Raw genomic sequence first — 87,108 nt, forward strand, 5'->3', positions numbered from 1 at the left:
AGACCAAATAGGGTTCCATCAGGCGTGGCCCGCGTCGGAACCGGGTAGGTTGCTAGAGGCGTCCAGCGATGGCCGTCGTAGAGGAATGACTGTCCTCGACAAAACCCGGCTTACAGATCGACTCTCCACCTTTCCCTCCCTGCTTTATTCGATAGCAGATGCCCTCTGGTAATACCGAAAAAATCTTACTCTTAATAAATCACTTTAACTTTGAACTCCATCCGCTTGCGTGGGTTTGATTTTTCTCGTGTTTTTTTCCCCTCGGTAGTCCTTCCGCATTCCTTTATTGCGCTAAATCTCGGTCCTGTAAGGCTTTTCCTTCCGAACGTGCCTTGACGGTGCTGCGGGCGGATTCCTATAGTGTGCGCAAGTGGCAGAAAGTGGGATGAAGTGGGTTTTCTGGCACAAAAAAGCTAACATTGTGGGGAATCGCAGCCGTGTTCCGCGGAGCCAACGCCGTCAGCCTCGATGCCAAGGGCCGTCTCGCCATGCCGAGCCGGTACCGTGACGAGCTCGATTCGCGTTGCAATGGTCAGCTGATCGTGACCATCGACGCCGTTGACCCCTGCTTGTGTGTTTATCCCCTCGATGAGTGGGAACAGATAGAAGCCAAGTTGCGTGCCTTGCCATCGTTGCGTGAGGAAAACCGCCGCCTGCAGCGTTTGCTGATCGGTAATGCGGTTGACCTGGAGCTCGATGGCAGCGGGCGTTTCCTGGTGCCGCCCCGTCTGCGTGAGTACGCCAAGCTCGACAAGAAGGCGATGCTGGTGGGGCAACTGAACAAATTCCAGCTGTGGGATGAAGATGCCTGGAACGCGGTTTCGGCAGCCGACCTTGCAGCTATTCAACAACCGGGCGCCATGCCCGACGAATTGCGTGACCTGATCCTGTGACCATAGATAGCGGCTTCAACCACATTACCGTCCTGCTCGACGAAGCTGTCGAGGCATTGGCCCTGCGCGCCGACGGTTGCTATCTGGACGGCACTTTCGGCCGTGGCGGGCACAGCCGGCTGATTCTCAGCAAACTCGGGCCGCAAGGGCGGCTGCTGGGTTTCGACAAAGATCCACAGGCGATTGCCACGGGGCAAGCGCTGGCGGCCGAAGACGGCCGCTTTGTCATTGTGCAGCGCAGCTTTGCCGAGCTGGGCTCGGAAGTGGCTGAGCGCGGCCTGGATGGCAAGGTCAGCGGCGTATTGCTGGACCTGGGCGTTTCCTCGCCGCAGCTGGATGACCCCGAGCGTGGCTTCAGCTTCCTCAATGATGGCCCGCTGGACATGCGCATGAACCCGGATCAGGGCATCAGCGCCGCCGAGTTCATCGCCACTGCACCTGAAGAAGAAATCGCCCGCGTGTTCAAGGAATACGGCGAAGAGCGTTTCGCCAAGCGCATGGCCCGCGCCGTGGTGCAGCGCCGTGAACAGCAACCGTTCACCCGCACCAGCGACCTCGCCGAGGTGCTGAAGGTGGCCAACCCGGCATGGGAGAAGGGCAAGAGCCCAGCGACCCGCGCCTTCCAGGGGCTGCGCATCCACGTCAACAACGAACTCGGTGATCTGGAGGCAGGCCTCGAGGCCGCGATCAATGCGCTGGAAGTGGGTGGCCGCCTGGCAGTCATCAGTTTCCACTCGCTGGAAGACCGTATCGTCAAGCTGTTCATGCGCAAGCTGGTCAAGGGCGAGGCCGACAACCTGCCACGCAACCTGCCGGTTCAGCACAAGGCCTTCGAGCCGAAAATCAAGCTCATCGGCAAGGCCCAGTTCGCCTCCGAAGCTGAGCTCAAAGCCAATCCGCGGGCGCGCAGCGCCGTGATGCGGGTGGCGGAGAAGCTGCGGTGAGCAGGCTGTTTGCCAAACCCTTGCCAGGCGGAAGCTTCCTGATGCTTCTGCTGTTCGTTGCCGTGCTGATTTCGGCCATCGCCGTATCCTACAGCGCGCACTGGAACCGTCAGTTGCTCAACACCCTTTACGGCGAGTTGAACGAGCGCGACAAGGCCCAGGCCGAGTGGGGCCGGCTGATCCTCGAGCAAAGCACCTGGACCGCCGCCAGCCGCATCGAAAACCTGGCCTCCGAGCAACTGAAGATGCGCGTACCTTCGGCTGACGAAGTACGGATGGTGGCGCCATGATGAAGCTCGAAGGCGCACTCTACCCATGGCGCTTCCGCGTGGTGATCGGCTTGCTGGCGCTGATGGTCGGTGCCATCTGCTGGCGCATCATCGACCTGCAGGTGGTCGACCGTGACTTCCTCAAGGGCCAGGGCGATGCGCGCAGTCTGCGTCACATCCCTATTCCGGCTCACCGCGGGCTGATCACCGACCGTAATGGTGAACCGCTGGCAGTCAGTACCCCGGTCACCACCTTGTGGGCCAACCCAAAGGAAATGCAGGCCTCCAAAGACCGCTGGCCACAGCTGGCCGCAGCACTGGGGCAGAACCCGCAGCAGTTGGCCGAGCGCCTGACCCAGCAGGCCAACAAGGAGTTCATCTACCTGGTTCGCGGCCTGACCCCGGAGCAGGGCCAGCATGTACTCGACCTGAAGGTGCCGGGCGTTTACGGCCTGGAAGAGTTCCGTCGCTTCTACCCGGCCGGTGATGTCACCGCGCACATGGTCGGCTTCACCGACCTCGACGATCACGGTCGCGAAGGAGTGGAGCTGGCCTATGACGAGTGGCTGGCCGGCGTACCCGGCAAGCGGCAGGTGATCAAGGACCGGCGCGGTCGGCTGATCAAGGACATCCAGGTAACCAAGAACGCCAAGGCCGGGAAGACCTTGGCGTTGTCGATAGACCTGCGCCTGCAGTACCTGGCCACCCGCGAGCTGCGCAACGCCATTGCCGAACAGGACGCCAAGGCCGGTAGCCTGGTGATCATGGACGTCAAGACCGGTGAGGTCCTGGCCATGGTCAACCAGCCGACCTACAACCCCAACAACCGCCGCAGCATGTTCCCGGCCGCCATGCGTAACCGCGCGATCATCGACGTGTTCGAGCCGGGCTCCACGGTCAAGCCGATCTCCATGAGCGCGGCGCTGGAAAGTGGCCGCTGGAAGCCGACCGACAAGGTCGAGGTGTATCCGGGCAGCCTGCAGATCGGACGCTACACCATCAAGGACGTGTCCCGGAGCGAGGGGCCGATCCTCGACCTGACCGGTATCCTGATCAACTCCAGTAACGTGGGCATGAGCAAGATCGCCTTCGACATCGGCGGCGAGGCCATCTACCGGGTCATGTCCCAGGTCGGCCTGGGCCAGTACACCGGCCTTGGCTTCCCCGGCGAGCGCGTCGGCAACCTGCCCAACCACCGCGAGTGGCGCAAGGCCGAGACCGCGACCCTGTCCTATGGCTATGGCGTGTCGGTGACCGCCCTGCAGCTGGTGCATGCCTACGCGGCGCTGGCCAACGACGGCAAGATGGTGCCGTTGTCGATCCTCAAGGTCGACAAGGCCCCGGAAGCCGTGCAGGCCATTCCGAAGGAAACCGCCGAAACCGTCCAGGGCATGCTGCAACAGGTGATTGAAGCGCCACGTGGCGTGTTCCGCGCCCAGGTGCCGTTCTACCACGTGGCCGGCAAGTCCGGTACCGCGCGTAAAGCCACCGTGGGCTCCAAGGGCTACACCGAAAACGCCTACCGCTCGCTGTTCGCCGGCTTCGGGCCGATGAGCGACCCGCGCTACGCCATCGTCGTGGTCATCGACGAACCAGGCAAGGGCGGCTACTTCGGTGGCCTGGTTTCGGCGCCGGTGTTCAGCAAGGTCATGTCCGGCACCCTGCGCCTGATGAACGTGCCGCCAGACAACCTGCCGCCACCAGCACCCGTCGAACAATCGCAAGTCAATGCAGCAGCAACAGCCAAGGGAGGGCGTGGATGATGACAATGCCATTGAGCAAGCTTTTCGCTCACGCCAGCCGTGACCCGCTGATCCGTGAACTGACCCTGGACAGCCGCAATGTGCGCCCGGGTGATCTGTTCCTGGCCGTGCCGGGCACCAAGGTCGATGGCCGCGAGCATATCGCCGATGCCCTGGCCCGTGGTGCCGCCGCCGTGGCCTACGAAGAGCAGGGCGCCAGGGTCCTGCCGATCACCGATGTGCCGCTCATCCCGGTCAAGGGCCTGATCGCCCAGCTTTCGGATATCGCAGGTCGCTTCTATGGCGAACCGAGCCGCCAGCTGAATCTGGTGGGTGTGACCGGTACCAACGGCAAGACCAGCGTTACCCAGCTGGTGGCCCAGGCGCTGGACTTGCTTGGCCAGCGTTGCGGCCTGATCGGCACCCTGGGTACCGGCTTCTATGGTGAGCTGCAGAGTGGCCGCCTGACCACGCCCGACCCGATCGCCGTGCAGTCGACCCTCAACGACCTCAAGAAAGGTGGCGCCAAGGCCGTGGCCATGGAGGTTTCCTCCCATGCCCTGGAGCAGGGCCGGGTCGCCGCGCTGGAATTCGACATCGCGGTCATGACCAACCTGTCCCGCGACCACCTGGACTACCACGGCAGCATGGAGGCCTACGAGGCCGCCAAGGCCAAGCTGTTCGCCTGGCCGAGCCTGCGCTGCCAGGTGGTCAACCTGGATGACGATTTCGGCCGCCGCCTGGCCGCCGATTTTGCCCGCCGCCCGAGTGTCGACCATATCGAGACCCGGTTGCTCAGCTACAGCCTGGAGAACTCGGAGGCCTCGCTGTACTGTCGTGAAGCCGTGTTCAATGACGATGGCGTGCGGGCCACCCTGGTCACCGCCCAGGGCGAACGTACCCTGCGCAGCCAGTTGTTGGGCCGCTTCAACCTGAGCAACATGCTCGCCGCCGTGGCGACCCTGTTGGCGCTGGACTATGCGCTGGACGAAATCCTGAAGGTCACCCCGCAGCTGCAGGGGCCGATCGGCCGCATGCAGCGCCTGGGTGGGGGCGACAAGCCGCTGGTGGTGGTCGACTACGCGCATACTCCGGACGCCCTGGAGAAAGTGCTCGAAGCCCTGCGCCCGCACGCGCACGGCAAGCTGCTTTGCCTGTTCGGCTGCGGCGGCGACCGAGATCGCGGCAAGCGCCCGCTGATGGCCGAAGTGGCCGAGCGCCTGGCCGATCGCGTGCTGGTCACCGACGACAACCCTCGTACCGAAGACCCGCTGCGCATTTTCGATGACATCCGTCCCGGTTTCGCCAGGCCTGCCGAGGTCGAGTTCGTTGCCGGTCGTGGCGAAGCCATCGCACACCTGATCGCCACTGCCGCTGCCAATGATGTGATCGTGCTGGCCGGCAAGGGGCACGAGGATTACCAGGAGATCAATGGCGAGCGCCATGACTTCTCCGATTTGACCGAGGCCGAAAAGGCACTTGCAGCCTGGGAGGCTCCACATGCTTAAGCCGATGTCACTCAGCCAGCTGACCAGAACGCTGGGTGGTCAACAAGTCGGTGCCGATGCCACCTTCACTGGCGTCAGTATCGACAGCCGCAGCGTTGGCGCCGGGCAACTGTTCGTCGCCCTGGCCGGCCCGCGCTTCGATGGCCACGACTACCTTGCCGACGTTAAGGCCAAGGGCGCTGTCGCGGCCCTGGTCGAGCGTGAAGTGGCCGATGTCGACCTGCCGCAGTTGCTGGTCGCCGATTGCCGCCTGGCCCTCGGCCAGCTTGGCGCGCTGAACCGTGCTGCCTTCGACAAGCCGGTGGTGGCCATCACCGGTTCCAGCGGCAAGACCACGGTCAAGGAAATGCTCGCCAGCATTCTGCGCACCCGTGGCCTTGTGCACGCCACCCGCGGCAACCTGAACAACGACCTCGGTGCGCCGCTGACCCTGCTGGAGATCGCCCCCGAGCACAGCGCCGCGGTGATCGAGCTGGGTGCCTCGCGCATTGGCGAGATCCGCTACACCGTCGGCCTGACCCAGCCCCAGGTGGTCATCATCAACAACGCCGGTACCGCCCATGTTGGCGAGTTCGGCGGCCCGGAAAAGATCGTCGAAGCCAAGGGCGAGATCCTCGAAGGCCTGGGCGAGGGTGGTATCGCCATCCTCAACCTGGACGACAAGGCCTTTGATATCTGGAAGGCACGCGCCGGCACGCACAAGGTCTTCAGCTTCGCCCGCAGCAATGCAAAGGCCGATTTCCATGCCAGCGACATCGGTCGCGATGCGCGTGGTTGCCCGTCGTTCAAGCTGCATGGCGCTGGTGGAGTGGTAGACGTGCAGCTCAATGTGCTTGGTGAGCACAACGTCAGCAACGCCCTTGCTGCCGCCGCTGCTGCCCATGCCGTTGGTCTGACCCTGAGCGGCATCGCTGCCGGCCTGGCTGCCGTGCAGCCGGTCAAGGGCCGTACCGTGGCGCAGATCGCGCCGAACGGCGTGCGTGTGATCGACGACAGTTACAACGCAAATCCCACCTCCATGTGCGCGGCCATTGATATACTCGCCGGCTTTTCCGGACGCACCGTCCTGGTGCTTGGAGATATCGGCGAACTGGGGCAATGGGCGGAAGAAGGCCACCGTCAGGTGGGTGACTACGCGCGTGGCAAGGTCGACGCCCTGTATGCAGTGGGTTCCAACATGACATACGCGGTCAAGGCGTTCGGCGCCAATGGTCGCCATTTCGCTACTCAAGCTGAGCTTATCGACGCGGTTGGCGCCGAGAATGCCAGCGACACCACTATCTTGATCAAGGGCTCGCGCAGCGCTGCGATGGAAAACGTCGTGGCGGCATTGTGCGGTGCCAGCGGGGAGAAACATTAATGCTGCTGCTGTTGGCCGAGTATCTGCAACAGTTCCACAAAGGCTTCGCGGTCTTCCAGTACCTGTCCCTGCGCGGGATTCTGGGTGTGCTGACCGCGTTGTCCCTGGCGCTGTGGCTGGGGCCGTGGATGATCCGTACCCTGCAAATCCGCCAGATCGGCCAGGCCGTACGTAACGATGGCCCGCAATCGCACCTGTCCAAGTCCGGCACCCCGACCATGGGTGGGGCGCTGATCCTGTCCGCCATTGCCGTCAGCACCCTGCTGTGGGCCGACCTGACCAACCGCTACGTGTGGGTGGTGCTGATCGTTACCCTGGCATTCGGTGCCATCGGCTGGGTCGATGACTACCGCAAGGTGATCGAAAAGAATTCGCGCGGCCTTCCAAGCCGCTGGAAGTACTTCTGGCAGTCGGTGTTCGGCCTGGCTGCAGCCATCTTCCTGTACAAGACCGCGCCGACCAGCGTCGAAACCACGCTGATCCTGCCGTTCATCAAGGATGTCACCATTCCGCTGGGCATCGGCTTCGTCGTGCTGACCTACTTCGTCATTGTCGGTTCGAGCAACGCGGTCAACCTCACCGACGGCCTCGACGGCCTGGCGATCATGCCGACGGTGATGGTCGGCGGCGCCCTGGGCATCTTCTGCTACCTGTCGGGCAACGTGAAGTTCGCCGAATACCTGCTGATCCCTTATGTGCCAGGTTCGGGCGAGCTGATCGTGTTCTGCGGCGCGCTGATCGGTGCCGGGCTGGGCTTCCTGTGGTTCAACACCTACCCGGCGCAGGTATTCATGGGTGACGTCGGCGCGCTGGCCCTGGGCGCCGCGCTGGGCACCATCGCCGTGATCGTCCGCCAGGAAATCGTGCTGTTCATCATGGGTGGCGTGTTTGTCATGGAAACCCTGTCGGTGGTGATCCAGGTTGCCTCCTTCAAGCTGACCGGCAAGCGCGTGTTCCGCATGGCGCCTATCCACCACCACTTTGAACTCAAGGGCTGGCCAGAGCCACGGGTGATCGTCCGCTTCTGGATCATCACCGTGATCCTGGTGCTGGTCGGCCTTGCCACCCTGAAACTGAGGTAGATGAGCGTGTCCCTGATCGCTTCCGACCAATTCCGCATCGTTGTCGGCCTCGGCAAGAGCGGCATGTCCCTGGTTCGCTTCCTGGCGAGCCGGGGCATTGCCTTTGCGGTCGCCGACACCCGCGAGCAACCGCCGGAACTGGACACCCTGCGCCGTGATTACCCGCAGGTGGAAGTGCGCTGTGGTGAACTGGACGTGGACTTCCTGTGCCGCGCCAACGAGCTGTACGTCAGCCCTGGCCTGGCCCTGGCCACCCCGGCCTTGCAGCAGGCGGCCGCACGTGGCGTGAAGCTGTCCGGTGACATCGAACTGTTCGCCCGCAACGCCAAGGCCCCGATCATCGCCATCAGCGGCTCCAACGCCAAGAGCACGGTAACCACCCTGGTCGGCGAAATGGCCGCCAAGGCTGGCAAGCGCGTAGCGGTGGGCGGCAACCTCGGTACCCCGGCGCTGGACCTGCTGGCCGATGACGTCGAGCTGTACGTGCTGGAACTGTCCAGCTTCCAGCTGGAAACCACCGACCAGCTCAACGCCGAAGTGGCTACCGTGCTGAACATCAGCGAAGACCACATGGACCGCTACAGCGGCCTGCCGGCCTACCACCTGGCCAAGCACCGGATCTTCCGTGGTGCCCGCCAGGTCGTGGTCAACCGCCAGGACGCCCTGAGCCGACCGCTGCCGGTGGAAGGCCGCCCATGCTGGACCTTCGGCCTGAATCAGCCGGACTTCAAGGCCTTCGGCCTGCGCGAAGTGGACGGCGAGAAATACCTGGCGTTCGAGTTCGAGACGCTGATGCCTGCACGTGAGCTGAAGATTCGCGGTGCCCACAACCAGAGCAACGCCTTGGCGGCGCTGGCTCTGGGGCATGCTGCCGGCCTGGCGTTCGAGCCGATGCTCGAGGCGCTGCGCGAGTTCGGCGGCCTGGCCCACCGTTGCCAGTGGGTGCGCGAGCGCAATGGTGTGAACTGGTACGACGATTCCAAGGCCACCAACGTCGGTGCTGCCCTGGCCGCCATCGAAGGCCTGGGTGCCGACATCGAAGGCAAGCTGGTGCTGATCGCCGGTGGCGATGGCAAGGGCGCCGACTTCGCCGCGCTGCGCGAACCGGTCAAGCGCTTCTGTCGCGCCGTGGTGCTGCTCGGCCGTGATGCCGAGCGCCTGGCCGAAGCCCTGGGCGATGGCGTGCAACTGGTCCGCGTCAAGACCCTCGACGACGCCGTGCAGCAATGCGCCGAACTGGCCCAGGCGGGTGATGCAGTACTGCTGTCGCCGGCGTGCGCCAGCCTCGACATGTTCAAGAACTTCGAAGAACGCGGGCGCCTGTTCGCCCAGGCAGCGGGAGGCCTTGCATGATCTTTGGCATCCTCAAGCCCTATCCGTCGCCGCTGATCAGCGGCCGTGGCATCGATCTGGACTTCGCGATGCTCGCTGGCTGCCTGGCATTGCTGGGCCTGGGCCTGGTGATGATCACCTCGGCGTCTTCGGAGGTGGCTGCGGTGCAGTCGGGCAACCCTCTTTACCACATGTTCCGCCACCTGGTGTACGTGTTCCTCGGCCTGGTCGCCTGTGGCGCCACCATGCTGGTGCCGATCGCCACCTGGCAGCGCATGGGCTTCCTGATGTTGCTGGGTGCCTTCGGCCTGTTGGTACTGGTGCTGGTACCGGGTATCGGCCGCGAAGTGAACGGGTCCATGCGCTGGATCGGCTTCAGCTTCTTCAACGTGCAGCCTTCGGAAATCGCCAAGGTGTTCGTGGTCATCTACCTGGCCGGCTACCTGGTGCGCCGGCAGACCGAGGTACGCGAAACCTGGATGGGCTTCTTCAAGCCGTTCATCGTGCTGCTGCCCATGGCCGCCCTGCTGCTGATGGAGCCGGACTTCGGTGCCACCGTGGTAATGATGGGCGCGGCGGCGGCCATGCTGTTCCTCGGCGGCGTGGGGCTGTTCCGCTTCAGCCTGATGGTGGTGCTGGCGGTGGTCGCGGTGTTCGTCCTGGTACAGGCGCAGCCTTACCGGATGGCGCGCCTGATTACCTTTACCGACCCGTGGTCCGACCAGTTCGGCTCGGGCTACCAGCTGACCCAGGCGCTGATTGCCTTCGGCCGTGGCGAGTGGCTGGGCGTTGGCCTTGGCAACAGCGTGCAGAAGCAGTTCTACCTGCCTGAAGCGCACACCGACTTCGTGTTTTCGGTACTGGCCGAAGAACTCGGCGTGGTCGGCTCGCTGCTGACTATCGCGCTGTTCGTATTCGTGACTGTGCGTGCCCTGTACATCGGCCTGTGGGCCGAAAAAGCCAAGCAGTTCTTTGCCGCTTATGTTGCCTTCGGCCTGGCCTTCCTCTGGATCGGCCAGTTCCTGATCAACATCGGTGTGAACGTCGGCCTGCTGCCGACCAAGGGCCTGACCCTGCCGTTCCTCAGCTACGGGGGCAGCTCGCTGGTGATTTGCTGTGCCTGCGTGGGCCTGTTGCTGCGAATCGAGTGGGAAAGCCGCACGCACCTGGGCAGTGAGGAACACGAATTCAGCGAAAGCGATTTTGCCGAGGAGACCAATCATGGCCGCTGACGGCAAGAACGTACTGATCATGGCGGGCGGTACCGGGGGCCACGTGTTCCCGGCCCTGGCCTGCGCCCGTGAATTCCAGGCGCGCGGTTACAGCGTGCACTGGCTGGGCACTCCGCGTGGTATCGAGAACGAACTGGTGCCCCAGGCCGGCCTGCCGCTGCACCTGATCCAGGTCAGCGGCCTGCGCGGCAAGAGCAAGCTGTCTTTGCTCAAGGCGCCGTTCACCCTGGTCAAGGCCGTACTGCAGGCGCGGCGTATCGTGCGTGAGCTCAAGCCGGTATGCGTGGTCGGCTTCGGTGGCTATGTGACCGGCCCCGGCGGCGTGGCCGCACGCCTGTGCGGTGTACCGCTGGTGATCCACGAGCAGAACGCCCGCGCCGGTACCACCAACCGCCTGCTGTTGCCGCTGGCTGCGCGTGTGTGCGAAGCCTTCCCGGCCACCTTCGCCGCCAGCGACAAACTGCGCACCACCGGTAACCCGGTGCGCCCGGAATTGTTCATGGATACCCTGCGCGCGCCCCTGGCCGAGCGCCGTGCGCGACTGCTGGTGATGGGCGGCAGCCTGGGTTCGGAACCATTGAACAAATTGTTGCCTAAGGCCCTGTCCGAAGTGCCCGCTGCGCTGCGGCCAGAGGTATTCCACCAAGCCGGCAAGCAACATGCGCCGGTCACCGCCGAGCGTTATCGCGAGGCGGGCGTCGAAGCTCAGGTAGAGCCCTTCATCAAGGACATGGCCCAGGCCTATGGCTGGGCCGACATTGTCGTGTGCCGGGCCGGCGCCCTGACCGTCAGCGAGCTGGCGGCAGCGGGCCTGCCTTCGATGCTGGTGCCGTTGCCCCATGCGATCGACGACCACCAGACCCACAATGCCCAATATCTGGCCCGGGAAGGCGCAGCCTTCCTGATGCCACAAGCGACAACTGGCGCAGCGCAGCTCGCTGAACGCCTGAACGAGGTGCTGATGCAACCCGAGAAACTCAACGTCATGGCAGGCACCGCACGGCGCCTGGCCAAACCTGCCGCAACCAGCACCGTGGTCGATATCTGCCTGGAGGTGGCCCATGGTTGAGAGCCAGAAAGCCATGCCCCAGCCGAAGATGGGCCGTATCCGCCGTATCCACTTCGTCGGTATCGGCGGCGTGGGCATGTGCGGCATTGCCGAAGTGTTGCTGAACCTGGGCTATGAAGTGTCCGGCTCCGACCTGAAGGCCTCGCCGGTCACCGAGCGCCTGGAATCGTTCGGCGCCGAGATATTCGTCGGCCACCGCGCCGAGAACGCCGCCACCGCCGATGTGCTGGTGGTGTCCAGCGCCATCAACCCGGCCAACCCGGAAGTCGCCACCGCCCTCGAGCGGCGCATTCCGGTGGTGCCGCGTGCCGAGATGCTCGCCGAGCTGATGCGCTACCGCCATGGCGTGGCCGTTGCCGGCACCCACGGCAAGACCACCACCACCAGCCTGCTGGCCTCGGTGTTCGCCGCAGGCGGCCTGGACCCGACCTTCGTCATCGGTGGGCGCCTGACCGCTGCCGGCACCAATGCCCAGCTGGGTACCAGCCGCTACCTGATTGCCGAAGCGGACGAGAGCGATGCCAGCTTCCTGCACTTGCAGCCAATGGTTGCCGTGGTCACCAACATCGACGCCGACCACATGGCGACCTACGAAGGTGACTTCAACAAGCTGAAGAAGACCTTCGTCGAGTTCCTGCACAACCTGCCGTTCTACGGCCTGGCCGTGATGTGCCTGGATGACCCGGTAGTGCGCGAGATCCTGCCACAGGTCAAGCGCCCGACCGTGACCTATGGCTTCAGCGACGAGGCCGACATCCGCGCCATCAACGTGCGCCAGATGGGCATGCAGACCCACTTCACCGTGCTGCGCCGCGACCGCGAGCCGCTGGAGGTGTCGGTGAACATGCCCGGCAACCACAACGTGCTCAACGCCTTGGCCACCATTGCCATCGCCACCGACGAAGGCATCACTGACGAAGCCATCGTTCAGGGCCTGTCCGGCTTCCAGGGCGTTGGCCGCCGCTTCCAGGTGTACGGCGAACTGCCGGTCGAAGGCGGCAGCGTGATGCTGGTCGACGACTACGGCCACCACCCGACCGAAGTGGCTGCGGTGATCCAGGCCGTGCGCGGCGGTTGGCCAAGCCGTCGCCTGGTGATCGTCTACCAGCCGCACCGCTACAGCCGTACCCGCGACCTGTACGACGATTTCGTCCAGGTGCTGGGCGATGCCAACGTGCTGCTGCTGATGGAAGTCTACCCGGCCGGAGAAGAGCCGATCCCCGGTGCCGACAGCCGCCAGCTGTGCCATAGCATCCGCCAGCGCGGCAAGCTGGACCCGATCTACATCGAGCGTGGCGTCGACCTGGCGCCAGTGGTCAAGCCACTGCTGCGCGCTGGCGACATCCTGATCTGCCAGGGTGCCGGTGATGTCGGCGGCCTGGCCCCTCAATTGATGAAAAGCCCGCTGTTCGCTGGCGCCAAGCAGGAGAAGTCGAAATGACCAGCGCCTACGACAAGCTGCACTCGACCCTGGATGTCAAGGCGTTCGGCCGCGTCGCAGTGCTGTACGGCGGCAAGAGCGCCGAGCGCGAAGTGTCGCTCAAGTCCGGTGCCGCAGTGATCGACGCGCTGACCACCGCCGGTGTCGACGTGGTCGCCATCGACGTGGGTGACGACCTGCTCGATCGCCTGCAAAGCGAGAAGATCGACCGCGCCTTCATCATCCTCCACGGCCGTGGCGGCGAGGACGGCAGCATGCAGGGCCTGTTGGAGTGCCTGGGTATCCCCTACACCGGCAGTGGCATCCTTGCCTCGGCACTGGCCATGGACAAGCTGCGCACCAAGCAGGTGTGGCAGAGCCTGGGCATTCCGACCCCGCGCCACGCGGTGCTGGCCAGCGAAAGCGATTGTTTGCAGGCCAGTACGGAACTGGGCTTCCCGCTTATCGTCAAACCCGCCCATGAAGGTTCCAGCATCGGCATGGCCAAGGTGAACAGCGCCCAGGAACTGGTCGCCGCCTGGCAGGACGCAGCTAAATACGATTCCCAGGTACTGGTGGAGCAGTGGATCCACGGGCCGGAGTTCACCGTCGCGGTATTGCGCGGCCAGGTGCTGCCGCCGATCGCCCTGGGTACGCCACACGTGTTCTACGACTACGACGCCAAGTACATCGCCAACGATACCCAGTATCGCATTCCGTGCGGCCTGGACAGCGTCAAGGAACAGGAACTGATCGACCTGACCGCGCGTGCCTGCGATGCCATCGGTATCGAAGGTTGGGGGCGGCTGGACGTGATGCAGGACGAGCAGGGCCGGTTCTGGCTGCTCGAAGTCAACACCGCACCCGGCATGACCGACCATAGCCTGGTGCCCATGGCGGCCCGCGCGGCCGGCCTGGACTTCCAGCAACTGGTGCTGGCGATCCTGGCCGAGAGCGTGGCGACGCGAGGTTAACGACCATGCAAGGCGCGATGATACGTCAGCAGCAACCCGTTACCGGCCGAAGCAAGCCGGTACCGCGTGGTGCCAGCCGGCTGGTGGCCGACGAGCCCGTATCGGCGCGCCTGCCGCGGCCAAGCTTGGGTGGCCTGAAGCGTCTGCTGTGGCCGGTGGTCCTGGTGGCAGCCGGGTTCGGCGCCTACGAGGGCGCCATTCGCCTGATGCCGTACGCCGACCGGCCGATCACCAAGATCGATGTGCAGGGCGATCTCAGCTACATCAGCCAACAGTCGGTGCAGCAGCGTATCGCGCCCTACGTGGCAGCGAGCTTCTTCAGCGTCGACCTGCCGGCGATGCGCGCAGAGCTCGAGCAGATGCCGTGGATTGCCCATGCCGAAGTGCGCCGGGTGTGGCCCGATGAGGTGGTGATCCGCCTGGAAGAACAGTTGCCGGTGGCGCGCTGGGGTGACGAAGCCTTGCTCAACAACCAGGGTCAGGCTTTCACCCCGCGCGAACTGGCCAACTACGAGCACCTGCCGCAGCTGGCCGGGCCGCAGCGTGCTCAGCAACAAGTGATGCAGCAGTATCAGGTATTGAGCCAGATGCTGCGCCCCCTGGGCTTTTCCATCGCTCGCCTGGAGCTGCGCGAGCGAGGCAGCTGGTTCCTGACCACGGGCGCGAGCAGCGCCGGGCCGGGCATCGAGCTGCTGCTGGGGCGCGACCATCTGGTGGAGAAGATGCGCCGTTTCATTGCCATTTACGACAAGACACTCAAAGACCAGATCAGCACTATCGCCCGCATTGATCTGCGTTACTCCAACGGACTTGCCGTTGGTTGGCGGGAACCGATTGCACCGACGACGGCCCAACCCGCCGTTGCGAAGAATTAGAGAGAGGCAGGACCATGGCAAACGCGCATAGCGGCAAAATGATCGTCGGGCTGGACATCGGCACCTCCAAGGTGGTGGCGCTGGTGGGTGAAGTGGGCGAGGACGGCACCCTGGAAATCGTCGGGATCGGTACCCATCCGTCCCGCGGCCTGAAAAAAGGCGTGGTGGTGAACATCGAGTCCACCGTGCAGTCGATCCAGCGCGCCGTGGAAGAAGCGCAGCTGATGGCCGGCTGCCGCATCCACTCGGCCTTCGTCGGCGTGGCCGGCAATCACATTCGCAGCCTGAACTCCCACGGCATCGTCGCCATCCGCGACCGCGAGGTCAGCCTGGCCGACCTGGAGCGCGTACTCGACGCCGCCCAGGCCGTGGCCATCCCGGCCGACCAGCGCGTGCTGCACACCCTGCCGCAGGATTACGTGATCGACAACCAGGAAGGCGTGCGCGAGCCGCTGGGCATGTCTGGCGTGCGTCTGGAAGCCAAGGTCCACGTGGTCACTTGCGCGGTCAACGCGGCGCAGAACATCGAGAAATGCGTACGCCGCTGCGGCCTGGAAATCGACGACATCATCCTCGAGCAGCTGGCCTCGGCCTACTCGGTACTGACCGACGATGAAAAAGAGCTGGGCGTGTGCCTGGTGGACATCGGTGGTGGCACTACCGACATCGCCATCTTCACCGAGGGCGCGATTCGTCACACCGCGGTGATCCCGATTGCCGGCGACCAGGTGACCAACGACATCGCCATGGCCCTGCGTACCCCGACCCAGTACGCCGAAGAAATCAAGATCCGCTACGCCTGCGCCCTGGCCAAACTGGCTGGCGCCGGCGAGACCATCAAGGTGCCGAGCGTGGGTGATCGCCCACCGCGCGAGCTGTCGCGCCAGGCCCTGGCCGAGGTGGTGGAGCCACGTTACGACGAGCTCTTTACCCTGATCCAGGCCGAACTGCGCCGCAGCGGCTACGAGGACCTGGTGCCGGCCGGCATCGTCCTTACCGGCGGCACCGCCAAGATGGAAGGCGCCGTGGAACTGGCCGAGGAAATCTTCCACATGCCGGTACGCCTGGGCGTGCCGCACAGCGTTCGGGGGCTCAGCGACGTGGTTCGCAACCCGATCTATTCCACCGGTGTGGGCTTGCTCACCTACGGCCTGCAGAAGCAGACCGAAGACCTGCCCCTGACCGGCAACAGCAGCAACAACAGCTATGGCGATGAACCGAAGGCTCCAGTGCTTGAACGCTTCAAGCGCTGGGTCCAGGGCAATTTCTAAGTTTCAAAGCAGTAGTGGTAGGCGCGACAACTAGAGAACTGTAAGGAGAGGGAAAATGTTCGAGCTCGTAGACAACGTCCCGCAAAGCCCGGTCATCAAAGTGATCGGTGTTGGCGGTGGTGGCGGCAACGCCGTGAACCACATGGTCAAGAGCAGCATCGAGGGCGTGGAGTTCATCTGCGCCAACACCGATGCCCAGGCGCTGAAAAACATTGGCGCGCGCACCATCCTGCAATTGGGCACTGGCGTGACCAAGGGCCTGGGTGCTGGTGCCAATCCGGAAGTCGGCCGCCAGGCCGCGCTGGAAGACCGTGAGCGCATCGCTGAAGTGCTGCAGGGCACCAACATGGTGTTCATCACCACTGGCATGGGTGGTGGTACCGGTACCGGTGCAGCGCCGATCATCGCCGAAGTGGCCAAGGAAATGGGCATTCTCACTGTTGCCGTGGTGACCCGTCCGTTCCCGTTCGAAGGCCGCAAGCGCATGCAGATCGCCGATGAAGGCATCCGCATGCTGGCCGAAAGCGTCGACTCGTTGATCACCATTCCCAACGAGAAGCTGCTGACCATCCTGGGCAAGGATGCCAGCCTGCTGTCCGCCTTCGCCAAGGCTGACGACGTACTGGCCGGTGCCGTGCGCGGTATCTCCGATATCATCAAGCGTCCGGGCATGATCAACGTCGACTTCGCCGACGTGCGTACCGTGATGGGTGAAATGGGCATGGCCATGATGGGTACTGGTTGCGCCAGCGGCCCGAACCGTGCGCGTGAAGCCACCGAAGCAGCGATCCGCAACCCACTGCTGGAAGACGTCAACCTGCAGGGCGCCCGCGGCATTCTGGTGAACATCACCGCAGGCCCTGACCTGTCGCTGGGCGAGTACTCCGACGTGGGTAGCATCATCGAAGCCTTCGCCTCCGACCACGCCATGGTCAAGGTCGGCACCGTGATCGACCCGGACATGCGTGACGAGTTGCACGTGACCGTAGTGGCCACCGGCCTGGGCGCGCGCATCGAGAAGCCTGTGAAGGTGGTCGACAACACCCTGCAGACTGCGCAGCAGGCATACGAGGCTTCCAACCCGGCGCCGGTACGCCAGGAGCAGCCTGCGGTCAACTACCGTGACCTGGAGCGCCCGACCGTAATGCGCAACCAGGCCCATGCAGGTGCTGCTGCGGCCGCTAAACTGAACCCTCAGGATGACCTGGACTACCTCGATATCCCGGCATTCCTGCGTCGTCAGGCTGATTAATGGAATTTATCAGGGGTATAAAGGTGATTGGTATTCATCAAAGGTTGGGTCTGTTATCATCCCCAGCCTTTGTTGATACCTGTTCGCAATTTGCGCTGAAGCGGCCAATGCCATGATTAAACAACGCACCCTGAAGAATACCATCCGTGCCACAGGTGTCGGTCTGCACTCCGGGGAGAAGGTTTACCTGACCCTCAAGCCTGCACCTGTTGACACCGGCATCGTCTTCCGCCGCGCCGACCTCGACCCTGTGGTCGAAATCCCGGCGCGTGCGGCCAACGTCGGCGAGACAACCATGTCGACGACGCTGGTCAACGGTGACGTCAAGGTCGATACGGTCGAGCACCTGCTCTCCGCCATGGCGGGCCTGGGCATCGATAACGCCTACGTCGAGCTCTCCGCCTCGGAAGTGCCGATCATGGATGGCAGCGCCGGACCCTTTGTATTCCTGATTCAGTCTGCCGGCCTGGAAGAACAGGACGCAGCCAAGAAGTTCATCCGCATCCTGCGTGAGGTAACCGTGGAAGAGGGCGACAAGCGCGCCACTTTCCTGCCTTTCGACGGTTTCAAGGTGAGCTTCGAGATCGACTTCGATCATCCGGTCCTCAAGGGCCAGACCCAGAGTGCGGTCGTCGATTTTTCCAGCACCTCGTTCGTGAAGGAAGTCAGCCGCGCCCGTACTTTCGGCTTCATGCGTGACATCGAGTACCTGCGCAAGCACAACCTTGCGCTGGGTGGCAGTGTCGAGAACGCCATCGTGGTCGACGAGACCGGTGTGCTCAACGAAGACGGCCTTCGTTCCGATGACGAATTCGTCAAGCACAAGATCCTCGACGCCATTGGCGACCTTTATCTGCTGGGCAACAGCCTGATCGGCGAGTTCAAGGGCTACAAGTCCGGCCACGCGCTGAACAACCAGCTGCTGCGCAAGCTGATTGCCGAAACCGATGCCTGGGAAGTGGTCACCTTCGAAGATGCCAGTACGGCACCGATCTCGTACATGCGCCCTGTTGCGGCCGTGTAAGTTCGAACACTCTCTAGTTCATTGAGGCCACCTTCGGGTGGCCTTTTTTATGGTTTGTCCCGGGCGTGGGCTGCCAATCGTTCCAGTGCTGCGCGCAGCCTTGGGTCAGTGATGCCCTCGGCCGTATCGAGCAGGCTTTCGGCTGCGTTATTGGACAGTTCCGCAGCATGGCCACCACGCTTGGCTGGCACCAGCGGGGGCTGGACCTTGTACAGGATGCGTCTGAGGTTGGCGAACGCTTCCATGGCCTGTAATGCCGACATCAGGCGTTTCTGCTGATAGCGCAGGCGGGTTGCCCAGTGGCCGTCGGTTACCACCAGCAACAATGTGCCATCGCGCCACGACGCCACATGGCAGTGCTCGCGGGCAGCCGGTTGCAACTGGCTTTCCAGCAGACGCTGCAGGTGTTCCAGGCGTTCGGCCTGGTTCAGCAGCAGGCGCAGTGGGCGTACCTGGCGAAGCAGGGCCGAGGGCGGCTGGGCGGGGGAGGGTTTGTAGGCCATGGGGGTACGCATGAGGTTACATGGTCCGCAGTCTAACATCTCCACAGCCTGCACTGGCCTCTTCGCGGGTGAACCCGCTCCCACAGGTACGGCACTGCCTTAGTGTGCAGATGATCCTGTGGAAGCGGGTTTACCCGCGAAGAGGTCGGCACAGATAACAAAAGACAAGACTCATTCTCGATACGTTTCATCTTCCCGAACCTTGAACTCAAGGAAAATGCCCCTATCTAAAACAAGCCCCCGCCAAAACGCTGTACAAGCATCGTGGAAATCCACCACTTTCCTCACCATCGTTTCCGGGTAGAATGCTCGTTCGCATGCGGCCTCAGGGCTGCACGGGCGACTCATGGGGCCGCCCTCCATCCCTACGTGTGGAAGATCCTGCCGATATGTTTGCGCCTTTGTTAAAGAAACTTTTTGGAAGCAAGAACGAGCGTGAAGTCAAACGCATGCTCAAGACGGTGAACATCGTCAATGCTCTCGAAGAGAAGATGGTGGCCCTCTCCGACGAGCAACTGCGGGGCAAGACCGCAGAGTTCAAGGAGCGCCTGGCCAAAGGCGAGACACTGGACCAGTTGCTGCCTGAAGCCTTCGCCGTGGCTCGTGAGGCCGGCAAGCGCGTGATGGGCATGCGCCACTTCGACGTGCAGCTGATCGGTGGCATGACCCTGCACGAGGGCATGATCGCAGAAATGCGTACCGGTGAAGGCAAGACCTTGGTCGGTACCCTGGCCGTGTACCTCAATGCATTGTCCGGCAAGGGCGTGCACGTGGTCACCGTCAACGACTACCTGGCCCGCCGCGACGCCAACTGGATGCGCCCGCTTTACGAGTTCCTCGGCCTGTCGGTCGGCATCGTCTCGGCCTTCCAGCCGCCGGAAGAAAAGCGCGCCGCCTACGCGGCCGACATCACCTACGGCACCAACAACGAATTCGGTTTCGACTACCTGCGCGACAACATGGCGTTCAGCCAGGACGAGAAGTTCCAGCGTGAACTGAACTTCGCCGTGATCGACGAAGTTGACTCCATCCTCATCGACGAAGCGCGTACCCCGCTGATCATCTCCGGTCAGGCCGAGGACAGCTCCAAGCTGTACATCGAGATCAACCGTCTGATCCCGCGCCTTACCCAGCACATAGAAGAGGTCGAAGGCCAGGTTACCCAGGAAGGCCACTTCACCATCGACGAGAAGAGCCGTCAGGTCGAGCTGAACGAAGCCGGTCACCAGTTCATCGAAGAGATGCTCACCCAGTCCGGCCTGCTGGCCGAGGGCGAGAGCCTGTACTCGGCGCATAACCTGAGCCTGCTGACCCACGTCTACGCCGGCCTGCGCGCGCACAAGCTGTTCCACCGCAACATCGAATACATTGTCCAGGACGGCCAGGTGCTGCTGATCGACGAGCACACCGGCCGTACCATGCCGGGCCGTCGTCTGTCCGAAGGCCTGCACCAGGCCATCGAAGCCAAAGAGAACCTGAACATCCAGGCCGAGAGCCAGACCCTGGCTTCGACCACCTTCCAGAACTACTTCCGCCTGTATACCAAGCTGTCCGGCATGACCGGTACCGCCGACACCGAAGCGTTCGAGTTCCAGTCGATCTACGGGCTCAACGTGATGGTCATTCCGCCGAACAAGCCGTTGGCGCGTAAAGACTTCAACGACCTGGTGTACCTGACCGCCGACGAGAAATACGCCGCGATCATCGCCGACATCAAGGAAAGCATGAAGCAGGGCCGCCCGGTGCTGGTGGGTACTGCGACCATCGAAACCTCCGAGCACATGTCCAACCTCCTGAAGAAGGAAGGTATCGACCACAAGGTGCTCAACGCGAAGTATCACGAGAAGGAAGCCGAGATCATCGCGCAAGCCGGTGCGCCAGGTGCCCTGACCATCGCCACCAACATGGCCGGCCGTGGTACCGACATCCTGCTGGGCGGTAACTGGGAAGCCGAAGTGGCTGCCCTTGAAAACCCCACCGCCGAGCAGATTGCCCAGATCAAGGCCGACTGGCAGAAGCGTCACCAGCAGGTGATCGAGACGGGTGGCCTGCATGTGATCGCTTCCGAGCGCCACGAGTCGCGTCGTATCGACAACCAGCTGCGTGGCCGTTCCGGCCGCCAGGGCGACCCGGGCTCCAGCCGCTTCTACCTGTCGCTGGAAGACAGCCTGATGCGTATCTTCGCCTCTGACCGGGTGAAGAACTTCATGAAGGCGCTGGGCATGCAGTCCGGCGAGGCCATCGAGCACCGCATGGTCACCAACGCCATCGAGAAGGCCCAGCGCAAGGTCGAAGGCCGCAACTTCGACATCCGCAAGCAGTTGCTGGAATACGACGACGTGGCCAACGAGCAGCGCAAGGTGATCTACCACATGCGCAACAGCCTGCTGGCCGCCGAGAACATTGGCGACACCATTGTCGAATTCCGCAAGGAAGTACTGGACGCTACCATCAGCCAGCACATTCCGCCGCAGTCGCTGCCAGAGCAGTGGGACGTGGCCGGTCTGGAAGCTTCGCTTGCCAGCGATTTTGCCATGAAGCTGCCGATCCAGCAGTGGCTCGACGAGGACGATCACCTCTACGAAGAGACCCTGCGCGAGAAGCTGCTGAACGAAATCACCACCGCGTACACCGAGAAGGAAGACCAGGCCGGTATCGAAGCCCTGCGTACCTTCGAGAAGCAGATCCTGCTGCGCGTGCTGGATGACCTGTGGAAAGACCACCTGTCGACCATGGACCACCTGCGTCACGGTATCCACCTGCGTGGTTATGCGCAGAAGAACCCGAAGCAGGAGTACAAGCGCGAATCCTTCAGCCTGTTCCAGGAGCTGCTCGAGTCGATCAAGCGCGACACCATCCGTGTGCTGTCGCACGTTCAGGTACGCCGCGAAGACCCGGTCGAAGAGGAAGCCCGCCTGCGCCGCGAGGCCGAGGAACTGGCCAGCCGCATGCAGTTCCAGCACGCCGCTGCTCCGGGCCTGGAAAGCGAGCAGCTGAACGAGGAGGGCGCCGAAGTGGCCGTTGCCTCGGCACCGGTGCGCAACGAGCAGAAGCTGGGCCGCAACGAGCCGTGCTGGTGTGGTTCGGGCAAGAAGTTCAAGCATTGCCACGGGCAGATCGAGTGATCTGACCTGAATTGGGGCCGCGGTGCGGCCCTATCGCGACACAAGGCCGCTCCCACAGGGATAGCGCACAGCCGCAACGCTGCGCCGTCCTATGTGGGAGCGGCCTTGTGTCGCGATGGGGCGCGAAGCGGCCCCGTTTTTCGATATCAACCGTATTTTCTAGGAGCGCTCTAATGGCTGTTGGTCTTGGTCCTTTGCCCACCCTGCACCCGGTTCCGGGTTTTGAACTCGGCATCGCTTCCGCCGGCATCAAGCGCCCGGGGCGCAAGGATGTGGTGGTCATGCGCTGCGCCGAAGGCTCCAGCGTGGCTGGCGTGTTCACCCTCAACGCCTTCTGCGCAGCGCCGGTGATCCTGTCCAAGCAGCGTGTGCAGGGCACCGTGCGCTATCTGCTGACCAACACCGGTAACGCCAACGCCGGCACCGGCGCGCCAGGCCTGGCCGCCGCCGAGCGCACCTGCGCCAAGCTGGCCGAACTGGCCGGCGTACCGGCCGAATCGGTACTGCCGTTCTCCACCGGCGTAATCGGTGAGCCGCTGCCGGTCGAGAAGATCGAAGGCGCGCTGCAGGCCGCCCTCGACAACCTGTCGGAAAACCACTGGGCCGAAGCCGCCACCGGCATCATGACCACCGACACCCTGCCCAAAGGTGCCAGCCGCCAGTTCCAGCACGATGGCGTGACCATTACCGTCACCGGCATCAGCAAGGGTGCAGGCATGATCCGCCCGAACATGGCTACCATGCTCGGCTACATCGCCACCGACGCCAAGGTTGCCCCAGCGGTACTCAAGGACCTGATGCTGGACGGCGCCAACAAGTCGTTCAACCGCATCACCATCGATGGCGACACCTCGACCAACGACTGCTGCATGCTGATCGCCACCGGCAAGGCCAACCTGCCGGAAGTTACCGAAGCCAGCGGCGCATTGTTCGAAGCGCTGAAGAAGGCGGTGTTCGAGGTGTGCATGGAAGTAGCCCAGGCCATCGTCCGTGATGGCGAAGGCGCCACCAAGTTCGTTACCGTGCAGGTCAACGGCGGTGGTAACCACCAGGAGTGCCTGGACGTCGGCTACGCCGTGGCCCACTCGCCGCTGATCAAGACCGCGCTGTTCGCTTCAGACCCCAACTGGGGCCGTATCCTCGCTGCCGTCGGCCGTGCCGGCGTACCGGAGCTGGATGTGAGCCTGATTGATGTGTACCTGGACAACGTGTGCATTGCCAGCAAAGGCGGCCGCAGCCCGAGCTACACCGAAGACCAGGGCGCCAAGGTAATGGCCCAGGAAGAGATCACCATCCGCATCGAGCTGGGCCGTGGCCAGTGCAGCGAAACCATCTGGACCACCGACCTGTCCCACGAGTACGTGAAGATCAACGCCGAGTACCGTACCTGATGTAATTGGGGCCGCTTTGCGGCCCATCGCGACACAAGGCCGCTCCCACAAGGACCTGCGTACACCGCCCCATGTGGGAGCGGCCTTGTGTCGCGAAAGGGCTGCAGAGCAGCCCCAAAATTCCCAAACGATGGAGCCGAACCATGAGCTATCACCTGATCATCGGCGACAAGCTGTATTCCTCCTGGTCGCTGCGTGGCGCCCTGGCCCTCGAGCTGGCTGGCGTGCCTTACGAAGAAACACTGATCAAACTCAACCAGCCTGACACTCGTCAGCGCATCCTCGCCTTCTCTGCCACCGGCAAGGTACCGCTGCTCAAGACCGAGCACGGTGTGATCGCCGACTCGCTGGCCATTGCCGAATACCTCAACGAACGCCACCCCGACGCCCAGCTGTGGCCTGCCGACGTGGCGGCCCGGGCACAGGCCCGTTCGGCCTGCGCACAGATGCACAGCGGCTTCTTCGCCTTGCGCGGTGCCATGCCGTTCGACCTGTCGCGCGACCAAGCGCTGGAGAGCGTGCCGTTGGAGGTTCAGATCGATATCGACCGTATCGTTGCACTGTGGTCCGAGTGCCGCCTGGTGGCCAAGGACAGCGGCCCGTTCCTGTTCGGCAAGCCGAGCCTGGCCGATGTCTTCTTCGCCCCGGTGGCCGTGCGTCTGCGCACTTACCGCGTGGAAGTGCCTGCGGAGGCGGCGGCCTATATCGAAACCATTTACCAGTGGCCGGCCTTCCAGGCCTGGCAGAAGGCTGGCCTGGCGGAGCGTGAAGGGTGAAACGGATTCATGTTGTAGCCGCTGTCATCCGCGGTACTGACGGCCGCATTCTGATCGCGCGGCGTGCTGATACCCAGCACCAGGGCGGCCTGTGGGAATTCCCGGGCGGCAAGGTGGAAGAGGGTGAGGGCGTCGAGGCGGCGCTGGCCCGCGAGCTGCGCGAGGAGCTGGGCATCGAGGTGAGCCGTTCGCGCGCGCTGATCAAGGTCAGCCACGACTACCCGGACAAGCAGGTGCTGCTGGACGTGCGCGAAGTCCAGGCGTTCACCGGCGAGCCGCATGGCGCCGAGGGCCAACCCCTGGAATGGGTTGCCCCACGTGATTTGCCGCAGTACGAATTCCCCGAGGCCAACAAGCCGATCGTTGCAGCCGCGCGCCTGCCGGACCAGTACCTGATCACCCCAGATGGCCTGGAAGTGCCGCAGATGCTCAAGGGCATCCAGAAGGCGGTGGCCAGCGGAATTCGCCTGATCCAGTTGCGTGCCCCGGACATGTACGACCCCAAGTACCGCGATGTGGCGGTGGATGCGGTCGGCCTGTGCGCGGGCAAGGCGCAGCTGATGCTCAAGGGGCCGCTGGAGTGGCTGGGTGACTTCCCTGCCGCGGGTTGGCACCTGACGGCTGCACAACTGCGCAAGTATGCCGCCAACGGCCGGCCGTTCCCCAAGGAGCGCTGGCTGGCGGCGTCCTGCCACAGTGCCGAAGAGCTGGCGCTGGCGGAGCAGATGGGCGTGGACTTCGTCACCTTGTCACCGGTGCAGGCAACCCGGACACACCCTGAGGCGGTGCCGCTGGGGTGGGACGAGGCACAACGGTTGATCGCCGGCTTCAACAAACCGGTCTACCTGCTGGGTGGGGTCGGGCCGGGCGAGCGTGAACAGGCCTGGGAAGCGGGGGCGCAGGGTGTTGCCGGGATCCGGGCGTTCTGGCCCGAGATCTGAGTCGCCTGTAATTGGGGCCGCTTTGCGCCCCATCGCCGGCAAGCCAGCTCCCACAAAGACAGCACAGACCGGGCTCTGTGGGCGCTGGCTTGCCGGTGATGGGCTGCGCAGCAGCCTCAAAAATATCAGCCCTGCGGCTTTTCAGCAGGCTTCCACAAAACCTCAGCCACCCCCTGCCGCCGCCCAATGATCCGCGCCGCCACAAACAGCAGGTCCGAAAGCCGGTTGATATACGCCAACCCAACCCCCGCCAACGGCTCCAGCGCATTCAGCTGCTGGCACCGCCGCTCCGCACTGCGCGCCAGGCTACGGCACACATGCGCCTGCGCCACCAGCGCCGAGCCGCTGGGCAAGATGAAGTTCTTCAACGGCCCCAGCTCTTCATTCCACACATCGATCGCTGCTTCCAGGCGTTCCACTTCCGCCATGTTCAGCGCCTGATAACTGGGCATCGCCAACTCACCGCCAAGGTCGAACAGGCGGTGCTGACATGGCGCCAACACTGCGCTCACTTCACTCAATCCTTGTTCGGCCAGCCCCGCCAGCAACAAACCCAGCTGGCTGTTCAGGCTGTCCACCTCGCCAATCGCTTCGATCCGTGGGTGGTCCTTGGGTACCCGGCGCCCGTCGCCCAGGGCGGTTTCGCCTTTGTCGCCGGTGCGGGTGTAGATCTTCGACAGGCGGTAGCCCATGTCATTTCTCCGTTTTGGCCGGCGCTACCGCTGCCGGCTGGCCGAGGGGCAGGCGCAGGGTGAAGCAGGTACCTTGGCCGGGCGTGGATTGCACTTCCATTTGCCCCTTGTGGTTGTTGGTGATGATGAAGTACGAGACCGACAGACCCAGCCCGGTGCCCTGGCCGATTTCCTTGGTGGTGAAGAACGGTTCGAAGGTGCGTTTGCGCACCCCCTCGGGCATGCCGACCCCGTTGTCCTCGACCTGGATTTCCGCCCATGGCGGGCTCAAGCGGGTGCGCAGGATGATGCGCCCAGGCTCGCTCGGCTGTGGTCGCTGGTGAATAGCCTGGGCGGCGTTTTTCAGCAGGTTGAGCAGCACCTGCTCCAGTTCGTTGGCAGTGCACGGCACCGGCCCCAGTTCGGGGTCGAACTGGCGCACGATGGCCTGGCCCTTGAAGTCGAAGCCGATGGCCAGGTCGAAGTCGTTGCCTGCAATCTCCACCGCCTGGTCGATCAGCGCTGGCAGGTCGCACGGCGCCAGTTGGCGGTTGCTGCGTCGGCTGAAACTGAGCATGTGGGTGACGATCTTTGCCGCCCGGGCACCGGCCTGCTGGATGCCGTCGAGCAATTGCGGCACTTCGCGGCTCTCCAGGTAGCGGTTGACCGTGAGCAGGTCGATGCCCAGTTCTTCGGCCTGCTCCTGGTTGCGCGGCAGCTCTGGTGACAGGCGCCGGCGAATGTTCTGCACGTTGTGCAGGATCGCGCCTAGCGGGTTGTTGATCTCATGGGCCATGCCGGCGGCCAGGCCTCCGACCGAAAGCATCTTCTCCGATTGCACCATCATTTCTTCCAACGACAGGCGCTGGGTGATGTCGTCGATGCGGATGACCACGCCACGGCCGCCTCCACCGGTCAGCGGGTAGAAGGTCAGGGCGTAGTGGCGCAGGTCTTCGCCCTTGGGCCAGGTGACCCGCTCGATCTTTGCAACGCGGTGTTTCTCCACAGTTTCCTTCAACTGCGGCAAGAACGGCTTGAGCGGTTCGAAGGCGATGAAGATCGGCTGGTTCAGCGCTTCGTCCAGTGGCGTGCCGGATAGCACCGTGGCTTCGTGGTTCCATTGGGTCACGTAGAGCTGCTCATCGAGGGCGATCAGCGCCGAGGGCATCGAGTCGATGATGCTGTTGAGGTAGTTCTGGAAACCGGTGAGTTTCTTCTCGATCTTGCTGCGCACCTGGACTTCCAGTTCCAGCTTGCGGTTGGTGTGGCGGGTTTCCTCGGCCAGGCCCTGGGCCTGGTCATAGGCCTCCTGGAACTCGTCGCGGGTGCGCTTGAGCTGCTGTTCGCGAGCCTCGATGCGCGAGAGCATGGTGTTGAACGCTTCGGCCAGGCTGCCGATTTCGTCGTCGTTGCCGCGCTGCGCACGCAGGGCATAGCTCTCTTCGCGGGTGACCTGGCGGCTGAGCTCTTCGAGTTGGTTGATCGGCTGGGTGATCAGGCGTTTGATCTGCCGGGCGATGATTATCCACAGCAGGATGCTGAATACCAGGATGCCCAGGCTTGCGCTGAGGGTGCCGGTGTAAAAGGCCGTGGGCAGTTCGCTGCTGGCCACCAGCAGCAGGTGCGCGGGTGGGTTGGCGTCACGTGGCATGCGGATCAGCTGGGTGCTGCGAAACTCCATCAGGCGCCAGCCGTCGATGTCGCGAAAACGCCTGGGCAGCGCCAGCGGCTCGCCGTGCTGCAGTTGCGCCAGTATACGGCCGTCACCCCCGTAGACGGCGGCGGCGCGCAGCGGCGTGTAGCTGTCCAGTTCCTTGAGCAGGGCGCTGGCGGTGTCCGGGCTATCGCCGGCGCGGGCCGCCAGCTGTGGGTTGGCCACCAGCCGGCCGATGGTGTGCAGCGCCTGTGGCGCCATGCTTTCCTGGGTGATCCAGTAGGCGGCACTGATGAAGGTGAGGTTGGCCACCAGCAGAATGGTCACCAGCAACACCAGCAGGGCTGCCAGTAGCTTCTGCCCGACCGGGAGGTTTTCCAGGCGTTGGCGCAAGGTCATGGGCTAGGCAATGTCCGTATCCGGTTGAAAGGGCCGCGTCAGTCGCAGGGCAAACCACGCCCGCGCAGGTTATCGACCAGGCGCCGCAGCAGGCGTTCCAGCTCTGGCAACTGCAGGCCATGGCGGCCGGCAGCGCGGCACGCTTGGCCAAGCAGGTAGTGCACCTCGGTGCGCCGGCCAGCGCGTACATCCTGGTACATGGAAGAGTAGTTGGCAGCCGTGGCGAGGATAACCCGCTGTACTTCTTCGTCCAGCCCATCCGCTGCCTCTGGCTGGCCACAGCGGCGCAGCAGCTGGGCCAGCTCGGCGCACAGGGCGTCAACTTCGCCCAGGTGCCCCAGCAGCCCGCCGTTCTGGCAGTCGTGCAGCACGGTCAGCGGGTTGATGGCGCAATTGAGTGCCAGCTTGCGCCACAGGCGAGTGAGGATATCCACCGTCCACTCGGCGGGGATGCCGGCCTCGTGCAGGTCATCGAACCAGGTCGGGATCGTCGGGTTGCGTGGGTCGCCCAGCCAGTTGAAGCCGTGGCCGGCAAAGCGTACCTGCCAGTCACCCTCGCGGAACGCCCCTTCGGTACTGGAGGCGAAGATGCAGCGCGCGTGGGGCACCAGGTCGGCGACTTCGTCCTGGCTGCCCAGGCCGTTCTGCAGCAGCACCACTTCGGCGCCCTCGGCCAGGCGCGCTGCGACGCCCGCAATGGCCGGGGCGGCGTCGTAGGCCTTGCAGGCCACCAGCAGGCGATGGATCGGGCCGTGTGCCTGCGCGGTTTCGGCGGGGATGGCGTAGTGGCGGGGCTGGTCCTGTTCGACCACGGTAAGGCCGCCGGCCTGCTGATAGGCCTGCAGCCGTTGCCCGTCACGCAGGATCAGGCGTACTGCCTTGCCCGCGCGCGCCAGGCGGCAAGCCCACAGGCTGCCCAGGCTACCGGCGCCGAGAATATGCCAGGTGCTGCTCATATGCGTTTCGCAACCCGTTATAATGAGCCCGCATTTTAACCGTCAAACCCAGCGCGCTCCATCTTCAGCCTGAGCGCGCTTTTATTTTGGGAGAACAACCATGCCTTCGTTCGACGTGGTATCGGAACTGGACAAGCACGAAGTGCAGAACGCGGTCGACAACGCCATCAAGGACCTGGACCGCCGCTACGACCTCAAGGGCAAGGGTACCTTCGAGTTCAAGGACAAAGAGCAGACCGTGATGCTCACCGCCGAGGAAGAGTTCCAGCTCGAAGCGATGCTGGAAATCCTGCGCCTGGCGCTGGTCAAGCGCAAGATCGACGTGAAGTGCCTGGAAACCAAGGACCCGTACGCCTCGGGCAAGGAAAAGAAACAGGAAGCCAAGTTCCGCGAAGGCATCGACAAGGACCTGGCGAAGAAGATTGTCGCCACCATCAAGGATGCCAAGCTGAAAGTGCAGGCCGCCATCCAGGGCGAGCAGGTACGCGTTACCGGTAAAAAGCGTGACGATCTGCAGGAGGCCATTGCCCTGCTGCGTACCAAGGAATTCGACATGCCGCTGCAGTTCAACAACTTCCGCGACTGATCGCAGGGTTGTCCGGAACCCCGATGGCGTAATGATGTCCATGGGGGTCATGGCCGCCGAACCTACGGCGGCCTGCTATACGTGTACATGCCGTGCGGCATCAGGAGATGAATATGGATTTGAACGCTGAAGTCGATCAGCTGGTCCGCCAATCGCAGACCTGGGTCCCCTTGATCATGGAATACGGCAGCCGCCTGCTGCTGGCACTGCTGACCTTGGCGATCGGCTGGTGGCTTACCAACGTGGTCAGTGATCGACTCGCCAGGCTGGTGGGTTTGCGCGTACAAGACCCGGCACTGCAGGGCTTCATCCGCACCCTGGCTAACATCATCCTCAAGGTCATGCTGGCGATCAGCGTTGCCTCCATGATCGGCATTGAGACCACTTCGTTCGTGGCTGCGATTGGTGGTGCCACGCTGGCCATCGGTCTGGCGTTGCAGGGCAGCCTGGCAAACTTCGCCGGTGGTGTGCTGATCCTGCTCTTCCGCCCGTTCCGCATCGGTGACTGGATCGAGGCGCAAGGCGTGGCCGGCACCGTCGACAGCATCCAGATCTTCCACACCGTGCTGCGCACCGGTGACAACAAGACCGTGATCATGCCCAACGGCAGCCTGTCCAACGGCATCATCACCAACACCAACCGCCAGCCGACGCGCAAGGTGGTGTTCGATGTGGGCGTGGACTACGAGGCCGACCTGCAGAAGGCCCGTAACGTGCTGCTGGAGCTGGCGCAGGATCCGCGTGTGCTGCCCGACCCGGCGCCGCAGGCGGTGGTCGCGACCCTGGGCGACAGCTCTATCACCGTATCGTTGCGCTTGTGGACCAAGACCGCCGATTACTGGGATGTGATGTTCATGCTCAACGAGCATGCGCGTGACCGGTTGAAGGCCGAAGGGATCGACATTCCGTTCCCGCAGCGGGTGATTCGTGTGGTGCAGGAGACTGCAGCGCAATAATACCGCGTTGAAGCCGGGGCCGCTTCGCGCCCCATCGCCGGCAAGCCAGCTCCCACAGGTACAACACAGGCCTGAAGACTGTGATAACCCTGTGGGAGCTGGCTTGCCCGGCGATGGGGCGCGAAGCGGCCCCGGTTTTTTTACACTTGTTCACAGCAATACCCCGCCATTTCTGGCATATAGCCTGACCCCAGCTGCCACACCCGATACGCCATCATGAAACCACTGCTGTACATCACCCCACTGCGCGCCTTGCTGTTCGGCCTGACCCTGGCCCTGTTCGAGCTGCTCACCTACCTGGCCAGCGATGCCGTCATGCCGGCCATGCCGGTGGTGGTCGGCGATCTGAACGCCAGCCCCGAATACATTCCCCACGCCCTCAACCTGTACCTGCTGGGGGGCGTGGTGCTGCAATGGCTGATCGGCCCGCTGGCCGACCGCTATGGCCGGCGCCCGTTGCTGCTGATTGGTTGCGCGTTCTTCGGCCTGGCCTGCATGGCCACCTTCTGGGTCCACGACATTGGCCTGTTCAACTTGCTGCGCCTGCTGCAGGGCATCGGCCTGGGCTTCGTGGTCACGGTCAGCTACCCGGCCCTGAACGAAGCCTTCAGCGAAGCCGACGCCGTGCGCATGATAGCGCTGCTGGCCAATATCGCCTTGCTTTCGCCACTGCTCGGGCCGCTGGTGGGCACCTTGCTGCTGCAGTGGCTGGACTGGCGCTGGCTGTTCGTGGCCTTTGCCATTGGCGCGGTTCTGGCGTGGCTGCTGCTGTACCGGCTGATGCCGGAAACCCTTGGCGTGGAGCGCCGCGATGGCTCGCGCCTGGCATTCACGCCGATCCATCTGCTGCCGCTGCTGGCCGGTTACGGCCAGTTGCTGGCCAACCGCCGCTTTGTCGCTGGTAGCGCGGCCCTGGGCTTGGTCGGTCTGCCGCTGATTGGCTGGATCGGCCTGTCGCCGGTGCTGCTGATCCACGACGAGGGGCTGAGCACCATGGAGTACGCGTTGTGGCAGTTGCCGGTGTTTGGCGGGCTGATTCTGGGCAACCTGATCATCAACCGCATAGCCGACCGTTATCCGCTGTCGGCGCTGGTGCGGGGTGCGTTGTGGCCATACCTGGCCGGCCTTTGCCTGATGGTGCTGGCGACCTGGCACTGGCCGAGCGTGACCAGCGTGGTGGCGGGCATGTCGCTGTACGCGCTGGGGTTGGGCGTGGCCAACGCGGTGCTGTATCGCATGACGCTGTTCGCCAGCGAGCAGAGCAAGGGGCTGGTCTCGGCCATGCTGGGGATGATCACCATCGCCTTGCTGGGGATGGGTGGGGCGGTGCTGGCAATGATTGGCGCCGGGGCCAGCTTGTTGCACTTTGCCCTGGCGGCGGGTGTGGCGGGGGCCTTGGCGCTGTGGCCACTGTGGTTTGTGGTGGGTAGACGGCCTGGTGAGGGGGCTGTTGCTCAGTAAACTTCATTGCCTGTACCGGCCTCTTCGCAGCACAAGGCTGCTCCTACAGAGCTGTTGTGTATCTGCAGGAGCAGCCTAGTGCTGCGAAGAGGCCGGTACAGGCAATACAAACCTGTCAGGGCCGCTCGGCCGCCGAACCTTCCTCTGCCACCGGTTTGCCCGGCCCGGCCTCCTGGCGCCACTGCAGGGCAATCAGGATCAGGGTCGGCACGCCCAGCAGGGCAGTGATCAGGAAGAAGTCGTGGTAGCCGAACTTCTCCACCATGACCCCCGAATACCCGCCGATCAGCCTTGGTAACAGCAGCATGATCGAGCTGAGCAACGCGTACTGGGTAGCCGAGAACTTCAGGTTGGTCAGGCTCGACAGGTAGGCGACGAATGCCGAGGTGGCCATGCCTGAGCTGAAGTTGTCCAGCGAGATGGTCACCACCAGCATCTGCAGGTTAGGGCCCATGTCGGCCAGCATCAGGAACAGGATGTTGGTACCCGCCGAGGCCGCACCACCGATGAACAGGATCGGCATGATGCCGAAGCGCACGATCAGCAGGCCACCAACCCCGGCGCCGACCAGGGTCATGATCAGGCCGAAAATCTTGCTGACGCTGGCGATCTGGTCCTTGGTGAAGCCCATGTCGATGTAGAACACGTTGGCCATCACACCCATCACCGTGTCCGACATGCGATAGGTGGCGATCAGGCCGAGCAGCAGCAAGGCCTGCCAGCGGTAGCGGGCAATGAAATCGTTGACCGGGGTCAGCACCGGCGCCAGGCCGCGACGGCCCAGGCTCGACAGGCACGCCCAGGTCAGCAGCACATAGAGGATCAGGCGCAGGAAGGCGCGGTCTTCCAGCAGCAGGTCCAGTGGCGTGGCATCACCGGAGATGACGCTGGACCAGCCGGTATTGAACATCTGGGTGAAGCTGGCCGGTACCGACACCAGCAGGATGATCAGCACGAACACCGAGGCCAGTTGGTGCACCAGCCCATAACGCGCTGCCGACAGCTGGGTACGCATGGGTACGGGCGGTTCGCGCATGATCAGGGTGGTGAACACGGCGGGCAGCATCATCACCGCGAACATGACGTAGGTGCCGGCCCAGGCCTTGTGCAGGTAGCTGAAACCGGTGGAGCCGAACCACTCGGCGAAGAACAGTGCGCCTGCCGTGGCCAGCAGGGCCGCCACGCGGTAGCCGGCCATGTAGCTGGCGGCGAGCGCTGCCTGGCGCTGGTCGTCGGCGATTTCCAGGCGGTAGGCATCGACGGCGATGTCCTGGGTGGCCGAAGCGAACGCCACCAGCACCGCCAGGGCGATCAGCCATGACAGGTGCTGCTGCGGGTCGCACAGGCTCATGCCGACCAGCCCGACCACTACCAGTGCCTGCGACAGCAGCAGCCACGAACGCCGACGCCCCAGGCTGCCAAGCAGCGGCAGGCGCCATTGGTCGAGCAGCGGTGACCATACCCATTTGAAGGCGTAGGCCAGGCCGATCAGGCTGGCGTAACCGATGGTCTCGCGGGCCACGCCGGCTTCGCGCAACCACACCGAAAGGGTGGAAAACACCAGCATGTAGGGCAGACCGGCAGCGAAGCCGAGCAGCAAAAGTACCAAGGTTGACGGGCTGGCATAGGCAGCAAGCGCAGCGCGCCAGGTTTTACGGGGCATGGGCCAACATCTGCCTCAAGTTTGCGAAAACAAAGCGCGCACTCTAACCGCTGTGCTCCATCGGGCGCCAGCCATGGCGCGTCATATCCACACGATTGTTGGTTACATTGACACCCTCCGCGCGCAGTCGCGCCCGTTGTTCATCCCCCGATGGGGTACCCAGTGCCAGGCTCAGCCGGCCACCAGCGCCAAGCACCCGGTGCCAGGGCAGACGAGTGTCCGTGGGCAGTTGCCCGAGGGTGCGCCCGACCCAGCGTGCCGCCCGCCCAAGCCCCGCCAGCTCGGCCAGCTGGCCATAGCTGACCACCTTGCCGGCGGGCACTTGGCCGAGTACCGAATACAGCGCCGTTCGTCGGCCCTCGGCGGAGTCGAGGGCGTGCTCATATCCGTCAGACATCAGGCACCCACTGGGCTGCAGGTGAAACCGGACCGGCGGTCTGGCAAATGAGAGTTGAACTCAACGGCATGCTCCCGGTCTTTCCTTGCTCTGGTCGTGGTTATCTGGATAATGCCCGGCTTTTTTCGTCAAATCGAACCCGTACTCCGCAAATCATAGCCCGCTTATGAATTCTAGATCCTTGTTGTGCCTGCTTGCTGCTTCCCTGTGCGCCTCCCCGGTGTTCGCCGACACCGTGTGGATGAAGAACGGTGATCGGCTAAGCGGCAAGATCAAAGTATTCGATGGCGGCAAGCTGCTGCTGGAAACCCCCTATGGCGGTTCCATCGCCCTGGACTGGAAAGAGGTCCAGACCCTGGAGAGCGACCAGGAGATGCTGGTCAAGCAGGACGCCTACAGCGGTGAGCGCGCCAAGTCGCTGAAGGCCGCCGAGCCCGGCAAGGTGACCCTGGCCAATGGCGAGGCGCCGAAGACCGTGGAGCTGGCCAGCATCGAGCAGATCATGAAGCCCAAGCCACTGGTCGAGGATTTCGTGTGGAAGGGCAACGTCGACGTGGCCCTGGACTACAAGCGCGCCGAGAACGACACCGACGACTACGACGTCGGCTTCAAGACCAGTGCCCGCCATGGCCGCTGGCGGCACAACGCCGAAGGCGAATACAACCGCGAGACCAAGGACGACGTCACCACCACCGACAACTGGAGTGCCGAGTACGCCCTGGACCGCTTCCTCACCGAGAAGTGGTTCTGGCAGGGGCGCATGGAGTACAAGCGCGACCGCATCGAAGACCTCGCCCGCCAGCGCACCGTGGGTACCGGCCCGGGTTACCAGTTCTGGGACAACGAACTGGGCGCGTTTTCGCTGGGTTCGTTGATCAACCGTACCGACTTCGAATACCAGGATGGCGCCAAGGACAACTTCTATTCCGCGGCGGTGAAGTGGGACTACACCCGCTACCTGATTGGCAAGAACGTGCAGTTGTTCACCAACGGCGAGTTCGCCAAGCCGCTGGGTGGCGTGGCCGACTACGCGCTGGATGCCGAGGTTGGCCTGCGCTACAAAGTCACCGAGTGGGCCTCGCTGAACCTCAAGGCGGAAAAGGACATAATCACTGGTACGCGGGACAGTGACCTGGACAAGACCCGTTACACCGCAGGCTTCGGCGTTACCTGGTGAACCGCCGGGGGCGCGTAGCGCCCCTTTCGCGACACAAGGCCGCTCCTGCAGCATGTACGCGATCCTTTGCAGGAGCGGCCTTGCGTCGCGATGGGCTGCAAAGCAGCCCCATTGGCACTGGATCTGATAATGCTTATCTTGTCCCATCCAGTCCGATATCAGGAGCCGCCCCCAAGTGAGTACCAATGCCATCCGCCCCGCCCGGGAGCTGCTACTCAAGGAATACCGCGGCGTACTCTCGACCCATTCCAAGTCGATGCCCGGCTACCCCTTCGGCTCTGTTGTACCGTATTGCCTGGACGCCCAGGGCAACCCGCTGATCCTCATCAGCCGCATCGCCCAGCACACCCACAACCTGCTGAAGGACCCCAAGTGCTCGCTGCTGGTGGGCGAACGCGAAGCCGAGGACGTACAGGCCGTGGGGCGGCTGACGGTGATGGCCGAGGCCCACAAGCTGGTGGATGAGGCCGTCATCGAGGCTGCCGCCGAGCGCTACTACCGCTATTTCCCGGACGCGGCCAATTACCACAAGGCCCACGACTTCGACTTCTGGGTGTTGCAGCCGGTACGTCACCGCTACATTGGCGGCTTCGGCGCCATCCACTGGCTCGACCAGGTGACGTTGGCCAACCCGCTCGCCGGCAAGGCCGAGACGAGCATGGTCGAGCACATGAACAACGACCACGCCGACGCGATAGCCCATTATGTGGAGCTGAGCGATTTGCCACGCCATGCACCCGCGCAGATGGTCGGTGTAGACAGCGAAGGCATGCACCTGCGTATCGGCCAGGCGGTGTACTGGTTGCCTTTCCCAAGTAACTGCAACACGCCGACACAAGTCCGCGAAGCCCTGGTTTTGCTGGCTCGCGCCGACAAGTGGCCGGTTGCCACGGAAGTCGAGGGTTGAAAAGCCGAGCTCACGCATCCATTTGTGGGTCTTACAGGAAGGTTGTCTTCCAACGAGGATTGCTTTGATGCGTGCTTTTCTACTGCTGTTTCTCCTGTTTCCCGTGCTGGAGCTGTTCGTCTTCGTGAAGGTCAGTGCCGCCATCGGTTTCTTCCCGGCGCTGCTGCTGATCATCGCCGGCTCCGCCCTGGGTGTGCTGGTGATGCGCGTGGCCGGGCTGGCTACCGCACTGCGCGCCCGTGAAAGCCTGCAGCGTGGCGAACTGCCCGCCGAGGACATGTTCCAGGGCATGATGCTGGCCGTTGGTGGGGGCCTGCTGTTGCTGCCAGGTTTCATCAGCGACGTTCTGGGCCTGCTGTGCCTGCTGCCATTCACCCGTCACCTGGCCGCGCGCAAGATGCGCGAGCGTGCCGAGGCTCAGGCCATGCGCCAGCGTGCCTTCCAGGAGGACCCGTTCCAGGCGCGGCCGCAGGATGGCGGGCATCGGCCGAATGTGATCGAAGGCGAGTACGAGCGCCGCGACAAGTAATAGCCGGGGGCCGCTTCGCGCCCCTATCGCGACACAAGGCCGCTCCTACAGAGTATGCGAACCCCTGTAGGAGCGGCCTTGTGTCGCGATAGGGCTGCGAAGCGGCCCCAAGCTTTTCAGGCTAATGAAAAATTTTCTGAAGCAAGCCTTGTAATTGAATATGACGGCCTCATGTAGTGGTCACCGCAAGGTTTCTGGTGGCGACACCAGACATTACACAGGTGCTTCGCCCATTGCGGATCACCCCCGGCAACGCCGGACTGCATCAAACCGCCGGTGTCGACACCGGCCGATGAAAACCACTATTTGGGAGAGATCGACAATGAAGCTTCGTCCTCTGCATGACCGCGTCGTCATCCGTCGCAGCGAAGAAGAATCGAAAACCGCTGGCGGTATCGTCCTGCCGGGTTCGGCCGCTGAAAAACCAAACCGCGGCGAAGTCGTCGCCGTCGGCACCGGTCGCATCCTGGACAACGGCGAAGTTCGCGCGCTGGCCGTGAAAGTGGGTGACAAAGTGGTTTTCGGCCCTTACTCGGGCAGCAACACCGTGAAAGTCGATGGCGAAGACCTGCTGGTCATGGCCGAGAACGAAATCCTGGCCGTTATCGAAGGCTGATTTCCACGACTTCCCGTTACTCCAAAGAAATTCCAAGGATTAAACGATCATGGCTGCTAAAGACGTAAAATTCGGCGATTCCGCTCGTAAGAAAATGCTGGTAGGTGTCAACGTTCTGGCTGACGCGGTAAAAGCGACCCTGGGCCCGAAAGGCCGTAACGTGGTGCTGGCCAAGAGCTTCGGCGCGCCGACCATCACCAAGGACGGCGTTTCCGTTGCCAAGGAAATCGAGCTGAAAGACGCCTTCGAGAACATGGGCGCCCAGCTGGTCAAGGAAGTTGCTTCCAAGGCCAACGACGCAGCCGGTGACGGCACCACCACCGCTACCGTCCTGGCTCAGGCCATCGTCAACGAAGGCCTGAAAGCCGTTGCTGCCGGCATGAACCCTATGGACCTGAAGCGCGGCATCGACAAGGCCACCGCTGCCGTCGTCGCCGAGCTGAAGAACCTGTCCAAGCCATGCGCCGACTCCAAGGCCATCGCCCAGGTAGGTACCATCTCTGCCAACTCCGACAACTCCATCGGTGAAATCATCGCCGAAGCCATGGAAAAAGTCGGTAAAGAAGGCGTGATCACCGTTGAAGAAGGCTCGGGCCTGGAGAACGAACTGTCTGTCGTGGAAGGCATGCAGTTCGACCGTGGTTACCTGTCGCCGTACTTCGTAAACAAGCCGGACACCATGGTTGCCGAGCTGGAAGGCCCGCTGCTGCTGCTGGTCGACAAGAAGATCTCCAACATCCGTGAGCTGCTGCCAGTTCTGGAAGCCGTTGCCAAGGCCGGCCGCCCACTGCTGATCGTTGCCGAAGACGTTGAAGGCGAAGCCCTGGCTACCCTGGTAGTCAACAACATGCGCGGCATCGTCAAGGTTGCTGCGGTCAAGGCTCCGGGCTTCGGCGACCGCCGCAAGGCCATGCTGCAGGACATCGCGGTCCTGACTGGCGGCCAGGTCATCTCCGAAGAAATCGGCCTGTCCCTGGAAACCGCTACCCTGGAGCACCTGGGCAACGCCAAGCGCGTCATCCTGTCCAAGGAAAACACCACCATCATCGACGGCGCTGGCGCCGACACCGAGATCGAAGCACGCGTCAAGCAGATCCGTGCCCAGATCGAAGAGACTTCCTCGGACTACGACCGTGAGAAGCTGCAAGAGCGTCTGGCCAAGCTGGCCGGCGGTGTTGCCGTGATCAAGGTCGGTGCCGGCACCGAAGTTGAAATGAAAGAGAAGAAAGCCCGCGTTGAAGACGCCCTGCACGCTACCCGTGCAGCCGTTGAAGAAGGCGTGGTGCCTGGCGGTGGTGTAGCTCTGGTTCGCTCCCTGGCGGCCATTGCCAACCTCAAAGGCGACAACGAAGACCAGAACGTCGGTATCGCCCTGCTGCGTCGCGCCGTTGAAGCGCCGCTGCGCCAGATCACTGCCAACGCCGGCGATGAGCCAAGCGTTGTCGCTGACAAGGTCAAGCAAGGTTCGGGTAACTTCGGTTACAACGCTGCTACCGGCGAATACGGCGACATGATCGAGATGGGCATCCTGGACCCAGCCAAGGTCACCCGTTCGGCGCTGCAAGCTGCTGCTTCGATCGGCGGTCTGATGATCACCACCGAAGCCATGGTTGCCGACCTGCCGGAAGACAAGCCAGCTGCTGGCATGCCTGACATGGGCGGCATGGGTGGCATGGGCGGCATGATGTAAGCCAGCCTTACCCCCTGCACCATGAAAGCCCCGGTTCGCGAGAACCGGGGCTTTTTTGTTTTTCCTGTTGGGGCCATTGGGGCTGCTGCGCAGCCCATCGCCGGCTAGCCAGCTCCCACAGGATTGTGCCAACACTGGGACTTGCGCTGTACCTGTGGGAGCTGGCTTGCCGGCGAAAGGGCCGCAAAGCGGCCCCTGGTTCAGGCGATGCTGCAGGCATGCTGGCATGCCGTAAGCCAGCCTTACCCCCTGCACCACCAGAAAGCCCCCGTTCGCGAGAGTCGGGGCTTTTTCGTTTGCCTTGTGAGGGCCATTGGGGTTGCTGCGCAGCCCATCGCCGGCAAGCCAGCTCCCACAGGATTGCGCCAACACTGGGACTTGCGCTGTACCTGTGGGAGCTGGCTTGCCGGCGAAAGGGCCGCAAAGCGGCCCCTGGGTCAGGCGACGCTACGCTCGGCAGCAGGCACCTCAGCCATTCCCCGCCGATACAGGATCAGGTAATACGACCCCAACCCGATCAACCAGCAGAACACCGCCGTCCACACGTTGTGCGAAAGGAAGTGCGCCCCCTGCATCATCCTGCCCAGCGACAACACCGACCCGGCGACGAAGGCAACCGTCAACGCCACCCGCGCCAGGCGCGGCTTGCGATCACGCAACATGAAGAACAGGCCGAACAGGCAGAACCCGGTCGCGGCATGCCCGCCCGGCCAGCACAGCCCGGGCTTGTCGGTCGCCGGCCGCGGCTCCAGCAGCTTGCTGTAGGTTTCCTTCCCGCCAAACTGGGTCAGGCTCCATGGGCATTGCACCTGGGTCACTTTCTTCAGCGGCGTGACAAATGCCGTGGACAGGCCCAGCGCCAGCACCAGGCAGCCCAGCTCACGGCGCCAGCCGAACAGGCGCTTCCAGAAGAAGCTGGCAGCAAAAGTCACCAGCGACATCACCCCCAGCAGGATCACCCCCTGCTTGACCCGGTCATGCAGGATGTTCTCCAGCAAATAGCTGTGGCGGCCGATGAATTGCCCGGCAGCAGGGTCGAAGAACAGGTTGGCAATGTCCATGTCGACCGAGGTCAGTTCCAGCAGAATCAGGCCCAGCGCGGTCGCCAGGGGTAGCCCCAGGTACAGCCAGAAATTGATCGGGCGAGGGCGGGTTGGTTGCTGCATGACGGCTCCAGGGCGCGAAAAAGATCGGGCATTGTCGGCCGCCCGCTATCCTGTGTCCGTGAAGGATCAGTGAAAAAACCGTCAAGTGCGCTGAATTTTCCCTGGGGCTGGCACCCTGCAGGCATAGGCCTTAAGCTGCGCCTGCCGCGCACCACAGCGAGAAGCGCCGCACAGGAGAAACCGATGCGCATTCTTTTGGTTGAAGACAACCGCGATATCCTGGCCAACCTGGCCGACTACCTGGGCATGAAGGGCTACACCGTCGACTGTGCCCAGGATGGCCTGTCCGGCCTGCACCTGGCTGCCACCGAGCACTACGACCTGATCGTGCTCGACATCATGTTGCCGGGCATCGACGGCTACACCCTGTGCAAGCGCCTGCGCGAAGACGCCCGCCGCGATACGCCGGTGATCATGCTCACCGCCCGCGACCAACTGGACGACCGCCTGCAGGGCTTCCGCTCCGGTGCCGACGATTACCTGCTCAAGCCCTTCGCCCTGTCGGAGCTGGCCGCCCGCATCGAAGCGGTGCTGCGCCGGGCCCAGGGCGGCGGGCGCCGCACCTTGCAGGTGGCCGACCTCAGCTATGACCTCGACACCCTCGAAGTCACCCGCCAGGGCCGCCTGCTCAAGCTCAACCCGGTCGGCCTCAAGCTGCTGGCGGTGCTGATGCAGAAGAGCCCGCACGTATTGCGTCGCGAAGTGCTGGAAGAAGCCCTGTGGGGCGATGACTGCCCTGACAGCGACAGCCTGCGCAGCCACGTGCACCAGCTGCGCCAGGTGATCGACAAACCGTTCGAAAAACCGCTGCTGCATACCGTCCATGGCGTCGGCTATCGCCTCGCCGAGGGCCGTGATGGAGTTTAAGCAAAGCCTTGCCCAGCGCATCATCATTGCCTTTGCCCTGATGAGCGCGCTGGTGGCCGGGGCCTTCGCCTTCGGCATCGTCGGCACCGTGCACCTGGTCGAAGAGCGGCTGATTTCCTCGGTGCTGGGTGGTGACCTGCAACGCCTGCTGCGCATGGACAGCGTCAGCGACTGGAGCCACCGGCCGCGCCCCGACCAGCTTTTCTACTTCAGCGGCGGGCGTGACGACTTCGAACTGCCCAAGGACCTGCGCCACCTTGACCGCGGCTTCCACGAGGTATTCCGCGATCAGCTGTCGTACCACGCCATGGTCGAGATCGTTGATGGCCGCCGTTATGTGCTGCTGCAGGACCAGAGCGACTTCGAGGAACGCGAGCGCGTGCTGTTCGCGGTGGTGGTGGTGGGCTTCCTGCTCAGCCTGGTGCTGGCAGTCATTCTCGGCTGGCTGGTGGCGCGCCGGGTGATGGCGCCGGTAATTCGCCTGGCACGCCAGGTACGCCACCGTGACCAGTTGCTGGGCCTGGCCCCGCCGCTGGCGCCGGACTATGCCGCGGACGAAGTCGGCCAGTTGGCGGTAGCCTTCGACGACACCCTGGGCCGCCTGCGCGATGCGCTGACCCGTGAACGGTTGTTCACCAGCGACGTCAGCCACGAACTGCGCACCCCCTTGATGGTGCTGGCTACCTCGTGCGAACTGTTGATGGAGAACCCGGCCCTGGATGCCCGTTCGCGCAGCCAGGTGGAGCGTGTGGCGCGGGCCACCGAAGAGATGCGCGAGCTAGTCAAGACCTTCCTGATGCTGGCCCGGGCACAGCGCGACGAGGGCGCAGTGGCTTCGCGCGCCACCCTGCGGGAGGTGGCCGACGAACTGGTCGGGGTGTGGCGCGACACCATCGAGCAGAAGGGCCTGGCCTTGTATTACGATGGCCGCGTCAGTGCCAGCCCTGTGCTGTACAACGCTACTTTCCTGCAATCGGTAATGGGCAACCTGCTGCGCAACGCCGCGCACTACACCGACAGCGGCTATATCCGCCTGAGCCTGGAAGCCAACGGTTTCAGCGTGGAGGACAGTGGCGTGGGTATCCCGGAGGAGCAGCGCGAAGCGATGTTCCGGCCGTTCGTACGCGGCGACGAGCGGCGCGGCGAGGGGCTGGGCCTTGGCCTGTCGCTGGTGCAGCGGATCTGCGACGACCAAGGCTGGCATGTCACCCTGACCTCCACCTTGCCGCACGGCTGCCGTTTCGTGGTAGACCTGAGCAATACTGCGGCAAAAGGCGATCCGGACACGTTGGCCGAGTAATCTGTTGTAACAGGTCACTCGGCGCTCAACATATTTTTCACATCAGCATGACCTGATTCCTACGCTTGCTTACCTAATGTGGGCGGAATGGAGTCAGGAGATGCCCAATGCGTAGCCCCATCAAGCTTGAATTTTCCGAGAAGTACGACAAAGAACATGCGCGCGAGTACTTTCTCAAGCACCAGGATGGCCTGGCGCGACGCCTTTCCCACAAGCGTGATGAGCAGTTGGCGCGTCGCGCCTTGGCATTGGCTGGTGAGCCTGGCCTGGTCCTCGACCTGCCATGCGGCGCCGGCCGCTTCTGGCCGTTGCTGGCAGAAAAGCCCAACCGGGTGATCATCGGCGCCGACAACTCCGAAGCGATGATCGAGACAGCCTGTACCGCGCAAGCGCCAGAGGTGGTGGCACGGGTACGGCCTTTGCAGACTTCGGCATTTGCCATCGACTTGCCGGACAACTCGGTGGACAGCATTTTCTGCATGCGCTTGTTCCACCACATTGGCGAAGCGGCGCACAGAAAGACCATTCTTTCGGAATTTCAACGGGTTAGCCGTGATAGTGTGATCCTGTCCTTGTGGGTGGATGGTAACTTCAAGGCCTGGCGCCGGAAAAAGCTGGAACAACGTCGCAACGCCCGAAAGGGCGACCAGGACAATTACCAGAACCGTTTTGTGTTACCGGCCGACACGGTCGAAGAAGAATTCCGAGCCGCCGGCTTCAGAATCCAGGAACGCCTCGACTTCCTGCCGTTCTATGCCATGTGGCGGGTCTATGTATTGCGTAAGGGGTAGTGTTTGATGGCTGTAGCCCAGAAAGGGGAGTCGCGGTTCGATTTTTACTGGCGCCAGCAGGGCGAGTGGGTCGAGGAGCCTAACCAGCGCCGTGGTGGCGAGAGCGGTGTTCAACGCCTCGACGATGGCAATGGCAAGCTGCTGTATGCAAAGCGCCAGGTCGGGCATATCTACCGTAGCCTGCTGCACCCTTTCGGCCGGCCGACCGTATTGCGTGAGCTGGATGCGTTGAACAGCTTCGAGCAACTGGGTGTGCGTGTACCGCGCATCGTCTTCTGTGGCGCCGAGCGGGGTGCCGACCAGCAGTGGCGTGCGCTGCTGGTGAGCGAAGCACTCGACGGCTTCGTCGAACTCGACACCTGGCATGCCGAAGGTGCCCGCGAGCGTTATCCGCAGGTGGTGCATGAGCGTATGCTCAAGGACCTGGCAGACAACCTGGCGCGCATGCATCTGGGGCACTGGCAGCACGGCTGCCTGTATGGCAAGCACGTGTTCGTCAAGGTGATTGGCGAGGGCGAGCAGGCCCGGGTCGAAGTCGCCCTGCTGGACCTGGAAAAATGCCGGCGGCGCATCAGCTGCCAGCGCGCGGCGGGCAATGACCTGCGCCAGTTGCGCCGCCATTCGTCGCTCAATGACGCGGAATGGCAAACACTGCTCTACTTTTACCAGATGGCGTTTGGCAGCGCTGTCAAAGGGTTAGGGTAATGAAACTAGAAATAGCTCGAGCTTTGTTCCTGGTAGCTGGCCTGGCGGTGACCACCGTGGCGGTGGCTGCCTGGGAAGAGCCGAGGCCGACTGTGTTCAGCAAGGCCGAGCTGGCCGACCAATGCGCGTTGCCGCGGGAAGTGAAACCGCAGCAACAAGCCGAGGCCGCGCCGGATCAGGACCTGTTGCTGTTCCTGTTCGGCCTGCGCCAGGGGTTGCGGCCGTTCGGTTGAACCCGGTGTAGATGGAAATGCCAGAGGCCTCGCGATTGCGGGGCCTCTGGCATTTTTGCATCTGCCTTACCGGCCTTTTCGCGGGCTTGCCCGCGAAGAGGCCGGATCAGGCTACAGCGGGTTCCCTGGCTTTCGCCTTGTGCGCCAGCAGGGTGTAGATACAAGGCAACACGAACAGGGTGAACAGCGTGCCGATCGACATCCCGGTGGCAATCACCGTCCCGATGTCGAAGCGGCTGACCGCCCCCGCGCCGGTCGCCAGGATCAGCGGCACCATGCCGAACACCATTGCCGCCGTGGTCATCAGCACCGGACGCAGGCGAATCGCAGCGGCTTCCTCGATTGCTTCGCGCACGCTCAGGCCGCGTTCCTCACGCAACTGGTTGGCGAATTCGACAATGAGGATGCCGTGCTTGCTGATCAGCCCGATCAGCGTCACCAGCCCGACCTGGGTGTAGATGTTCATGCTCGATACGCCCAGGAACAGCGGCAGCAGCGCGCCACAGATGGACAACGGCACCGTCACCAGAATCACCAGCGGGTCACGGAAGCTCTCGAACTGCGCCGCCAGCACCAGGAAGATGATCGCCAATGCCAGGCCGAAGGTCACCCACAGCGCGCTGCCTTCCTGCACGTACTGGCGGGCCACGCCGGCATAGTCGAAGGCAAAGCCTTCCGGAGCCTCTTCGCGGGCGATACCCTGCACGGTCTGCAGCGCCTCGCCCAGGCTGACCATGGGCACGCCCTGGATGATCGCCGAGTTCAGCTGCTGGAACTGGTTGAGCTGGCGCGGGCGGGCGCGGTCGGTGATGGTGATCAGGGTAGATAGCGGCAGCAGCTGGCCCTGGTCGTTCTTCACGTAGTAGTTGTTCAGCCAGCCGGGGTTGTCGCGGTACGGCCGCTCGACCTGGGCAATCACCTTGTAGCTGCGGCCTTCGAGGGTGAAACGGTTGATTTCCGCTTCGCCCAGCAAGGTCGCCAGGGTGCTGCCCAAGGTGTCCATCGACACCCCCATCTGCGCCGCCTTGGCCCGGTCGATATCCACCACCACCTCGGGCTTGTCGAAGGCCAGGTCGATGTCGAGGAAGGCGAACTTGCCAGATTCCTGGGCGCGGGCCTTGATGCGCTGGGCCACATCCAGCAGAGCCGGGTAGTCGCCAGCGCTGTTGATGACGAACTGGAACGGCAGGCCCTCGCCGGTGCCGGGCAGCGACGGCAGGTTGAAGCCGAAGATCTGCAGGCCACTGATTTCCTCGAGCTTGCTCTGCACCAGTGGCAGCAGCTCCATCTGCGTGCGCTCGCGCTCGTTCCAGGGCTTGAGCAGGAAGCCGCCGATGCCGGTCTGCACGCCATTGAAACCGTTGATCTGGAACGACGAGTAGTACTCGGGGAAAGCCTTGAACAGCGGGGTGAATTCGTCGGTATAGGCGTTGAGGTAATCAAGGTTGGCCGGCTGAGGCGAGCTGCTCATCATGAAGATCACCCCCTGGTCCTCGTTAGGCGCCAGTTCGTTCTGGGTGAACTTCAGCAGTACCGGAATCAGGCACAGGATGATCACGGCAAACACAAGCACCACGGGCCGGCTGTCGAGGGTGGTGTGCAGCAGGCGCTGGTAGCGCACCTTCAGGCGTTCGAACAGCACGTCCAGGCGGTGGGCCAGGCCGCTGGGGTTCTGTTCCTGGCGCAGCAGCAGGGCGCACATCATCGGTGACAGGGTGAGGGCAACGATGCCGGATATGATCACGGCACCGGCCAGGGTCAGGGCAAACTCCTTGAACAGCGCGCCGGTCAACCCGGTAAGGAAGCCGATCGGTGCATACACTGCCGCCAGGGTGATGGTCATCGACACCACCGGCATGGCGATTTCGCGTGCGCCCTCAAGGGCGGCGTCGAACGGTGACTTGCCTTCTTCCATGTGCCGGTGGATGTTCTCCACCACGACAATCGCGTCGTCCACCACCAGGCCGATGGCCAGCACCATGGCCAGCAGGGTCAGCAGGTTGAGCGAGTAGCCCATCATCTGCATGAAGAACAGCACGCCGATCATCGACAGCGGAATGGTCACCACCGGGATCAGCACCGAACGCAGGGCACCGAGGAACAGGAACACCACCACGATGACGATCAGTACTGCCTCGCCGAGCGTCTTGATCACTTCGTCGATGGAGGCCTGGATGAACAGCGTGGCGTCGTAGGCTATGGATACCTTCAGCGCCGAGGGCAGCTGGCTTTCCAGCTCGGGCATGATGCGCCGCACTTCCTTGATGACGTCCAGCGGGTTGGCGGCCGGTGTGGCCTTGATGCCGATGTACACCGATGGGGTGCCGTCGAACGAGCTGACCGTGTCGTAGTTTTCCGCCCCCATCTCGACCCGTGCCACATCGCCCAGCAGCACGCGGCTGTCGCCGCTGGTCTTGACCGGCAGGGCGGCGAACGCCTCGGCCGACTTCAGCTCGGTGCTGGCGTTGATGCTGGTGACCACGTATTCGCCCTTCACCTCGCCGGCCGCGGAAAGGAAGTTGTAGCGGCGCACGGCATTGGTCACGTCGTTGGCCGACAAGCCATAGCCTGCCAGTTTCACCGGGTCGATCCAGATGCGCATGGCGAACACCTGGTTGCCGAGGATTTCCGCTTCGGCCATGCCCGGCAGAGTCGCCAGCTTGGGCTGGATCACCCGCGACAGGTAGTCGGTGATTTGCGGGTTGCTCATTTCCTTGCTGTAGAAACTGATGTACATCAGCGCCGAGGCATCGGCGGCTTCCTTGCTCAGTACCGGGTCTTCCGAGTCCTGGGGCAGCTTGTTGCGCACTTCGTTGGCCTTGGCCAGCAGTTCGGTGAACAAGCGGTCGCTGTCGGCGCCAATGCGTGCGTAGATGGATATGATCGAGAAGTTCTGCCGGCTCACCGAGGTCATGTAGTCGATGCCTTCGGCACTGGCCAGGCTTTGCTGCAGTGGTTGGGTGATATAGCCCTGGATGGTCTCGGCGTTGGCGCCGGGGTAGGCGGTGGTCACCGTGATCAGGGCGTTTTCCATTTGCGGATACTGGCGGATCTGCAGCTTGTTCCAGGCCTGGAAGCCCAGCAGCAGGATCAGCAGGCTGACCACGCTGGCCAGCACCGGGCGGCGGATGAACGGGTCGGTGAACGCCATGCCAGCCTCCTGTCAGTCCTTGCCCGGCGCGCCCTGTGCGGGCTTGAGGGCTTTGTCCTGGCCGATGCGGATCGCGGCGCCGGGGGTGAGCTTCAGCTGGCCGGCGGTAACCACCTGTTCCCCGGCCTGCAGGCCCTTGCTGACCACCACCATGCCGTCACGGCGCTCCCCAGTCTGCACCGTGCGCTGCTCGGCGGTGAGTTGCGGCTGGCCCTTGTCGTCGTTTTCCGGCTTGCCGTCCTTGTCCCTTTTCGGCGTGGCGACGTATACCGAGTTGCCATACAGGGTGTAGGTGATGGCGCTTTCCGGCACTACCACTTTTGGCTGCGGGTTGGGTAGCAGGACCAGCAGGCTGGCGAACATGCCTGGCAGCAGCTTGCCGTCCGGGTTGGCCATGGTCGCGCGCACCAGCAGGTTGCGCGTGGTTTCCTCGACTTTGGGGTTGATGGCGCTGAGGCTGGCGGGGAAGGTCTGGCCCGGGTAGGCGGCCACCTGCACCAGCACCTGCTGGCCCAGGCTCAGGTGCGGCAGGGCCTGTTCCGGTACGTTGAAGTCGACGTAGAGGCTGGATGTGTCCTGCAGGGTGGCGATCACCGTGCCGGCGGCCAGATAGTCGCCGACGTCCACCTGGCGAATGCCGATGGTGCCGCTGAACGGGGCGCTGATGCTTTTCTTGGTCTTCGATGCCTTGAGCTGGTCGACCACCGCCTGGTTGCGTCTGTACTGGGCGGTGAGGCGGTCGAACTCGCCGCGAGAGATGGCCGAGTCGCCGACCAGCTGGCTGCCACGGCCGAAATCGACCTTGGCCAGGCCCAGGTCGGCCTGGGCGGTGCCGAGCAGGGCGGTTTCCTGGTCGTCATTGAGTTGCAGCAACAGTTGCCCGGCCTTGACCTGTTGGCCCGAGTCGAAATGCAGGGCCTTGACGATGCCTTCCACCTCCAGGCTCAGCTCCACGCCCTGTAGCGCCTTGAGGCTGCCGACGGCGGGCAGGCGCTCTTGCCACGGGCGCTGTTCGGCCAAGGCGGCCGCCACGGTGATGGGCGGCTTGGGGGCAGTGAACATCTGGATCTGCTGATAGATCGAAAAAGCTTTGTAGCCCCCCAGGGCCAGCACGATCAGCAGAACCACGGCCAACATGATGAGCATGCGGCGGCGCAGCATAGGTCCGGTTCCTTGGATAGGGTTGTTATTGGCTTGGACACGACATCGGGCGATCCTGCCCACGTGTGGATGGGGGGAAGTATTGACTGTTTTTGGGGGGAAGGGGAGTGGAATGCCTGTGCCGGCCCCTTCGCGGCTAAAGCCGCTCCCACAGGGACCACGCAGTCAGTGGGTTGCGCTGTTCCTGTGGGAGCGGCTTTAGCCGCGAAGAGGCCAGTACAGCCAACCTGAAAATCAGACGAGATGCAGGTGGTTGTCCCAGAAACCGGACGGCAGGTTCATCGGTTGCCCGACCAGCTCGGCCTTGCGGCAATCATAGAACCGGCAACGGCCCTGCCCGGAGGTGACGACAAAGCCGTCCCGTACCGCGCCCACCCCCGCGCAATCGGGCATTGGCGCATCCAGGCGCACCGCGCCGCTGTCCAGGTCCCAGACGAACAGGCGGTTGGCCCGTGGCGCGGTAAGCGCGACCAGCCGCAGCTCGCTGTGGATAGCCACGCTGGCGGTGTACTGGGCCATGGCCTGCAACTGCCGCTCCGGTACCGGGAAGGCCTTGAACGGCTCGCCCGGGCGCTTGATTGCCAGCAGTTCGGCGGTTTCATCGGCATCGCCCATGAACTGTTGGCAGGCGGCTATGGTGCCATCGCTGCCCACCGCCAGGTGGCGCACGCTGTTCATCTGCTGGGCCAGGGTTTCCTTGCTCAGCAGGGTACCGTCGCGCTGCATCAGCACCAGGCTCGGTTCCATGGCGTCGAGGTTCATCTCCACCCGGCTCTCGGCTTCGGTGCGGATACCGCCGTTGGCCACGATCAGCGTCTCGCCGTCCGGCAGCCAGGCCACTTCGTGCGGGCCGATGCCATGGGTCGGAATCTCGCCGCTGTGCACCAGGCGCTCGCCTTCGAAGCGGTATACACCGAGTACGCCACGCCCCGGGTCGGTGGTGTCGTTCTCGGTGGCGTACAGCCATTCGCCACTTTTATGGATGACCGCGTGGCCGTAGAAATGCCGGTTCGGCTGCGAGCTCACGGTCTGCAGCAGGCGCCCGTCGCGCAGGTCGACCAGGTAGCTTTCGGTGCCGGGACGGCGGGCGACGAACAGGGCGATCGGCAGATCCGGGTGATGGATGATGGCATGGCAACGTTGGGCGACCTGGGTGCTGAACACCTGGGTGCCGTCCAGGCGGAACCCGACCGCATAGTGCTTGCCATCGCCGTCGTCACGCGCTGACAGCAGCAGGGGCTCGCTGCCTTTGTTGCGGAACAGGCTCCAGCCGCCCAGGGTGAGGGCGCTGAGCAATACGCTACCGAGTTTGAGGGCCTGGCGTCGCAGCATGATCAGTCACCGTCGTTGGCATTGAAGCCCAGCTGGATGTTCAACGCCTTGGCCAGCTCGCCTTCGTGCAGGCGGTGGACGACGTTTAGGCTGTCGTAGATCTGGTTCAGGGTTTGCTGGCCGGCGTCGTCGGCCAGCAGCTCGCCCAGGGTCTTCTGGTTGGCGGCCAGCAGCTTGAGCGAGGCAGCGTAGGCGGCGTCGATCTTGTCCGCCAGGGTTTTCTGATCGCTGGACAGCAAGCCGCGCAGGCCTTGGTTGTCGACCCCGAGCCAGACCGCTTCGGCGGCCTTGAGGCTGGCCTCCAGGCTCTTGAGCGAGCTGTGGCTGCGCCAGGCTTCGGCCTGCAGTGGCTGCGGAATACCCTTGCTCTGGCGGCCCATCGGTGCTCCGAGCTTTTTCTTCAGGCTGTCCAGGGCGGTGACCTGGGCGCGCAGCAGGTCGGCGATGGCCTCGTGGGAGTCGGCGTAGCGCTGGTTGGGGAACTTGGTCATCTGCGAGAGCATGCCGTCGGTGCTGTTCCAGCCCTTGAGGATCTCTTCGGCCAGGGCCTTCTGATGTTCACCAATGGCGACCAGCAACGGGCAGTAGCGGGCTTTCTGCTCGGCTGTGGCAATGTCCGGCTTGCTGTCGAACAGGATGTACTCGTAGGCCGACAGGCCACGTACCACCACGCTGGCCTTGCCCAGGGCCGCGGCATCGACGGGCTGGTTGGCGTTGACCAACTGCTCGACCTGGCGGCCGACCAGGTTCTTCTTGTCGGGCCAGAACTGTACCTGCCAGGCGCGGTTGCCTTCGGCCAGCGGGCCGACCAGCAGCGGTTGCAGTTCGGCCCAGGCCTTTTGCGCATTGAGGAAGTCGGCCCGGGCCTTTTCCAGGGTTTCCTTGCCTTCGCAGTAGGCCAGGGCGCTGGCGGCCAGCGTGCGGTCGGCTTCGACCCAGCGGCTGTAGGTGGGCAGGATCACCTGTTTGGCGATGGCAGCGGAGGTCACGGCTTGCGGGTCCTGCGGCGAACAGGCGCCGAGGGCGAGTGCGGCGAGGCTGGTGAACAACAGTTTGGGTCGGAACATGCCCGGCTCCTTTGCGCTTTTTAAAGTGAGTTCAGGAAAGCCAGCAACGCGGCACGCTGCTCGGCATTGAAAGTGAGTACGAAATTGCGTGCCGCCTCGGCCTCACCACCGTGCCAGAGCACCGCTTCGAGCAGGTTGCGGGCGCGGCCGTCGTGCAGGAACTGGCTGTGGCCACTGACCGTTTCGCTCAGGCCTATGCCCCACAGTGGCGGGGTGCGCCAGTCCTGGCCGTTGGCGGCAAATTCGGTCCGCTCATCGGCCAGGCCCGGGCCCATGTCATGCAGCAGCAGATCGCTGTAGGGGCGGATCAGCTGGTTGGCCAGTTCCGGCTCGGCGGCATTGGTGGCGGTGGTGAACTGTGGTGTATGGCAGCCCTGGCAGCCGGCCTGGTAAAACAGGTTCTTGCCCGCCAGCACCTGCGGCGAGCCCACGTCGCGGCGGGCCGGCACGGCCAGGTTACGGGTGTAGAAGGTGACCAGGCGCAGGATGTTGTCGCTGACCTCCTTCTCGCCATCGGCACCGTCGCCGTTGGGCGCGGCCAGGCAGTCGGCCTGCGCCGGGGTGCAGTCATCGTTGGGCTGCAGTGTGGTGGTCAGGCCCATGTCGCCGGCAAAGGCGTGAACGTTCTGCTGGTTGACGTTGGGCTGCCCGGCCTTCCAGCCGAAGCGGCCGACCACGGTCTTGCCCAGGGCATCGTCCCACACCCGGTTGGCCCGGCCGCGGATGCCGTCGCGGTTACGGTCATCCGGATCTTCGTTGGCCAGCAGGTCGGCTTCGGGGATGGCTTCGAGCAGGCCCAGGCCGATCATCGGCGGCGCCACCCGCGCCGAAAAGCGCGTGTCGGGGTGCATCACGCCATAGCCGAGCTGGGTGATCTGCAGGGCCGGCTTGCGCAGCTCGACCTGGTGACCGTCCTCGAACGACACCGTTTCGCTGGTGTAGCTCACCCGCACCTTGCCTTCCGGCGTCACGCCGGGGATGGCCATGTCCTGCAACTGGGTGCCATAGACCGGCTCCGGCACCACCCCGAGGCGTTCGACCACCTTGGCCAGGTAGGGCTGGTCGGGGATCGACAGGCGTACCAGCATCGAAACGGCGTTGCTGTCGCCCGGCTCTGGCGGGTGGCCGCGCCCGTCGCGCACGTGGCAGTTCTGGCAGGCATTGGTGTTGAACAGCGGGCCCAGGCCGTCACGCGCGGTGGTGGTGGAAGGGGCGATCACCCAAGGGTTGCGGAAGAAGCTGTTGCCTACGGCGAAGTCAAGGCGCCGCTCGGGCGAGAGGTTGGCCGAGGGCAGGGAATAGGCATTGCGGTCAGTGCGCTGCACGGTGGCTTTGCCGCCCGACAACGCTTCGCCGGGCTCGGCCTGGGTGAAACGCGGAGCGTCGTCACAAGCGGCGAGGGCAAAGGCCAGCAGCAGGGGGGAGAGTCGGGACAGCGACAAGGACATCGAGAATCCTGGGCGTGAGCGAAAAACCGGCGTGCAAGCTTAGCAGGGTGAAAGAGTTTGAATAAGAGCAATTTGCAATTGCTGGATGAAATCGATGTCAGTTGGCCATGGTTTGTGGTCGCCTGGTCGGGCCCTATCGCCGGCAAGCCAGCTCCCACAGATACCCTACAGGGCTCAAGGGCTGTGAAGTACCTGTGGGAGCTGGCTTGCCGGCGATAGGGCCGGAAGCAAAAAAAGGCGACCCGAAGGCCGCCTCTTTCAGAACCGCTACAGCAGGATCAGAACTCGTGATCTGCGGTATCCGGGTTCAGGTTGGCAATGCCCAGCTTGCCCGCGGCCTGCTCGATCGCACCGGTCTGCTTGACCAGGGAGGCAATGGCGTCACGCACGATCTGGTTGCCGGCTGCGTTGTCGGCAGCGATCAGCTGGTCGTAGTGCTCGCCCTTGAGGGCGTGGTCGACGATCACCTGGATCTTGGCTTCGGTGGCTTCCAGGTCGGCCTTGAGGGTGGCGTCGGCGGCCGGGTCTACCTTGGCCACCAGCGACGACAGGCTCGGGCCGGTCACCTTGCTGCCGTCCGGGCGGGTGTACTCGCCCAGGTAGACGTTGCGGATGCCCTTGGCGTCGTAGAAGTGCGAGTAGTGGGTGTTGTCGCTGAAGCAGTCGTGCTCGTCTTCCGGCGAGTTGGCTTCCAGCGAAACCTTCATGCGCTCGCCAGCCAGTTCGCCCAGCGACAGGCTGCCCATGCCGAACAGCATCTTGCGCAGGCCGTCGTTGACCGACTCGGCTTCCAGCTTGGCGCGGTAGTTGTCGGCAACATTCGGTGCCCAGTTGCCGACCATCTCTTCGAGGTCCTTGACCAGCAGGTCGGTGACCGCTTTCAGGTAGGCACGGCGGCGGTCGTTGTGGCCACCGGTGGCGCCCTTGCCTTCAAGGTAATCAGACGCCGGACGGTTGCCCGCGCCCGGGCCGGTGCCGTTCAGGTCCTGGCCCCAGAGCAGGAATTCGATGGCGTGGTAGCCGGTGGCGACGTTGGCTTCGGAGCCGCCCAGCTCGTTCAGGCTGGCCAGCTTCTCGGGAGTGATGTCCTTGACGTCGATCTTCTCTTCGCCCACCTGGATCTCGGTGTTGGCGATGATGTTGGCGTTGGCTGCCGGGTTGCCCAAGGCGTGCTCATAGCTCTTGTCGACGTAGTCGATCAGGCCTTCGTCCAGCGGCCAGGCATTCACCTGGCCTTCCCAGTCGTCGATGATGGTGTTGCCGAAGCGGAAGGCTTCGCTCTGCAGGTACGGTACGCGCGAGGCGACCCAGGCTTCCCTGGCTGCCTTCAGGGTTTCGTCGTTGGGCTTGGCCAGGAACGCGTCGACTGCGGTCTGCAGAGTCTTGGCGGTGCTCAGCGAATCGCTGTACACGGCGTAGACCAGCTCTGCGTAATGCTTGACCACGGCTTTGCCGGCGGCTTCGTCGACAACCCCGGGCGCCGCAGCGGTGGTGCTGGCGGCAGCAGGTGCCTGAGCTTGCGGCGCGGCGGCCTTGTCGTCCTTGCCTTCACCGCAACCGGCGAGAGCGATGGCAATGGCCAGCAGACTGGCGGAGGCCAGAGGCATTCGAATCATTATTGGTTTTCCTGCGTCGTGTGGTTGGACCATGGGTAGACCGTGCGCCGTGGCACGCGAAACGGCAACATCATGCGAAAGATTTGCATTTGCTGTAAAGGGGGCGGGCATGCAATTCGTGTAAATGCCGGTCACGGCCTGTAACCGGGCAGGTGGCTCAGAACATCGAAACCTGGTTGCGCTGCGCCTGCTTGAGGAAGTTGGTCAGCTCACGGGCCGACAGCGGCTTGCTGTAGTGGTAGCCCTGGCCCTCGTGGCAGCCTTGGGCGACGATATAGCTTTCCTGTTCGGCGGTCTCCACGCCTTCGGCGATCACCTGCATCCCCAGGCTCTTGCCGAGCTGGATGATGGCACGAACGATGGTAGCGTCGTCATCGTCGTCCAGCAGGTCCTGGACGAAGCTCTTGTCGATCTTGATCTTGTCCAGCGGCAGCGATTTCAGGTAGCTGAGCGACGAGTAGCCGGTGCCGAAGTCGTCGATGGCAATCAGTGCTCCGGAGCGGCGCAGGCTCAGCAGGTGCTGGGCGGCGGTGCTGATGTCTTCCATCAGGCCGGTCTCGGTGACTTCCAGCTCCAGGCTGCGTGGTGGCAGGCGGTAGGCCTGCAGCAGGTTGTTGACTACCCGCGGCAGTTCGTTGTGGTGCAGCTGCACGGTGGACAGGTTGACCGCCATGCGCAGGTCGCTGAAGCCCATGTCGTGCCATTCGCGCAGTTGCCGGCAGGCCTGGTCGAGCACCCATTCGCCAATGCTGATGATGCTGCCGTTCTGTTCGGCCAGGGGGATGAACTGGTCTGGCGGTACCATGCCCAGCTCCGGGTGCTGCCAGCGCAGCAGCGCCTCGACACCGACCACGCGGTGGTCGCGGTAGCTGATCTGTGGCTGATACACCAGGTACAGCTGGTTGCGTGGCAGGGCTTCGCGCAGGTCCTTTTCCAGCTCGCGACGGCGGCGCATCTCGCTGTCGACGCTGGCGATGTAGAACTGGTAGCGGTTGCGCGAACGGGCCTTGGCCAGGGTCATGGTCTGTTCGGCTTTCTGCAACAGCTTCTCGGTGCTGTCGCCGTCTTCCGGGAACAGAGTGATGCCGATGGTGGCGCGCAAGCGGATTTGCTGGTGGTGGTCGAGGTCGAACGGCACTTCCAGGTCATCGAGGATACTCTGTGCCAGTTCGGCCGCCTCGTAAGGCTGCTCGATATTGGCCTGCACCAGGGCGAACTGGTCGCCACCCAGGCGTGCCAGGGCGCCCAGGCGGCCACTGTGGGCGCGCAGGCGGTCGGCCAGGGCCAGCAGCAACTGGTCGCCGACCTGGTAGCTGAACTGCTCGTTGATGCCCTTGAAGTCGTCCAGGCCTACGCACAGTACTGCCACACGGTGTTGCAGGCGGCCGCCGTCGACGAGGATCTTGTCCAGTTGCTGCTGCAGTTGCTGGCGGTTGGGCAGGCCGGTGAGGAAGTCGTACTGGGCCATGCGTTGCAGGCTGTTTTCCGCCTCGTGGCGCAGATGGGTGTTGCGCTCGATCGAGGCCAGCAACTGGTTGGCGGTATTTACCCAGAGACCCAGCTCGTTCTTCTCGTGGCCCTTGAGCAGCGGCAGCTGGTGCTGGCTGGGGCGGTCGGGGTTGATCTGGGTGAGGTGCTCGATGATCTTCGACAGCGGTTTGGTCAGCAGCCAGTGGTAGACCAGGTACAGCACCAGACCCATGGCCAGGGCCCGCAGCACGCCGGAGATGAAGATGATCACGGCGTTGATCAGGAAGTCTTCGCCGTAGGACGAGGTGTCCAGGGTGATACTCAGGTCGCCGTAGTATTCGCTGTAGGGGCCGCGGCCGACCAGTTGTGTGGTGTAGGTGCGTTCCTGGCCGAGGATCAGGTCGGTCAGCCAGCGCATGGACATGTCCTGCAGCGGGCGGGACTTTTCCGCCAGCATGGTTTCGTTGGGGTGGCCGATGGAGGCCATGCGTACCGATTCGTCCTGGAACAGGCCTTCCATCACTTGCATGCCCATTTCGCGGTCGAGGCTGTATACGGCCTGGGTCGAGGGGTCGCGGAACATGTCGAGGATGCGCTGGGCATCGTTGTTCACGGCCTGGCGGGTCTTGTAGGTGTCGTAGACGATTTGCGCACAGCTGAGCACGACACCGACCGCCAGCGCCGACAGCAGCACGACCCTGAGCAACTTGACCGACAAGCTGTTCCGCAATTCCAGCTTCAATGGGGTTTCCTTAATCCATGCGCATGGCATCATTTTGCCATCAACGATGACGATACACTATCGGCCGACCTTCAGTAGTGTATCGGTTGCCTGACCCCGCAACTTGAATGCGCCGTAACGATATTCCAGAGGTTTGATGTTAGCGTGCTATGCGGGCTGAGCAAGCAAAACCGTGCCGGCTTTGCGCGGTCAAACCCGCTCCCACAGGGATAGCATCAAGTCCACAAGCGGCGCCGTACCTGTGGGAGCGGGTTCACCCGCAAAGAGGCCGGTACAGGCATAAAAAAACCCGGCACCGGGCCGGGTTTTTCGTTCAGGGCTGAATGACTCAGGCCTTGAAGGTCTTGCCTTCGAACTGTTCGGCAACGAATGCCCAGTTGACCAGGTTCCAGAACGCCTCGACGTACTTCGGACGCAGGTTGCGGTAGTCGATGTAGTAGGCGTGTTCCCAGACGTCGCAGGTCAGCAGCGGGGTGTCGCCGCTGGTCAGCGGGCAGCCGGCGCCGATGGTGCTGGCCAGGGCCAGGGAACCGTCAGCCTTCTTCACCAGCCAGCCCCAGCCGGAACCGAAGGTGCCAACCGAAGTCTTGGTGAACTCTTCCTTGAACTTGTCGAAGGAACCGAAAGCGGCGTTGATGGCGTCAGCCAGGGCACCGGTCGGCTGGCCACCGGCGTTTGGTGCCAGGCAGTTCCAGTAGAAGGTGTGGTTCCAGACTTGAGCGGCGTTGTTGAAGATACCGCCCGAAGAGCTCTTGACGATCTCTTCCAGGGTCTTGCCTTCGAATTCGGTGCCTGGGACCAGGTTGTTCAGGTTCACGACATAGGTGTTGTGGTGCTTGTCGTGGTGATACTCCAGGGTTTCCTTGGAGATGTGCGGCTGCAGGGCATCGTGGGCGTATGGCAGCGGCGGCAATTCAAAAGCCATGGTGGATCTCCTGATTCAGGTCTGTTTGCGGTTTGCGCAAGGCCGATCACGGGCGGCCCGATGAGCGTCGGCGAGTTTGTACTCTTTGCGACGCAAGCGCTGGATCATAGCACCGGGCCCGGCGCATAACCACGCAACAAAGATAGGGAATAGAGGTTCCAGAGCGGTTGGGGTGTGCCGACCGGTGGTGTTCGGCTTAACGCTTGTAGCGCCTGTGAGATTGAGCGCCGCGCGGGCGGCGCTCGGTCTCACAGGCGATAAAGATGTTGTGGTGAGCCCAGGTCAGTTGAAGATCAACTGCGCCGCCACCGCGAACATCATCACCGCCACCATCAGGTCGAGCATGCGCCAGGTCGCCGGCCGGGCCAGCCACGGTGCCAGCCAGGCCGCGCCGATCGCCAGGGTCGAGAACCATAGCAGCGAGGCGCTGGCGGCACCGGCCACGTAGGCACCGGGCGCAGCCTGCTGGGCGCCCAGCGAGCCGATCAGCAGCACCGTGTCGAGGTACACGTGCGGGTTCAGCAGGGTCACTGCCAAGGCACTGAGCAGTACCGCGCGGCGTGACCGGGCACCCTGGCCTTGCTGGTGCTGCAGGCTCTGCCTGGAGCAGGCGCTGCGCAAAGCCTTGGCGCCGTACCAGATCAGGAACACTGCTCCGCCCCAGCGGGCGATCGCCAGCAACGTCGGGTTGTGCGCCAGCACGGTGGCAAGGCCGAACACTCCGGCAGCCACCAGGATGGCGTCACAGATGATGCACAGTGCCGCCACCGGCAAATGATGCTCGCGGCGCAAGCTCTGGGCGAGGACGAAGGCGTTCTGTGCACCGATGGCCATGATCAGGCCGAAGGCCACGAGCATGCCGTTGAGATAGCTTTGCCACATGGCGTGCTCTCCAAAGAGTCCAAAAGATGCTGGTCATTGTGATGAAGCACGCTGTATAAGAAAAACAAATAGATCTGATCCGTCATTAGGAAAATCGATGTTCGACTACAAACTGCTGGCCGCCCTTGCTGCGGTGATCGAGCAGGGCGGTTTCGAACGCGCGGCGCAGGTGCTGGGCTTGTCGCAGTCGGCCATCTCCCAGCGCATCAAGCTGCTCGAGGCGCGGGTCGGCCAGCCGGTGCTGGTGCGTGCCACACCGCCAAGCCCTACCGAAGTCGGCCGCCAGTTGCTCAACCATGTGCAGCAGGTGCGCCTGCTCGAACGCGACCTGCAGCGCCAGGTGCCGGCGCTGGATGAGGAGGGCATGCCCGAGCGCCTGCGCATCGCCCTCAACGCCGACAGCCTGGCGACCTGGTGGGCCGGCGCAGTGGGCAACTTCTGCGCACAGCACAATGTGCTGACCGACCTGGTGGTGGAGGACCAGGAAGTGGGCCTGAAACGCATGCGTGCGGGCGAAGTGGCGGCTTGCCTGTGTGGCAGCGAGCGGCCAGTGGCCGGCGCGCGCAGCCTGCCGCTGGGCGCCATGCGCTACAGGGCGCTGGCCAGTCCCGGGTTCATGGCGCGGCATTTTCCGCACGGTTTCGTTGCCAGCCGCCTGGCCCGTACCCCGGCGATCGTGTATGGCCCGGACGACTTCCTGCAACACCGTTACCTGGCATCGCTGGGCATCGAAGATGGCTTCCTGCACCACTTGTGCCCGTCATCCGAAGGCTTCCTGCGCATGACCGAAGCCGGCCTGGGCTGGGGGCTGGTGCCGGAACTGCAGGCTCGCGAGCAACTGGCCAGCGGGCAGTTGGTGGAAATCTGCAGCGATACCCCCATCGATGTGCCGCTGTACTGGCATCATTGGCGCAATGGCGGGCAACTGCTCGCGCAACTGACCGACCACCTGCGGCACACCGCGCGGCAATGGCTGGTGCCCTTGTAGCCACGGCTGGCGTCAGTTGCATCTGAAATCTGGCAAGACGGAGTCTTACATGCGAATTCTGGTCACCGGCGCGAGTGGCTTCATTGGCGGGCGCTTTGCGCGCTTTGCCCTGGAGCAGGGCCTGGACGTGCGGGTCAGCGGCCGTCGAGCCGAGGGGGTCGAGCACCTGGTCAAGCGCGGCGCTCAGTTCATCCCCGGCGACCTGGGTGATGCCGAGTTGGCACGCCGCCTGTGCCAGGGCGTCGAGGCGGTGGTGCACTGCGCTGGCGCAGTAGGCAACTGGGGGCGCTACCAGGATTTTTACCAAGGCAATGTGATGGTCACCGAAAACGTGGTCGAGGGCTGCTTGAAGGAGCACGTACGGCGGCTGGTACACCTGTCGTCGCCGTCGATCTACTTCAATGGCCGCTCGCGCCTGGACATCCGGGAAGACCAGGTGCCGCGCCGCTTCCATGACCATTACGCGCAGACCAAGCACATGGCCGAGCAGAAAGTGTTCGGTGCCCAGGAGTTTGGCCTTGAAGTACTGGCGCTGCGCCCACGCTTCGTCACCGGTGCCGGCGATGCCAGTATCTTCCCGCGGCTGATGCAGATGCAGCGCAAGGGGCGTGTGGCGATCATCGGCAACGGCCTGAACAAAGTCGATTTCACCAGCGTGCACAACCTCAACGAAGCGCTGCTCAGTGCCCTGTTTGCCGACGACCGGGCGCTGGGCCAGGCCTACAACATCAGCAACGGCCAACCGCTGCCGCTGTGGGACGTGGTCAACTACGTGATGCGCCAGATGCAGCTGCCGCAGGTTACCCGTTACCGCTCCTACGGCCTGGCCTACAGCCTCGCCGCGCTGAACGAGGCGGCCTGCATGTTGTGGCCGGGGCGCCCGCAACCGACCCTGTCGCGCCTGGGGATGCAGGTGATGAGCCGCGATTTCACCCTGGATATCAGCCGCGCCCGGCAGCACCTGGACTACCAACCCAAGGTCAGCCTGTGGACGGCGCTGGATGAATTCTGTGCCTGGTGGAAGCACCAGCCGCCGGGGCAGTGAAGCCGGCCGGCCGACAATGGTCATCAACGCGCCGCGCTGGCGGTTTATACTCGTGCCTCTTTGCGACTACCGCGGTTGAATGTATCCATGCGTAACCATGCTCACGATGACTACGATGACGTGCCTACCCTGCGTGCCGGCACCCATGACGATGACGAACTGATGCCGGCGCACGTGGTGCGCAGCCGCCAGAAAGCCGCTCGGGGTGCGAGCACGGCGCCGCTGTGGGCGTTGCTCGGGGCCTCGTTCATCGCCTTGGCGGGGCTTGGCTGGTGGAGCTTCCAGCAGATCTCGCTGATGGAGCAGCAGTTGGTGGCGACCCAGGAAAGTTTTGCCCGCATCAGTGAAGAGGCGGCGGGGCGCCTGCAGGCGATCAGCGGCAAGGTGGCGGCCAGCGAATCCGGCGCCACCACCAACAGCGAGGCGCTGAAGCTGCAGCTGCGCGAGTTGCAGAAGGGTGTGGCGGGGCAGACCGGCGACCTGGGCAAGCGCCTGGAGCAGGTGCTGGCCGATACCCGTGAACAGCAAAAGGCCGTGACCCAGTTGCAAACCCAGTTGCAGGCACAGCTGAAAGCGGTGAATGGCGAGCTGGCCGCGTTGCGCTCGGGGCAGGTCGATGGTGGCAAGCTGGATACGCAATTCAAGGGCCTGAACGAACAGGTAGCTGCGCTGAAGGCCGCGCAGGTGGATGGCGCCAAGCTGGACGGGCAGCTCAAGAGCCTGGGCAGCGAGGTGGCGGCGCTGAAGAAGCAGGGTAACCCGAGTGCGGCCATCCAGGGCCTGGAACAGGATATCCTGGTGCTCAAGAGCCAGATCGACAACCGCCCGGCTGCTGCGTCGGCGGGTGGTGCTTCGGTGCAGGAATTCGACGCCTTCCGGGCGCAGACGACCCGCAACCTGAATACCTTGCAGAGCCAGATCCAGAACCTGCAGCAGCAGATCAACGCCCGGCCGTGAGATCACCTGAGCCTTCTTCGCGGGCACGCCCGCTCCCACAGGTACAGCGACAAGCTTGAAGATTGTGCTGACCCTGTGGGAGCGGGCGTGCCCGCGAATGGCCCTGAATCACAACCGCGGATAATCGATGTATCCCACCGGCCCCTTGCCATAGAAAGTCTCCGGCCGCGCCTCGTTCAACGGCGCATCCGCCGCCAGCCGCGCCGGCAGGTCAGGGTTGGCGATGAACGGCACGCCAAACGCCACGGCGTCGGCCTTGCCATTGGCCAGGGCTGCATTGGCACTGGCCTTGTCAAACCGCTCATTGACGATGTACGGGCCACCGAACGCCTCTTTGATCAGCGGGCCGATACTGTCATCGGCTTCCTTTTCCCGCGAACAGATGAAGGCGATACCCCGCTTGCCCAGCTCACGGGCCACGTAGGTAAAGGTTTCGGCACGGTCGGCATCGCCCATGTCATGGGCATCGGCACGCGGCGCCAGGTGCACGCCCACGCGGTTCGCACCCCACACCTCGATAGCTGCATCGGTCACTTCCAGCAGCAGCCGCGCACGGTTTTCCAGCGAGCCGCCGTAGTGGTCGGTGCGCTGGTTGGTGCTGCTCTGCAGGAACTGGTCGAGCAGGTAGCCGTTGGCACCGTGGATTTCCACGCCATCGAAACCGGCAGCCTTTGCATTCTCGGCACCGCTGCGGTAGGCCTCGACGATGTCGATGATTTCTTCGGTTTCCAGCGCGCGTGGGGTGGGGTAGTCACTGAGCGGGCGCACCAGGCTTACATGGCCCTTGGGCTGGATCGCGCTGGGGGCCACCGGCAGCTCGCCGTTCAGGTAGCTGGGGTGGGAGATGCGGCCAACGTGCCAAAGCTGCAGGAAGATGCGCCCGCCAGCGGCATGCACGGCCTTTGTCACATTGTTCCAGCCACGCACCTGCTCGTCGTTCCAGATACCAGGGGTATCCGGGTAGCCGACGCCCATGGCGCTGACCGAGGTCGCCTCGCTGAGGATCAGCCCGGCGCTGGCGCGTTGTACGTAGTACTCGGCCATCAGCGCGTTGGGCACGCGGCCTTCGTCGGCCCGGCAGCGGGTGAGCGGGGCCATGATGATGCGGTTGGGCAGTTGCAGGTCGCCCAGTGTGATTGGATCGAAAAGCGTGGTCATGACGGTTACCTGCCTGTTCAGAGTGCTTGGCGCAGTTGTTCGAGAAACGCCTGGATGGTGGCTTCGTTGCGTTTGAAGAAGTGCCATTGGCCGATCTTCTGGCTGCTGATCAGGCCGGCGCGCTGCAGGGTGGCCAGGTGGGCGGAGACGGTCGACTGCGACAGGCCGCAGCGTTGGTCGATCTGCCCGGCACACACACCGTTCTCGGTGCTGTGATACTGGTCGGGGAATTGCGTTGCCGGGTCCTTCAGCCAGCTGAGGATTTCTCGCCTGACCGGGTGGGCCAGCGCTTTTATGATTTCGTCGAGATCGATAGGCATGGGTTGAGACTCGTTGTAGCGGTATATCGCGATATGGCGAAATATAAATCGTGGTTTGTCGATGTACAAATATGAAGAGGTTCTGAGCTGAGCACGAATCGCTATATCGCGTTATAACGATATAGGGCGCGGCAGTGCTAGACTGCGTTCATGAACTACCTTGCACACCTGCATCTCGGCGGCCCGGCGCCGCACCAACTGCTTGGCAGCCTGTATGGCGACTTCGTCAAAGGCTCGCTGGAAGGGCGCTTCCCGCCTGCGCTTGAGGCGGCCATCCGCCTGCACCGGCATATCGACAGCTACACCGACCAGCACCCGTTGGTGCTGGCGGCACTGGCGCGCTTTCCACGGGAGCGGCGGCGCTTTGCCGGCATCGTTCTGGATGTGTTTTTCGATCATTGCCTGGCACGACATTGGCGAGATTATGCCGAGCAGCCGCTGGAGCAGTTCACCGGTGACTTCTATCGGGTATTGCTCGCGCAGCCCGAGTTGCCAGGGCGGCTGGCGCGCATTGCGCCGTTCATGGCGGCAGATGACTGGCTGGGGGCGTATGGCGACTTTGCCACGCTGGAGCAAGTATTCAACGGCATTGCCCGGCGCTTGTCGCGGCCGGAGGGGATGGTCGGGGTGATGGGAGAGCTGGAGCGGCTGTATGAGCCATTGCTGGCGGACTTCAGGGAGTTTTATCCACAGTTGCAGGCGTTTGCGGCAGCGGGGCGGATGTCTGGCAGTTAGTGCCGGGTTGTCATTGCTGGCCTCTTCGCGGGTAAACCCGCGAAAGGGCCAGAACAGGCAGTACAAGAATTCAGGCAGCCCGCGCCTGCCGCCGTGGCGCCAGCTCAACTTCTTCAACCCCGAACAGCGCCAGGTGAATCGCCTGCTGCGCCTGCAACGCCAGCACCGCTCTCTCCTTGCCCACGCTGCCGATCGGCTGCAGCAGGTGAATGCATACCTCGCCCCGTGGCAGGGCGAACAGGCGCATCAGGTGCGAAACAAGGTCATCGTCACCTATGAACGGTGCAATCGGGTCGATCTGGCCATCGCGCAGGTACTGGATGGCGACCGGCTGCACCGCCACGCCACGGTCGATGGCGCCTGCCAACAGGCGACCATGGAAGGTGCGCAGGGTACGGCCGCTGGTGGTGGTGCCTTCCGGAAAGATCAGTAGCGGCCGGGAAAGGCCCAGTTGCCCGGCGATCTGTTCACGCAGGCGCTGGCTGTCGCCCCCGCCACGGCGGATGAACAGGGTACCGGCCTTTTCCGCCAGCCAGCCGGCCACCGGCCAGTGGCGCACTTCGGCCTTGGACAGGAACGACAGAGGCAGCAGCATGCCGAGCAGCGGGATATCGGTCCAGGACACGTGGTTGCTGACCCACAGCATCGGCCGCTTCGGTAGCTCGCCGACCACCCGCACATCGAAGGGCAGGGCCGCGACCAGTCGCTTCATGAACAGGCAAGTCCAGCGCTGGCGGCGCTCGATAGGTGCCTTGAACCCCAGGCGTTCGCCCAGGGCGATCAAGCTGGCCATCAGCATGCCCAGCAGCAGTACCAGCAGCAGTCGAGTCAGGCGGGCCATTACCCGCAGCTTCGGCATCAGACCGCTGCCTTGAAGTGGCGGGCGTAGCGCGGGCACAGTTCGTCGCGCTTGAGCAGAATGAACACATCGGCCACCTGGAAGTCTTCGTCCCAGCACGGCTCGCCGCAGATCTTCGCGCCCAGGCGCATGTACGCCTTGAGCAGCGGTGGCATTTCGGCAATGACGTTGTTCGGCAGGGCCAGGTTGGGCAACGGATTCTTCGGCTCGGCGCGCAGGTGCTCGGTGCACAGGTAGCGGTCACGCAGTCGCTGCATCACCGCGTGGGCCTGTACCCCGCCATCCTGCATGGGGATGCTGGCGCAGCCCATCAGGTAGCTGTAGCGGCCTTCGTTGAGCACTTCGGCCAGTTCGCCCCAGAGCACGGCGATGGTGCCGCCGTTGCGGTAGTCGGGGGCTACGCAGGTTCGGCCCAGCTCCAGGATCGGGCCCTGCAGCTGCAACAGGCCGTGCAGGCTGAATTCTTCTTCGCTATAGAAGCGGCCCAGGCTGCTGGCGGCCTGATGGTCCAGCAGGCGGGTGGTGGCAACCAGCTCGCCGGTGCTCAGGTCGCGTACGCCAATGTGGCGGCAGTGCACGTCGTAGTCGTCCATGTCCAGGCCTTGCTCGGCTCCTTTGAGCTTGGCCTTGAATTCGGCGCTGAACACTTTGTAGCGCAGGGCCTGGGCTTCCTGCAGGGCCGCAGCGCCAACCAGGCGTTCGGCTTGCAGACGGCGTTCGGTGCTGTTGTCGCCAGCGTGAGCGATCCGAGTCATTACGAGTCTCCATAAGCCAGCCATGAAGGGTTGCGGCCGGTCGGCTTTGTTGTGCAAAGTCAGCCTAGGTAGATGGGGTGTCACCCCTGTGAATCTTTGGTGATGCTTGCGTGACACCCTCTGAGCCACAACTGAAAGCCCTTCAGCAAGGAGCCGACCGATGGCCTGGTTGCAACGACTCAACGACCCGCTTCGCCAAGCGCTGGCGGGCACCCTGGGCGAAACCTATGCCGCGCTGCTCGAGCGCCTTGGCCCGGTTGCCCCGTTCGAACTGGCAGTGCTCGGCGGGCGTGCGATGGCCACCCCGGGCCTGGCCTTCCTGATCGGCTACCAGGCCGCCCTACGCGTGCTGTGGCCCAGTGCTCCACCCAGCCTCGGCGCCCTGTGCGCCACCGAGCGGCGCAGCGTGCGGCCAGCGGATATGCGCACGCGCCTGGACGGCTTGCGGCTGACCGGCAGCAAGGACTTCGTCACTGCAGGCCTGGAGGCGGAATGGCTGCTGGTGGCGGCGCGCTGCGAGGCGACGGGCGCGGCGCCACAATTGAATTTGGCGGTGGTCTACCCTGGGGAGCCAGGTGTGACGCTGGAAGCGCTGCCGACCCTGCCGCTGATGCCGGAGGTGGGGCATGGGCGATTGATACTGGAGCAGGCGGCGTGCGAGTTGCTGGCCGGTGATGGTTGGGATGCTTATGTAAAGCCGTTCCGTTCGCTGGAGGACTTGTATGTGCTTACGGCGTTGACGGCCTGGCTGTATGGCGTGGGGCAGGAGTGTGCCTGGCCGCAGGCCCTGCGCCTGCAACTGCTTGGGCTGCTGGCCGGGTGTGCCGAAGGTAGCCGGCAGTGCGCCGATAGCGTTGGTTGCCATTTGTTGCTGGGGGGCCTGTTTGCACAGTTCCAGGCGCTGCGAAGGGAGATCGATGCTGCATTGGCGGCGGGGCCGGCGCAGTGGGCGCAGATCTGGCAGCGTGACCAGGGGGTGATGGCGCTGGCGGCGGCGGCGCGGGAGAAGCGGCTGAACAAGGCTTGGGCTGCTGCGGGATTGTCATGAATGCCTGATAGGTTTGTGTGATCCGATGAATCCTGGGGCCGCTTTGCGGCCCTTTCGCGACACAAGGCCGCTCCCACAAAAGCAAGAGCAGCGCTGTTCCCTGTGGGAGCGGCCTTGTGTCGCGAAAGGGCTGCGCAGCAGCCCCAAAATTGCGAGCCTGAAACGGGATGCTGAAAAGTCTGCTGCTGCTTTTTTGCATGGCTACGGGAACCGCCAAAGCCGAGGTCTGGCCAACTCCGGACTGGCCAATCGACAACACCCCCCTCGACTGGCAAGCCGTCGACGCCTACGCCTTCCCCGCACGCACCACCCCCGAACGCAGCGGCATCCGCACCGACGCCTTGCTGATCATCCGCGACGGCCGCATCCTCCACGAACGCTACGCCGCCCCCAGCACTGCCGCCACCGCCCACCTGACCTGGTCGATCAGCAAGAGCGTACTCGCCACGCTATTGGGCGTAGCCCAGGGCGAAGGCCGCTTCCAGCTGCAGGACCCGGTCACCCGCTTCTACCCGGCCATGCACGCCCATCCCGGCGTGCGCATGGCCGATCTGCTGCATTGGGCCAGCGGCCTGGACTGGCAGGAAGACTACGAGTACGCCCCGCTCAAGTCGTCGGTGGTGGCCATGCTCTATACCCGTGGCCGCGAAGACATGGCGGCCTATGCGGCGGCGCGAACAGCGGTGGCCAGCCCAGGCCAGCGGTTTCTGTATTCGAGTGGCGACAGCAACCTGCTGGCCGCCGCGCTTCGCGGCATGCTCGATGCCGGTCAGTACCCCGACTACCCCTGGCATGCACTGTTCAACCCGTTGGGGATCGATAGTGCGGTATGGGAGCGGGACCGCGTGGGTACTTATGTGGGTTCGTCCTACCTGTACCTCAGCGCTCGCGACCTTGCACGCATCGGCCTGCTGATGCAGCGCGACGGGCGCTGGCAGGATCGGCAATTGCTACCCAAGCCCTGGGTGGCCTTCAACCGCACGCCGTTTGCCGAGGCCGAAGCGCTGCCCGGCGAGGCCAACCCCGGTGGCCACTGGTGGCTCAACCAGCCTCTGGACGGTGCTGCACGGCCTTGGCCGAGTGCGCCCGCAGACACCTATGCAGCCCTTGGCCACTGGGGCCAGGCGCTGTACGTGCTGCCCGCGCAAAAGCTGGTGATCGTGCGTTACGCCGATGACCGCGACGGCAGCTACCAGCACGACGAGCTGCTCAAGCGGATACTCGCGGCGCTGGCTGGGGAGGGGGCATGAAGCGGATGCTGTTGGTGGTGTTGCTGGGGCTGGTGTACTGGGCCTGGCACGAGCGCCAGGCTCTGGCGGACTTCCCCGGTATCCTTTCGGCCTACTCGGCCAAGGAATATTGCTCGTGCCGCTTCGTCATGGGGTTCGAGCCGGCGTATTGCCAAGGCTACGTGAAGCAATGGCTGCCGCTGAGCCTGCTGGAGGAAGACAGCCAACAGCGGCAGGTTACCGCCGAAGGCCTGGGCCGTCGCAATCAGGCCGCCTGGCAAGGCCCGCGCGAGGGCTGCCGCTTGCTGCCGTGAAGGCGGGCGGGTAAGGTTGGCGGCCTGGTTTCACGAGATCTGTCATGTTCAAGCTGCCCCGCCTGCTGCCCGCCTTGTTGCTGGCTTTTTGCCTGCCCGCCCATGCCAACTGGCACCTCGATGGCGAGTCTTCGCGCCTTTCGTTCATTACCGGCAAGAACGGTAATACTGCCGAAGTGCACCGCTTCCTGGTGCTGCATGGCACGGTCGACCGCAAGGGTGTGGCCGGGCTGCGCATCGAGATGGATTCGGTGAGCAGCGGTATTCCGCTGCGTGACGAGCGCATGCGCGAGGACCTGTTCGAGGTCGAGCGCTTTGCCGAAGCCAAGGTGCAGGCGCAACTGGACCTGCGGCCGATAAACGACCTGGCCAACGGTGCCCAGATCGAACTGCGCCTGCCATTGACCGTGACCCTGCATGGCCAGTCGCACAGCTACAACGCCTTGCTGCTGGCCACCCGGCTGGACGAGCGACGCTTCCAGGTGGTGACCCTTGAGCCCTTGGTGCTGCGCGCCGAAGATTTCGGCCTGTTGCCGGGGCTGCAACGCCTGCGCAAGTTCGCCGGGCTCAAGTCCATCAACCCTTCGGTGCCGGTTAGCGCGGTGCTGATCTTCACCGCCCGCTGACATGCCGGGGCCGGTCTTTCCCTGGCGGGATGGCAACCAGTTCGAACTGCTGATCGACGGCCCCGAGTTTTTTCCGCGCATGCTCCTGGCGATCATGCGCGCCGAGTTCCAGGTCGACCTGGAGCTGTACCTGGTCGAGGCCGGTGACTGCGCGGATGCTGTGGTCGAAGCGCTGGAGCAGGCTGCCCGACGCGGCGTGCGGGTGCGCTGCCTGTTCGACGACTATGGTTCGCTGGCTTTCAACAGCAAGTTGCGTCAGCGCCTGCTGGACGCAGGTGTGTATCTGCGCTGGTACAACCGCCTGCGCTGGAAGCGTGGCCTTCGCAACCTGTACCGCGACCACCGCAAGTTGCTGCTGGTGGACGAGCGCTGGGCCGTGGTGGGTGGTACGGGCGTCACCGACGAGTTCTGGACGCCGGGCGAGGCGACCAGTGAGTGGCACGAGGTGATGGTGCAGATGCAGGGGCCGGTGGTGAGCGACTGGCAGTTGCTGTTCGACCGCCAGTGGCACGCCAACAACCGTCGCACCGCCTGGCGCCCCGCCGAGGGCTTTGGCCTGCCGCGGCTGCCCAAGGTGCCTGCGCAGGGGCAGGGCATGGGCCGGGTGGCCTATGCCGACGCCCGCCAGCACCAGGACATCCTGCATTCGCTGGTGCGGGCGATCAACAGCGGCAAGCAGCGAGTGTGGCTGGCCACGCCTTACTTCCTGCCGACCTGGAGCGTGCGCCGGTCGCTGCGCCGGGCTGCCGGCAAGGGGGTCGATGTGCGGCTGCTGCTGACCGGGCCGCGCACCGATCACCCCTCGGTACGTTACGCCGGACACCGCTATTACCCGCGCCTGCTGCGCGCCGGGGTGCGCATCTATGAGTACCAGCCTTGTTTCCTGCACCTGAAGATGGTGCTGATCGACGACTGGGTCAGTATCGGCTCATGCAACTTCGATCACTGGAACCTGCGTTTCAACCTCGAGGCCAATATCGAGGCGCTCGACCCACCACTGACGGCTGCCGTGCAGGCCAGCTTCGAGCGTGATTTCGCCTTGAGCGAGGTGGTCGACCTGGGCCACTGGAATGCCCGGCCGCTGTGGCGCCGGGTGAAGCAGCGGTTGTGGGGTTGGCTGGACCGGTTGGTGGTCAACTTGCTCGACCGTCGCGACTGAGACCGGCTATCGTGCAGTGACTGTCTCAAGGCAATCGAAGGAGTGGGTGCGATGACGGCGAAGAAGATTCTCATGTTGGTCGGCGACTACGTCGAAGATTACGAAGTCATGGTGCCGTTCCAGGCGTTGAGCATGGTCGGGCACACGGTGCATGCGGTATGCCCGGAAAAGGTCGCGGGGCAGACTGTGCGCACCGCGATTCATGATTTCGAGGGAGAACAGACCTACAGCGAAAAGCCGGGGCACAACTTTGCCCTGAACTACGATTTCGTGCGGGTGCGTGCCGAGGGTTATGACGCGTTGTTGATCCCCGGTGGCCGTGCACCGGAGTACCTGCGTCTGGATGAGCGGGTGCTGGAACTGGTGCGGGCGTTCGACCAGGCTGGCAAGCCGATCGCGGCCGTATGCCATGGTGCCCAGCTGTTGGCGGCGGCCGGCGTGCTGGAAGGGCGCGAATGCAGTGCGTACCCGGCGTGTGCGCCGGAAGTGCGCTTGGCGGGCGGGACATTCATCGATATCGCGGTGGACCAGGCGCATGTGGACGGCAACCTGGTGACGGCACCGGCATGGCCGGCGCATCCGGCGTGGCTGGCGGCATTCCTCAAGGTGCTTGGTACCCGTATTGCCTGACAGGGCCCTATCGCCGGCAAGCCAGCTCCCACAGGTTTAGCGAAGGTTTCAAGACCTGCGAAGTAGCTGTGGGAGCTGGCTTGCCGGCGATGAGGCCAGTGCAGGCAACACAGCTCAACTCAACCAGGCTTAACCCACCTGCTCAACCCAGTCATTGAGGTTGTAGTAGTTGGTCACCCGGGCAATCTTCCCGCAATGGATATAGAAGAACGCCCCCGCCGGCAGTACATAGGTCTGCCCGTTGGCCGCCGGCAACCCTTCGTCATCGGCCAGATATTCCCCATGCACGGTGAACTCGGCTGCCGCGCGGCTGCCGTCGGCGTTCTGCATCACTACGATATCGGCCAGGCGCTCGCGGTAGCAGCGGTTCATCTTGTCCATGAACGCTGCAAACCGCGCCTTGCCCATCTGCCGCTCGCCCTGGTTGATGTCGTGGATCACATCCTCGCTGAGCAGGGCGAGAAAGGCCGGCATGTCGCCAGCGTTGAAGGCGGCGTAGTAAGCATTTACCAGTTCGGTAGCGGTCATGGAACAATACCTGTCGTGGAGGGAAAAGGCGGGTCGTTGCTCCGGATGATAGGGTTTCCCCTCAAGCCCGGCTTAGCCGAGCGCGTCATCCACATCGACAAAACGACCGCCAAGCATGGAAATACGCCTGTTGCACGGCGCCGCTATCGCGCCTTACATCGATGACCTCGCTCGCCTGCGCCTTACCGTGTTCCGCGAGTTTCCCTACCTTTATGACGGCACCCCGGAGTACGAGGCCGACTACCTGGCCACCTATGCCCGCTCCGGGCGCAGCCTGGTGGTGCTGGCGCTGGACGACGGCAAGGTCGTTGGCGCCTCCACCGGCCTGCCGCTGGTCGATGTCGCCCCCGAGTTCCAGCAGCCGTTCCTGGCCCAGGGGCGCGACCCGGCCAGCGTGTACTACTTCGGTGAGTCGGTGGTACTGCCCGAGTACCGTGGCCAGGGCTTGGGGGTGCGCTTTTTCATCGAGCGCGAGTCCTACGCGCACAAGCTGGCCGAGTTCGACTACTGCGCGTTCTGCGCGGTAGAGCGGCCAGGTGTGCATCCACGGCGCCCCGCGGACTACAAGCCATTGCATGGCTTCTGGCGTAACCGCGGCTTCCTGCACGACCCGTCGCTGCGCACCAGCTACGCCTGGCGCGACCTGGACGAGCAGGAAAGCTCCGATAAGCTGATGTCGTTCTGGCTCAAGGAATTGCCGATATGATCCGCCTGGCGGCCTGCCAGTACGCCATCGAGCTGCATGAAACCTGGGAGACCTATGCCGACCACCTGCAAGGCCTGTGCGCCGAAGCAGTGGAGGCGGGGGCCCGCCTGCTGCTGTTGCCGGAGTACGCCGGGCTGGTGCTCAGCGGGCAACTGAGTGCCGAGCAGCGAGGTGACCTGAAGGCCTCCATCGCCGGCATCCAGCCGCTGATCGAACCTTGGAAAGCCCTGTGCGAGAGCCTTGCCCGGCGCTGGGGTATCTACCTGCAACCGGGTAGCGTACCGGTGCTGGACAGCGACGGGCGCTACCGCAACCGTGCCTGGCTGTTCGGCCCCAAGGGTGTGCTGGGTTTCCAGGACAAGCTGATGATGACCCGCTTCGAGCGCGAGCAGTGGGACATCGCGGCGGGGCAGGGGCTGCAGGTGTTCGACACCGAACTGGGGCGCCTGGGCATCCTGATCTGTTATGACAATGAATTCCCGATGCTGGCGCGGCGCCTGGCCGAGGGTGGTGCCGACCTGATCCTGGCGCCGAGCTGTACCGACACCGAGGCGGGATACCACCGGGTGCGTATCGGTGCCCAGGCGCGGGCGCTGGAGAACCAGATCGCGGTGTTGCAGAGCCCTACGGTCGGGCTGGCGCCCTGGTCGCCGGCGCTGGACGAGAATATCGGCCGTGCAGGGTTGTTCGTGCCACCGGATCATGGAATGCCGGGGGATGGGGTGGTGGCCTTGAGTGAAGAATCGAGCCCTGCCAACAGTCAGTGGCTGGTCTGTGAGGTGGACCTTGAGGAAGTACGGCGGGTGAGGCGGGAAGGGCAGGTGTTTACCCGCAGGGACTGGCCGGAGCAGTTTGACAGAGTCCTGTGAAAACAGCGGCGGCCTCTTCGCGGGCTTGCCCGCTCCCACAGGTACAGCGCAAGCCCGAGGGCTACGAGTTACCTGTGGGAGCGGGCAAGCCCGCGAAGAGGCCGCCGCCGTTACATCAGGCTTACTTCACTTCGACTGCCAGGCTCTGGGCAATCTTGCTCTGCCACAGGGCAGGGCCAGTGATGTGTACCGACTCACCGTTGCTGTCCACGGCGACGGTCACCGGCATGTCCTTGACCTCGAACTCGTAGATCGCTTCCATGCCCAGCTCGGCGAAGGCCAGGACCTTCGACTTGCGGATGGCCTGGGCTACCAGGTAGGCAGCGCCGCCGACGGCCATCAGGTACACGGCCTTGTTGTCCTTGATCGCTTCGATGGCGGCAGGGCCGCGCTCGGACTTGCCGATCATGCCCAGCAGGCCGGTCTGCTCGAGGATCTGGCGGGTGAACTTGTCCATGCGGGTGGCGGTGGTCGGGCCGGCAGGGCCTACCACTTCGTCACCGACCGGGTCGACCGGGCCTACGTAGTAGATGAAGCGGCCCTTCAGGTCCACCGGCAGCTCTTCGCCACGGTTGAGCATTTCGACCATGCGCTTGTGCGCGGCGTCGCGGCCGGTCAGCATCTTGCCGTTGAGCAGGATGGTTTCGCCCGGCTTCCAGCTGGCGACTTCTTCCGGGGTGATGGCGTCGAGGTTGACGCGACGGGCGCTCGGGCCGGCTTCCCAGACGATTTCCGGGTAGGCGTCCAGCGACGGCGCTTCCAGTTCGGCCGGGCCGGAGCCATCGAGCACGAAGTGGGCGTGGCGGGTAGCGGCGCAGTTGGGGATCATGCACACCGGCAGCGAAGCGGCGTGAGTCGGGTAGTCCATGATCTTGACGTCGAGCACGGTGGTCAGGCCACCCAGGCCCTGGGCGCCAATGCCCAGCTGGTTGACCTTCTCGAACAGCTCCAGGCGGATTTCTTCCAGGCGGTTCTGCGGGCCACGGGCTTTCAGTTCGTGGATGTCGATGGACTCCATCAACACTTCCTTGGCCATCACGGCGGCCTTTTCGGCGGTACCGCCGATGCCGATGCCGAGCATGCCAGGCGGGCACCAGCCAGCGCCCATGGTCGGGACGGTCTTCAGTACCCAGTCGACGATCGAGTCGGACGGGTTGAGCATGGCCATCTTCGACTTGTTCTCCGAGCCGCCGCCCTTGGCTGCGACATCGACCTCGACCTTGTCGCCGGGGACGATGGAGTAGTGGATCACTGCCGGAGTGTTGTCCTTGGTGTTCTTGCGGGCACCGGCCGGGTCGGCCAGGATCGAAGCGCGCAGCACGTTTTCAGGCAGGTTGTAGGCGCGACGCACACCTTCGTTGATCATGTCGTCGACGCTCATGGTGGCGCCGTCCCAGCGCACGTCCATGCCCACGCGGATGAACACGGTGACGATACCGGTGTCCTGGCAGATTGGGCGATGGCCGGTGGCGCACATGCGCGAGTTGATCAGGATCTGGGCGATGGAATCGCGTGCAGCAGGCGACTCTTCACGCAGATAGGCCTCGTGCATGGCCTGGATGAAATCGACGGGGTGGTAGTACGAGATGAATTGCAGGGCGTCGGCGACGCTCTGAATCAGGTCGTCTTGCTTGATCACGGTCATGCAGCGCGCTCCTCTTAAAGACGGGAACATTCATTACGGCGCTCGACGGTGCCGACCAGCGTGTCGAAGCGCCTTGCAAGGCGCCGGCAGGTCGGGCCGACGGAAAAAGGCGCGGCAGTATAGCGCGCATCCGTGCCGGGCACACCTGCGGCCGGTCTGGGACCATGGTCGGCAGCTGGCAGGCATTGTTCTTGCTGACTTGTTGTTGAGATAGGATGCTTGGAAGGGGCTGCCCTGCAGCCCATTCGCCGGCAAGCCAGCTCCCACACCATTGCACCAGGCCTGAAGCTTGCACATTACCTGTGGGAGTTGGCTTGCCGGCGAATGGGCCGCAAAGCGGCCCCAGAAACTCAAGAGCTGGAAGAGATAGCTGAAAATGCCCGAACTTTGCGTGGGCGAGCGCCGCTGGGCGGTGCCGACCGGCAGCAACCTGCTCGATGCCTTGAACGAGGCCGGGCTGAATGTGCCCTACAGTTGCCGCGCCGGCAGTTGCCATGCCTGCCTGGTGCACTGTCTGGGCGGGCAACCGCTGGACGCCATGCCCGAGGCCCTGGCGCAGGACAAGCATGCCCAGGGCTGGCGCCTGGCCTGCCAGTGCCGGGTAGTCGAGGACCTGCGCGTAGCGCTGTTCGACCCGCAGCAGGATGGCGTGCCAGCGCAGGTCTGCGCCCTGGACTGGTTCGGCGATGTGCTGCGCGTGCGGCTACGCCCCGAACGGGCAATACGTTACCAGGCGGGGCAGCATGTGGTGCTGTGGAATGGCGCGCTGGCGCGGCCTTACTCCTTGGCCAGCCTGCCGGGAGAAGATGATTTTCTCGAGTTTCATATCGACTGCCAGCGCCCCGGCGCCTTCTGTGACAAGGCCCGTGGCTTGCAGCTGGGTGATGTGCTGCGCCTGGGCGAACTCAGGGGTGGGGCCTTGCATTACGACCCGGACTGGCAGCAGCGGCCGCTGTGGTTGCTGGCGGCGGGGACCGGGTTGGCGCCATTGTGGGGCATCTTGCGCGAGGCCCTGCGGCAGGGGCACCAAGGGGAAATCAGGGTCATGCATGTGGCGCGCGAAGGCGTTGGGCATTATCTGGCCGAGCCGTTGCGAGAGATGGCGAATGTGAATGTCGAGTTGGTACTGGCAGAGCAGCTGGATGAAGCGTTGGCCGGGTTGCGGCCGTCATCGCGGCAGACGGTGGCGCTGGTGTGCGGGGCGCCGGGGAGTGTCGAGCGGTTTGCCCGTCGGCTCTTCATTGCCGGGGTGCCGCGCGGGCAGGTGTTTGCCGATGTGTTTGTCGAGCATGCCTGAGGCATTTGTGTTGATCGTGCCGGCCCATTCGCGGGCACGCCCGCTCCCACAGGTACAGCGCAAGCCTCAGGCTTGTTGCTAACCCTGTGGGAGCGGGCGTGCCCGCGAACGGGGCCATGGCGCGGCCCCTTGGCGGGATCAACCGACCAGCGGATCACCGACATGCAGGATCTTCATGCCATTGGTGCCACCGATGGTGTGGTAGCTGTCACCCTTTGTCAGGATTACCCAGTCACCTTGCTCCACCAGGCCACGCTTGAGCAGTTCGTCGACCGCTGCCTGGCTCACCTTGTCGGCCGGCAGCGAGGCCGGGTCGAAGGCGATCGGGTACACGCCGCGGAACATCGAGGCGCGTGCCTGGGTGGCGCGGTGTGGCGACAGGGCGAAGATCGGCACGTGCGAACGCAGGCGCGACATGATCAGCGGGGTGTAGCCACTCTCGGTCAGGGCGATGATCGCCTTCACGCCCGGGAAGTGGTTGGCGGTGTACATGGCGGCAAGCGCGATGCTCTCGTCGCAGCGCTCGAAGGTGGTGTGCAGGCGGTGGCTGGACTTCTGGCTGGTCGGGTGCTTTTCGGCACCCAGGCAGATGCGGGCCATGGCCTGGACGGCTTCGATCGGGTAGGCACCGGCGGCACTCTCGGCCGACAGCATCACCGCGTCGGTGTTGTCCAGCACGGCGTTTGCCACGTCGGACACTTCGGCACGGGTCGGCATCGGGTTCTGGATCATCGACTCCATCATCTGGGTCGCCACGATCACCGCCTTGTTGTTGCGGCGGGCGTGCTGGATGATCTTCTTCTGGATGGCGATCAGTTCGGCGTCGCCGATTTCCACGCCCAGGTCGCCACGGGCGACCATGACGGCGTCGGAGGCCAGGATCAGCTTGTCGAGGGTTTCGTCGTCGGCCACCGCTTCGGCGCGTTCGATCTTGGCCACCAGCCAGGCGCTGCCGCCGGCTTCGTCACGCAGCTTGCGCGCGTATTCCATGTCGCTGGCGTCACGCGGGAAGGACACGGCCAGGTAGTCCAGGTCCATTTCCGCGGCCAGCTTGATGTCGGCCTTGTCTTTCTCGGTCAGAGCCGGTGCGGTCAGGCCGCCACCTTTACGGTTGATGCCTTTGTGGTCCGACAGCGGGCCACCGATGATCACCACGCAATGCAGGGCATCTGCGGTGGCGGTTTCGACGCGCATCACCACGCGGCCATCGTCGAGCAGCAATTCGTCACCAACACCGCAGTCCTTGACCAGGTCGGGATAGTCGATACCGACGATGTCCTGGTTGCCTTCGGTCAGCGGGTGGGCGGTGGAGAAGGTGAACTTGTCACCGATCTTCAATTCGATGCGCTTGTTGGCGAACTTGGCGATGCGGATCTTCGGACCCTGCAGGTCGCCCAGCAGTGCAACATGGCGGCCGTTCTTGGCGGCGATGTCACGGATCAGGCGCGCGCGGGCCTTGTGCTCGTCCGGAGTGCCGTGGGAGAAGTTCAGGCGTGCCACGTCCAGGCCGGCGAGGATCAGCTGTTCGATCACTTCCGGCGAGTTGCTGGCGGGGCCAAGGGTGGCGACGATTTTGGTACGGCGGATGCTCATGCACAGACTCCTATAGTGAAGCGCAGCGAAAGGCTACTCCTGAATCTCGCTGTAGTCATTGTTCCGTTGCACTACCTGCAACCAAGGCAGGGTGGCATTTGAACGGGCAGGGTATCCTTGCAAAAGGGTGTGAAGATTTGCCGGCAAAGGCCGATACACTGGCATCAAAGGAGACCCCCATGCGAGCCCTGATCGTTTTAGCCCTGGCGGCCAGCGCCGTCGGCTGCACCCGCTGGTCCATGGACCACCACCTGAACAATGCCTACCGCGCCTACGACCGTGGCGATTGCGCACGGGTCATGCTCGAGCTGTCGCAGGTCGACCGCACCAGCCGTGCGCGACCGTTCATCCACCCCGAGGTGTCGCTGCTGCGCGGCCAGTGCCTCGAGCGCCAGGCCTTGTATGTGGATGCCGCGCAGACCTACCAGTACCTGATCCAGCAGTACCCGGGCAATGAATACGCCTATCGCGCCCAGGCACGCCTGCAGACCCTGGAGAAACTCGGCCATCTGCGCGGCGCCGAAGCCGCTGTGGCAAACCCGGTGACCGCCGCACCTTGGCGTTAACACCAAGGTGTGATTTATTTCACGGGATTTGCCGCGCGTGCTGCGCTAATCTGTAACTCAGCTGTTACAACAACCGCCAGTTCCACGTATTCCTGGCATCGGATACGGACTGCACTTGCGATCATGTTCAACAAGCGCCACATCGAACGCCATCAGCTGCCTTGTGTTCTCAAGGTGTTCAACCGCATTACCGGCCAGGCCATCGGCCAGCTGGGCAACGCCTCCGAAGACGGGCTGATGCTGATAAGCCAGCTACCTGTGCTGGTCGGGCCCGACTACGATCTGCAATTACGCCTGCCGCTGCTGGGTGGCGGGCATCAGTTCGTCAACCTTACCGCCAGCTGCCTGTGGTGCCGTGAAGACCAGACGCCCGGGCACTACGATTCGGGTTTCATGCTGCTGCAGGCGCCCCGCGAGTACGACGAATTCGTCCGCTCGTTGCGCGACTATTTCAGTTTCCACCCCGCCAACGCCTCTGTCTGAGCCTGCGGAGCCAACGGGCCGAGCTCGCTGGAATCGCGCTAGAATCGGGTCGACCTCGATACAGGACGACCCCGTGACCTCCAGCATTTTCTGGCACGACTACGAAACCACCGGCATCAACCCGCGCTGCGACCGGCCGCTGCAGGTGGCCGGCGTGCGCACCGACTTCGACCTCAACGAAATCGACGAGCCGATCAGCCTCTATTGCCGTCCCTCCGACGATATCCTCCCGCACCCGGCCGCCTGCCTGGTGACCGGCATCACCCCGCAACTGCTGGCCGAGCAGGGCCTGTGCGAAGCCGAGTTCATGACCCGGGTGCACGCACAACTGGCGCACCCTGGAACCTGTGGCGCCGGCTACAACACCCTGCGCTTCGACGACGAAGTGACCCGCTACAGCCTGTACCGCAACTTTTTCGACCCTTATGCCCGAGAGTGGCAGGGCGGTAACAGCCGCTGGGACCTGATCGACATCGTACGCACGGCCTATGCATTGCGCCCGGACGGTATCGAGTGGCCGCAACAGGACGGGCGCACCAGCCTGCGCCTGGAGCTTCTGAGCAAGGCCAATGGCATCGACCATGGGCATGCCCACGAAGCGCTTTCCGACGTGCGGGCAACCATCGCCCTGGCCCGCCTGATCCGGCAGAAACAGCCCAAGTTGTATGACTGGCTGTTCCAGTTGCGCAGCAAGCATAAAGTGATGGAGCAGATCCGTTTGTTGCAGCCGCTGGTGCATATATCCGGGCGCTTCTCGGCGGCACGCAATTACCTTGGTGTCGTATTGCCATTGGCCTGGCACCCGCATAATCGCAATGCACTGATTGTGTGCGACCTGCATCAGGAAACCCTACCGTTAATACGGGAAAGTGCTGAAGTTCTACGCCAGCGTTTGTATACCCGCCATGAAGAACTGGCCGAAGGCGAATTACCCGTGCCGCTCAAACTGGTGCAGATCAATCGCTGCCCGGTGCTGGCGCCACTTTCGGTATTGCGCCCGGTCGATCAACAACGGTTGGGTCTGGACTTGACGTTGTTACAATTGCGCGGCGAAGAATTGGCCAGGCAACAGGCCCAATGGCAAGACAAACTGCAACACATCTACGGAAAGGAAGAATTCGCCCCGAGTGTAGACCCGGAACAACAATTGTATGACGGTTTTCTGAGGGACCGTGACCGCCGCTTATGCGAGCAAGTACGTGCACTGGAACCGGCGCAGTTGGGCCGTGGGCAGTGGATGTTCGATGACCCGCGCCTGCCTGAACTGTTGTTCCGCTACCGGGCGCGAAACTTCCCGGAGACCCTGACCGGCGAAGAGCGGCAACGCTGGTTCAGCTTCTGCCAGCAGCGCCTGAGCGACCCGCATTGGGGCGCGCCGAACACGCTGGGCGACTTCGAACAGGCGCGGCAGCAGGCCTGGGAGGGCGCCGACGAGGCGGGGCGGCGTGTGCTGGAGGCGTGGCAGGTACATGCTCGGCAATTGCAGGCACAGTTTGCAATTGGCTGAGTGCTGACACAAAACGCGGACAAACAAAAACGCCGGCAATATGCCGGCGTTCTTGTTGCGATAAGCAGCAGGCGTATGCGGACAATCAGTCCAGCAGGGTCGCCCAGCTTTCAACCACATCGCCACCCCACTTGGCTTTCCATTCTTTCAGGGTTTTGTGGTTGCCGCCTTTGGTTTCGATCACTTCATTGTTGTGCGGGTTCTTGTATTGCTTCACCTTGCGCGCACGCTTGGTGGCGGTAGTCTTGACCGCACCACGTGGAGCCTTGCTCAGTTTCGACTCTGGGTCGAGCAGAGCAATCACGTCGCGCAGCGACTTGGAGTACTCGCCCATCAGTGTGCGCAGTTTGCCTTCGAACTCCAGTTCTTTCTTCAGCTTGTCATCCTGCGACAGGTTGGCCAGGCGGGCCTGAAGTTCCTTGATGGCTTCTTCGGTAGCGCGGTACTCGTTGATCAGGGACATGGAGTGTTCCTTAATGCGTGTTCAGAAATGTGTGGGGCAATAATAGACAGGCAATACTCGCAAGTAAACATATTGTTGGGCAATTAACTGTTAACTAACCTGTGACAACCATTCCTCTACGTGAACAAAAATTTACAATTAACCCTGCATTTCGTCATGTCTGTCAGGCAATGGCGGCGGTACATCTCGTCAGAAACACAGACCACGGCCGCTGCAATCAATACTGCGTTTTTCCTGTCGGGCCGCTAGAATGAGCGCCTTTGCGAAGTTCTGGAGTCTCATTCATGCGCACCTATCGTCTGGTGATCGCCTGCCCCGACCGTGTTGGCATCGTGGCGAAAGTCAGTAATTTCCTGGCCTTGTACAATGGCTGGATCAACGAAGCCAGCCACCACTCCGATGAGCAGAGCGGTTGGTTCTTCATGCGCCATGAAATCCGCGCCGAATCGCTGCCGTTCGGTATCGAAGCCTTCCGCGAGGCGTTTGCGCCGATCGCCGAAGAGTTCTCCATGACCTGGCGCATTACCGACTCGGCGCAGAAAAAGCGCGTAGTGCTGATGGCCAGCCGCGAGTCGCACTGCCTGGCCGACCTGCTGCACCGCTGGCACACCGATGAGCTGGACTGCGAGATCCCTTGCGTGATCTCCAACCACAACGACCTGCGCAGCATGGTCGAGTGGCACGGTATCCCGTTCTTCCATGTACCGGTCGACCCCAAGGACAAGGCCCCGGCCTTTGCCGAAGTATCGCGCCTGGTGCAGGAGCACGCCGCCGACGTGGTAGTGCTGGCCCGCTACATGCAGATCCTGCCGCCACAACTGTGCCAGGACTATGCTGAAAAGGTGATCAACATCCACCACAGCTTCCTGCCGTCGTTCGTCGGCGCCAAGCCGTATCACCAGGCCGCCCTGCGTGGTGTGAAGCTGATCGGTGCGACTTGCCACTACGTCACCGAAGAGCTGGACGCCGGCCCGATCATCGAGCAGGACGTGGTGCGTGTCAGCCATGCCGACAGCATCGACGACATGGTCCGCTTTGGCCGTGATGTGGAGAAGATGGTGTTGGCCCGTGGCCTGCGTTATCACCTGGAAGACCGGGTGCTGGTGCATGGCAACAAGACTGTAGTTTTTGATTGATGGCCTTGGGGCTGCCTTGCAGCCCATCGCCGGCAAGCCAGCTCCCACAGGGATTGCACATGGCTTGAGGTCGATGCGGTCGGTGTGGGAGCTGGCTTGCCGGCGAAAGGGGCGCGAAGCGCCCTCAGCAATCTGAGGTATAAGCCGATGGCCAAGCAGCGCAACCAACCCACCGCCTCACTCCCGCCCACCCTCGGTGAAGGCTGCCTGGCCCGCTACGACCCCGAAGCCCTGGCCGACACCGATGGCACCGATTTCCCCGGCGCCGCCGAACTTTGGCAGCAGCTCAACCCGCCTGACGCCGCCAGCGCTCCATCAGCGGGCGCGCCAGCAGGCACACGAACACCGGCCCACCCGCCAGCAGATAAAAGTAGTAAGTGACCGCCCGCCATATCAGGATCGCCGCAGCCGCAGTCGAACTGCCCACCAGTGGCGTCAGCAGGCTGGCCGAAGTCAGCTCGGCGGCACCGGCACCGCCAGGCAGCAAGCTGAACTGGCCGGCACTTAGCGACAGCATCTGTACCAGAAAGCTGGGGATCCACGCCAGGTCTACCCCCAATCCCCTCAATACCAGATACAACACGCTGTAGCGCAGGCCCCAGTGGGCACAGGTCAGGGTGAAAACCAGGGTCAGCGTACGCTTGGGCAGGCGCCAGGTCTGCGCCAGTGCGTCGATGAAGCGCAGCAGTTTGCGCGCCCAGCGCCGCTTGCGCTGGCGGCTCATGCCCAGGCGGCGCAGCAGCCTGCCGTTCACACGCATCACCGTGCGCCGGTAGCGAAGCAGGCCGATCACCAGGGTCAGTGCCGTGCACAGCAGCAACGCGCTGCCCAGCAACATGCTTTCCTGGCTGCGGCCCAGGCTGTGGAACAGTGCATAGCCGGCAATCGCCAGCATCGCGCAGAAAAAGAACACCAGGTCGTTCAGCTGGTCCATGGCAAACACCGCGCCGCTGCGCGCCGGGCCGATCCGGTCGCGTGCCAGCAGGGCCATCAGGGTCAAGGGGCCGCCGCTGCCGCCTGGGGTGGTACAGATGGCGAACTCGGTGGCCATCACCACACCCAGGCTGCGCAGGCGCCCAAGCCTTGCGCCTTGCTGGCCGAGCAGCAGGCGCAGGCGCATGGCGTTTATGACCCAGCACAGCAGGATCATGCCCAGCAGGGTCAGCATCAGGCTGGGGGCGAAGCGCTGCAGCCTCGGTAGCAGCTCGCTGCCACCGAGCAGGGCCGGCACCAGCACGGCGCCGAGCAGTGCCAGGGCCAGCCAGGCCAGGCGGCTCATGCGCTGGCCTGGCGATCGAGCCAGGTGGACTTGGTCAGGGGCTCGCGCCCCTGCGCCAGTAGCGAGTGCAGGGTGTTCAGCCAATAGTCGCGGGACGCGCGATGGCGCATATCCACCGGGTGCAGGCCCAGTCGCAGGGTCTGGGCGTCACGCCAGCGCCGGCATTGCCAGTCGCACAGCACCCGTGACAGGCTGCGGCGCCAAGCGCTGCGGGCGCTCCAGACCAGCCCCGGAGCCTTGATCGCGGTGAAGTCCGGTAAACGGTACAAGTGCTGTGGCGTGCTGGTGTAGCGCAGCGGCAGGCGGCGCAATGCCTGGCGGGTGCCTTCGCTCATCAGCCAGGCAGGTGCGACGAAGCCAGCCACCGGCCAGCCCTGCTGCGCGAACACGGCCAAGCCGTGCTCCAGGCGTTGCAGGGCCTGCTGCTGGTCGAGAGCGTAGAACTCGCCTTCATGGGTATAGATGCGGCGCATGAAGTACTCACCGGGCGTGCGCGGTGGCGGGCCGTTGTCGGCATGGTAGAAACCGTGCAGGGCAAGCTCGTCACCCTGGGCCAGGCGCCGTTCGAGCACGCGGCAGAAGGTGGGCGAGCGCTGCAGCGGGTTGCGGTGGTGGAAGTCCGGCACCACCAGCCAGGTCATGGGGATGCCGCCGATGGCGTCGACGGCCTGGACGAAGGGTTGATAGTCGGGCCAGGTCTCGGGCGCGACATCGTGCAGCACCAGCATCAGGCTGCGTGCTGCCGACAGTGGCTCAGCCATGGGCGCGGACCTGTGGCTGGTGGCCAAGCACGGCCTGGTAGTGCTGCAGCAGGCCGGCGACCACGTGGTCCCACGAATACTGCTGCTCGGCATGGCGTCGCGCCTGAGCCCCGAGCTTGCGTACGCCAGCCTCGAATGCCTCTTGCACGGCGGTCGCCATGGCCTGGCTATCGTTGGGGCGGCACAAGCGCCCGCACTGTTCGTTGACGATTTCGCCGAAAGCACCGGCGCGCACCGCCACCACCGGCGTGGCGCTGGCCATCGCTTCGAGAATGACCAGGCCGAAGGTTTCCTGGTCGCCGGCGTGCACCAGCAGGTCGGCGCTGGCCATCAGCCGGGCGACTTCTGGTGCCGGGCAGAAGTGATCGATCACACTGACGTTCTGCGGCACGTTGGCCGGCATGTTCGAGCCCACCAGCAGCAAGTGGTAGGGGTGGCCCAGGTGCCGCATGCACTCGAGCAGTACCGGCAGGTTCTTTTCCCGCGAGCCACGGCCGGCGTAGATCAGCAGGCGACTGGTGTCGGCAATGCCCAGTTCGGCACGCAGCTTCGGGTCGCGCTGGCTGGGGTGGAAGGTGGCCAGGTCGACGCCCAGGCGCTGCACGTGCACATCGCGCACCCCCAGGCGGCGCAACTTGTCGGCCATGACCTGGCTGGGGGCCAGGACCCGGTCGAAATTGCCGTACAGCTTGCTGACATAGGCCTCGACATTGGGGGTGAACCAGTTGCCCATGCGGTTGCTGACCAGCAGCGGCAGGTCGGAATGGTAGAAGCCGATCACCGGCACATCGAGCTTGCGCCGCGCTTCCAGCGCAGCCCAGGCGGTCAGGTAGGGGTCGCCGACTTCGATCAGGTCGGGCTTGAGCCTGCGCAGCACATTGCACCAGGGGGCCAGGCGCACCGGGAAGCGGTAGCCATTGCCGAACGGCAGCGGCGGTGCGGGCACCTGGTAGATGCCATCGGCGTGCTGGGCGCTGGCACCGGGTATCAGCAAGCTGTGGCGGACGCCCTGGATGGCGTCGAGGCGGTGGTGTTTGGCATCAAGATAGGTACGTACGCCGCCACTGGCGGGGGCGTAGAACATGGTGATGTCGGCGATGTGCACGATCAGCATCCCTCCGGGATCGTCTTCGGGTCTGTCATCCGGCGCTAACGGGCCGGCGATGACGCGCCTAAAGGTTGACCTATCAGAAGGATAGTTTGTTCGATCGGGGTTGGGTGGGGCGGGGAAGGCGGGGGAGCGGTACGGGCTTCTTCGCGGGCTTGAGCGCTCCCACATGGATCACCACGCATTCAAGAGTGACGGAGATCCTGTGGGAGCGGGTTTACCCGCGAAGCAGGCGACGCGGTTTGCGATCAGATGCGGAAGCTGCCCACCAGGTGCTTCAGGCGGCCGGCCTGCTGCTCCAGGTCAGAGCAGGCGCGAAGGGTAGCCTGCAGGTTTTCCACGCCTTCCTGGTTGAGCATGTTGATCTCGTTGATGTCCATGTTGATCGCCTCGACCACGGCAGTCTGCTCTTCGGTGGCGGTGGCCACCGACTGGTTCATGCCGTCGATCTCGCCGATGCGCACGGTAACGCTGTCCAGCCGCTCACCGGCCTGGTTGGCGATCTGCATGCTGTCCTGGCTGTGGCGCTGGCTCTGGTCCATGGTCTCGACCGATTCGCGCGCGCCGACCTGCAGTTCTTCGATCATGGTCTGCACCTGTTGCGCCGACTCCTGGGTGCGGTGCGCCAGGTTGCGTACCTCATCGGCGACAACCGCAAAACCACGCCCGGCTTCACCGGCGCGGGCCGCTTCGATGGCCGCGTTCAGCGCCAGCAGGTTGGTCTGCTGGGAAATGCTGGTGATCACCTCGAGGATCTGGCCGATATTGACGGTCTTGCTGTTCAGCGTCTCGATGTGCGCGCTGGAAGTGACGATCAGGTCGGACAGGCGGTTCATTGCCTCAATGTTGCGTTCCACCACCTGCTGCCCTTCTTCGGCCAGCAACCGCGCCGAACTGGCATGCTGCGAAGCCTGGGCGGCGTTGCCGGCAATTTCCTGGGCGGCGGCGCCCAGTTCGTTGATGGCGGCGGCCACGCTGTTGGTGCGGTTGGACTGTTCGTCGGAGTTGGTCATTGACGAGTTCGAGGCACTGATGACCCGCAGGGCTACTTCGTTGACCTGCTCGGTGGCCGAGGACACTTCGCGGATCGAGCTGTGGATACGCTCGACGAAACGGTTGAAGGCGCTGCCCAGGATGCCGAATTCGTCGTGGTTGTGGATAAGCAGGCGCTTGGTCAGGTCGCCCTCACCTTCGGCGATGTCTTCCATGGCGCGGGTCATGGTGTGCAGCGGCTGCATCAGCACACGGATCAGCAGGCCGAGCAGGCCGATGATGATCACCACCGCCACCAGCGTGGCGATCACCGCCGAGGTGCGGAAGGTGCTGAGCATCGAGAAGGCCTTGTCCTTGTCCACCGACAGGCCGATGTACCAGTTGGCCGACGGCAGGCCGGTGATCGGGGTGAAGGTCAGCAGGCGGGCCTGGCCTTCGCTCTGCACTTCGGTCAGCTCACCTGTCAGTTTCGGCGTGTGCTGCGGGAACAGGTCCGACAGTGACTTCATCACCAGGTCTTTGTCCGGGTGCACCAGGATCTTGCCTTGGTCGTTGACCAGGAAGGCATAGCCCATGCCGCCGAAGTTCAGCGAGTTGATGATCTGCACCAGGCCGTCCAGGGCCAGGTCGCCACCGACCACGCCGACACCGGCGGAAACCTTGCTGAGGATGCCGATGACCATCTTGTTGGTGGTCATGTCGATGTACGGCTCGGTCAGGGTTGCGCCAGCGGCGTTCATGCCGTCCTTGTACCAGGGACGGGTGCGTGGGTCGTAGCCGTCGGGCATTTTCGAGTCAGGGCGCACGCTGAAGCCACCGTCGACCTTGCCCAGGTAGACGGTGAGGAAGCTGGAAATCAGTGCATTCTGGCCCATCAGGGTTTCGGCGTTGGTCGGGTCCTGGGCTATGTTCTGTGCCAGGTTTTCCACCAGCTTGATACGGCCTTCGAACAGGTTGCGGATATTGGTCGAAGTGGAAGCGCCCATTTCAGCCAGATAGTTTTCGAGGTCCTCGCGGATCGCATTACGCTGGAGGTAATCGTTGTAGAGCGTGAAAAGGCTGAAGGCGAGTATCACGATCAGTGACGCTGCCAAAAGAATCTTGTGGCTGAAACGAAGGCTTTTGTTCATGGCGTAATCGGTTCCGCTAAGGTTTCATATCAGGCGTTTGCATGCGTGGAGTCGCAAAGCAGTGCAACATCCCGAAAAAGTCCCTTTTCGGTTGTTCCTCTCTATTAAGGCGAATATCACCCACAGGTATCGGCCGAATTACGCTAAAGCTTGAGCAGAGGATTAAGAGATGTCGGAATTTTCGACCATCGTTGTAGGTGCTGGTCCGGATGGCCAGCCGGTTGGGCAAGCCATGAGGCTGGCCAACCGCCATGGCCTGGTAGCGGGTGCAACGGGTACTGGCAAGACCGTTACCCTGCAGCATCTGGCGGAAGCGTTCAGTGATGCGGGGGTCGCGGTGTTCGCCGCCGATGTCAAAGGCGACCTTTGCGGCCTGGGCGCTGCTGGTGCGCCGCAGGGCAAGGTGGCCGAGCGCATCGCCGGCATGCCCTGGCTGGGGCACAGGCCCAGGGCTTACCCGGTGAGCCTGTGGGACATTGCCGGGCAGTCCGGTCACCCGCTGCGTACCACCCTCAGTGAAATGGGGCCGCTGCTGCTGGGCAACCTGCTGGAACTGACCGACAGCCAACAGGCGGCGCTGTACGCGGCGTTCAAGGTGGCCGACCGTGAAGGCCTGCTGCTGCTCGACCTCAAGGACCTCAAGGCGCTGCTGGCGCATCTGAAGGACAACCCACAACTGCTGGGTGAAGACAGCGCGCTGATGACCACGGCCTCCACTCAGGCGCTGTTACGGCGGTTGGCGACCTTGGAGCAGCAGGGCGCCGAGGCGTTGTTCGGTGAACCGGGGTTGCAGCTCGAGGACCTCCTGCGGCCAGACCCGGATGGCCGTGGGCGTATCCACCTGCTGGACGCCAGCCGCTTGGTTCACGATGCACCGAAGGTGTACGCGACCTTCCTGTTGTGGCTGCTGGCCGAGTTGTTCGAGCAGCTGCCCGAGCGCGGTGATGCCGACAAGCCGGTGCTGGCGTTGTTCTTCGATGAAGCACACTTGTTGTTCAACGATACGCCCAAGGCATTGCAGGATCGCCTGGAGCAGGTGGTGCGGCTGATTCGTTCCAAGGGTGTGGGGGTGTACTTCGTTACCCAGTCGCCGGGGGACTTGCCAGATGCGGTGCTGGCCCAGTTGGGCTTGCGCATTCAGCATGGCTTGCGGGCGTTCACTGCCAAGGAGCAGAAGTCGCTGCGGGCGGTGGCTGATGGCTTCCGCCCCAACCCGGCGTTCGACACCCTGGCGGTGCTGACTGAACTGGGCATTGGCGAGGCACTGGTAGGGACGCTGGAAGAGAAGGGCACGCCGGCGATGGTGCAGCGGGTACTGATTGCACCGCCGCAGTCGCGTATCGGGCCGTTGAGTGCGGCTGAGCGCAGTGCGCTGATTGCCAGTTCGCCGCTGGTGGGGCGTTACGACAAGCCGGTGGACCGAGAGTCGGCGTACGAGATGCTGACCCAGCGCAAGGGCGAGCCGGTGGAGCCAGCGCCGCAACCCAAGGCGGATGACGAGAGCTTTGCCGACAAGGCTGGTGAGTTCTTGCAGAGTGCAGCCGGGCAGGCAATCAAGTCGGCGGTGCGCCAGGCGGCCAACCAGTTGGGGCGGCAGTTGGTGCGAGGGTTGATGGGGTCGTTGCTGGGGGGCAAGAAAAGGTAGTTTGCCTGTACCGGCCCTATCGCCGGCAAGCCAGCTCCCACAGGTACTGCACAGGCCTTGCGGGCGGTGCAATAC

At 63.6% G+C, this 87,108-nt stretch carries 79 protein-coding genes, 1 other RNA gene and 1 pseudogene (1 of these 81 only partly in view); 52 read left to right on the top strand and 29 right to left on the bottom strand.

Annotation, left to right across the window (positions count from 1 at the left end; genetic code table 11):
* From rnpB to lpxC, 17 genes are all read left to right on the top strand, one after another.
* Positions 1-129: RNase P RNA component class A (rnpB, locus tag IRZ77_RS10195), an RNA gene on the top strand; it begins 231 nt to the left of the window's first position.
* Positions 130-437: 308 nt separating this feature from the next.
* Positions 438-893 (top strand): division/cell wall cluster transcriptional repressor MraZ, encoded by a 456-nt coding sequence (mraZ, locus tag IRZ77_RS10200; protein WP_004575120.1) that lies wholly within the window; start codon positions 438-440, stop codon positions 891-893.
* On the top strand, positions 890-1,837 hold the full coding sequence (rsmH, locus tag IRZ77_RS10205; RefSeq protein WP_408003934.1) for a 16S rRNA (cytosine(1402)-N(4))-methyltransferase RsmH: 948 nt from the start codon (positions 890-892) through the stop codon (positions 1,835-1,837). Before mraZ ends, rsmH begins: the two co-directional genes overlap by 4 nt.
* Positions 1,834-2,127 carry a cell division protein FtsL gene (gene ftsL / locus IRZ77_RS10210; protein WP_025340552.1) on the top strand — a complete coding sequence of 98 codons (294 nt, stop codon included), beginning with the start codon at positions 1,834-1,836 and terminating at the stop codon, positions 2,125-2,127. Before rsmH ends, ftsL begins: the two co-directional genes overlap by 4 nt.
* On the top strand, positions 2,127-3,869 hold the full coding sequence (locus IRZ77_RS10215; RefSeq protein ID WP_161797638.1) for a peptidoglycan D,D-transpeptidase FtsI family protein: 1,743 nt from the start codon (positions 2,127-2,129) through the stop codon (positions 3,867-3,869). The genes ftsL and IRZ77_RS10215 overlap by 1 nt, the downstream gene beginning before the upstream one ends.
* Positions 3,869-5,356 (top strand): UDP-N-acetylmuramoyl-L-alanyl-D-glutamate--2,6-diaminopimelate ligase, encoded by a 1,488-nt coding sequence (gene murE, locus IRZ77_RS10220; RefSeq protein WP_108480668.1) that lies wholly within the window; start codon positions 3,869-3,871, stop codon positions 5,354-5,356. Before IRZ77_RS10215 ends, murE begins: the two co-directional genes overlap by 1 nt.
* Positions 5,349-6,716 carry a UDP-N-acetylmuramoyl-tripeptide--D-alanyl-D-alanine ligase gene (locus IRZ77_RS10225; RefSeq protein ID WP_085601203.1) on the top strand — a complete coding sequence of 456 codons (1,368 nt, stop codon included), beginning with the start codon at positions 5,349-5,351 and terminating at the stop codon, positions 6,714-6,716. Before murE ends, IRZ77_RS10225 begins: the two co-directional genes overlap by 8 nt.
* The gene (gene mraY / locus IRZ77_RS10230) at positions 6,716-7,798 is read left to right on the top strand and encodes a phospho-N-acetylmuramoyl-pentapeptide-transferase (RefSeq protein ID WP_025340548.1); all 1,083 of its coding nucleotides are present in this window, start codon (positions 6,716-6,718) and stop codon (positions 7,796-7,798) included. Before IRZ77_RS10225 ends, mraY begins: the two co-directional genes overlap by 1 nt.
* A gap of 6 nt (positions 7,799-7,804) precedes the next feature.
* On the top strand, positions 7,805-9,151 hold the full coding sequence (gene murD, locus IRZ77_RS10235; protein ID WP_046616555.1) for a UDP-N-acetylmuramoyl-L-alanine--D-glutamate ligase: 1,347 nt from the start codon (positions 7,805-7,807) through the stop codon (positions 9,149-9,151).
* Positions 9,148-10,362: a putative lipid II flippase FtsW gene (ftsW, locus tag IRZ77_RS10240; protein WP_046616524.1), complete on the top strand. Its 1,215-nt coding sequence runs from the start codon at positions 9,148-9,150 to the stop codon at positions 10,360-10,362. Before murD ends, ftsW begins: the two co-directional genes overlap by 4 nt.
* Positions 10,352-11,431, top strand: coding sequence for an undecaprenyldiphospho-muramoylpentapeptide beta-N-acetylglucosaminyltransferase (gene murG, locus IRZ77_RS10245; protein ID WP_046616525.1), 1,080 nt, complete (start codon positions 10,352-10,354; stop codon positions 11,429-11,431). Before ftsW ends, murG begins: the two co-directional genes overlap by 11 nt.
* Positions 11,424-12,872, top strand: coding sequence for a UDP-N-acetylmuramate--L-alanine ligase (murC, locus tag IRZ77_RS10250; RefSeq protein ID WP_046616527.1), 1,449 nt, complete (start codon positions 11,424-11,426; stop codon positions 12,870-12,872). Before murG ends, murC begins: the two co-directional genes overlap by 8 nt.
* Positions 12,869-13,825 (top strand): D-alanine--D-alanine ligase, encoded by a 957-nt coding sequence (locus IRZ77_RS10255; protein WP_023661967.1) that lies wholly within the window; start codon positions 12,869-12,871, stop codon positions 13,823-13,825. Before murC ends, IRZ77_RS10255 begins: the two co-directional genes overlap by 4 nt.
* A gap of 5 nt (positions 13,826-13,830) precedes the next feature.
* Positions 13,831-14,700: a cell division protein FtsQ/DivIB gene (locus tag IRZ77_RS10260; RefSeq protein WP_046616529.1), complete on the top strand. Its 870-nt coding sequence runs from the start codon at positions 13,831-13,833 to the stop codon at positions 14,698-14,700.
* A gap of 14 nt (positions 14,701-14,714) precedes the next feature.
* Positions 14,715-15,971, top strand: a complete 1,257-nt coding sequence (ftsA, locus tag IRZ77_RS10265) for a cell division protein FtsA (RefSeq protein WP_015271706.1) — start codon at positions 14,715-14,717, stop codon at positions 15,969-15,971.
* A gap of 55 nt (positions 15,972-16,026) precedes the next feature.
* On the top strand, positions 16,027-17,223 hold the full coding sequence (gene ftsZ / locus IRZ77_RS10270; protein WP_003251871.1) for a cell division protein FtsZ: 1,197 nt from the start codon (positions 16,027-16,029) through the stop codon (positions 17,221-17,223).
* A 112-nt stretch (positions 17,224-17,335) separates the two neighbouring features.
* Positions 17,336-18,247 (top strand): UDP-3-O-acyl-N-acetylglucosamine deacetylase, encoded by a 912-nt coding sequence (lpxC, locus tag IRZ77_RS10275; RefSeq protein ID WP_003260771.1) that lies wholly within the window; start codon positions 17,336-17,338, stop codon positions 18,245-18,247.
* A gap of 47 nt (positions 18,248-18,294) precedes the next feature.
* Here the strand turns inward: lpxC and IRZ77_RS10280 are convergent, their stop codons facing one another.
* The gene (locus IRZ77_RS10280) at positions 18,295-18,750 is read right to left on the bottom strand and encodes a DUF721 domain-containing protein (RefSeq protein WP_085601205.1); all 456 of its coding nucleotides are present in this window, start codon (positions 18,748-18,750) and stop codon (positions 18,295-18,297) included.
* A 389-nt stretch (positions 18,751-19,139) separates the two neighbouring features.
* Here IRZ77_RS10280 and secA point away from each other — a divergent pair, with 389 nt between their 5' ends.
* From secA to IRZ77_RS10300, 4 genes are all read left to right on the top strand, one after another.
* Positions 19,140-21,875 (top strand): preprotein translocase subunit SecA, encoded by a 2,736-nt coding sequence (gene secA, locus IRZ77_RS10285; RefSeq protein WP_046616531.1) that lies wholly within the window; start codon positions 19,140-19,142, stop codon positions 21,873-21,875.
* 173 nt (positions 21,876-22,048) lie between these two features.
* Positions 22,049-23,266 (top strand): bifunctional glutamate N-acetyltransferase/amino-acid acetyltransferase ArgJ, encoded by a 1,218-nt coding sequence (gene argJ / locus IRZ77_RS10290; RefSeq protein WP_046616532.1) that lies wholly within the window; start codon positions 22,049-22,051, stop codon positions 23,264-23,266.
* Between the two features lie 143 nt (positions 23,267-23,409).
* On the top strand, positions 23,410-24,042 hold the full coding sequence (locus IRZ77_RS10295; RefSeq protein ID WP_046616533.1) for a glutathione S-transferase family protein: 633 nt from the start codon (positions 23,410-23,412) through the stop codon (positions 24,040-24,042).
* The gene (locus tag IRZ77_RS10300) at positions 24,039-24,983 is read left to right on the top strand and encodes a Nudix family hydrolase (RefSeq protein WP_046616535.1); all 945 of its coding nucleotides are present in this window, start codon (positions 24,039-24,041) and stop codon (positions 24,981-24,983) included. The genes IRZ77_RS10295 and IRZ77_RS10300 overlap by 4 nt, the downstream gene beginning before the upstream one ends.
* A gap of 125 nt (positions 24,984-25,108) precedes the next feature.
* Here IRZ77_RS10300 and IRZ77_RS10305 read toward each other — a convergent pair whose 3' ends face one another.
* The 3 genes from IRZ77_RS10305 to IRZ77_RS10315 are packed head-to-tail and all read right to left on the bottom strand — an operon-like array spanning position 25,109 to position 28,663.
* Positions 25,109-25,675 carry a cob(I)yrinic acid a,c-diamide adenosyltransferase gene (locus tag IRZ77_RS10305; RefSeq protein WP_108480658.1) on the bottom strand — a complete coding sequence of 189 codons (567 nt, stop codon included), beginning with the start codon at positions 25,673-25,675 and terminating at the stop codon, positions 25,109-25,111.
* Between the two features lies 1 nt (position 25,676).
* Positions 25,677-27,707: a sensor histidine kinase gene (locus IRZ77_RS10310; RefSeq protein ID WP_108480659.1), complete on the bottom strand. Its 2,031-nt coding sequence runs from the start codon at positions 27,705-27,707 to the stop codon at positions 25,677-25,679.
* Between the two features lie 38 nt (positions 27,708-27,745).
* The gene (locus IRZ77_RS10315) at positions 27,746-28,663 is read right to left on the bottom strand and encodes a putative 2-dehydropantoate 2-reductase (protein ID WP_153670517.1); all 918 of its coding nucleotides are present in this window, start codon (positions 28,661-28,663) and stop codon (positions 27,746-27,748) included.
* Between the two features lie 100 nt (positions 28,664-28,763).
* Here IRZ77_RS10315 and IRZ77_RS10320 point away from each other — a divergent pair, with 100 nt between their 5' ends.
* From IRZ77_RS10320 to IRZ77_RS10330, 3 genes are all read left to right on the top strand, one after another.
* A complete protein-coding gene (locus IRZ77_RS10320) occupies positions 28,764-29,249 on the top strand; it encodes a YajQ family cyclic di-GMP-binding protein (RefSeq protein ID WP_013974099.1) in 486 nt (161 codons plus the stop codon).
* Between the two features lie 113 nt (positions 29,250-29,362).
* Positions 29,363-30,205, top strand: a complete 843-nt coding sequence (locus IRZ77_RS10325; RefSeq protein WP_046616540.1) for a mechanosensitive ion channel family protein — start codon at positions 29,363-29,365, stop codon at positions 30,203-30,205.
* Positions 30,206-30,421: 216 nt separating this feature from the next.
* Positions 30,422-31,666, top strand: coding sequence for an MFS transporter (locus IRZ77_RS10330; RefSeq protein ID WP_196173465.1), 1,245 nt, complete (start codon positions 30,422-30,424; stop codon positions 31,664-31,666).
* A 115-nt stretch (positions 31,667-31,781) separates the two neighbouring features.
* Here IRZ77_RS10330 and IRZ77_RS10335 read toward each other — a convergent pair whose 3' ends face one another.
* Positions 31,782-33,329 carry an AmpG family muropeptide MFS transporter gene (locus IRZ77_RS10335; protein ID WP_046616544.1) on the bottom strand — a complete coding sequence of 516 codons (1,548 nt, stop codon included), beginning with the start codon at positions 33,327-33,329 and terminating at the stop codon, positions 31,782-31,784.
* Between the two features lie 43 nt (positions 33,330-33,372).
* Complete coding sequence (locus IRZ77_RS10340; RefSeq protein ID WP_080958524.1) at positions 33,373-33,726, bottom strand: MGMT family protein; 354 nt, start codon at positions 33,724-33,726, stop codon at positions 33,373-33,375.
* Between the two features lie 166 nt (positions 33,727-33,892).
* Between IRZ77_RS10340 and IRZ77_RS10345 the strand changes: the two genes are divergently transcribed.
* The 5 genes from IRZ77_RS10345 to groL all read left to right on the top strand — a co-directional run bounded on the left by IRZ77_RS10345 (position 33,893) and on the right by groL (position 38,645).
* A complete protein-coding gene (locus IRZ77_RS10345) occupies positions 33,893-34,903 on the top strand; it encodes a DUF481 domain-containing protein (RefSeq protein ID WP_046616548.1) in 1,011 nt (336 codons plus the stop codon).
* Positions 34,904-35,078: 175 nt separating this feature from the next.
* Positions 35,079-35,810 (top strand): HugZ family pyridoxamine 5'-phosphate oxidase, encoded by a 732-nt coding sequence (locus IRZ77_RS10350; protein ID WP_196173467.1) that lies wholly within the window; start codon positions 35,079-35,081, stop codon positions 35,808-35,810.
* 67 nt (positions 35,811-35,877) lie between these two features.
* Complete coding sequence (locus tag IRZ77_RS10355; RefSeq protein ID WP_196173469.1) at positions 35,878-36,339, top strand: FxsA family protein; 462 nt, start codon at positions 35,878-35,880, stop codon at positions 36,337-36,339.
* A gap of 322 nt (positions 36,340-36,661) precedes the next feature.
* On the top strand, positions 36,662-36,955 hold the full coding sequence (locus IRZ77_RS10360) for a co-chaperone GroES (protein ID WP_003260750.1): 294 nt from the start codon (positions 36,662-36,664) through the stop codon (positions 36,953-36,955).
* A 49-nt stretch (positions 36,956-37,004) separates the two neighbouring features.
* Positions 37,005-38,645, top strand: coding sequence for a chaperonin GroEL (gene groL / locus IRZ77_RS10365; RefSeq protein WP_013974091.1), 1,641 nt, complete (start codon positions 37,005-37,007; stop codon positions 38,643-38,645).
* A 437-nt stretch (positions 38,646-39,082) separates the two neighbouring features.
* On the opposite strand, the gene IRZ77_RS10370 is transcribed toward groL, so the two are convergent.
* Positions 39,083-39,811, bottom strand: a complete 729-nt coding sequence (locus IRZ77_RS10370; protein ID WP_046616956.1) for a phosphatase PAP2 family protein — start codon at positions 39,809-39,811, stop codon at positions 39,083-39,085.
* A gap of 183 nt (positions 39,812-39,994) precedes the next feature.
* Between IRZ77_RS10370 and colR the strand changes: the two genes are divergently transcribed.
* The 5 genes from colR (at position 39,995) to IRZ77_RS10395 (ending at position 43,707) form a co-directional block, all read left to right on the top strand.
* Positions 39,995-40,678, top strand: coding sequence for a two-component system response regulator ColR (gene colR, locus IRZ77_RS10375; protein WP_003255215.1), 684 nt, complete (start codon positions 39,995-39,997; stop codon positions 40,676-40,678).
* Entirely contained in the window at positions 40,668-41,978 is a 1,311-nt protein-coding gene (locus tag IRZ77_RS10380; RefSeq protein ID WP_046616955.1) for a sensor histidine kinase, read from the top strand. The genes colR and IRZ77_RS10380 overlap by 11 nt, the downstream gene beginning before the upstream one ends.
* Before the next feature lie 107 nt (positions 41,979-42,085).
* A complete protein-coding gene (locus tag IRZ77_RS10385) occupies positions 42,086-42,769 on the top strand; it encodes a class I SAM-dependent methyltransferase (protein WP_046616953.1) in 684 nt (227 codons plus the stop codon).
* A gap of 6 nt (positions 42,770-42,775) precedes the next feature.
* On the top strand, positions 42,776-43,474 hold the full coding sequence (locus IRZ77_RS10390; RefSeq protein ID WP_046616952.1) for a lipopolysaccharide kinase InaA family protein: 699 nt from the start codon (positions 42,776-42,778) through the stop codon (positions 43,472-43,474).
* Entirely contained in the window at positions 43,474-43,707 is a 234-nt protein-coding gene (locus IRZ77_RS10395; protein WP_046616951.1) for a hypothetical protein, read from the top strand. Before IRZ77_RS10390 ends, IRZ77_RS10395 begins: the two co-directional genes overlap by 1 nt.
* Before the next feature lie 106 nt (positions 43,708-43,813).
* On the opposite strand, the gene IRZ77_RS10400 is transcribed toward IRZ77_RS10395, so the two are convergent.
* The 9 genes from IRZ77_RS10400 to IRZ77_RS10440 form a co-directional block, all read right to left on the bottom strand.
* Complete coding sequence (locus IRZ77_RS10400) at positions 43,814-46,858, bottom strand: multidrug efflux RND transporter permease subunit (protein ID WP_108480662.1); 3,045 nt, start codon at positions 46,856-46,858, stop codon at positions 43,814-43,816.
* A 12-nt stretch (positions 46,859-46,870) separates the two neighbouring features.
* Positions 46,871-48,019 (bottom strand): efflux RND transporter periplasmic adaptor subunit, encoded by a 1,149-nt coding sequence (locus IRZ77_RS10405; RefSeq protein ID WP_108480663.1) that lies wholly within the window; start codon positions 48,017-48,019, stop codon positions 46,871-46,873.
* A 234-nt stretch (positions 48,020-48,253) separates the two neighbouring features.
* Positions 48,254-49,351 carry a DUF1513 domain-containing protein gene (locus IRZ77_RS10410; RefSeq protein WP_046616948.1) on the bottom strand — a complete coding sequence of 366 codons (1,098 nt, stop codon included), beginning with the start codon at positions 49,349-49,351 and terminating at the stop codon, positions 48,254-48,256.
* 2 nt (positions 49,352-49,353) lie between these two features.
* Positions 49,354-50,418, bottom strand: coding sequence for an imelysin family protein (locus tag IRZ77_RS10415; protein WP_196173471.1), 1,065 nt, complete (start codon positions 50,416-50,418; stop codon positions 49,354-49,356).
* Between the two features lie 20 nt (positions 50,419-50,438).
* Positions 50,439-51,866 carry a di-heme oxidoreductase family protein gene (locus tag IRZ77_RS10420; RefSeq protein ID WP_135002779.1) on the bottom strand — a complete coding sequence of 476 codons (1,428 nt, stop codon included), beginning with the start codon at positions 51,864-51,866 and terminating at the stop codon, positions 50,439-50,441.
* Between the two features lie 278 nt (positions 51,867-52,144).
* The gene (locus IRZ77_RS10425) at positions 52,145-53,482 is read right to left on the bottom strand and encodes an imelysin family protein (protein ID WP_135002778.1); all 1,338 of its coding nucleotides are present in this window, start codon (positions 53,480-53,482) and stop codon (positions 52,145-52,147) included.
* 157 nt (positions 53,483-53,639) lie between these two features.
* Positions 53,640-55,694, bottom strand: coding sequence for a putative bifunctional diguanylate cyclase/phosphodiesterase (locus IRZ77_RS10430; RefSeq protein WP_046616943.1), 2,055 nt, complete (start codon positions 55,692-55,694; stop codon positions 53,640-53,642).
* Between the two features lie 328 nt (positions 55,695-56,022).
* Entirely contained in the window at positions 56,023-56,619 is a 597-nt protein-coding gene (locus IRZ77_RS10435; protein WP_013974076.1) for a superoxide dismutase, read from the bottom strand.
* Between the two features lie 282 nt (positions 56,620-56,901).
* A complete protein-coding gene (locus IRZ77_RS10440; protein ID WP_046616941.1) occupies positions 56,902-57,501 on the bottom strand; it encodes a LysE/ArgO family amino acid transporter in 600 nt (199 codons plus the stop codon).
* Between the two features lie 97 nt (positions 57,502-57,598).
* Here IRZ77_RS10440 and IRZ77_RS10445 point away from each other — a divergent pair, with 97 nt between their 5' ends.
* From IRZ77_RS10445 to IRZ77_RS10455, 3 genes are all read left to right on the top strand, one after another.
* Positions 57,599-58,489: a LysR family transcriptional regulator ArgP gene (locus tag IRZ77_RS10445; RefSeq protein WP_046616940.1), complete on the top strand. Its 891-nt coding sequence runs from the start codon at positions 57,599-57,601 to the stop codon at positions 58,487-58,489.
* A 49-nt stretch (positions 58,490-58,538) separates the two neighbouring features.
* Positions 58,539-59,534, top strand: coding sequence for an NAD-dependent epimerase/dehydratase family protein (locus IRZ77_RS10450; protein ID WP_046616937.1), 996 nt, complete (start codon positions 58,539-58,541; stop codon positions 59,532-59,534).
* Between the two features lie 87 nt (positions 59,535-59,621).
* Entirely contained in the window at positions 59,622-60,491 is an 870-nt protein-coding gene (locus tag IRZ77_RS10455) for a hypothetical protein (RefSeq protein ID WP_046616936.1), read from the top strand.
* A gap of 108 nt (positions 60,492-60,599) precedes the next feature.
* Here the strand turns inward: IRZ77_RS10455 and IRZ77_RS10460 are convergent, their stop codons facing one another.
* Together IRZ77_RS10460 and IRZ77_RS10465 are read right to left on the bottom strand one after the other, a co-directional pair.
* Positions 60,600-61,649 carry an alkene reductase gene (locus IRZ77_RS10460; protein WP_196173472.1) on the bottom strand — a complete coding sequence of 350 codons (1,050 nt, stop codon included), beginning with the start codon at positions 61,647-61,649 and terminating at the stop codon, positions 60,600-60,602.
* A gap of 17 nt (positions 61,650-61,666) precedes the next feature.
* Positions 61,667-61,969, bottom strand: a complete 303-nt coding sequence (locus tag IRZ77_RS10465) for an ArsR/SmtB family transcription factor (protein WP_015271675.1) — start codon at positions 61,967-61,969, stop codon at positions 61,667-61,669.
* A gap of 150 nt (positions 61,970-62,119) precedes the next feature.
* On the opposite strand from IRZ77_RS10465, the gene IRZ77_RS10470 reads away from it, so the two are divergent.
* Positions 62,120-62,704 (top strand): acyl carrier protein phosphodiesterase, encoded by a 585-nt coding sequence (locus IRZ77_RS10470; protein WP_108480666.1) that lies wholly within the window; start codon positions 62,120-62,122, stop codon positions 62,702-62,704.
* Between the two features lie 70 nt (positions 62,705-62,774).
* Here the strand turns inward: IRZ77_RS10470 and IRZ77_RS10475 are convergent, their stop codons facing one another.
* Together IRZ77_RS10475 and olsB are read right to left on the bottom strand one after the other, a co-directional pair.
* Complete coding sequence (locus IRZ77_RS10475) at positions 62,775-63,563, bottom strand: lysophospholipid acyltransferase family protein (protein ID WP_046616932.1); 789 nt, start codon at positions 63,561-63,563, stop codon at positions 62,775-62,777.
* The gene (gene olsB, locus IRZ77_RS10480) at positions 63,563-64,318 is read right to left on the bottom strand and encodes an L-ornithine N(alpha)-acyltransferase (protein ID WP_015271672.1); all 756 of its coding nucleotides are present in this window, start codon (positions 64,316-64,318) and stop codon (positions 63,563-63,565) included. The genes IRZ77_RS10475 and olsB overlap by 1 nt, the downstream gene beginning before the upstream one ends.
* Before the next feature lie 160 nt (positions 64,319-64,478).
* Here olsB and IRZ77_RS10485 point away from each other — a divergent pair, with 160 nt between their 5' ends.
* The 6 genes from IRZ77_RS10485 to IRZ77_RS10510 all read left to right on the top strand — a co-directional run bounded on the left by IRZ77_RS10485 (position 64,479) and on the right by IRZ77_RS10510 (position 69,324).
* Entirely contained in the window at positions 64,479-65,366 is an 888-nt protein-coding gene (locus IRZ77_RS10485; protein ID WP_085601219.1) for an acyl-CoA dehydrogenase middle domain-containing protein, read from the top strand.
* Positions 65,367-65,533: 167 nt separating this feature from the next.
* Positions 65,534-66,616: a serine hydrolase domain-containing protein gene (locus IRZ77_RS10490; RefSeq protein ID WP_196173473.1), complete on the top strand. Its 1,083-nt coding sequence runs from the start codon at positions 65,534-65,536 to the stop codon at positions 66,614-66,616.
* Positions 66,613-66,909: a hypothetical protein gene (locus IRZ77_RS10495; RefSeq protein WP_046616928.1), complete on the top strand. Its 297-nt coding sequence runs from the start codon at positions 66,613-66,615 to the stop codon at positions 66,907-66,909. Before IRZ77_RS10490 ends, IRZ77_RS10495 begins: the two co-directional genes overlap by 4 nt.
* Before the next feature lie 44 nt (positions 66,910-66,953).
* Positions 66,954-67,535 (top strand): YceI family protein, encoded by a 582-nt coding sequence (locus tag IRZ77_RS10500; protein WP_046616926.1) that lies wholly within the window; start codon positions 66,954-66,956, stop codon positions 67,533-67,535.
* A 1-nt stretch (position 67,536) separates the two neighbouring features.
* Positions 67,537-68,694, top strand: coding sequence for a phospholipase D-like domain-containing protein (locus IRZ77_RS10505; RefSeq protein WP_015271668.1), 1,158 nt, complete (start codon positions 67,537-67,539; stop codon positions 68,692-68,694).
* A 51-nt stretch (positions 68,695-68,745) separates the two neighbouring features.
* Positions 68,746-69,324: a DJ-1/PfpI family protein gene (locus IRZ77_RS10510; RefSeq protein ID WP_085601223.1), complete on the top strand. Its 579-nt coding sequence runs from the start codon at positions 68,746-68,748 to the stop codon at positions 69,322-69,324.
* A 129-nt stretch (positions 69,325-69,453) separates the two neighbouring features.
* Here the strand turns inward: IRZ77_RS10510 and IRZ77_RS10515 are convergent, their stop codons facing one another.
* Positions 69,454-69,852, bottom strand: coding sequence for a nuclear transport factor 2 family protein (locus tag IRZ77_RS10515; RefSeq protein WP_015271666.1), 399 nt, complete (start codon positions 69,850-69,852; stop codon positions 69,454-69,456).
* Positions 69,853-69,967: 115 nt separating this feature from the next.
* On the opposite strand from IRZ77_RS10515, the gene IRZ77_RS10520 reads away from it, so the two are divergent.
* Together IRZ77_RS10520 and IRZ77_RS10525 are read left to right on the top strand one after the other, a co-directional pair.
* Positions 69,968-70,558, top strand: coding sequence for a GNAT family N-acetyltransferase (locus IRZ77_RS10520; protein ID WP_013974061.1), 591 nt, complete (start codon positions 69,968-69,970; stop codon positions 70,556-70,558).
* Positions 70,555-71,427: a carbon-nitrogen hydrolase family protein gene (locus IRZ77_RS10525; protein WP_196173474.1), complete on the top strand. Its 873-nt coding sequence runs from the start codon at positions 70,555-70,557 to the stop codon at positions 71,425-71,427. The genes IRZ77_RS10520 and IRZ77_RS10525 overlap by 4 nt, the downstream gene beginning before the upstream one ends.
* A 121-nt stretch (positions 71,428-71,548) precedes the next feature.
* Here IRZ77_RS10525 and IRZ77_RS10530 read toward each other — a convergent pair whose 3' ends face one another.
* Positions 71,549-73,072 (bottom strand): fumarate hydratase, encoded by a 1,524-nt coding sequence (locus IRZ77_RS10530; RefSeq protein WP_013974059.1) that lies wholly within the window; start codon positions 73,070-73,072, stop codon positions 71,549-71,551.
* Between the two features lie 376 nt (positions 73,073-73,448).
* Here IRZ77_RS10530 and IRZ77_RS10535 point away from each other — a divergent pair, with 376 nt between their 5' ends.
* A complete protein-coding gene (locus IRZ77_RS10535) occupies positions 73,449-74,369 on the top strand; it encodes an iron-sulfur-binding ferredoxin reductase (protein WP_196173475.1) in 921 nt (306 codons plus the stop codon).
* Between the two features lie 138 nt (positions 74,370-74,507).
* Here IRZ77_RS10535 and pyk read toward each other — a convergent pair whose 3' ends face one another.
* On the bottom strand, positions 74,508-75,962 hold the full coding sequence (pyk, locus tag IRZ77_RS10540; RefSeq protein ID WP_046617205.1) for a pyruvate kinase: 1,455 nt from the start codon (positions 75,960-75,962) through the stop codon (positions 74,508-74,510).
* Between the two features lie 179 nt (positions 75,963-76,141).
* Here pyk and IRZ77_RS10545 point away from each other — a divergent pair, with 179 nt between their 5' ends.
* From IRZ77_RS10545 to sbcB, 3 genes are all read left to right on the top strand, one after another.
* Positions 76,142-76,528: a tol-pal system YbgF family protein gene (locus IRZ77_RS10545; protein ID WP_025340503.1), complete on the top strand. Its 387-nt coding sequence runs from the start codon at positions 76,142-76,144 to the stop codon at positions 76,526-76,528.
* 123 nt (positions 76,529-76,651) lie between these two features.
* A complete protein-coding gene (locus tag IRZ77_RS10550) occupies positions 76,652-77,011 on the top strand; it encodes a PilZ domain-containing protein (protein WP_046617204.1) in 360 nt (119 codons plus the stop codon).
* 73 nt (positions 77,012-77,084) lie between these two features.
* A complete protein-coding gene (gene sbcB / locus IRZ77_RS10555) occupies positions 77,085-78,518 on the top strand; it encodes an exodeoxyribonuclease I (protein ID WP_085602268.1) in 1,434 nt (477 codons plus the stop codon).
* Positions 78,519-78,603: 85 nt separating this feature from the next.
* Here sbcB and mvaT read toward each other — a convergent pair whose 3' ends face one another.
* The gene (gene mvaT, locus IRZ77_RS10560) at positions 78,604-78,981 is read right to left on the bottom strand and encodes a histone-like nucleoid-structuring protein MvaT (protein WP_003259590.1); all 378 of its coding nucleotides are present in this window, start codon (positions 78,979-78,981) and stop codon (positions 78,604-78,606) included.
* 284 nt (positions 78,982-79,265) lie between these two features.
* On the opposite strand from mvaT, the gene purU reads away from it, so the two are divergent.
* Complete coding sequence (purU, locus tag IRZ77_RS10565) at positions 79,266-80,117, top strand: formyltetrahydrofolate deformylase (protein WP_023662871.1); 852 nt, start codon at positions 79,266-79,268, stop codon at positions 80,115-80,117.
* A gap of 286 nt (positions 80,118-80,403) precedes the next feature.
* Here purU and IRZ77_RS10570 read toward each other — a convergent pair whose 3' ends face one another.
* From IRZ77_RS10570 to IRZ77_RS27290, 5 genes and pseudogenes are all read right to left on the bottom strand, one after another.
* Complete coding sequence (locus IRZ77_RS10570; RefSeq protein WP_085602266.1) at positions 80,404-81,396, bottom strand: lysylphosphatidylglycerol synthase transmembrane domain-containing protein; 993 nt, start codon at positions 81,394-81,396, stop codon at positions 80,404-80,406.
* Entirely contained in the window at positions 81,393-82,157 is a 765-nt protein-coding gene (locus tag IRZ77_RS10575; RefSeq protein WP_196173476.1) for a DUF2334 domain-containing protein, read from the bottom strand. Before IRZ77_RS10575 ends, IRZ77_RS10570 begins: the two co-directional genes overlap by 4 nt.
* Positions 82,150-83,271: a glycosyltransferase family 4 protein gene (locus IRZ77_RS10580; protein WP_108481886.1), complete on the bottom strand. Its 1,122-nt coding sequence runs from the start codon at positions 83,269-83,271 to the stop codon at positions 82,150-82,152. Before IRZ77_RS10580 ends, IRZ77_RS10575 begins: the two co-directional genes overlap by 8 nt.
* 242 nt (positions 83,272-83,513) lie before the next feature.
* The gene (locus tag IRZ77_RS27285; protein ID WP_408003935.1) at positions 83,514-84,278 is read right to left on the bottom strand and encodes a methyl-accepting chemotaxis protein; all 765 of its coding nucleotides are present in this window, start codon (positions 84,276-84,278) and stop codon (positions 83,514-83,516) included.
* A 93-nt stretch (positions 84,279-84,371) separates the two neighbouring features.
* Positions 84,372-85,388: pseudogene (locus tag IRZ77_RS27290) on the bottom strand (cache domain-containing protein); the annotation flags it as partial.
* A gap of 169 nt (positions 85,389-85,557) precedes the next feature.
* Here IRZ77_RS27290 and IRZ77_RS10590 point away from each other — a divergent pair.
* Positions 85,558-87,033, top strand: coding sequence for a helicase HerA-like domain-containing protein (locus IRZ77_RS10590; RefSeq protein ID WP_196173477.1), 1,476 nt, complete (start codon positions 85,558-85,560; stop codon positions 87,031-87,033).
* The last annotated feature ends 75 nt before the right edge of the window (positions 87,034-87,108 follow it).

Source organism: Pseudomonas pudica (assembly GCF_015680405.1).
Lineage (GTDB): Bacteria > Pseudomonadota > Gammaproteobacteria > Pseudomonadales > Pseudomonadaceae > Aquipseudomonas > Aquipseudomonas pudica.

Coding starts and splice junctions, on each gene's coding strand:
- IRZ77_RS10215 (WP_161797638.1), top strand. CDS start 2,127: ATGAAGCTCGAAGGCGCACTCTACCCATGGCGCTTCCGCGTGGTGATC.
- murE (WP_108480668.1), top strand. CDS start 3,869: ATGACAATGCCATTGAGCAAGCTTTTCGCTCACGCCAGCCGTGACCCG.
- IRZ77_RS10225 (WP_085601203.1), top strand. CDS start 5,349: ATGCTTAAGCCGATGTCACTCAGCCAGCTGACCAGAACGCTGGGTGGT.
- mraY (WP_025340548.1), top strand. CDS start 6,716: ATGCTGCTGCTGTTGGCCGAGTATCTGCAACAGTTCCACAAAGGCTTC.
- ftsW (WP_046616524.1), top strand. CDS start 9,148: ATGATCTTTGGCATCCTCAAGCCCTATCCGTCGCCGCTGATCAGCGGC.
- murG (WP_046616525.1), top strand. CDS start 10,352: ATGGCCGCTGACGGCAAGAACGTACTGATCATGGCGGGCGGTACCGGG.
- murC (WP_046616527.1), top strand. CDS start 11,424: ATGGTTGAGAGCCAGAAAGCCATGCCCCAGCCGAAGATGGGCCGTATC.
- IRZ77_RS10255 (WP_023661967.1), top strand. CDS start 12,869: ATGACCAGCGCCTACGACAAGCTGCACTCGACCCTGGATGTCAAGGCG.
- IRZ77_RS10260 (WP_046616529.1), top strand. CDS start 13,831: ATGCAAGGCGCGATGATACGTCAGCAGCAACCCGTTACCGGCCGAAGC.
- ftsA (WP_015271706.1), top strand. CDS start 14,715: ATGGCAAACGCGCATAGCGGCAAAATGATCGTCGGGCTGGACATCGGC.
- ftsZ (WP_003251871.1), top strand. CDS start 16,027: ATGTTCGAGCTCGTAGACAACGTCCCGCAAAGCCCGGTCATCAAAGTG.
- lpxC (WP_003260771.1), top strand. CDS start 17,336: ATGATTAAACAACGCACCCTGAAGAATACCATCCGTGCCACAGGTGTC.
- IRZ77_RS10280 (WP_085601205.1), bottom strand. CDS start 18,750: ATGGCCTACAAACCCTCCCCCGCCCAGCCGCCCTCGGCCCTGCTTCGC.
- secA (WP_046616531.1), top strand. CDS start 19,140: ATGTTTGCGCCTTTGTTAAAGAAACTTTTTGGAAGCAAGAACGAGCGT.
- argJ (WP_046616532.1), top strand. CDS start 22,049: ATGGCTGTTGGTCTTGGTCCTTTGCCCACCCTGCACCCGGTTCCGGGT.
- IRZ77_RS10295 (WP_046616533.1), top strand. CDS start 23,410: ATGAGCTATCACCTGATCATCGGCGACAAGCTGTATTCCTCCTGGTCG.
- IRZ77_RS10305 (WP_108480658.1), bottom strand. CDS start 25,675: ATGGGCTACCGCCTGTCGAAGATCTACACCCGCACCGGCGACAAAGGC.
- IRZ77_RS10310 (WP_108480659.1), bottom strand. CDS start 27,707: ATGACCTTGCGCCAACGCCTGGAAAACCTCCCGGTCGGGCAGAAGCTA.
- IRZ77_RS10315 (WP_153670517.1), bottom strand. CDS start 28,663: ATGAGCAGCACCTGGCATATTCTCGGCGCCGGTAGCCTGGGCAGCCTG.
- IRZ77_RS10320 (WP_013974099.1), top strand. CDS start 28,764: ATGCCTTCGTTCGACGTGGTATCGGAACTGGACAAGCACGAAGTGCAG.
- IRZ77_RS10325 (WP_046616540.1), top strand. CDS start 29,363: ATGGATTTGAACGCTGAAGTCGATCAGCTGGTCCGCCAATCGCAGACC.
- IRZ77_RS10330 (WP_196173465.1), top strand. CDS start 30,422: ATGAAACCACTGCTGTACATCACCCCACTGCGCGCCTTGCTGTTCGGC.
- IRZ77_RS10335 (WP_046616544.1), bottom strand. CDS start 33,329: ATGCCCCGTAAAACCTGGCGCGCTGCGCTTGCTGCCTATGCCAGCCCG.
- IRZ77_RS10340 (WP_080958524.1), bottom strand. CDS start 33,726: ATGTCTGACGGATATGAGCACGCCCTCGACTCCGCCGAGGGCCGACGA.
- IRZ77_RS10345 (WP_046616548.1), top strand. CDS start 33,893: ATGAATTCTAGATCCTTGTTGTGCCTGCTTGCTGCTTCCCTGTGCGCC.
- IRZ77_RS10355 (WP_196173469.1), top strand. CDS start 35,878: ATGCGTGCTTTTCTACTGCTGTTTCTCCTGTTTCCCGTGCTGGAGCTG.
- IRZ77_RS10360 (WP_003260750.1), top strand. CDS start 36,662: ATGAAGCTTCGTCCTCTGCATGACCGCGTCGTCATCCGTCGCAGCGAA.
- groL (WP_013974091.1), top strand. CDS start 37,005: ATGGCTGCTAAAGACGTAAAATTCGGCGATTCCGCTCGTAAGAAAATG.
- IRZ77_RS10370 (WP_046616956.1), bottom strand. CDS start 39,811: ATGCAGCAACCAACCCGCCCTCGCCCGATCAATTTCTGGCTGTACCTG.
- colR (WP_003255215.1), top strand. CDS start 39,995: ATGCGCATTCTTTTGGTTGAAGACAACCGCGATATCCTGGCCAACCTG.
- IRZ77_RS10380 (WP_046616955.1), top strand. CDS start 40,668: ATGGAGTTTAAGCAAAGCCTTGCCCAGCGCATCATCATTGCCTTTGCC.
- IRZ77_RS10385 (WP_046616953.1), top strand. CDS start 42,086: ATGCGTAGCCCCATCAAGCTTGAATTTTCCGAGAAGTACGACAAAGAA.
- IRZ77_RS10390 (WP_046616952.1), top strand. CDS start 42,776: ATGGCTGTAGCCCAGAAAGGGGAGTCGCGGTTCGATTTTTACTGGCGC.
- IRZ77_RS10395 (WP_046616951.1), top strand. CDS start 43,474: ATGAAACTAGAAATAGCTCGAGCTTTGTTCCTGGTAGCTGGCCTGGCG.
- IRZ77_RS10400 (WP_108480662.1), bottom strand. CDS start 46,858: ATGGCGTTCACCGACCCGTTCATCCGCCGCCCGGTGCTGGCCAGCGTG.
- IRZ77_RS10405 (WP_108480663.1), bottom strand. CDS start 48,019: ATGCTGCGCCGCCGCATGCTCATCATGTTGGCCGTGGTTCTGCTGATC.
- IRZ77_RS10410 (WP_046616948.1), bottom strand. CDS start 49,351: ATGCTGCGACGCCAGGCCCTCAAACTCGGTAGCGTATTGCTCAGCGCC.
- IRZ77_RS10415 (WP_196173471.1), bottom strand. CDS start 50,418: ATGTTCCGACCCAAACTGTTGTTCACCAGCCTCGCCGCACTCGCCCTC.
- IRZ77_RS10420 (WP_135002779.1), bottom strand. CDS start 51,866: ATGTCCTTGTCGCTGTCCCGACTCTCCCCCCTGCTGCTGGCCTTTGCC.
- IRZ77_RS10425 (WP_135002778.1), bottom strand. CDS start 53,482: ATGATTCGAATGCCTCTGGCCTCCGCCAGTCTGCTGGCCATTGCCATC.
- IRZ77_RS10435 (WP_013974076.1), bottom strand. CDS start 56,619: ATGGCTTTTGAATTGCCGCCGCTGCCATACGCCCACGATGCCCTGCAG.
- IRZ77_RS10440 (WP_046616941.1), bottom strand. CDS start 57,501: ATGTGGCAAAGCTATCTCAACGGCATGCTCGTGGCCTTCGGCCTGATC.
- IRZ77_RS10445 (WP_046616940.1), top strand. CDS start 57,599: ATGTTCGACTACAAACTGCTGGCCGCCCTTGCTGCGGTGATCGAGCAG.
- IRZ77_RS10450 (WP_046616937.1), top strand. CDS start 58,539: ATGCGAATTCTGGTCACCGGCGCGAGTGGCTTCATTGGCGGGCGCTTT.
- IRZ77_RS10455 (WP_046616936.1), top strand. CDS start 59,622: ATGCGTAACCATGCTCACGATGACTACGATGACGTGCCTACCCTGCGT.
- IRZ77_RS10460 (WP_196173472.1), bottom strand. CDS start 61,649: ATGACCACGCTTTTCGATCCAATCACACTGGGCGACCTGCAACTGCCC.
- IRZ77_RS10465 (WP_015271675.1), bottom strand. CDS start 61,969: ATGCCTATCGATCTCGACGAAATCATAAAAGCGCTGGCCCACCCGGTC.
- IRZ77_RS10470 (WP_108480666.1), top strand. CDS start 62,120: ATGAACTACCTTGCACACCTGCATCTCGGCGGCCCGGCGCCGCACCAA.
- IRZ77_RS10475 (WP_046616932.1), bottom strand. CDS start 63,563: ATGCCGAAGCTGCGGGTAATGGCCCGCCTGACTCGACTGCTGCTGGTA.
- olsB (WP_015271672.1), bottom strand. CDS start 64,318: ATGACTCGGATCGCTCACGCTGGCGACAACAGCACCGAACGCCGTCTG.
- IRZ77_RS10485 (WP_085601219.1), top strand. CDS start 64,479: ATGGCCTGGTTGCAACGACTCAACGACCCGCTTCGCCAAGCGCTGGCG.
- IRZ77_RS10490 (WP_196173473.1), top strand. CDS start 65,534: ATGCTGAAAAGTCTGCTGCTGCTTTTTTGCATGGCTACGGGAACCGCC.
- IRZ77_RS10495 (WP_046616928.1), top strand. CDS start 66,613: ATGAAGCGGATGCTGTTGGTGGTGTTGCTGGGGCTGGTGTACTGGGCC.
- IRZ77_RS10500 (WP_046616926.1), top strand. CDS start 66,954: ATGTTCAAGCTGCCCCGCCTGCTGCCCGCCTTGTTGCTGGCTTTTTGC.
- IRZ77_RS10505 (WP_015271668.1), top strand. CDS start 67,537: ATGCCGGGGCCGGTCTTTCCCTGGCGGGATGGCAACCAGTTCGAACTG.
- IRZ77_RS10510 (WP_085601223.1), top strand. CDS start 68,746: ATGACGGCGAAGAAGATTCTCATGTTGGTCGGCGACTACGTCGAAGAT.
- IRZ77_RS10515 (WP_015271666.1), bottom strand. CDS start 69,852: ATGACCGCTACCGAACTGGTAAATGCTTACTACGCCGCCTTCAACGCT.
- IRZ77_RS10520 (WP_013974061.1), top strand. CDS start 69,968: ATGGAAATACGCCTGTTGCACGGCGCCGCTATCGCGCCTTACATCGAT.
- IRZ77_RS10525 (WP_196173474.1), top strand. CDS start 70,555: ATGATCCGCCTGGCGGCCTGCCAGTACGCCATCGAGCTGCATGAAACC.
- IRZ77_RS10530 (WP_013974059.1), bottom strand. CDS start 73,072: ATGACCGTGATCAAGCAAGACGACCTGATTCAGAGCGTCGCCGACGCC.
- IRZ77_RS10535 (WP_196173475.1), top strand. CDS start 73,449: ATGCCCGAACTTTGCGTGGGCGAGCGCCGCTGGGCGGTGCCGACCGGC.
- pyk (WP_046617205.1), bottom strand. CDS start 75,962: ATGAGCATCCGCCGTACCAAAATCGTCGCCACCCTTGGCCCCGCCAGC.
- IRZ77_RS10545 (WP_025340503.1), top strand. CDS start 76,142: ATGCGAGCCCTGATCGTTTTAGCCCTGGCGGCCAGCGCCGTCGGCTGC.
- IRZ77_RS10550 (WP_046617204.1), top strand. CDS start 76,652: ATGTTCAACAAGCGCCACATCGAACGCCATCAGCTGCCTTGTGTTCTC.
- mvaT (WP_003259590.1), bottom strand. CDS start 78,981: ATGTCCCTGATCAACGAGTACCGCGCTACCGAAGAAGCCATCAAGGAA.
- purU (WP_023662871.1), top strand. CDS start 79,266: ATGCGCACCTATCGTCTGGTGATCGCCTGCCCCGACCGTGTTGGCATC.
- IRZ77_RS10570 (WP_085602266.1), bottom strand. CDS start 81,396: ATGAGCCGCCTGGCCTGGCTGGCCCTGGCACTGCTCGGCGCCGTGCTG.
- IRZ77_RS10575 (WP_196173476.1), bottom strand. CDS start 82,157: ATGGCTGAGCCACTGTCGGCAGCACGCAGCCTGATGCTGGTGCTGCAC.
- IRZ77_RS10580 (WP_108481886.1), bottom strand. CDS start 83,271: ATGCTGATCGTGCACATCGCCGACATCACCATGTTCTACGCCCCCGCC.
- IRZ77_RS27285 (WP_408003935.1), bottom strand. CDS start 84,278: ATGACCAACTCCGACGAACAGTCCAACCGCACCAACAGCGTGGCCGCC.
- IRZ77_RS10590 (WP_196173477.1), top strand. CDS start 85,558: ATGTCGGAATTTTCGACCATCGTTGTAGGTGCTGGTCCGGATGGCCAG.